The following is a 115,343-nucleotide window of genomic DNA, read 5'->3' on the forward strand; positions in this document are numbered from 1 at the left end:
ATGGCGTTCCACTTTCCGCTGATGCCGCGCATCTTCATGGCGGTCAGGAGGGAGTCGCGTTACCCGATCTCGGAGATCATGGCCCAGACGCCGAAGATCCCGGAGAACTGCCAGTGGGGCATCTTCCTCCGCAACCACGACGAGCTCACGCTTGAGATGGTGACGGACGACGAGCGCGACTACATGTACTCGGAGTACGCCAAGGATCCCCGGATGCGGGCCAACGTCGGCATCCGGCGGCGGCTGGCACCGCTGCTGGAGAACGACCGCAACCAGATCGAGCTGTTCACGGCCCTGCTGCTCTCCCTGCCCGGTTCTCCCGTGCTGTACTACGGTGACGAGATCGGCATGGGGGACAACATCTGGCTGGGCGACCGCGACGGGGTCCGCACCCCGATGCAGTGGAGCCCCGACCGCAACGCGGGATTCTCCGACTGCGACCCCGGCCGGCTGTATCTCCCGGTCATCATGGACCCGATCTACGGCTACCAGGCGCTCAACGTCGAGGCCCAGCAGCGGAGCGCGGGCTCGCTGCTGCACTGGACCAAGCGGATGATCGACATTCGCAAGCGGCACCCGGTCTTCGGCCTCGGCGCGTTCACCGAGCTGAACTCCTCCAACCCGAGCGTCCTGGCCTACGTACGGGAGCTCGGCGACGACCGGATCCTGTGCGTCAACAACCTCTCCAGGTTCCCTCAACCGGTGGAGCTGGACCTCCGCCGCTTCGAGGGGTCGATTCCAGTGGAGACGATGGGCGGAGTTCCTTTCCCACCAATTGGCGAGCTTCCGTATCTTTTGACGCTCCCGGGGCATGGGTTCTACTGGTTCACCCTGCCGCCCGTATCCCAGGAGGCGTAAAGCCGTGTTGACGGAGCTCCTTACCGGTTGGATCACCCATCAACGATGGTTCGCCGGTAAGGGGCGTCCGATCGACAATCTCGTCGTCGACTCGGACGTACAACTCGCACCACGCCTGCGCCACCTGGTCATCTCGGTTCACCAGGCCGGGGTACGCGACCGGTACCAGTTGCTGCTCGGCACCGACGCACCCGATGACTACCGCTTCAAACCCGCCCACATCGGCGAGGACTACTACGACGCCGCCTATGACGCCGACCTCACCTGCGTCCTGTTGACCGGCATGGCGGAGAACCGTGATCTGGGCCCGCTCCGCTTCCGCCACCTCGACGGGGTGGAGATCAACACCTCCCTGCGGAGCCTGGTGCTCAGCGCCGAGCAGTCCAACACCTCCCTGGTGTACGGCGACACCTACATCTGCAAGTTGTTCCGCCGCCTGACCCCCGGGGTCAACCCGGAACTGGAGATCGTCACCGCCCTGGCCCTCCGGGACGGCACCCACATCGCGCGGCCGTACGGCTGGATCGAGACCGACCTGGACGGCGAGCCCACCACACTGGCGATGACCCAGGAGTTCCTGTCGAACTCCAACGACGGCTGGGCACTGGCGCTGGCCAGTGTCCGCGACCTCTACGGCGCCCTGGAGTCCTCGGCCTCGGAGGCGGGCGGCGATTTCAGCGCCGAGTCCTTTCGCCTCGGCGTGGCCACCGCCCAGGTCCACCACGAGCTGGCCGCCGCCTTCCCGGTCGACGTGATCGAGTCGCAGGAGGTCAAGCGGATGGTCGAGGAGTTCGGCCGCCGCCTGGCCGTCGCGGTCGCCGAGGTGCCCGAGCTCCGCGAGCACGCCCATGTCGCCGAGGAGGCGTACCAGCGGGTCTCCGAGTTGGCCAGGGAGATGTCGGTCCAGCGCGTCCACGGCGACTACCACCTCGGCCAGGTGATGCGGACCCCCACAGACTGGATCATCCTCGACTTCGAGGGCGAGCCTGGACAGCCCATCGCCGAGCGCCGGGCCCTGGCCTCACCGCTACGCGACGTGGCCGGGATGCTCCGCTCCTTCGACTACGCGGCCCGCCACCTGCTGGCCGACCACGTCGACGCCGACGAGCTGCGTCCCCGCGCGATCGAGTGGGCCGAACTCAACCGCTCCTCCTTCCTGGCCGGATACTCCGCCGGAGGCGGCCACCTGCGTGCCGAGGACGCCGTCCTGCTCCGCGCCCTGGAACTCGACAAGGCCGCCTACGAGGTCGTCTACGAGGCCCGCAACCGCCCGGCCTGGCTGCACATCCCGATGGCCGCCTTCCAGCTGGACCGCTAGAGGGCTCACTTCGAGTGAGGCAGCAGCACCTTGTCGATGATGTAGACGGTGGCGTTCTTGGTGGCGATGTCGCCGCAGACCACCTTGGCCCTGCCGGAGACGATGAAGTCCTGGCCCGAACCCTTGACGGTGATCTGGCCGCCCTGCATGGTCTTCAGCGGCGCGCCGACCAGCTGGGACGGGCTCTTCTTGCCCTCCACCACGTGGTAGGTCAGCACCTTGGCCAGTTCCGGCTTGTTGGCCATCAGCTTCTTGAGGGTGCCGGGCGGCAGCTGGTCGAAGGCCGCGTTGCTGGGAGCGAAGATCGTGATGCCCTTGGCCGTGTAGAGCTTGTTGGTCAGACCCGCGTCCTTGATGGCGGTGCTCAGGGTCGACAGCTCGGGGTTCTCGGCCACCGCGGTGGTGACCCGCTCCCTGGCCGCGTTGCCGAGGCTGCCCTTGCCGGTGGCCGGCAGGGCAGAGCAGCCGGGGCCGACCGGCTTACCGCTCACGCCGGCCGAAGGTGACGACGTGTGGCCCGGAGACGACGCCGACGGCGTCGGGGTGGGCGCGGAGTGGGTGGCCGCCCCCGCGGCGACAGGGAGCGCGCTCACCATCAGCGCGCTCAGCCCGGAGACGAGAAGTTCCTTCTTCATGGGACCTCCTGATTCGGATGCATGAGCCGCCGGGTGTACCCCCGGCGGCCCATACCGCCTGCTCACTGGCCACCTTCCCCCCAAATAACCATCTATCGGGCATATGGCCATTAAATGCCTAAAACAGATCAGAATGTTCACCAGTAAGACGTCACCTCGGGTCACCCCTACACCGAATCGGGACACAGAGTAATCAAACAACCCCATAGAGTGACAGCATGGCTCCACCGCTACCCGGCCCGCTGGCCCACTTGGCACCGTTGCTGGACCACTACGGCTACCTTGCCGTCGGCACGCTGATCTTCATGGAGGATTTCGGCGTTCCCGTCCCCGGGGAGACGATCCTGCTCACCGCCGCGATCTACGCCGGGGCCGGGCAACTACACCTCGCCGCCATCGTGCCGATCGCGGTGCTGGCCGCGGTGGCCGGGGACAACCTCGGCTACCTGATCGGCCGCACCGGCGGTCGTGCCTTCATCCGCCGCTGGGGCCACTACGTCCTGCTGCCCCCGGAACGCTTCCAGAAGGCGGAGCGGTTCTTCGAACAGCACGGCGGCAAGGTCGTCGTCGTCGCCCGCTTCGTCGCGGGACTGCGCGAGGTCAACGGCATCGTCGCGGGCACCATCGGCATGCCCTGGCTCCGCTTCCTGGCGTTCAACACCCTCGGCGCGGCGCTGTGGGTCACGGTGTGGACGGTGCTGGGATACACCGTGGGCAACTACATCGGCGAGGTGTACGACGAGATCGCCCGCTACTTCACCTACCTGCTCCTCGCCCTGGTCGTCCTGGCCATCGGACTGATCGCCCGGCACCTGATACGCCACCGCCGCGACCGCCGATGACACCGGAAAACACCTCGGCCCATGGGCCTGAAGCCCGGGACATCGGGCCGGTCCCCCCCGTAACCGAGAAGGCGGATGATCACGAAAGGGTGTTCGCGATCATCCGCCTGCGGCGTCACGGGACGGTTCAGGAGGCCCGTGCCCCGGCTTTGCTCAGCCGCTTCCCGGACTCATCCGCTTCCTCGTCGATGTTCCAGTTGATCCGTGTCCCGGCCGACCGCCCCGTGGGCGGCGTCAGATTGACGAAAGCGCCGCAGTTGCCGGGCCATGCCGGGTTTCCCCCCTTGCCGGGGATCGGCCTGATCTTGCACGTCGTCTGCATGATCCTGCCGTCAATGCCCAGCACGTCGACGTACAGGCTGCTTCCCAACGCAGCCAGGGTGACACCGGTCACGTGGCCCGGGTAACCTGCCACGGACGAGAGATCGTGCCAGTTCGGGGTGTTTCCCGGATCCCTGAGCAGGGTGCGGCCGTCGCCCGGCACGTAGCCGAGGTATTCGGTGCTGCCCTGGATCACCGAGTCGATACCGACCCCCGGCCCCGGCGGCCCCATCGGACCCGGGCTCCCCTCCTCGCCCTCCTCACCAGGATCACCCTTCTCACCCTGCGGACCCGCAGGACCCTGATCGCCCTTCTCACCCGGATCGCCCTTCTCTCCCGCCGGACCCTGAGCACCGGCCGGACCTTGTAGACCTGTCAGGCCCTGCGGACCCGCAGGACCCTGATCGCCCTTCTCTCCCGCCGGACCCGCAGGACCCGAATCGCCCTTCTCACCCTGCGGACCCGCAGGACCCTGATCCCCCTTCTCACCCTGCGGACCCGCAGGACCCTGATCCCCCTTCTCACCCTGCGGACCACCCGCAGGACCCTGATCGCCCTTCTCACCCTGCGGGCCCCTCCTACCTTCCGGGCCCCGTTCACCTCGCGGTCCAGGGAAACCCATCGGGCCTCGCTCGCCCTCCGGCCCTTCCTGACCCTCCGGACCTCGGCGTCCCGGGACGCCCTGTATCCCCCTACGCCCCCGCCGTCCGCGCTCGCAGAACCTGTGACAACGGTGGCACGGACGGCCGCAACGGCGGCAAGGCCGGTGACGGCACTCCCCGCGGTGGTCGACGGATGCGACGGGACCGCCTCCCTTGACGACCGCTCCGGCAGAGGTGCCCGGCACAGGCCCGGCCATCGCACTCACCGGCGCCTGACCCAACAGCACCGTCCCCGCCGTGGTCACGACGACGGCGTACTTCAAGAGGCGGCGGCCGGTCGACCCACTCCCATAAGGAATCAACTTATTTCCCTTTGCAGCGAGAATCCGATTTTTTATCATTTCCAGTGATCCAAATCGGAAATACCCGAACACCAAAAGGGAAAACACATCCCCCATTTTCGACTCAGCAAACAGATGGCATTCCACGGAAAACCAAATCCATCCCAACGGGACTTCTTCGTATTTTATGCGCGAGTAGACAATTAACCTTAAAGTGCCGATTACCGCGGTTCTATTCCGTGAAATGCACCGAACCCGATATCACGGGAGCAGTACGGCATGACGCGTCGGCCGAGCCGAGGTCGTCGCCGTCCCCGTACCCGGTCACCATCGAGGCGACGGTCGTCAGACGGCCCGCGCGCCTTCCGGTTCGGTGCCGGCGATCGGCCGCCGGGTCCGCAGTGCCCAGCGCACCGCCGGTCCCATCGCCAGGCCGGAGAGCAGGAACAGGCCGCCCAGCACCAGCCAGCCCGGAGTCCCCCAGGTGACGATCAGCGTGGTGAGCAGCAGCGGGCCGAGCATCCTCGCGATCGCAGCACCGGATCCGAAGAAGCCCTGGTACTGGCCCTGTTTGTCGGCCGGGGCGAGGTCGAATCCGATCTCCCAGGCACCGGAGGCCTGCATCATCTCACCGAGCACCTGCAGGCAGGCGGCCACGAGCAGGACGAGCCCGGCGACCCACGCCGAGGTTCCGGCCGACGACAGGGCGAACACCGCACACGAGGCGAGCAGCACCGCGCCCGCCCGCCGTACGGAGCGGGCGGCACTCTCCAGGTCCCTGACCCGCCGGGCCACCCGTACCTGGAACAGCACGACGCCCAGGGTGTTGAGGACCAGCAGTGCGGCGACCGTCCAGCTCGGAGCCTGGGTCCGCTGAACGATCCAGAGCGGGATGACCAGGCTGAGCAGCGGCATGTTCAACAGCGTGATCATGTTGAGGAACGAGATCAGCGCGTACGGCCGGTCCCTGAGCACCGCCAGCGCCGGCTCGCCCGCTCCGGCGGCCGGCGTGGACGGCAGCGGAGGAAGGCGGAGCAGGATCAGCGCGGAGAACAGGAAGCTCAGCGCGTCCATCGCCAGGACCGTCAGGTAGGCCGCCGGAGTGTCGAGGTGCAGCGCCGCTCCCCCGAACGCGGCGCCGATCGCCAGCCCCGCGTTGACCGTCGCCTGCAGGTGGGCCCGGACCCCGGTCCGCCGCGCCCTGTCCACCAGCCCGGCGAGCAGCGCCTGCCTGGCGGCGGCGAGACCGCACTGGGAGATCGCGTACAGGCAGGCGACCAGCACGAACAGCGGGAAGGACCGGACGAACAGGAACGAGCCGACCGCGACGGCGGTGGCGACGGCCAGCAGGACCGCCGTGCCGCGCGGTCCCCGGCGGTCGGCGAGGTGCCCGAGCGGGACCCCCGTCACGAACCCGACGGCCCAGCCGAGTGTCAGCCCGAAGCCGACCTCGGTCGGCGACAGCCCCACGATCCGGATGAAGTAGAGCGCCGAGCACACGTAGTAGGCGCCGTCTCCGATGGAGTTGGTCAGCTGCGCGAGGGCGAGGATCCTGGGCGGCCCGGAAGACGGCATGATCCGGCTGAACATCGGACTCCTTGGTGGTCACCGCGCTGAGGTCTCGCGCGTTGGGAACAGCGTGACTCTATTGAGGGAATTGGCTCCATATAAGCTCCAATAGAAGACAGGATCATTGGGCCAATACGAGGGTGGTCGGGTGGATTTCCATGTGAGCCTCGCCGGGCGTGGCGATCTGTCCGTCCGCATCTACCGGCAGCTTCTGGACGCCGTCCTCGACGGTCGCCTGCGCTCGGGGGAGCGCCTGCCGCCGACCCGCGAGCTGGCGCGACGGCTCGGCGTGTCACGCAACACCGTGGCCGTCGCCTACGAGCGGCTGACCGCCGAGGGCGTCCTCGTCGGTCAGGTCGGCGCGGGCACCTTCGTGTGCGCCGAACCTCTCGGCCGCTCCCGCTCCCGGGCCGCGCCGGCGGGCAGCGGCGTACGCCCCCGCCACCTCTGGCGGTCCCTGCCCGCCCCGCCGAGCGAACCGGCCACGGAGCCGGTCTACGACTTCAGGGTGGGCGTCCCCGATGCCCGGCTGTTCCCGCTCGAAACGTGGCGCAGGCTCGTCGCCCGCGAGCTCCGCCCGGCGCTGGTGCGCTCCACCGGCTACGGCGACCCCTCCGGACATATGGGGCTGCGGGAGGCCGTCGCCCGCCACATCGGGATCTCCCGCTCGGTACGGGCGAGCGCCGCCGACGTGCTCGTCACCCAGGGGGCCCAGCAGGCGCTCGACCTGATCGGCCGCGTGCTGATCGAGCCCGGCTGCCGGGTGGCGGTCGAGGAACCCGGCTACCCGCCGGCCAGGCTGCTGTTTCAGTCACTGGGCGCGCGGGTCACCGGGGTGCCGGTCGACAGTGAGGGCCTGGACGTGTCCGCCCTCCCCGACTCCGCCTGCCTCGTCTACGTCACGCCCTCGCACCAGTTCCCGCTGGGCACGCCGATGTCGCTCGGCCGCCGCGCCGCGCTGCTCGAATGGGCCGAGCGGCGAGGTGCCGTGGTGATCGAGGACGACTACGACAGCGAGTTCCGTTTCGAGGACCGCCCGCTGGAACCGCTGCAGAGCCTGGACCGCAGCGGCCACGTCATCTACGTCGGCTCCTTCTCCAAGACGATGCTGCCGATGCTGCGGCTGGGCTTCCTGGTCGCCCCCGCCTCGCTCCAGCCCGCACTCCGCAGGGCCAGGCAGCTCACCGACTGGCACAGCGAGCTGCCCACCCAGGCGGCGCTGGCCGGGTTCATCGGCGAGGGCCTGCTCGGGCGACACGTCCGCAAGGCGACGCGCGAGTACGCGGCCCGCCGCGAACGGATCCTCGCCACGCTCCGGCGAGACTTCCGCGACTGGCTGGAGCCGATCCCCTCGGCTGCCGGCCTGCACCTCTGCGCCCACCTGACCTCGGACGCCGGGGTCGACATGAACCGCGTCACGGCGTACGCGGACCAGGCGGGGATCGCACTGCAGGACCTCGCCCCCTACTACGGCGAGGCCCCCGCGCGGGCGGGGCTGGTGCTCGGGTACGGCGCCATTCCGGTGGAGCGGATCGAACCGGGACTACGGCACCTGGCGGAGAGCTTCCGCGCCGCGGCGAACTCGCGGGACCCTCAGGGGTGATGTTCTTCGGACGGCTTGGAGACTCCTCTGTCCAGCGATGGGCCAAAGCCCTTCGATATTGAGCCGATAATTGCCGTCAAAAACTGAAAAATAATGTATTGATGGCCAAAATCGTCAATGTTACGTTGATGCCGTTTCGTTTACTGATCTTCCTTAACCGAAGAGAGACGGCACATGGGAAAACCTCCCCCGAAGCGAAAAATCCTGGTCTTGACGCTGGTGGCTGTGCTGGGGGCAGCACTCACGCCACCGGCCGTCGCAGAGTCATCCCAGGTCACCCCCTCGGCCATGCCCGCAGCGGCCGAGGACCCCAAGACCGAGCGCGAGGTCCGCGTCAGCTTCAGGTACGCCGACGGGACCACACTCACCACGGACCAGTTACGGGCCAAGGTCACGAAGGCGACCGAACCGCTCACGCCGGAGCAGGCACAGCGCGAGGCCAAGCAGGTCGCGGTCGCCACCGGTCAGAAGTCCTACCGCGACTCCGCGGAGTTCGGTGACGGCGAAGAGGAAGCGGGCAGGATCGCGGCCCTGGCCGAGCCGCCGGACGAGCCCGACAGCGGCTTCGTCGACACCTGCCTGTCACTGCCGGGCGCGGAGAGCGCGGTCGGCCGTATCCACAACAGGTTCCAGTACTGCCAGCGCGGCACGATGATCTTCGACTACTGGAAGATCTACACCAACAAGCCGCCGGAGCACGAAGGAACGACCGAGGCCAAGTACAACATCATCGGCCTGTCCAGCAACCAGACGCGCAAAGCCCGGATCTACTTCAGAATCGAGGAGGACTCGGTCGACTACGACTGGGGCCTGATCGACAACTGGGTCACCGCGCCCGGCCAGTCCTTCGTCGCGGTCGGCGACTGCCAGGAGTCACCGACCTACTGCCATGGCGCGTTCTCCGGCATCGACCGCACCTGGGGGGACTGGGATCGCGGAGATTGGGCCAAGTGGGACATCTACTCCCATGAGGACCAGTCCAGTTACCAGGACAAGGTGCTCTATCACCGATGGTTCATCAGGTTGACCTCCGGCGAGGAGGGCGAGTTCAAGATGATCAAGGACATCCACACTCCCGACCGGATGATCCGCTGTGACTCGGCCGGCTACTTCCAGCACGCCCCGAACGCCTGTGTCTTCAGCGAGGTGCTCCCGCACATCACCTACTCCACCGGCGACAGGGATCTCGAATCGGTCGCCTTCCACATCAAGACGGCCCAGGACTTCCCCAACGACACCTACCCGCTACTCGTCCCGCCGGGCGTGCCACGGCCGCGCGACAAGAAGATGCCGGGCCGGCTGGGCAGCGAGAGCGACCCGGGCCTGCACCGCTACGACCCCGCGAACACCACGGTCGCCAGGTCGAACGAGGCGCACAAGGAGGCTGCCTGCTACCGCACCGGCACCGAGCGGGACTGGTACTTCGATCTGTGGTTGCCCACGCCACCCCAGCCGCCCGCCGAGCAGTGCGACGAGTACCCCTTCGCCTCCACGATCGAGGGCGCCGCACACCCCGACTGGGACTTCTCGGTCCGGCCCGTACCTCAGCGGCAGAACTCCGTCGCGGGCGGCAGGCTGCGCGCCTACTACACCGGTGACCGCATCCTGTACACCTCGACCGACCCCGACGCGCCCGTCCAGGACGAGTTCTGGGTGAACATCACCGACGGCGGCAGCGGTGGCTCGCTACCCGCCCCTGTCAACGAGCCACCCACCGCCGACGCCGGGCCCGATGTCACCGGTGACGAGGGCGCCCGCATCACGCTCAACGGCTACGCCCACGACCGCGAGTCCACACCCGCCCTGACCTGGACCGTGAGCCCCGTCTCCGGAACCGACGCGGGCGCCGCCTGCGTGGTGGCCGACCCGCACGCCGCCCGCACCACCGTCACGTGCAACGACGATGGTGAGTTCGTGGCGACGCTGACGGCCAGCGACGGTGTCAACGGTCCGGTCAGCGACCGCGCGGGCGTGACCGTACGCAACGTCGCCCCCAGGGTCTCCGGCTCCGGCGGCTCGCTGCGCGGCTCGGCGACCGCCGACCTCAACGGCTTCGGCCCCGAACCGTGGTCGGTCTACCGGGCCGGCACCGACGTCACCGTCGCCGTGCCGGTCAGCGACCCCGGCACGAACGACACCCACACCTGCGTGGTCGTCTGGGACGACGGGGTCAGGGAGGAGTTCGCCGCCACGGGCAAGCGCTGCGACCGCACGCACCGCTACGCCCACCCCGGCATGTACACGATCGGCGTCACCGTCACCGACGACGACCTGGGCACCAGGAACCGGCAGACCATGGTCGTGGCCTACGACCCCGACGCCGGATTCGCCACCGGCGGCGGCCACTTCGCCTCGCCCGCACCCGTCGAGGGCAAGGCGCACTTCCAGTTCAACCCGAAGTACCTGCCCGCCGACCAGGGGCCTGAGCCGGGCAACGGCAAGGTCACCGTCCGCGTACAGGGGACGGACTTCGAGATCGGATCGGGCCGGCTCGAATGGCTGGTCGTGACCCCCGACGACCGGCTCGCCGTGAAGGGCGAAACGGCGGACGGGCGAGGCTTTGTCCTGTACGGCTACGATCCCGGACGGCTCAGGCTCGTGGTGTGGGACCTGAAGACCGGGGCCTACCCGGTACGGGCCAAGCTTTACGACAACCGGCCTTCGCTGGAGTACGACCTGGACCTGGCCGATCCCCAGGAGATCACCGCGGGATCGGTGCAGGTGCACAACTGACCGCTGATCCGACGTGAGGGCCCGCCTCGTTCGCCGATCAAGGCGTCCGGGGCGGGCCTTCGTACCGCCGCCGCATCGATACCCGGTTCGTCCCCTGACCGGCGAACCGGCCGACACCGCGAAGGCGGCGCCGGCCCACGGTGACCGGCGAGCACGCCCGCCTTTTAGGTCGACCATAACGTTTACCTGCGAACCACTTCCCTATACGCCGCTTTTACTCCGCCTGTGGAACGCTCTGGGCAAAGCAGACGGCGAAGATCGAGTGGGGATCAGGTGTCATCGAGTACTGAGGGATCGACATGGTGGCGTCCTGGGCGGGTGGTCGCCTCAGCCGCGGGAGTCATCGCCACGGCGATGATGGCGGTGAGTTGTTCCTTCGGCGGCGCCCCGGACCAGGCGGTCACCGCCACGCGACAGGCCGACGCCCCCTCGACGGCGGCGTCCGATCCCGCGACCACGGCGTCCAACGGCAAAATCCGGAAAGCGCCTGCGGTGGACCCCGGATGGCCTCGCTGGGGGTTCACCCACACGGGGATCAGCGCCAACAACGTCACCCCGCAGTTCGAGCAGGAGGTGAGCCGGACACTCGCCCGGACCCCGATGCTGCAGAACCAGCACATCATGGGGTTCGGGGCGCTCAACCCCCAACCGCGCCCGCAGGAGTTCTACTGGGAGGACCTCGACAGCCGGACGAACCTCATGAGGCAGTCCGGCGGCACACAGATCATCACGCTCTGCTGCGCCCCTGACTGGATGAAGGGCGGCCCCGAGGGCCCGACCGAGGACTCGGCCTGGGGCGAACACCTGGAGGACGCCCCCTATCCCAAGCACTTCGACGACTTCGCCAAGCTGTCGGCGGCCGTCGCCGCGAAGTACCGCGACGTCGAGTACTTCATGGTCTGGAACGAGTTCAAGGGCTTCTGGAAGGACCACTCCAAGCCCGCGGACTTCAAGGGCTACACCGACCTCTACAACAAGGTCTACGACGCGGTGAAGGCGGTCCGGCCCGACGCCAAGATCGGCGGCCCCTACCTCGGCTTCGACAGCAACAGGACCGGCAAGTCCGAACTGCGTGGCAGCTGGGGAGTCGTCAACCAGAACGCCCTGGACGCTTTCAACTACTGGTTCAAGAACAAGAAGGGCGCCGACTTCATCGTGGTCGACGGCGCCTCGCTGACCGACGCCCACGAGTTGCTGCCCGACGCGTTCGGAGCGCTGAGCAAGTTCAGCGCGGTCACCACCTGGCTGCGCGACAAGACCGGCGACCTGCCGGTCTGGTGGTCGGAGTGGTACTTCGTCCCCGAGGACAACACCACCTGGCCGGAGCCGATGCGACTCGCCGTCCAGGCCGCCTCGATGATCGAGTTCGCCGAGAGCGGCGCCGCCACCGCGCTGTACTGGAATCCACAGGTCAAGGAGGGCACCTGCCAGGGCTGCATGTGGGACCCGCGGACCGGTGCCGAGCTCCCGACCGGCAAGCTGGTGGCCGACTTCACCACCTGGTTCCCCGCCGGAGCCGAACTGGAGCACGTCACCTCCTCCGACCCCAAGGTCCGGGTGCTCGCGCAGCCGCGGCGGCTGCTGATGGTCAACACCACCGACGCGAAGATCACCACGACCGTGGACGACACGTCGTTCACCCTCCAGCCCTACGAGATCAAGTGGAGCGACCGCTAGCCCTGTGTTCCGCACATGACCCCGGTTGACCAGGGTCGACTACCCGCCGCACTGGATCAGATATAGCTGCTGACCTGCAACGATGCGGAACGTACGGAAAACGGGGCTAGCCTCGGGACGTCGCTGGAGCAGGGATCGGGGAGATGGGCGTGGAGCAGAGGGGCGGGCCGCTGCGGGCCACCCGGTGGTTCGCCGACACACCGGTGCCGACGGGCGACATCGTGCGGGTGCTGGAGACGGCTCGCTGGACCGGGTCGGCGCGCAACCGCCAGCCCTGGAGGTTCGTCGTGGTCAGGGAGCGCGGCCTGCAGCGGAGATTGAGCCTGCTGGGAGGCTACGCGGCTCACCTGGCCGGTGCTCCGGTGGTCGTCCTGCTCGCGGTGGACCACGGCACGGGCGGCGAGGACGCGGAGTTCGACGCGGGCCGGGCCGCCCAGAGCCTCATGCTCGCCGCGCACGACCTCGGTCTGGGAAGCTGCCCGGCCTCGTTCTTCCCCGCCGCCAACGCCGAGCGGGCCGGCCGGATGGTCGGCGTCGAGGCTCCGTGGCAGGTCAGGACCGCCATCTCCCTCGGCTACCCCGCGCCCGCGCCTCGCGGCAGGTCCGCGATCCCCTCGGGCCGCCTGCCGCTGGACGACCTGGTCCGCTGGATCGGTCCCTGAGCGGCGTGCCGCCGGTAACGGTCCGATTCTCAGCCGCAGGTCGGTGATCCCGCCGGGGCGGGCGAGCCGGACTCCGGCCCGGCGTGCGGAGAAGCGGCTGCGGGCGATGTCGACAGGAGGGGCGGTAGTGGCGGCGGGGGCTTGCTGTTTGAATGATCCGGATCGTAACGGTTCAGGGCTTGGAGTCCGGATGACCGTTGTGGAGCTGTGCCGGGTGAGTGGAGGCGTGCCGGATGGCGATGGACGGGGGCTCGCTGCACTACACCTTCGCCGAGCGCGACCTGGCCCGGATCGACCTGGACACCCACATCGTCGCCCCCGCGCGCTACAACGGCTGGCGGTACGCGCAGAAGCCCGACGACGTCATGCCGATGTCGACATCGCTCACCCTGCGGGAACGCCGCGACTGGGTCGGGCCGCTCGACTCCGAGGTCCTCTGGTCGCACGGCATGGAGGAGATGCGCGGCACACCGATGGAGGACCGGGTTCCGCAGTGGGCCCTGACGGCCCCGGCGGCTACCGGGGGCTCACGCCCGCGCCTCGCGGCGGGCCCGCGATCCCTCCGGGCCGCCTGCCGCCGGATCGGCCCCCGAGCGGATGCCCTCTCACCGGGCGCTGGGCGGGCTCCAGCGAAGGGTCATGTCGGGCAGCGCCTCCATGTTGCGGCTGCCGTCGTTGGTGTCGAGGACGGTGAAGCCGTGCCGCTCATAGAACGCGCGGGCGTCGGTGTTCTGCTGGAAGACGTGCAGGGAGACCCCATCGGGGCTGTTCCGCTTGACCTCGTCGAGAAGCAGCGTGCCGATCCCCTGGCGGCGGGCGTCCGGACGTAGGTAGAGGTGTTCGAGCATGTCGCCCTCGACGGCGGCATACCCCAGGATCTCCGCGCCGCGCACCGCGACCCAGGCCCGGCATTCCCTGAGGACGACGTCCCGGAGCCACCGGGCCACCTGGTCATGGGTGCGCTTCTGCGGAGGTAGGTACGGCATGGTCGCCGCCCGGGAGGCCAGGTGGACGCGTGCGACCGAGGCCGCATCCTCCGCGACCGCGATCCGGATCACTGTCCCGCTGTCAACGTCCACCGCAGGAGCCTACAAAGCCGGAGGACACCCGATCCAACGGTTAACCCGGTCAGGGGCCGGTTCTCAGCTGCGGGTCGGTGATCCCACCGGGGCAGGCGAGCCGGGCGACGTCCCAACCGGCCCGCCGGGCTCCGGCCTGGTAGGCGCTCTCGTAGAAGGCCAGTACCGCGGCGCGCGGATCGGGTTCGGTCCGGGCGTCGGCGTAGCGCAGCACGGCCAGATGGCCGCCTCGCTGCTCGATCCACTCCGCGGCCTCGGGCCTCAGCGGCTCGTTCTCCAGCCCTTCGGGCTCGGGGGCGGTGTACGAGTAGAAAGCGGGCTCGGGGAAGGCGTCGTCGCCGAACCAGAAGCCGGAGCTGATCACCTCCCGCGAGTAGGCCTCCCGCGTCACGGAGTCGACCGAGGGCGGCTGGTCGACCCGGCGGTCGGAGAAGCGGCTGCAGACGATGTCGAAGGTGTGCCAGAAGTGGTGCACCGGGCTGATCTTCCCCGAGAAGCCCGAGGCGAACTCCTCCAGCACCAGGTTCACCTGGCTGAGGACCTGCCAGTAGCGAATGACCATGACGGGGTCGTAGGCCGCGTGCTCGGTATCCTCGACGAACGGCCGCCCGGAGTCGGGCAGGTCGAACGGCCAGGGCCTGTCCAGGTCCACCTGCACGTCCAGCTCCGCCAGCGCCAGCATGACCCGGTGGTAGAAGGACGCCACCGACTGGCCGTAGAGCGGGAAGGACACCGCCCTGCCGTCCAACTCGGTGACGAGTAGCTGGTGGCCGACAAAGTCGAAGTCGATCGTGAAGATCGGGTTGCCGTCCGCCTGCCCCATCGGACGGGTGGTGAGCCCTCGGCCGGTGAGGTGGAACGGCACGTTCCACCAGTGGTTGCGCCGGACCTCGGCGGCGAGCCGGATCTTGCCCACCACCTGGCAGAACCGGTGCAACGTGGCCTTGGTGTCCCGCCACTCGTCCAGCGGTATCGGGGCGAACAGCTCCATGACGCCGTCATTCCCCCGGTGTACGCGCCAAAGACCCGGCCGGTACCACGGACAGCAAGATCTTCACCGGGGCCATGCCGGGAACACCCCGGACGGTCCCAGGCCCTCCGGAGCGGGCGCGAGGGTAGCTCATGGCGCCTCGCGGTAGGTCCGCGATCCCCTCGGGCCGCCTGCTCCGGGCTGTCCGAGGTGACCCACCACGTACCATGCGGCACCCAACAAAGCGTCATATAGGAAATCTTTTATAAAAAGTATGCAAATCCTTTTATGGCAGTGAGTACACCCTTTTATCGGGGGTACCGGCCTGCGCGTGCTACTGCCCGCACAGTCCACCTGCGTGCGGCTCACCGTTCTCATCACCACCCTGGCGACACCGGTACCGGCGTCGGGAGGCGTTCTCATGGCGGCGTACATCCGAGGCCGGATCGCGATGTCCCGGTGGGACCCCGGCGCAAAAGCCGCCACGGCCCTCGCCCACGGTGTCCATGCGGGACGGTCCGGCAACCCCGGGCGTCGAATCGCTCCAGGTCGCGGAGCCGGGCGATGAGCCACCGAGCTCATCGGCCGCCCGGGACACGCCTCCGGCACACCCCGGAGGCCTCCCGCCCGATGATCCCGTCCGGATCGGTCAGCCCCGCTCCCGTCTCAGCGGGGGCCGCACGCGTGCGGTCCGCCCCGGACTCCCCTGCCCGCCCCCCGGCGCGGCGTGTCCCCGGGCCTGTCGTCCCAGGCCTGCTCGGTATCCTTTTCGGGCCCAGACGATCATGCCGATGGCACTCACCGGCTGGAGGATGCGCGGCATCGTCACGGCTACGCTGCGCCCGGTGAGGAGGATCTGCGACCACCTCGACGAGATCAACGAGGGTCACCCGGAGGGCCGGATCCCGGAGTGCCCTGGCCGACAGGAGATCAACCGGCTCGCCCACGGCATCAACAGCGCCCTTGAGCGCAGCTGGAAGGCGTACCGGTTCGCCTCCGACGTCTCACATGAGCTACGCAGCCCGCGTGCCGCCCTTCGCGTGCAGATCGAGGAGGCACGGCTGCCCGCCGTCGACCCGCCGGGGGAAACCGGTGAGATGAGATCGGTGTGATCGTGTGCGGCGGCCGTACCCGAGGGACCGCCGACGGTGGAACGGCACGTTCCACCGGTGGTCGCGCCGGACCTCGGCGGCGAGCCGGATCCTGCCCACCGGCCACCGGCTGAGACAACCGGCTCCGCCCGGCACAGGGCGTGAACCCGCCGCGCGGTCACGTTAGTTCTCGGCAGGTGAGGGAACATCTCAAATTTAACTTATCGCCCAAAGAAGGCGCTATTACTACAAATGGGACGCAATTTATTCAACTGCACCATCCATCGATTCTTCATCGATCCATCGTCGCTTCGGGAGACCAGGATGCAACTGCCCGCGCCTCGAGGTCCCCTCACCGCGCTTCTCTTCGAGCGGCTGGCGTGCCCGCCTCATGAGTTCGGCCCGCCACCGGTGCCCGCCAGGACGCCGGCCCTGGAGGACGAGGATCTCCAGCTCGCGCTTTTCGCCTGTTACGAGCTGCACTATCGCGGCTTCGCGGAGGTGGACGAGGAGTGGGAGTGGGAGCCGTCACTGCTGGCGGTCAGAAGGGCGCTGGAGCGGCGGTTCGAGGACGGTCTCGCACGGGCGGTGCCGCGCCCCGTTCCCACCTTCTCGGTGCCCATGCGCCGGGCCTTGGCCGAGCTGACGGCCACCGCCGCCGGGCCCGATCTGTCGGGATTCCTGCAGCGTGAGGCCGATCTCGCGCAGTTCCGCGAGTTCGTCGCGCACCGGTCGATCTACCATCTCAAGGAGGCCGACCCGCACACCTGGGCGATCCCCCGGCTGCATGGTGACCCCAAGGCGGCCCTGGTCGAGATCCAGGCGGACGAGTACGGCGGCGGGCGCGCCGGGCGGATGCACTCGGAGCTGTTTCGCACCACCATGCGCCGCCTGGGTATGGACGACTCCTACGGCGCCTACCTGGACCGGGTCCCGGCGATCACCCTGGCCGTCTCCAACGCCATGTCGCTGTTCGGGCTCCACCGGCGCCACCTCGGAGCGCTGCTGGGCCACCTGGCGGCGTTCGAGATGACCTCCTCGATCCCCAACCACCGCTACTCCATGGGCCTGCGGAGACTGGGCGGGGACCAGGAGGCGAGGCGTTTCTACGACGAACACGTGCAGGCCGACGCCGTCCACGAGCAGATCGCCGCGCACGACATGTGCGGCGGGTTCGCACGGCAGTACCCCGCACGCGCCGGTGACGTCCTGTACGGGGCCGCCTGCGCCCTCACCCTGGAGCGGCTCTTCGCCGAGCACGTCATGCACAACTGGCGGCGCGGGGCCTCGTCCCTGCGGGAGGCGGGCCTGATGGTGGGAAGCCGATGATGGACCTGGATTACGTGCTGCCGTTGCGCTGGGACGACGACTCCGGCCTTGCGGAGCTGACCGCCTACCTACGCCGGCTCAGCCGCAGCGTCCGCGTCATCGTCGTCGACGGCTCCCCGGCCGCCCTGTTCGACCGGCACGCGCACCGGTGGAACGGCCTGGTGTGGCACATGCGGCCCGACGAGGATCTCGGCTTCGCCAACGGCAAGGTCAACGGCGTGATCACCGGAATGCGCCAGGCCGGCGCCGAACACGTGGTCATCGCCGACGACGACGTCCGCTACGGCGAGGCCGAACTGTCCAGGCTGGACACCCTGCTGCGGGGAGCCGACCTGGTCCGGCCGCAGAACTACTTCGCCCCCCTGCCCTGGCACGCCCGCTGGGACACCGCCCGGACCCTGCTCAACCGCGGCTTCGGCGCCGACTACCCCGGCACGTTCGGCGTACGCCGCTCGATCTTCCTGAAGATGGGCGGCTACGACGGGAACGTGTTGTTCGAAAACCTGGAACTCATCCGCACGATCCGCGCCCACGGCGGTCGCGAGTGCCGCCCCCTGGACCTCTACGTCCGCCGTCTGCCGCCGGAGCCGCACCGGTTCTGGTCCCAGCGCGTCCGGCAGGCCTACGACGACCTGGCCCAACCGGCCCGCATGGCGTTCTTCCTCGCCGTCGTCCCCGCCCTGGCCGCCGGGTTGTCACGCCGGCGTTCCCGGACGGTTCTGGCCGGTGCCGCCGCGTCGGCCGGGCTGGCGGTGGGACTGGCCGAGATCGGCCGCCGCAGGGGCGGCGGGCGGCGGGTCTTCCCCTTCACCGCCGCGCTGTTCGCCCCGGTGTGGCTGCTGGAGAGGGCCGTATGCAGTTGGCTGGCACTGGCGGCCCGCCTGTTTCGCGGCGGGGTCCCCTACGCCGGACGTCGGATGCGGACCGCCGCGCACTCCTCCCGCCGGCTCAGGGCGCGTGCTCAGGCCACCGCGTCGGGCTCGCTCGCGGCCCGGAAACCGACCCGCTTGTGCGAGCCGTCACAGAACGGCTTGGCCGCCGAACGCCCGCAGCGGCACAGCGCCACCGTCGTCCGGCCCGGGTCGATGACGACCCCGTCCTGAGTCATCAGCGTGAACACCCCTCGAATCAACAACGGCCCGTTTTCACAGGGAGTCACCGTGACCGAATTATCCGTTTTGGACATATCAGCGTGCTGCCCACTGTCTCCCCTCAGAAACGCAGGCCGGGCACCCCGAACCGAGGCGTCACCTCCTCCGCAGCGACCACTGACGGGCAACACCGCCGACGCGAAGGTCCGACCCCACATGCTCGCTGGCATGTCAAAGCGGAGGTGGGGATTCTCAGCGTCTTCTTCTGCCGGGGGACTTGATGACGTCCCAGATCACGTGAGTCAGGACGCCAGGAACACCTCGTCGAGGTGCCATTCGAGGGTCTCGATATCTGGCCGGTCGTGCCGGTGTCGGGGAACGGCGATCTGGCTTCCGGCACGTCGGTAGAACTGCTCGCCGTTGCCGAACTCCTCGCGAAGCCGTGGGCTGACCCTCAGCCGGTACGTGGGATCGACGGCCAGATAACCGCGGTCGAAGAGGGTGTGGGCGCCTGATCGCGACAGCCCTCGCCGGCTGACCCCGCCTGGCAGGTCGTTCATGCCCGGACTCCCCGGCCTCCGGTTTCCAGAAACCGGGGAGCCCACCTCTCTCAGCCCTCCTCGACCCCGAGATGCGTGCCGTGGTGCTTCGGGGTGTCGATCTCGTCGAGCAGTGCGATCGCGAGGTCGGCGTAGGAGATGCGGCTGGCCGCGTCCGCCGGGGCCGTCCGGTACCGGCCGGTGCGCGTACCGCCGTGGTCGAAGTCGCCGGCCGGGCTGACGACCAGCCAGTCGAGGGTGGTCTCGGCCGCGCGCAACGTCTCCGTCCCGGCGGCGTGTCCCAGGTAGAACGATCGGTACTCCTGGGGATAGCCGGGGGTGTCCATCAGTTTCGCCCCGGAGGCGGTCTCCAGGGCGGAGGCCAGCCCGACCACCACCAGCCGCCCCACTCCGGCCTGTCCCAGACCGTCGATCAGGGCCCGCGTCGAGCCGGTGAAGAAGTCATGCGGGTCGACGCCCATATCGCAGGCGGCACTGATCGCACCGTCGTGACCTGCGGCGATCTTGGTGATCGCGGACGTGTCGGTGACATCGCCCGCGACGACCCGTACGCCCTCGGCCGCGAGGTCTCCATGCTTGGCCGGGTCGCGGACGACTGCGGTGACCCGGTGGCCACGTCCGCGTGCCTCAGTCACGGCCGCACGTCCGGCCCGGCCGCCGGCCCCGAAAATCACGATCTCGCTCATCGGAACATCCCTGTCGTCAGGGCCGGATCTCACGTTCCGGCCGCTGGCCCGGACGCTATCCGGAGCGGTGGTTACCACCGGGATACCGGATACCGGGGCGCCCTGGGCGAACCGCCGGCTCCCGGCATGTTCCACGAGCTCCGCCCGTCCGCGCTCTCACCGATCCGGTCCGGCGGCAAGCCGTCTCGAACACGACCCCCCGGCGGTCAGCCGATGCCGCGCTTCTGGGGCAGGTCGATGCCGCCGAACACGGTGGCCAGGACGAGCCCGGCGAGGCCGAGGACGACAAGGCCGAGCAGCAGCCAGGCGACGGGGTGCCCGAGGTTGAGCGTCCAGCTGGAGGAGCCCAGCCGGGCGTGGACGAGAAGGGCGGGGTCGCGCCGGTTGGCATAGATCGTGCCCGCGAGAAACCAGTACCGGTCATCGTCGCGCTGCGCTATCCCGGTGTCCTCCTCCTGTTCGTCGGGCAGGGCGGGCAGGCGGTGCCCTGCCTGGCCGACCTTCGTCTCCCACACCAGCCATCCGCCGAGCAGGGCGACCAACGGCAGCCACCCGGCCACCAGCCACCCGACCGTGTCCCCGACGATCCCCCATTGCCGCAACGCCCAGATGAGCAGGCTCAGATCGAGGCAGGCGGCGGACAGCAACGACAGGATGGCCACACCGCGCAGGTAGATGCGGTAGCGGCGAGCCGAGGACTTGGGCCGGGCCGCGTCGAGGTCGGGCCGGGCACGCAACACGATCAGGATCACGACGACGACCAGCAGGGTGAGCCCGGCCTGGGACAACACCGGTTCGAGCCATCCGGCCACGGTGCTGGACGACCACCAGCCGATCCCCGCGGTGAGCAGCACGACCGCCAGGGCGGGCGACCCCCATACCCACGGCACGCGGACCGGGTCGGTGCGGAAGGTCGTGTCCATGGTGACGCCCTGACGCCGCTCGCCCACCCATCCCCCGCCGCTCTTGGCCGCGCGGACCTTGAGATGGGCGCGGTAGTACAGCAGCAGATCGGCGGCGACCAGTACCCCGAGCGTCACCGCCGACTGCCCGGTGAGGATCGAGACCGCCGCGGCGACGACGGCCATCCCGACGACCAGGCGGGTGTAGGTGCGCCGCTGGGTGACGATCGCCGGGTCGCCTGCCCGCTCGGCGGTCACCCGCACCCCGAACGGCAGCGTCGGCCGCGCCAGCGCGGGCAGCACCAGCATGAGGCACGTGACCAGCGCGACCAGAGCGAGGTCGGCGGCGATGGACAGCATCATGGCCGTGTCCCGAAGCCGGCCACGATCGCCTCGCAGCGCCGTATCACGTCGTCGCGGTCCAAGCCGTGAACGGTGGCTTCCGCCAGGAGTACCCGCATTCTCTCTTCCCAGTCGTCGATGAATCCGGCCTCGGGCGGGCCGGTGTCGGCATCGCGGCGGATGACCGCGCCGCTCTTGCGGTTGATCCGGATGATGCCCTGCTGTCGTAGCAGGTCATAGGACTTGTTCACGGTATGGAAATTGATACCGAAGTCCGCGGCGAGCTGCCGCGTCGAAGGTAGCGGGTCGCCTTCGCGCGCCTGTCGGCGGGCGATCGCCTCCACGACCCGGTCCCTGATCTGCTGGTAGATCGGGACCTCGCTGTCCAGGTCAAGTGTCAGGTGCACATCGATACCCTATCTGATATAGAACTAATAGAACAGATACAACTCGCCAAGGAGGCAGCATGATCCAGGTACGGATTCACGACGGAACGCTGAGCGTGCACTTTCCGTCGTGGACGCGACTGTTCGTCAAGGCCGGCCGGGTGGACGTGCCTCTGGAGGCGATCGCCGACGTACACCACCTCGACCAGCCGCTCACCGCGGCCAAGGGGCTGCGTTCCGGGCTGGTGGTCAGCGGCTACATCAAGGTCGGCACCTGGACGTCCTTCGGCGGCGTCAAGCGGCTGGTGGCCGCCCAGCGAGGCGTTCCGGGCGTGCGGATCGTCCTGAGGCACAGGGTGGCGGGCGTCGACGAGCTGATCCTCGGCGTCCAGGACGCCCAGGAGATCCGGCGCCGGCTGACGCGGGTGCAGCGGTGAGCGTCGAGGCGCGCGGCCTGACCAAGGCGTTCGGCCCGGTATCCGCCGTCACCGACCTCACCTTCCAGGCCATCCCCGGCACGGTGACCGGCTTCCTCGGGCCGAACGGCGCGGGCAAGACCACCACCATGCGGATGATGCTGGGCCTGGTCGCGCCCACCTCCGGCACCGCCACCATCGACGGAAAGCGCTACGCCGACCTGGCCAGGCCGTCGGCGACCGTCGGCGCGGTGCTGGACGGCTCCGGCTTCCACCCCGCCCACACGGCCCTGCGCCACCTGCGGATCTACTCCCGTATGGGCGGGTACGGCAAGGCCCGCGCCCTGCGGGTCGCCGAGTTGACCGGGGTGTCGGCCTTCGCCGACCGCGCCACCCGCACCCTGTCCACCGGTATGCGCCAGCGCCTCAACCTGGCCACCGCCCTGCTCGGCGACCCCCACGTGCTCCTGCTGGACGAGCCGGGCAACGGCCTCGATCCCGAGGGCATCTCCTGGATGCGCACTTTCCTTCGCGATCTGGCCGCCGAGGGACGCACCATCCTGATCTCCAGCCACGTCCTCGGCGAGATCGAGCAGACAGCCGACCACGTCGTGGTGATACGTCAGGGACGACTGATCGCCACCGGTCCCATCTCCGAGCTGTACGGCAGGACAGCCGTGCGTGTCCGGTCACCGCAGGCGGACCGGCTCAGAGCCCACCTCACGGTCCCCACGGAGGTCCTGGGACCGGACACCCTGCGCATCCACGACATGACCACCGCGCAGGTCGCGACCGCCGCGGCGGACCGCGGTATCGCACTGCACGAGATCACCCCCGAACGCCCCACCCTTGAGCGGGCGTTCCTCGATCTCACCGGAGGCCACCGATGATCGCTCTCATCGCGGCGGAATGGAGCCGCCTGACCGGCACCAGACTGTGGCTGTGGGGCCTGCTGGCCGCCCTCGGCAGTGGCGCCTTCACCGGGCTGCTCGCGCTCATCGGGCCGGAGAACTTCACCCCGCCCATGCCGGGCCTGGACACGGCCGAAGGCGTGCACGTCATGCTCGGCCTGCTCGGGTTCACCATGTTCATCCCCGCCCTGCTCGGGACGGCCGCGGTGACCACCGAACACCGGCACCGGACCATCACCACCACGGCACTGTTCGCCCCCCGGCGGTGGACCTGGCTGGTGGCCAAGCTCCTCACCTACACCGGAAGCGGACTCGCCTACGGCCTCATCGCCTGCACCGTCGCCGCCGGCGCCCTCTTCTCCGCGTCGGCGCTCAAGGGTGTCGCCCTTGGTCTGCCCACGAGCACCGTCCTGGCACTCCTGGCCCGCATCGCTCTGGCCATGGCCGTCTACACCCTGCTCGGCGCGGCGGTGGGCGCGATCCTGCGCAACCAGGCGGCGGCACTCGTCACCGTCGGCGCCTACCTGTACATGATCGAGACCGTCCTCATGCTCATCCCCGGCGTCAAGGCGGTCTACCCCTACCTGCCGGGCGGCGCGACCGCCGCGCTGACCGGATTCACCTACCTGGCCGACGCCATCGCCGGCCAGACCGGCACCTCGGCCACCACGTTGCTCTCCGCGCCACTCGGCGCCGCCGTACTGCTGGCCTATGCCCTGATCGCCACCGCCATCGCCGTCGCAGCACCACTCAGGCGAGACATCACCTGAACGATCCGCTGGAACACCCGGTGATCCGGCAGCGGGCCGATCCCCCGGCCGGTGCGGCGGCCCCGCCCTGTCCGGCGGCGGACAACGGGCGGGGCCGCCGGGGGTCAGCGGGCCTCGTGGCGCCGCTGGCAGGCGATGCAGTACCGGGCGAGCGGACGGATCTTCAGCCTCTCGAAGGGGATGTCCGCGTCGCAGCCGACGCACCGGCCGTAGGTGCCGGCGTCAAGGCTCTCCAGTGCCCGCCTGGTCTCCGCGAGGTCGCGGCCCGCGGCGGCGAGGGCGACGAGCTCGTCCTGCCGGGACGCGACCTCCCCGTCCTCCACCGAGGCTTCGAGCTCGTTCACCCGGGTGGTACGCCACAGGAGCTGCTCGTCCAGTTCCTCGCGGATGATCCGGACCTGCACGCTGCTGAGACGGGTGCCCTCACTGTTGACTGACATGATCGGAAGTCCTTTCCAAAGCTGAGAACGCCAGGCGGCGCAGGTGGCCGCGCTCGTCATCGAGTTCGCCCGGCGGGGCCTGGTCGCGGCCTCGCGGGCATGGCGTGAAACCGGGCCGGGGTACGGCCCGATGGAACCTGCGGGGTATCGGCCGGGGCAGGGTGCACAGAGCCGCGGCCGTTCCACGGCTCTGTCCGGTGACACGCGGACGCGGCGGACGGCAGAGCGCGCACCCGGGTGTTTCGGTGAACACCGGCGCGCGTACGCCACCCGCCGGTCGAGCGCGTGGCCCGACAGGTGGTGAAGGGGAATGGATCGGCTAGATCAGGGGCGGGCTGCGCGAGCCCGAGGTCCGGTGGGTGGCCAGCTGGGGGCTGCGCACCATGTCCGGATCCCGCCACGCGGGGGACAGGAGCGGTAACAGGTTCGCCAGATCGGAGGCGGAACGCTGGTGCAGCCGCCGGAGGGCCGGCATGTGCTCGAAGGCGCCGGCGGATGCCCGTGGCATGGTCGACGACTGTTCGAGCCACTTCCCGGGCTCCCGGATGTCGCCGATCGCTCCGGCGGACCGCAGGGCGGGGCCGCCGCCGTACGAGGCCGGGGCCAGGGCGGCAAGCAGGAGGGCGGCCAGAACCAAGCCCACCACCACGGACAGGGCGGTGGACTCACGTGGGGTTCGCCACGAGGTCGCCATGCTGCCGACCATAGCCCAACCAGCGAAAACAGGCACACGCCCAGCCCGGCGCCGCTGGACTCGCCGGCCCAGGGCCCGCCGGCGTGTCGGCGGCGGAAGCGACCTCTCCGCCCGGTCCGTCCAGAAAGATCTACCGGCAAGCAGGAGTTCAGCAGGTGCCAAGGCGGGCGCGTCAGGCTGTTCCGTATGTCGTTCCTACCAAGAACCCATGAGATTCCCGCGGGTGTCGAGCATGAGCGGTTCCGCATCCGGCCCATCACGGTGCACGACGCGGTACGTGACTTCGACGCCGTGATGAGCAGCGCCGCCCGGCTCCGGGAGCGCTTCCCGCTGTGGGGCGGCTGGCCGCTCGACGACATGACGCTGGAGGACAACCTGATCGATCTGGCCTGGCACCAGAAGGAGGCACTGCTGCGCAGATCGTTCAACTACGCGGTACTGAACCCGGAGGGATCCCGCCTGCTCGGCTGCGTCTACATCGACCCCCCGGAAAGGCAGGGGGCCGACGCCGACGTGTCGTTCTGGGTGCGGGCCGACGAGGAGGGCACGGGCCTGGAGGAGGAACTGGAGCCGGTGGTCCGCGCCTGGTTGCGCGAGGCGTGGCCGTACACCTCGGTCCGCTGGCCCGGCAGGGAGATCTCCTGGCAGGAGTGGGATCTCCTGCCGGGCGCGCTCCGGAAGTAGGGGCTCCGGCCACGGGCGGGAACGCGGGTGAAAACGCGGGAGCCCGTGGCGAAGGCGGTCGATCTCACGGCGGGCGCCGGTCGGTGCGGCCTCGACCCATCCCAGCGCCCGGCCGATCTCGGCCGCGAGACGGTCGATCTCACGGCGGGCGCCGGTCGGTGCGACGGCGCCCGTACGGCCGTACGGGGCGGTGAACGGGCGACGGCCGCCGGTCCATGGACCGGCGGCCGTGCGGGCGTCAGGTGGGGTCAGCGGGCTTCGAGGACCTTCACCTTCTCCTTGCGGTAGTTGTTGCCCCTGCCGTCGGGCTTGTAGTTGTTCTCGACGTTGCCGGCGATGTCGACGGCGAACCAGTGCACCTCGGTGGTCTTGTCGACGGTGATCTGCTGCGCGCCCTCTCGCATTCCCGCGGCGGCGAGCTTGGCGGAGCTCAGCGTCGGGCGGCTGCCGTCCAGCGTGTAGTACACGTTGGCGGGCTCGTTGGTCTTGAAGGTGAAGGTGGCCGAGGTGCCGGTCTGCCCCGTCACGCTCAGTTCCGACTTCGGCTGCTTGTTGTCGTCGGAGAAGGACCTGGCGATCTCCAGGATGCCGATCTGGCCGGCGGCGAACTCCATCGCCTCCTCGTGACCCTCCTCGAACGACGGCTGGAAGCCGACCGCCTGGAAGCGCTTGGTCTCCGGGTTGTAGACGTCCGCGCCGACCTCGAAGTCCCAGCCGATGATGCCCCGGTTGAACCAGTGCTCGTCGGCGCTGTTACCGGCCGCGGAGTACAGCACGTCCGGCACCGGACCGGTGCGGCCCGGCCAGATCGCCGTACCGCGCCAGGACTGGACCGCGGACAGGATGTGGTCGGAGGCCTTCCAGAAGAAGTTCTCCGTGCCGTAGTCGACCCGCGGCAGCAGCTCGCGCCCGGCGGCCTTGTAGGCACCCGGAGGCCACATGAAGTAGCCGCCGTAGGAGTGCGTGTTCATCGCGAACTTGATGTTCGGGAACTGGGTGGTGAGCCAGACCTGGTTGCGCGCCTCCGGCTCGGACAGCTCGGCCGGGCCCGCGAAGGTGTCGCTGGTGCAGACCGTCGAGGCACCGCTGTAGCCGTCGTACACCGAACCGACCGAGAAGTTGCGGTTCAGGTCCACGCCCCAGGAGTTGCGCCGGGCCGGGTCGCCGTTGTTCACGTCGCAGTGGTTGAACATGTTGCGGCGCTGCATGTTGTAGTCGTACATGCTGTAGTGCCCGCCGTCGGGGTTGGACGTGGGCAGGATGAAGATGTCGAGGTCGTCGACCAGCTTCTTGGTCTCCGCGTCACGGGCGTAGTTGCGCAGCAGCCGCTCGGCGGTCTCCACGCAGACCAGCGGGGTCACCCATTCGCGGGCGTGCTCCTGGCAGTAGAGGAACACGCCGGTCTTCGAACCGTCGCGCTTCTTGCCGATGCGCAGGGCCTTCATCTGGAACGGGTCGCGCGAGACGGCGGCCGGCGCCTTGAGGTTGTCCGTCAGCCTCGTCGCCGCCGCGGCGGCGACGAGGCCGGTGCCGGCGTTGCCCCGGTAGGTGGCGGCGGTCAGCAGCGCCGACGCGGCGGCGTCGCCGTTGAGCGCGGTGACCACCTGGACGGCGGTGCTGTTGATCGCGCCGGACGCGTCGGTGCCGAGGTTGACCACGACGTCCTTGCCGCTCACCGAGACGCTCAGCGCGGCCGAGGCGGCGCCCGGCTTCACCAGGGCGACACTGATGTCGTTGCCGCCCTCGTGTCCGTAGGCCTTCGAGCTCACGTAGAGCGTGCTCGCCGCGACCGTGCCGAACTGGGCCTGCGCCGCCCGGCGGTAGCCGTTCGTCTTGTTGGGCAGGTCGACGATCTGGCTGATCTTCGGGAACTCCGCGGCCAGGGCGGTGATCCGGTTGGTGAGCTCGGTGGGGTCCATGTAGCGGTCGACGAAGTCCGCGACGTAGTGCTTGCTCGGCGCCTTGCGCTTCTCACCCAGCCACTTGGTCACCGGGACCGTGACCGATCCACCCCGGTTGCTGGTGATGGTGACCTTGGTGGGAACCGCGGTGAGGGCCAGCGGCGAGTTGAACCGGTGGTACATGTACTGGCCGGCGTCGGTGAAGCGCGACATCGTCGTGGTGCCGCCCGAGTCCGGGGCCGTGTCCTTTCCGCTGTCCCAGGTGGCGGTGAGCACGGTCTGCGCGTCGGTGGCGCTCGACTTCACCTCCACCGCGAGGAAGTGCTGGCCGTCGAGGCTGGTGAACCACTCGGCGCGGAGCGGGGTCAGCGTGTCGGTGTCCGCCGCCGCCTCCGCCGCCTTGGTGAGCGCCTCCTGCCGCGCGGCCCTGTTCTCGGCCACGTCGGTCTGGTCGGAGATGGCACCGCGCACGTCGAAGCCGAGGACGCGCAACTCCTGCGCCTCCTCCGGGCTCAGCACGGCGTGCACCTCAAGGCCCTCGTCGACGGACCTCTTGTACTCCGCGAGGTCGACGTCCATGGTGTTGAGCCGGTCGACGGCCTCCTGGTCGGGGACGATGATGCGCAGCAGCGCCACGCCGTTCTGTTCTGTGCTGGGCTGCCGGTCGGGGGCGACCTCACTGGCTTGCGGCGCCGGGTCGGCCAGTACAGGCATCGCGCTGAGGCTGAGGGCAAGGGGTAGGGCGAGTACGACCGCGACGCGACCGACTCTCCTCCCGTTGAGGGGGCTCCTCATGAAAAATTCCTCCAGTTCGCGCACACCCCAGATAGTTGGTCATTCTGGAATGAAGTGCGCAATTGGTAAGAATCCTCGCCAGAGGTCGAATATTCGTCAAGGCCCCAAAACGGCATATCAGGCGTGCTTAAATTCTGTAAGCAAACATTCACATGAAGGTTATATATGATTTATGCCATTCAGCCCAGAACCGTGGTATATAGCAAAGATCAATAGCCTGCCAAGTAAGTACATCACGTAATTGATGGCTGTTTGGGCGATTTATGGCTGTTAGTGGTCGTATGTCGCTATCGCAACCAGGTGCGATCCTGGTGATCGACGACCGCCCGCCACCGTCGCCCCCCCGCCGTCGGCCTGGGCGGCCCCCGAAGCTCTCCTGGAGCAAAAGGCCATCAAGTTCCACAAACCTCGGCAACACCCACCAAAAACGCAATACGCCTTTAGACCCGCCACCCCCTCCCCCGATCGCTACCCTTCGCAATGAAAAGTCAACGGTGAGTAAAGAGGGCGCTCATGGGGCGAAGGTTGATCGTGACGGCGATCGCGGGGGCGGGGGTGGCCGTCGTCGCCGGCGCGCTGCTGTTCGTCTCCGGCGAGCAGGGATCACAGGCGGCGCGGTCCGCCCCGCGGATGCCCGCGCGGGAGGATCCACTGACCGGCCAGGAGGTCGCCCAGGCCACCGCCATCGCGTCGGCGGGCTCCAGATCGCACCTGGCAGCGGGGCGGATCAAGCTGCTCTACGTGGAGCGCGACGACGACAAGGACACCTCGGACCGCCGCCGTGCGGACGCGTATCTCTACGACTACGGCAGTGACCGGCTCATCGTGCGGACCGTCGACCTCGGCCGGGGCACCGTCGTACGGGAGACGACGGCTCGGGGGGTGCAGCCGCCGCCGTCGAAGGAGGAGGAGACGACGGCCGCCGGGCTCCTGCTGGCCCACCCGGGGTACGGCAAGGTCGCGCGCGAGGCCTACACCAGGGCGGGGGGCGGGCAGCTGGGGTCGGCGGCGGACCTGGGGCTGCGCGGGCTGATCTTCACCCCGTCCGGCGAGAAGGGACCGGCCAGGCAGTGCGAGGTCCACCGGTGCCTGCGGCTGTTCGTCCGGCTGCCCGACGGCACCTGGCTGGACACCAGCCGGCTCGTCGTCGACCTGTCCGCCAAGAAGATCCACACCCTGGAGTGGTAATCAGTGTTCCTCCGTCTCGCCCTCTCCTGCGCCCTGCTCGCCGGAACTCTCACCGCCCCCCGGACCGCACCGGCACAGGCCGCGCCGATACCGCCGCTCCCCTCGCCCGGCGCGTCGTCCGGCGCTCCGGCGGAGACGACCGCCGCGCAGCCCGGTACGGCACCGTGTAACGCGCCGTACCGGATCGACAAGACGCTGCCCAACGGGGCGCGCTGGCAGCTCTGCTGGGAGATGCGCAACGTCGAGGGGCTGACCCTGACCAGGGTCGTCTACACGCCGAGGAACCAGCGGCCGATCGCCGTGCTGCGCAGCACCTCGCTGGCCCAGATCCACGTGCCCTACGACAGGGGCCGGCCGCGCTACCACGACATCGGATCGCTGGGTTACACCGCCATCCCGCTCCGGGCCGCCGACTGCCCGCTCGGCGAGCGTCGCGAGCAGTTCGTCTGCGTGACGACCAGGGCCCGCGGCCACGCGTACCTGAAGTCGGTCCCCGACCAGCCGAACCTGACGGCCCAGGGGCGTGACCTGGTGGTGTTCGCCGCCTTCCAGGTCGGCTGGTACACCTACCTGGCCGAATGGGCCTTCTCCGACGACGGCGCGATCACCCCGCGGGTGGGGGCCACCGGGTCACTCGCCGGATTCACCACCACGCCGGAGCACGGCTGGCCCATCGGGGTGGGCGACGACAGGTTCGAGGCGAGCCACACGCACAACATCTTCTGGCGCCTGGACTTCGACGTGGCGGGCCGGGCCGACGACGTCGTGGAGCAGTACGACTTCAGCGGCTCGGGCACCGCGAACCGGCGGCTTGAGCGGACCACGTTCAGCACCGAGGCCAAGGCCGTCAGCAGGCCGATGCGCTGGTGGCGGGTGGTGGACCGCAAGGTGCGCAACGCCGACGGGCACCGTGTCTCCTGGGAGATCAACAACTCCGACAGCGCCCAGTACCGGGGCCCCGCCGACGAGGCCTTCACCCGGGCCGATCTCTACGTCACCGACTACCGCTCCTGCGAGCGCCTGGCGAGCGTCAACCCGACTCCCCAGTGCGCCAAGTCCGTCGACCGCTACACCAACGGCGAGCGACTGACCGACCCGGTCCTGTGGGTCAACGTCGGCTACCACCACGTCCCCCGCGACGAGGACGCCGATCCCATGCCCAGCCACTGGCAGGGCTTCCGCATCACCCCCCGCGACGTCACCGCCAAGAACCCGTACTGACCCGTGCCGGTCACCTCCGATGACCGGTAGAGGGCGTTCGATCTACCTCACATAACCGACAATCGCTACTTTTCTCTCATCCAGATCTGCATGTTTTCCCAACACGCATGGTGATAGCGGACATGGGCATGGGTTGGGACACCCGAGTAGGGCAAGGTAGGGCTATCGATCTACGGGAGTGAGTCATGAACGCGCACTTGGACCTGGACCGGCTCGCGGGCGGAGCGCACCATGATCCGCACTCGATCCTCGGGGCGCACCAGGGTCCCGAGGGCGTGACCATACGGACGTTGCGCCCGCTGGCACAGCAGGTCCAGGCCCTCGTGGACGACAGGGCCCACGACATGAGGCACGTGGCGCACGGTGTTTTCGCGGTGACGATCCCCGGCCTCGACAAGATCCCCGACTACCGGCTCCGGATCGCCTACCCCGATGCCGAGCCCTACGAGACCGACGACCCCTACCGGTACTGGCCCACGCTGGGCGAGATGGATCTGCACCTCATCGGCGAGGGGCGCCACGAGCGGCTCTGGGAGGTCCTCGGCGCGCGGGTCATGCGGCACGAGGACACCGAGGGCACGGCCTTCGCGGTGTGGGCGCCCAACGCCCGCGGCGTCCGGGTCATCGGCGACTTCAACCACTGGGACGGCACCGCGTACCCCATGCGCTCGCTCGGCAGGTCGGGCGTGTGGGAGCTGTTCATCCCCGGTCTCGGCCCCGGCGACCGTTACAAGTTCGGCATCCTCGGCTCGGACGGGATCTGGCGGGCCAAGGCCGACCCGATGGCCCGGCGTACCGAGACGCCGCCCGCGACCGCGTCGGTGATCGAGAAGTCGGAGTACACCTGGCGGGACGAGGAGTGGATGCGGCGCCGCGCCGGCAGCGTCGCGGTGCGGGAGCCGATGAGCGTCTACGAGGTGCACCTCGGCTCCTGGCGCCCCGGCCTGTCGTACCGGGAACTGGCCGTCGAGCTGGTCGACTACGTGGTGGACATGGGGTTCACGCACGTGGAGTTCATGCCGGTGGCCGAGCATCCGTTCGGCGGTTCCTGGGGCTACCAGGTGACGTCCTACTACGCGCCGACCGCCCGGTTCGGCTCCCCCGACGACTTCCGCCATCTGGTCGACAGCCTGCACGAGGCGGGCATCGGGGTGCTGGTCGACTGGGTGCCCGCGCACTTCCCGATGGACGACTGGGCGCTGGCCAGGTTCGACGGCACCCCGCTGTACGAGCACGCCGACCCCGCGCGGGGCGAGCACCCCGAGTGGGGCACCTACATCTTCGACTTCGGCCGCCGGGAGGTGCGCAACTTCCTGGTCGCCAACGCGGTGTACTGGCTGCGCGAGTTCCACGTCGACGGGCTGCGCGTCGACGCGGTGGCCTCGATGCTCTACCTCGACTACTCGCGGCGCGAGGGCGAGTGGACGCCGAACGAGTACGGCGGCAGGGAGAACCTCGACGCGGTCGAGTTCCTCAAGGAGATGAACGCGGTCGCCTACCGCGAGGCACCGGGCATCGTCACCGTCGCCGAGGAGTCGACCGCGTGGCCGGGCGTCTCACGTCCCGTGCACCTGGGCGGGCTCGGCTTCGGGTTCAAGTGGAACATGGGCTGGATGCACGACACGCTCGCCTACCTCAGGCACGAGCCGGTCTTCCGCCAGTACCACCACCACCAGATGACGTTCTCGCTGATGTACGCGTACTCGGAGAACTTCGTGCTGCCGCTGTCGCACGACGAGGTGGTGCACGGCAAGGGGTCGCTGCTCGGCAAGATGCCCGGCGACGAGTGGCAGCGGTTCGCGAACCTGCGCGCGCTGTTCGCCTTCATGTGGGCCCACCCCGGCAAGCAGTTGCTGTTCATGGGCGGCGAGTTCGGCCAGGGCTCAGAGTGGTCGGAGGAGCGCGGGCTCGACTGGTGGGTGCTCGACTTCGACGGGCACCGGGGGGTGCAGCGGCTGGTCCGCGACCTCAACCGGGTCTACAAGGACTCTCCCGCCCTGTGGAGCGTGGACGCCTCCCCCGAGGGGTTCCGCTGGATCGACGCCGACGACGCGCTGGGCAACGTGTTCTCCTTCCTCCGCTACGCCGAGGACGGCTCGGCGGTGGCCTGTGTGGCCAACTTCTCCGGCGCCCCGCACGAGAACTACCGCCTCGGCCTGCCCTTCCCCGGCCTGTGGGAGGAGGTGCTCAACACCGACGCCTACGACTACGCGGGCAGCGGCGTGGGCAACCTCGGCGCCGTCGAGGCCGTCGAGGAGCAGCGCCACGGCCTGCCGTACTCCACCACACTGCGCGTCCCGCCGCTGGGCGCCCTCTGGCTGCGCCACCCCGGCATGCCCGAGCCCGCCGTGGAGCCCGCGGCGGACGAGCGCGCGGTGAAGATCGCAGGAGAGCGACCGGACAGGCGAGCCGCGACCGGGTCGCCCGCCGACGAACCGAAGGAGCGCCAGGAGGCCGAACCGGCCTGATCGCAGCTTAACAAGATTCGTACACAGTATCGAATATTTCCCTGCCCTCAAGATCGAGAGGCGTGGTGATCTTCGATACAACTAGTCCACAATGGAGCCGGCAGTCAGGTTGGCGATCGCTCCTGTCATCGTTCGCGCGCGGTCCGAGGCGGCGAACGCCGCGTACTCGGCCACATCCTCTGGGGTTGGCAGACGCCGGAGCAAGGTCCCCTGAGCCGCGAGACCGGCGAGCCACTCATCCGCGGTGGCGCCGGCGCGGTCGGCCATTCCGTCGAACGCTTCGGCGACATGCGAGAGACCCAACGACGCCGGGATCGCGTTGGGCCGGATACAGACGACGCGCACTCCGTCGGGGCCGAGCTCACCCGCCAGGATGCGGGAGAAGGCTTCGACTGCGGCCGATGCGACGCCGTTGCCCAGAAAGCCGCTTCCTGTCAGGCGAGCACCTGGGGTGGACAAGGTGAGAACAACGCCTGAGCGCTGAACCGCCAGGTGCGGAGCGGCCGCCCGGGTGGTGACGAACAGCGTGCGCAGATACCCGTCGACCGGCGCCATGAACTGGTCGACGCTGAGTTCGGCGAGCGGTGGCCCTTGCACATGGCGGATGCCGACCGCGTTGACGAGGATGTCGAGGTGCCCGGCCCGGTCGATTACCTGGTCTATGTGGCGGCGCACGTCGTGCTCGTCAGCGGCATCGGCCAAGGCTGCCTCCGCCCGGCCGCCATCCTCGGCGATGCTTTGTACCACACGATCCAGCGGGGGACGTGTGCGCCCGGCGACGTACACGTGAGCGCCTTCCCGCGCGAAGATACGCGCGATGGCTCCCCCGATGACGCCTCCCCCGCCATAGACGACGGCGACTTTCCTGTCCAAGAGTGTCATGATTCAGCCCTTATCTTGTAGGTGCGGCCGCACTCACGCAGGAGGTCCAACCAGCCCGCGTAATGCGAGGCCCCTTCCTCGTCCGGAGACCTGATGGATCTCGGCCACGGCCGAGCCGGATACGCAGACCGCAACCCGGGCTAGCGCGAATCCCTCTCTGCGGCCTCGGCGACGCGTTTGATGTTCGCCAACCGCCGATCCCAGTCGGCCGCGAGCGCGGCCATCCACCGCGCCGTCGCGTCCAGCGCCGCGGGCCGCACCGTATACCGCACCTCACGTCCGACCCGGCCGCCGGAAACCAGCCCGGCGGCGTCCAGGACGGCGAGGTGCTTGACCACCGCCTGCCGCGAGACGGGGAGTCGTTCGGCGAGCGTCGTCGCGGTGACCTCGCCCAGTGCGGCGAGCAGATCAAGCAGCTGACGTCGCGTCGGGTCGGCCAGCGCGACGAGGACGCTGCCGACCGCCTCGACGGCGCCGTGACGTTCGTCCGTCACACGGATGACTGTTCGGCGCGCATCTTGAGTGCGTCAAGTTCCTGGGGCCAGCCGCCGGTGTTGTTCTTCACCGCCTGGCAGCGCAGTTCCTCGGACCCGGCCAGCGCCGCGAACCCGCTCTCGACGACGCGGAGCCGCGTCTTGTCGCCTTCCGGGGTCAACGTGAACTCCACGAGGGTGCTGTTGCCCTCGCGCAGTTCTTCTCCGGGGAACGCGCTGGCCCAGCGATACGCCAGGTACGTCGGCGGCTCGACCTTCTCCACGCGCACCGGGAAGTCGCCGTGCTCGGCGTTTTTCGCCACCATCGACTCGCCTTCCTTGGCCACGGTGCCGGGCAGGCTCGCCTTGTCGGCCACCCAGAACCCGGGTTCGGCCACCAGCGACCAGACCCGCTCCAGGGGTGCCGCGATCAGGGTTTCGCGTTCGATTCGATCCTCGCTCATCTGGGAACTCCTTCACTCTCGCCATTTGGTGCAACCCCAGAGTTGCATATCGACTCTCTCAGGCGCAACCCAAGGGTTGCACTTCGATCGAGCCGGCCCGGCCGACTTCCGCGCGAACCCGTCCCGTTCATCGATCAGCACGCCAGGGCAGACAGCACCTGGACACCGAGCGTGGCGGCCACCACCGTCCGACACCCGTGCCACCCGTTACGCCTCCCGCTTCTCCCAGAACCTTAAATCGGCCTTATATCCGTGACCGAGGCATTGACCGTCGGCAAAGGAGAACCTACGCTCAGGAAACTAATAGGAAACTTTCCTATGAGTACGGGGGCCAGCCACTATCTGACCTGGAGCGACCCTTGCGACGAATTACCATCGGCTCCTTCATCGCAGCGGCGGCGCTGCTGGTTCCCCTGGGGATCGGCAACGCGACGGCCGCCACACCCGCAACCGCGACGTACTCGACCGCCTCCGACTGGGGCTCCGGCTTCGAGGGCAAGGTCGTCGTCAAGGCCGGCACGAGCGCGCTGACCAGTTGGAAGGTCGAGTTCGACCTTCCCGCCGGCAAGTCGATCAGCTCGGCCTGGGACGCGGACCTGACCAAGAGCGGGAACCACTACACCTTCGTCAACAAGTCGTGGAACGGCGCACTGGCGGCGGGCGCCTCGGTGAGCTTCGGCTTCAACGGCGCGCCCGGCGGGGTGTCCGGCGTGCTCAACTGCACGCTGAACGGCGCCGGCTGCGACGGCACCGGCGGCCCCGACCCGACGCCCACCCCGACGGTGACCCCGACGGTGACCCCCACCCCCACGCCGACCGTGACCCCGACCGTCGACCCCTCTGCCAAGAAGCTCATCGGCTACTTCACCCAGTGGGGCGTCTACGGCCGCAACTACCACGTGAAGAACCTGGTCACCAGCGGTTCCGCGAGCAAGCTGACGCACATCCTGTACGCCTTCGGCAACACCACCGGCGGCAGGTGCACCATCGGTGACTCCTACGCCGACTACGACAAGGCATACACCGCGGACCAGAGCGTCGACGGCGTGGCCGACACCTGGGACCAGCCACTGCGCGGCAACTTCAACCAGCTCCGCAAGCTGAAGAAGGCGTACCCGAACATCAAGGTCATCTGGTCCTTCGGTGGCTGGACCTGGTCCGGCGGCTTCACCCAGGCCGCGGCCAACCCGACCGCCTTCGCCGACTCCTGCTACAACCTGGTCGAGGACCCGCGCTGGGCGGACGTGTTCGACGGCATCGACATCGACTGGGAGTACCCCAACTCCTGCGGTCTCACCTGTGACAACAGCGGCCCGAACGCGTTCAAGAACGTGATCTCCGCGCTGCGGGCCAAGTTCGGCACCGGCAACCTGGTCACGGCGGCCATCACCGCCGACGGCTCCACCGGCGGCAAGATGGACGTCGCCGACTACGCCGGCGCGGTCTCGAATCTCAACTGGCTCATGCCGATGACCTACGACTTCTTCGGCGCCTGGGACGCCAAGGGCCCGACGGCTCCGCACTCGCCCCTCACCGCCCTCCCCGACCCCACGAAGCCCGGCTTCTACTCCGACGCCGCCATCCAGAAGCTGAAGGGCAAGGGCGTCCCGGCCAACAAGCTCATGCTCGGCATCGGCTTCTACGGCCGCGGCTGGACCGGCGTGACCCAGGCGGCTCCCGGCGGCACCGCCACCGGCCCCGCCCCCGGCACCTACGAGCAGGGCAACGAGGACTACAAGGTCCTCAAGACCAAGTGCCCGGCCACCGGCACCGTCGCCGGCACCGCCTACGGCTTCTGCAACGGCCAGTGGTGGGGCTACGACACCCCCGCCACCATCACCGGCAAGATGACCTACGCCAAGAACCAGGGTCTGGGCGGTGCGTTCTTCTGGGAGACCAGCGGCGACACCGCGAACGGTGAGCTCATCACCGCCATGTCCAACGGTCTCAAGTAATATCCCAATCACTCGACCCTCCGTGTGCGTCACGCCGCGGGGGGTCGAGCAGTTTCTGAGAAGATCCTCAAAATCCGGGGCAAAGTATTCACTCGTCGCATACAGCTGTTTAGACTCCGAAACGCCCTTTGATCCCCCCGGAGGACGTGTGCGAGTTCGAGCCCTGGTGGCCCTGGCGTTGGTTCTCACCATCGCACCCGCGGTACCCGCCCTCGCCGAGAACCCTCCGGCTCCCCCGGGTGCCTCCGCGAGTCCGTCCCCCGGCCCGGATGGGACCGCGCCCGCCGACGTACCGGCCCCTCCCGCCGACGGCGAGCCCCCGCCCGGTGACGGGCCTGGTGACGGGCCTGGTGACGGCGAGCCCCAGCCGAAGCTGGAGGCGGGGCTCGCCGCGGAGAGCGACGGAACCCGGGTGATCGTCGAGCTGGCCGCCCCCGAGGAGGCGGCTCCGGTCGCCGGGGAGGCGGAGCGTCTCCCCGATGCCCAGGTCGTCCTCGAACCCGCCGACACCTCGTTCATCGTGGTCGAGGGCAGTGGCGAGTCGCTCGCCCAGCTGGCCGAGGACCCGCGCGTCCTGTCCATCCGCCGCGACCGCACCTACTCCCCCGCCGCACTGGGCTCGCTGGGCTCGCTGGCCTCCAGCCTGCAGGTGGTCGGCGCGGACAAGGCGCACGCCGCCGGGGTCAGGGGGGCGGGCCAGACGATCGCGATCATCGACACCGGGATCGACGCCGACCACCCCGACTTCGGGGGCAAGGTCGTGGAACAGGCCTGCTTCTCCGCGACGGACGAGGGCGCGCAGTCGCTGTGCCCGAACGGGCAGACGAGCGACCCCGGATCCGCCGACGCCGAGACCCCCGCCTGCGTCCACGAACAGGTCAACCTCTGCGACCACGGCACCCATGTGGCGGGCATCGCGCACGCCGTCGCCCCCGACGCGGACATCGTGGCGATCCAGGTCTTCAGCAGGTTCAACGACTGCGACGAGACGGGCGGGGCCTGCCTGAGCGCGTTCGAGTCCACCATCCTGCTCGCTCTGGAGCACGTCGCGAAGCTCAAGGAGGGCGGCAGGAACGTCGCCGCGGTGAACCTCAGCCTCGGCGGCGGTCTCTACGAGAGTGCGTGTGACGCCGAGCCCGAGGTGGCGTCGATGAAGAACAGGATCGACGACCTTCGTGCCAAGGGCGTGGCCGTGGTGGCCGCCGCCGGGAACGAGGGCGTGTCCGGTGCCGGGGCTCCCGGCTGCCTCTCCGGCGCGGTGACCGTGGGCGCGACGGGCGACGACGACACCATCCCCTACTGGTCCAACTACGGCTCCGTGCTCGACCTCTTCGCTCCCGGCCTGGAGATCGACTCCGCGGTGCCGGGCGGCGGCCACCAGGTCTACAGCGGCACCTCGATGTCCACCCCGTTCGTCACCGGCGCCCTGGCGCTGATGGCCCAGAAGGCACCGGGCACCCCGGACGCGCTGGAGACCGCGCTGAAGACGGCGGGCCGGCAGATCACCTATGACAGCGTGACCACTGCCCGCCTCGACCTGAACGCCGCGATCACCGGGGGCACTCCCGGCGACCCCATCACCCGGACCCCTCCCCCCGACCCCTCCGACTCCCCTGAGGACCCGTCCGAGGAAGCCGACCCGGAGCCCAGCCCGGAACCGAGCTCGGGTTCCACGCCCACCCCAACGCCGACCGACCCGGTACCGACACCGATCCCGCTGCCGACGGTGACGGTCACCGTGACGGTGACCGTCCCCCCGACCCCCTCGACGGCGGCCCCCACGGTGTGCACCCGCGGTAAGTCCACCAAGACGCTGACCGTCGCGCAGTGGGCGACGGAGATCAGCCGGGGCTCCGGGACGATCCCGGACGCGACGCTCGGCTGCTACCTCGGTCTGGTGAGCAAGGCCAGCAAGGTCTTCTCCGAGGTCACCCGCGCCTCCACCCTGGGCACCGCCTACAAGGTGCTCAAGCCCGCCAAGAAGACGTCGAAGGCCAAGCTGGAGGGCGAGCTGCTGGCCGCCTGGCTGAACTGGGCGAACGGCGGGGTGAACTTCACCGCGAAGATCAAGGAGACGGCGACGCTGAAGACGGTCCTCACCTCGGTGGAGAAGCAGCGCCTGAAGGGCAGCACTCCCGCCGCGTCCACCTCGCTGCTCAAGAAGAAGGTGAACGCCCGCCGGGCCGGGTGACCCGGCCGTCGCACCGGGTACTCGGACACCTGCCGGGCCGAACAGGCCCGGCAGGTGAATCTCGCCACACCCGCAAGTCCGGCGCCGCCGGTGAAGGGCCGCCGCGTCGCCCGCCCGAAAAGCCAGCGAACCCACGCCGATCCGCATAAGCCCGGTATGTGTCGCTTAGGGTGAAGGATATGGACGCGACCAAGGTGATCATCGATACCGTCGACCGGTTCAAGCAGCGGCGTACCGCTCCACTGGTCCTTGAACTCGACCTCACCGAAGGTCTGACCGACAGCACCCCGTCGGATCCGCTGGGCGCCCTCCTCGCGATGCGCAAGACGAGCCTGGCCGACGTACTGGCCGGGCTCAAGCGCGCCAGGAAGGACGACCGGGTCAAGGCCCTGATCGTCAAGATCGGCACCCAGTCACCGGGGCTCGCGGCCGTCCAGGAGCTCCGCCAGGCCGTCGCCCTCTTCCGGGCCTCAGGCAAGCTGACCGTCGCGTTCGCCGAGAGCTTCGGCGAGTTCAGCGGCGGCACCGTCCCCTACTACCTGGCCAGCGCCTTCGAGCGGGTCTACCTCCAGCCGTCCGGCGACGTCGGGCTCACCGGCGTCGCGATGGAGCAGCGCTTCCTGCGGGGTGCGCTGGGCAAGCTCGGCGTCGAGTACCAGCTCGGCCAGCGGCACGAGTACAAGACGGCCGCCAACACCTTCACCCAGGACCACATGACCGACGCCCACCGCGAGTCGATGGGCCGCATCACCGAGTCGGTCACCGAGCAGGTCGTCGCGGGCGTCGCCGAGGGGCGCGGGCTGGAGCCCGCCAGGGTACGCGAGCTGATCGACCAGGGCCCGTTCATCGGCGCCGAGGCCGTCGAGGCCGGGCTCGTCGACCGGATGGCCTACCGCGACGAGGTCTACGACGAGGTCAAGCGCGAGGTCGGCGACAACGCGCTGCTGCTGTACGTCGGCCGCTACGCCAAGGCGCTGACCGCGAAGAAGCTCCCGCACCCGGGCGAGCAGGCCGTCGCGCTGGTCCGCGGCAACGGCGCGATCCGGCTCGGCCGCAGCGGCCGCAGCCCGATGGGCGGCGGCGGCGCGATGGGCTCCGACACCATCTGCGCCGCACTGCGTGCGGCCCGCCGCGACGACAGCGTCAAGGCGGTCGTCTTCCGGGTCGACAGCCCCGGCGGCTCGTACGTGGCCTCCGACGCCATCTGGCGCGAGGTGGTGCTCACCCGCAAGGCCGGCAAGCCCATCGTGATCTCGATGGGCGACCTGGCCGCCTCCGGCGGCTACATGGTCTCGATGGCCGCCGACGTGATCGTGGCCCAGCCGGGCACGCTCACCGGCTCCATCGGCGTGTTCGGCGGCAAGGCGGTCATCGGCGGCCTGCTGGAGAAGATCGGCGTCACCTCGGAGATCGTCGGCGAGGGTGCCAACTCCGGGATGTTCTCCCCCACGAACGCCTTCTCCGAGGCGCAGTGGGTGCGGATCAACGCCTGGCTGGACCGGGTCTACGACGACTTCGTGAACAAGGTCGCCGAGGGTCGCGGCCTGACCCGCGAGCGCGCCCACGAGCTGGCCAAGGGCCGGGTCTGGACCGGGGCCGACGCCCTGGAGAACGGTCTCGTCGACGAGCTCGGCGGCCTGGAGGACGCGCTGGCCGTGGCCCGCAGGAAGGCCGGCCTGCCCGCCGACGCCCCGGTGCGCGCCTACCCCAAGCTCAACCCGCTGGAGCGGCTCCGCCCCGCGGAGTCCAGCGAGGACAAGGCCGCCGCGCTGGCCCAGGTCCGGGTGGAGGCGTGGGGCCCCCTCGCCCATCTCGCCGGCGAGCTGGGCCTGCCCTCGTACGGCCCGCTCATCCTGCCGGGCTCGTGGACGATCCGCTGACCGCGTCCTGCGGTTGAACCACTGACGTTGTCTCCCGCTTGTCTCCCGCGCGCTTCGGTCGTACGGACCGCTCGGCTCGGCGGGCTGATCGTCTTCGGTGAGGAGCCGCCGCGTTCGGACAGAGCGTCCGGCGGCTTCGGCGAGGGCCGCCACCCGGATCGGGTGGCGGCCCTTCGGATCAGCGGTGGCGACTCCGGCCGTGCGACATTCGCCTCCCGTACGGAAGCGAGCGACGGCCCGCCGGGTCAGCGGTAGCGGCTCCGGTAGCGCGTCAGCGGCGGAACGGACGCGTCGACGTAGTCGACCCCGAGGACCTTGGCGATGAAGAGGGTGTGGTCCCCGGCCGGAACGACCTTGACCGTCTCGGCCTCCAGCGCGGTGACCCCGCCGTCCACGACGAGGGCCCCGCTCCGCTCACCCCGGTGATGCGGCATGCCCGCGAGCAGCAGCCTGGCACCGGGACGCCCTGCCGTGGCGAACCGGCTGGCGATCGTCTTCTGCTCGGCCGACAGCACGCTGGCGGCCCAGCGGTCGTGCCGGAGCAGCAGCTCGTTGAGGTAGCCGGTGTTGCCCAGGCTCACCATCACCAGCGGCGGGTCCAGCGAGATCGAGGTGAACGTGCCGACTGTGACCCCCACGTCATCCCGCTCGTCCTTCACCGTGACGACCGTCACCCCGGTCACCACCTGGGCCATGGACTCGACGAACTCGTTCATGGCGCCCATCATCCCGGAACCGGGCGGATGCCCCGCCGTCGCCCGGTCACGCGGGACTTCTCAGGGTTTCGCCGAGCAGCACAGCGACGGCACCGGACGGGTTCGACCATGACCACTTCCGGACATAATCTCCCATCGCACCCGGTCATCGACGGAGCGATGCCCTCATTGTCAGCGGATGTCCGAAACCAGGGCTTAGCCACTGTTCCCCATGGACGCCGCCGCCTCTTACCGGCGTGAACTGGGCTTTTAAGAAAACCTCTCCCCGGCGAACCGTGCGAGACGACCAAAGGTGATCACACCTTCCCACTGCGTCGTCGTTTTTATCTCACTCCCCCATGACTATCTGTCATATCTCACTCACGTGTTCGATATCCCCTCTCCCCAAACCTGGCCATCGCGCCCGTTATTTGTTCCTTATGGGGATCTTGCGGATTTAAGTGATCTATATGTAATTTCTGATCGTTTGCTTTCACTTGATCCACTCTGAACCGTCAGCTCCGGCCTCGCCCGGTTCCCACGACGGGCTGGGGTAACGCGAGGACGCTCGTTCTCGCGCTGACGTGTTCGGAGGATGACGGCGTATGCGCCGGAGTTTGTCGTGGACGTTTTCCGCAGGCGTGCGTACCTGGATGGCAGTGGCCGTCACCACGGTCGTGACCCCGGGCCTGCTGCTGTTCCAGGCGGTTCCGGTGACCGCGGCAGTGCAACCAACCACGCTGATCAACGGCACTCCTGACACACCCCGACAGTTGACCGGTTCGGCGGCGGGACTTGCGTCGCTGGTCGATTCCGCGGCGACCGCGACGACGGTGAAGGTGAAGCCGTCCAAACAGTCCGAGCGGGACCCCCGGCAGCATAAGGGGGCACTGCCGATCGAGGAGCGCTCCGTCGGGGGTGCCGCCGAAGCAGCGGACAAGGTCGGTTCTTCCGCGGCTGCAGCGCGGAAGGCGCAGAGCACGGATACCGCGGCCGGTGTCACTCTGGCGGCGGCTGGCTGGTGTGATGACTATCCGACCTGGAGTTCGACCGCGAGCTACAGCTATCAGAACGTGGTCGACTACGGCACGGACCTGTGGCAGGTCATCGGGTTCGGCGCACCGGTCGGCACGCCGCCTCCGGTGGCCACCAATTCCTGGATCAATGTGGGGACCTGTTCCTTCCATCAGAATCCGACAGCCAATGTCGTGTACCCGTACGACGGGATGCTGGTGGAGTCACGGACGCCCACGTTGCGGGGTGAGGGACGCAGCAACGACACCTCCTCGATCACGCTGATGGGCTTCACCTTCAAGGTGTGTGAGAACGCGGCGATGACGACCGGGTGCACCACCTCCGCTGTGGTGAACAACTACTGGTCGGGCGCGTGGAAGGTCACAGCCGGCAAGCTGGCCTGGAGCAAGCAGTACTGGTGGAACGTCACCGTCACCGACACCTCCAACAGCCTGAAGACGACATCGTCTGTGAGGACCTTTACCACCGGGGTGCGCCAACCTGTGATTGGCTCGCAACTGGCCGCGCGGGGGTCAACGGCCAGGAGTTCCACCAGCTGCCGGGCAACTACACCACCGCGGCCACGGACCTGTCAGTGGCCACGGCCGGGCTGCCGCTGTCGGTGACGCGTTCCTACAACAGCATGGACCCGCGCACCGACGGGCTCTTCGGTGCCGGCTGGTCGACCCGCTGGGACATGAAGCTCATTCCCGAGGTGCGCGGGTCGCTGGTCTCAGTGCTGGTGACCTACCCTGACGGGCGCCGGGTGCGCTTCGCAGCCAACGGCGACGGCAGCTACCAGCCGCCGCCGGGCATGTACGCCACCCTGGCAGAGGTGACCGGCGGCGGCTGGCGGCTGATGGACAAATCCTCCACCTCCTACCTGTTCGACGCCCAGGGCCGGTTGACCAAGGTCACCGACGGACGCGGACGCACCCAGGACCTCGTCTACGGCACCGGCGGCAAGCTGGAGAAGGTCACCGCGACCGGCGGCCGGTCGTTGACGTTCGCCTGGACGGGCGCGCACGTCACCAGCGTCTCCAGCGACCCGGTGGACGGCTCCGCGATCACTTGGACCTACCACTACGAGGGCGACAAGCTGACCGCGGTATGTGCCCCCATCGCGGCGCCGAACTGTACCCGCTACACCTACGACAGCGGCTCGCAGTACCGCGGCATCGTCCAGGACGCCGAACCTTACGGGTACTGGCGGCTGGGCGAGACCTCCGGGTGGGAGGCCAAGGACTTAGGCTCGGGCGCGGGCAGCGCCGAGTACAGCCAGATCGCGGCCTACGCCAAGCCTGGCGCGCTGGCGGGCACTCCGGATACGGCGGTGGAGTTCAGCACCTCCCGGGTGAGTCTGCCTCAGCATGCTCTGGCGCATCTGGGCGATCAGGTGTCGATGGAGCTGTGGTTCAAGACCACCCAGTCGGGTGTGCTGATGGCCGCCACAGATGCTTACGGCTCCGTGCCGCAGGGTCCGATGTTGTATGTCGGCACAGACGGAAAGCTGCGCGGTGCGTTCAAAATGGTCAGCTCCCCCATGGCCTCCGCCGCCGCGGTCAACGACAACGCCTGGCACCACGTGGTGCTGACGGTCGCCGGGGATACTCAGGTGCTGTATCTGGACGGTGCGCAGATCGGTACGATGACCGGCTCGGTCAACCCCTGGCGCCCGTACGCCGCGGTCGGCAACGGGATCGTCGCCCAGGGGTCGGCTCCCGGGCTGCCGACCGGGACCGGCTCCCAGGAGTTCCCGTTCAAGGGGCTGGTCGACGAGGTCGCCGTCTACGGCAAGCCGCTTACCGCGGCCGAGGTGGCTTTGCACCATGCGGCGCGGGCCGAGGCCCCGCACAAGCTGACGAAGATCGAGCTGCCGTCCGGGCGGGTGTGGGCGAGCAACACCTACGACGCCGGCAGCGAACGCATCACCACCCATGTCGACCAGCACGGCGGCACCTGGAAGCTCGGCGCTCCCGCCTACTCCTGGAGCACCGGCACCTCGACGGTCACCGTGACCGATCCCAACAACAACACCCTCGGCTACGCCTACGACGCCTGGCGCGGCTACCGTCTGGTCAGCCGGACCGACCAACTGGGCAAGATCACCAAGTACGAGTACGACACCGGTGGTTTCCCCAGCAAGGTCACCGACCCGAACAACAACGTCACCGAGCAGGTCAACGACGCCCGCGGCAACGTCACCGCAATCAAGACCTGCCGGGCGGCGGGAAGCTGCCAGACCACCCGTCAGACGTTCTACCGCAACACCGCCGACGAGTTCGACCCGCGCAACGACCAGGTGACCATCAGCCGCGACGCCCGCTCAGCCGGCGCCACCGACAACACCTATGCCACGACGATCGAGTACACCCCTCAGGGTGAGGTGGCCAAGCAGACCACCCCGGCCACCTCGGACTTCCCCAGCGGCCGCTCGGCCGCCTTCACCTACACCGACGGCACCGAACCCGCCGTCGGTGGCGGCACCACCCCGGCGGGCCTGCGCAAGTCGGCCAAGGATTCCAAGGACAACGAGACGACCTACCGCTACACCTCCGCAGGGGACCTGGCCGAGCAGACCAGTCCGGCAGGATTGAAAATCCAGTTCGTTCATGACGCACTGGGGCGGGTGACCTCGCGCACGGAGGTCTCGCAAGCCCACCCCGACGGAGTGGTCACGACTTCCACCTATGACGGGCTGGGCCGGGTGCTCACCCACACCGGTGCCGGAGTGAAAAACGAGATCACTGATGTGACGCATACTAGGCAGACCCGTTATGCCTACGACACCGACGGCAACAAGCTCACCGAGACGGCCGTGGATCTGACCGGCGATGATCCCGACCGGAAGATCAGTTATACCTATGACTCCGCCGGTCGGGTGGAAACGGTCACCGGCCCGGAAGGTGCCGTGGCCAGTGTCACCTGGAACACCGATGGAACCCGTGCCAGCATCACCGACGAGAAGGGGACGGTCTACACCTACGCCTACACCAAGCGCGGTGAACTGACCTCTACAACGATCAAGAACTGGACCGGCAGCCCGGTCGCGCCTCAGGCCGCGCAAGATGTGGTGTTGGAGTCCTTCTCCTATGACCCTGCAGGCCGCCTGGCCGGTGAGGCCGACGCGATGGGTCGCAAAACCTCTTATAACTACTTCACAGACAACCGCCTATCCCAGGTTGTCGGTGACGACGTCCGGCTGAACGGTTCCACCACCACAACGGACGTGGTGCTGGAGGCCAACACTTATGACGCGGCCGGCAATCTCACCAAGCAGGTGACCGGCGGTGGCAAAGCCACTGAGGACCATGTCTACGACGCGGCGGGGCGCCTGACCTCCACCACATTCGATCCCGCCACGCTCAAACGCAAGACCGCCTACACCTATGACGCGGTCGGCAACGTCACCAGAGAGGACTTCACCGGTGCGGGCAGCACCCGACTGGAATCCACTCTTTACGCCTACAACGCCCTGGGCCAGGTGACCCGCCAGACCGTGGAGAACGGCGCCGACGATCTGGTCTCTACCTGGTCCTACGATGACCGCGGCCTGGTCACCGAGGCGACCGACCCACGGGGCAACGCCTCCGGCGCCACGCCTGAGGACTTCACCACCACAATGCGCTACGACCTCGCCGGGCAACTCGTGGAGGAGAAGTCCCCGCAGGTGAAGATCGACAAGGCCGGATCCGCCACCAACGGGCGCCCCACGGTGAGATACGGCTACGACAGCGCCGGGCTCCTGACCCAGAACGTCGATGCCGAGGGGCGGGCCGTCACCTCGGCATTCGACAGGGTCGGCCGCCTGACCTCAACCACCTTGCCGTCCTACACCCCGCCAGGCACGCCTTCTGCTCCTGCCGGACAGCAGGCTCACTGGAAGTTCGACGAGGCATCGGGTACATCAGCCGCCGATGCCACCGGGCACAATCATGCACTAACTCTGGCAGGCACCACCGCATGGGAGAGCGGCAAGACAGGCAACGGGCTGCATCTGAACAACGGCAACGGCTACGCCCAGACCACGGGCCCGGTGCTCGACACCTCTGCCAGCTACACCGTGGCCGGATGGGTGAAACTCGACGACCTGACAACCTGGCAGACCGCCGCGGCCCAGGTCGGAACGACCGCCAGCGCGTTCACCCTGACCTATGACCCTGACGTGCACAAATGGATCTGGTCGCTCACCGGCTCCGATGCCGGCAATCCAGCCTCCGAGCACGTCGAGGCCAACACCCCTGCGCAGACGGGGACCTGGACCCATCTGGCCGGTGTGTACGACAGCGCCGCGCAGAAGATCCGTCTCTACGTCAACGGCACCCTCAACGACGAAGCACCCTTCAGCTCTGCCTGGAACGCCACGGGCCCCTTCGTCGTCGGCCGGGCACTCAACGACGGAGACCATGTCGATTACCTACGGGGATCCATCGACGACCTGTACGCCTATCCGAGAGCACTGACCGACCAGGAAATCACCGCCCAGTACAACAGCACCGGTAGCACGCCCTGCACTCCTCCGACCTGCCCGACTGGCCCGGTAACCCCCAAGATGAGCTATGGCTACGACGCGGCTGGTCAGATGACCAGCTTCACCGACCCGCGTGGCCATGTCACCTCCGCCGAATACGACGCACTGGGCCGCCAGGTCCGGGTGACCGACCCCGGCCCGTCTGGGCCCGGCGGTAAATGGGTATCGGAGTACGACCTGTTGGGCGAACTACTCGCAGTGATCGACCCCACCGGCGCGCGTAGAGAGGCCACCTACGACGACCTCGGCCGGAAAATCACCGAGACCCAGATCGAGCGCAAGCCCACCACCGCCGCGCACACCACGACGTTGACCTACGACACCGCAGGCAACCTCACAAAGAGCGTCGTGTCGGGTAACAAGACCACCAGTTACACGGTCAACGCCGCCGGGCAGGTCACCGCCATCACTGACCCGCTTCTCAAAACATCCGCCATTGGATACGACTTCCTGGGCCGAACCGCCAAAGTGACCGACCCGCTGAGTAACGCCACCGAGGCCGAATACGATCTGGCTGGACGACAGGTCACTGCCAGGGACCTCACCAACACCGGAGCAGTCGTTCGAACATTCGGCTTCGGCTACGACCCGGCGGGAAACCCGACCAGTCGCACCTCCGCTGAGGGGCACACCACCCAGAAGGAATTCGACGCCCTGGGCCGAATGACCGCGCTGATCGAGCCGGTCTCCGCCAGCAAATCGATCACCTCGACGTTCGGCTACGACACCACCGGGGCACGCACCCGCACCACCGACGGCCGAGGCAACGCGACCTGGACCAGCTACAACACCCTCGGCCTGGTCGAATCAGTCATCGAACCACCGACCACGGCCCACCCCGGAGCGACCGACCGGACCTGGACCACCGTCTACGACGCGGCGGGCAATGCCGTCTCCACGCTGCAGCCGGGCGGAGTGCGTATCGACCGGCAGTTCGACCCGCTCGGCCAGATGGTGAAGGAGACCGGCAGCGGTGCGTCAGTGGCCACCCCCGAGCGCAACGTCACCTACGACCAAGCGGGCCGAGTGACTGCGATCGGCGACTACACCTTGGAGTACAACGACCGCAGCCTGCTGACCAAGGCATCCAAGGCGACCAACCAGATCGCCGCCTACGCCTACGATGACCTGGGCAACCCCACCCAGCGTATCGACGCCACCGGCACCGCGAACTACACCTGGGACAACGCCAGCCAATTGAAGACCGCTGGCGACCCGGTGACCGGACGCACCTGGACCTACGGCTACGACGACGCCGGTCGGCTCACCACCAAGACCTCTGCGAGCCCGGTCAACACCCAGAGCTACGTCTACGACGCCGTCGACCGGCCCACCTCCCAGACATTGAAGAACAGCTCCGGCACCGAGCTGTCGAAAATCGTCTATGAGTGGGACAAGGACGACAACCTCACCACCAAGACCACCACCGGCACCGCCGGAGCGGGCACCAACACCTACGGCTACGACCACGCCGGACGCCTGACCTCCTGGACCGCCCCCGGGGGTGCCACCACTGCCTACGAATGGGACGACTCCGGTAACCGCACCAAGGCCGGGGACAAGACCTTCGTCTACGACGAGCGCAACCGGCTTACCTCCGGTGCCGGCACCGACTACACCTACACCCCCCGTGGCACCGTGGCGTCGGAGACCAAGGCCGGCGTCACCCGCAACCTCACCTTCGACGCCTTCGACCGTCTGATCTCCGACGGAGATGCCTCCTACGGCTACGACGCGCTGGGCCGGATGACGTCGCGCACCAAGGGGGCAGAGCAGCAGCGCTTCACCTACTCGGGCCTGGAAAACGACATCGTCGCCGTCACCGACGGCGCGGGCAGCAGCCTGGCCAAGTACGGCCGCGACCCCTTCGGCGGCCTGCTCAGCCTGCAAGAAGGCGCCGGACCGGCCCTCGGGACCATGACCGACCTACACGGCGACGTGGTGGGCACCTTCTCCGGCACCGCACTGGTCGACTCGGTCGCCTACGACCCGTTCGGCGCGGTCACCCAGCGCTCCGGCACCCAGCGCACGCTGGGCTATCAAGGTGAGTACACCGACCCGGACACCGGCAAGGTCAACATGCACGCCCGCTGGTACCAACCCGGCACCGGCACCTTCTCCTCTCGCGACGACTGGACCCTCAATCCCAACCCATCAATCCAGGCCAACCGCTACGGCTACGGCAACGGCAATCCATTGGTCAACGTTGATCCCAGTGGACATGCACCCTGTTGGGCGATAGGACGGATATTCGGCGGCCTCTGGGGTCTTAATTGTAAGTTACTTACCGAAACCGAATGGGTGGGTCGTCTGCAACCTGCTGTTGCGACAGGTCCTTGCAATGGACCAATGGACCCGCGCGCACACTGTCCCGGCGCCCCAGCTAATTCAACCAAAAGTTCTGGCTGCAAAACACCAAGCTTTCCCGGATGCCCACCTAAGCAAACCGGCAGCAGCGGCAGCAGCATGAAAGGTAGTACCCAAAGCGCTCCGGCCGGCAACAATCCCTGCCGCAACTGCGGCAGTAATCCTGCCCCTAAGCAGCCGAAACCAAAGCCGAAGCCGAAGCCGTATAAGCCTGACTTTGACCCGAACAGCAAGGACTTCATAAACGATCCGAATAACGCAACCGAAGATCGGAATCCACCTACTCCTGACGAGCTCCACTGTAATTACGGCCGGGAACGCCCTGAGAACTTCGGCGGCTGTACAGGTGGAATCGATATCATTGGTGGTGGCGGGAGCGGCGGTGGTGGCGGGAGCGGAATCATTTGCAATGGATGGGTTTGCGAGACAGACCTCATCCCTAGCCCTACTCGGCCCACTGATACCGAAACTGAACCTGACGGCGATACGGATACAGAGCCTGCGGGTCCAGAATCTGGCGATGGTGGTGGCCACAATCCGGCAGAGACATGTGATCAAACAGTAATTAACTATTGGGATCTAGATCACCTCAGTCGTCCTACAGGAGCGAACGCGATCTATTGCGACGGGAGCATCCCCAAAGGCCAGCCAGCCGCTCCCTGGATGAAGCCTCCAGGATGGCCTGGAACACCAGGTGCCAGTAATCCGACGAATCCGGCTGGACAAAAGGGGCAGAGGAAGTATGCTAGATGTCACCTCATCGGCAATCAGCTTGGGGGAGCAGGGCAGGGCGAAGATGGTAAAAAGAATCTAGTGACCTGTCTTGCGTACCCCGTTAATTCACCCGTAATGAGAGACAGAATCGAGAAGAACGTGAAGGACGCCATCAGACATGGCGGTGTAACCAGATACCAAGTAACCCCGAAGTATGATGGAAATTCACTAACACCCGACAGCTTCGAGCTTAAGGTTGAAAGTGAAACCTATAATGATCATATATGTCTTAAGAACGACAGTACGGCAACGGTGACCAATGGCGCTTGCTGATCTAGAGATACTTATAGGTGCACCCCATGCGACTCCACCTCCTATCGATTGGAGGAGAATGGAGGATGGAATGGGACTGGAGTATCCAGCCGATTACAAAGAGTTCACATCTCGCTATGTGAGCATAAAAATCGCGGATTTCTTGTACGTTCGCAATCTAGGGATGCACTCATCAAGCCAAGAGAGAGACTACGTCCTCGACGCAGTGGGCTGGCTTCATGAATTCAACCAGCGCGGCCATATTGATATATTGGATAATGCTGGAAACGAAGCGCGGGTGCCGGCATTCCAGATCTATCCCGAGCCGTTCGGCCTCTACCCATGGGGGACCACGGATAATGGAGATATGTGCTTCTGGCTTACGCGCCCAGGATCTCAAAATTGGACTGTCGTCATTAAGGGAAATGGACTTTGGTGGCACCATCCAGGATCCCTTACGGATTTCTTGATCAAACTTGCGTCAAACACACTCGCCTGCCCATTGTTCCCCGATAATCTCGAACTGGACAGCCTTCCCCTTTTTATAGAAAGTGACTGATTATTGGATCCGCATGCACCACGAAGCGTCAACGAATTGATAGTCAATTCTCCGACAAAAAGAGAGCCTCAGTCAGGGAACGTATAGCCCGTGTAAAAAAGCCGCGCCAGTCATGCCAGAACTGAGATAAACGGCACCGTCGGAGGTAACGGGTGCGGCATTACATGCGAAGACCGGTAGGAGCGAACGCCAGGCCAGTGCCCCCAGGATGTGCTGGAAATCTGGCGGATGCTCAGGGTTCCGCCGGCTAGGTCCAGTTCCTTCCATTACCGACCGAACAGTTCCCCACAACGTATGCCGGCCCGCACGGCCAGCAAGATCAGAGCGTGGAGCCGCATGCCGCACGCTGCTCCCAGCAGTATCCGGGTCTCTTCGGCGGTGAGAGGTTCGGTGCGCTGCCTGCGTCCGGGATTGGCCTGGACATTACGGGCAAGGTCTGCCTCGCGGACGGCATACTGAAGGACCGAATGCAGCAGGACGCACAGGTAGACGATGGCCAGCGGTGCTGCACGAACACCCGGTCGACCTCGCCGAGTGTCCGTTCGGTGAGCGCCGAATCTCCCGCTTTGGCGTGTGTCCAGGCCACTCGTTCCAATAGCAGAGCGCGGGTGAGCGGGGTGCTTGATCGCTCAGCACCCTTGACCGCCGTACGGGCCATCATGGCCGCCTCCCTGGGATCGCCCACGTTGGCCATCTGGTGCTCAACGAGGACAACTCTTCGATTCCCAGGCTCATGGCACACCGGAGAGCGGACGCTTCAAAGGATCTGCATGCGGATGCCGAGGCGGCGGATGCGTTCTCTGTAGTTGTAGCGCTCCAGGTCCAGCAGGGTTCGTACGGCCTGACGGGCCATGGGGTGGTTGCGGATGAGGAGGGGGGCCGCTCTCTCGGCGTGTTCCAGTTCGGCGGTGGCGGCCTCGCGGTGGCCGCACCAGAGCAGGGCGCGGGCGTAGTCGAGATGGTGGTATCCGACGCGGTTGGCCTGTAGGCCCTTCGGGAGCCGGACCGTCTTTCCCCGGCTCACGGCCTGGGGCCCGTCACCGAGCTCGACCGCGACGGCGACCCCGTGGATGTCGACATTGGTCTGACTGGTGCACATCTCGTAGTAGTTGGTGCGCTGGCGAGGTCCGAGCCGGGTGACCGCCTCGCCCGCGAGGCGGTGTCGCGACCATGCCTCGGCGGCGTCGTTCTTGCGGGCCGCGGTGATCGCGGCGCACAGTTGCAGACCGCCCCAGACGGTCAGTGCCTCCGGTTGACCTGCGGTGTACTCGTCCTCGATGTTCGCGCAGGCCGAGTCGAGCACGGTGAGCGCGTCGTTCCACGAGGTGCTGGCCCACAGGTTTCGCGCGCGCCGCCACGTGGCCACCGGCAGGTGATAGGGATCCCCCGAGCGTTCGGCGGCCCAGTGGGTCCGGCTGGTCGCGATCAGGGAAAGGTCGGCGTACCCCAGGTCGTAGGCGACCGAGTCCGCCGCCCGGTAAGCGGCCCAGAGCAGTCCAAAAGCGGCGCTTCGGTCAGGCTCGGCGTACAGGTGGGTCGCCGCCTGGAGTTCGGAGAGCAGTGCCGGCAGTGCGTCGGCCAGCTCCGCGTAGCGGGTCTCTATCCGCAACAGGCTGGCACGCTCGGTCGCGGCGCGCAGTTCGGGCAGGGAACGCACCTCGCCGACCCATTCGGGGTCGAGGTCGTAGCGCTCCAGTTGGCGGCGGATCTCGGGGATCGCCGCGTGCCCCCGATCCTCCGCCGGGTTGTCGCCCCGGTAGGGGCGCGCGGTGAGCTCGTTGGGGTGCATGCGCAGGGCGCGGGCGAGAATGTTGATCAATGCGATGGAGTCCAGGGGGATGCTGTCGTTCTCGACTCCGGACATCCAGGACTGCGTCCGGCCGACCCGCCGGGCCAGTTCGGTCTGGGTGATGCCCATCCGCTTACGAGCACGCCGTACGCGCGTCCCCACACTCTCCGCCGCCGGGTCCAAGGAGGCCATGAGCTCACGGTAACCCGCGATGAAGCGTCTGGCTCCTTTCCTCGCCAAAGTATCAACCACGCTGATGTCGCCATCTCTACGCGATCTTGAATTCGCTCTCCCCGGAGAATTGAATGCCGGATCAAAGACCATTCACACGGATTGGTGTACGAACCTCCAGAGCCTCCAGACAAGGGCTTGGGACCGTTCAGCGGCACGGGTCTCGTACGTGGCAAAGGGCTTGGGACCACCCAGTAGTACCGAGCCGTACGTGGGGGAAGGGCAAAAGCTCGCCCAGGGCGACGAAGGGGCGCGAAGCCGTTCACCACTGACGGGCCATATGAGATCACCGAAAATGGTGAACGGGTATATCTGCGCGGTGACAGCCGCCCCGGACCGAGACCTCGAACGGCTGCTGCCGTGCCGGTCCGGGCCGCCTCATCGTCCTGTTGTTCAATCGATGACCGCGGTGGCCTCGATCTCGACCAGGAGGTCGGGCTCGGCCAGTGCGGCGACGCCTATTCCGGTGAACGGCGCAAGCGGGGTGATGCCCAGCTTCGCAGAGGCTCGGGCGATTCCCTCCATGAACAGGGGCATCTTGTCGGGGGTCCAGTCGACGAGGTAGACGGTCAACTTCGCCACGTCGTCGAAGGAAGCGCCGACCTCGGCCAGGGCGGTGGCGATGTTGAGGTAGCACTGCTCGACCTGGGCGGCGAGGTCGCCTTCGCCGACTCTGCCCCCGTCGGCATCGCGGGCGACCTGGCCGGCGATGAAGACCAGTTTCGATCCGGTGGCGACCGACACCTGCCGGTAGATGTCGACCTTCGGCAGTCCTTCGGGGTTCACCAGGGTGATGGCCATGCTGACTCCTTGTCGTAAGGGCCCGTGGGTTCGGGGTTCCTAAAACATAGCAGTGCAATGCTATGTATTGTGACACCATGGCGAGAACGAAGGATCCAGCGGTCCGTACCCTGCTCATCGAGCGGGCCGCACACATGCTCCGCATCCGCGAGCCCATCACCCTGCGTTCACTGGTGGCCGGGACCGACGTGTCGACGATGGCCGTCTACACCTACTTCGGTGGCATGGACGGCGTGTGGAAGGCCCTGCGACAGGAGGGCTTCACCCGCCTGGCGGCCAGGTTCGCGACGGTGACCACGTCCGAGGACCCGGTTCAGGACCTGACCGTCCTGATCACCGCCTACCTCGGCAACGCCCTGGACCACCCCGACCTGTACCGGGTCATGTTCGACGCGAACTTCGACCTTGAAGACCTCAAGGCCGCGGACGCGACCCTGGAGTATCTGGTCCAAGCCGCCGAACGATCCAGGAAGACCCACCGCTTCCACGCCGACACCGACCCGCTGGAACTGGCGACCCAGAGCTGGACCATCGCCCACGGCCTGGTCTCCCTGGTCGCCAACGGCCCCCTGCCGCACCAGACGCTTGGCTACGGCGTCCCCCTGCTGACCGCGCTGTTCATCAGCGTGGGAGACAACCCCGACAGGTGCCGCCTATCAGTCGAGAACGGCTGGAAGCAGCTGCGTCTACCCGACGAATAGCCACACCGCCGACTCGGACCGATCGGCGCGGCGCCGAACTGCTGAGCGAGGAGAAACAGCGGGCCTTCTCGTCCTGATCAGTGAGCGCCCCGACGTGTCTTGAGGCGCTGACCTGACAGCAACTCGCAAGCGCTCCGTAGGCGGTTCCAGGCCTGAACGGACTTCGGGGCCACCTGCCGAACTGTGGAAACGGACGCCGAGGAAGGCTCAGTAGTCGAGGAAGCCGTGGGCGGTCACGATGTCACTGGAGGCGTTTGGTCGCACCCCGGTGATGCGTTCGGCCAGTTGCAGTGCGGCGGCGAGCCCGCCCTCCGACTTTTCACCGACCAGGCCGAGCTCGATCCGGTCGGCCAGGTAGTCTTCCGCGATACCGTTCTCGTCGCCGGGGAACAGCGGGTCGAAGGACAGGACCCTGCGGCCGTCGGCGTAGTGGACGAAGTCCGCGACCCTGTTCACGTTGACGAAGACGCTTGCCGTGACCGTCCCGGCCGACAGGGGCCGCAGCACCTCGTCCAGCGTGCCGGCGAAGCCGTTCGACTCGCTCAGAATGGTTCCGCCCTCGGCCTGGCGGGCACAGATGAAACCCTCTTCGATCTCGCCTTCCTCGTCATCGCCGTCCAGTACCTCAATGCCGAGTCGGGTCAGCGCCTCGTGTGGGGTGAGGCCGCGGACGAACGTTGCGCAGAACGCGGTGTCATCAAGCCAGTTGTAGCCGCTCACGGGAATCCTGCTCTCGCTGGGGACGGATCCTGGAATCCTGGCATGCTGGTCCGACAGAAATCGTGTGCGACTTCGAGAGGTGGCGCCGGCGTACCTTCGGTGTCAGTCCGTATGCTCGCCACCGGATGCGAACAAGATGTGCCGGCTCTCGATATCAGCAGTCCAGGGCAGCCACGAAATCCCACTTGCGGCCTTCACGGCACATACGTCCTTGGCACACAGAATAATTATTCTCGTCCTTGTGTGCCGGGTGTCCTTAGCACAGTCCGCACGGGACAGTTCAGCCTGGGCGGGATCGCCGATGGCCTGCACGGCAGCTCTCATCAGGCTCGGTGGATCGCGCGTGAAACCGAACTTTCATCGACCAGTTTGGCCTTTCTTCCGGTATTTGCCTCCTCAACACCCGCATTTGGTGTTGACTCACCCCTTATGTCGACTGATCTTGGTGCTTCTCGGTGGGGTCCTCGTGAATGGGGTGTGCTCGGGGTCGCGGTGCTGCTGCTCGCGGTGAGTTTCTGGGAGTGGTTCGGTATCAGCTGGGTGGTCTCGGATCAGTACGGGGACCGCACCGAGCAGTCGACGGCGAACGCCTGGCAGGCCTCCACCGCCTGGTCGGTCGCGGTGCTGCTGGTAGTGGCCGCCGCACTGCTGTGGAGCCTGCGCGGCACCGCCGTCGCGTCACGATGGAGCCGGCCTGCCGCGCTCCCCCTCGTCGTCCTCGGTATCGCCCTTACGGCATGGCAGTGGTGGACCATTCACCCGGGCGAAGAGGGACCGTCTTACAACAAAATCGAAATCATGTCTGATATCGACTCGCCCACCGTTGTGTCCCAACCCGAAGAGCAGATCGGAGCCATCATTCGGGACGACTTGTTCATCTTCCACCAACCCGGCTACAGCGCGGACGTGCGTCCCGGTCTCTATATCGCGCTGTTTCTGCTCGTACTGGAACTGGCCCTGATGCTCAGTGCGTTCCTTCCACACATCCCACTGCGGCGAGACAGCGCGCAGACAGGATGAACGATCACGTGATCGACAGGGAGCGTGTCAGGGATGTGCTGTCCATCGGGATCGCCGTCGGCGCGTGGACGGCCATCACCGTGCAGAACTACCCGTGGAACCAGTGGGTGCCGTTCGCCAACGGAGCGAGCAAGGGCGTGTTGCTCGGCATACTCGCCGCTGCCGGCGTCGCCATCGCACTGGCCGGTGGCTCGCGGACCGGATGGCGATGGGCCGTGTTCAGCGGCGCGCTGATCGGTGGCGGCCTGCTGGGTACGATCAAGGATCTCCTTGGCCCGCCGGCCCCCGCGGTGTACTTCGAGGAGTCGATTTCCGATGAGCGGTGGTACGGAACGACGATGCTGCTGCACTGGACGGGCAAGGTGGTGCTGCCCGCCCTGCTGTGTGCCGTGATCCTGACCCTGCTGATGGCTCGTCCGTACCGGCGGGCACAGTCGATCCTGGCCGGTGTGGCACTTGTCCTCGCGGGTGTCGCGCTGCTCCTGCTTCCGGTGATCGCCTCAGCTCTCGCGCCCGAGGTCCAGGGCAACGGCGAGCACGTCAACGAGGGCTTCAAAACGGGGCTGATCTGCTGGATCGCCGGAATCCCGGTATTGGCTGTCGGCATGCTTCGAACGTTCTCGCTCCGCACCGGCCGGCGCGGAGCGCGCACAAAGCAGATGCGTTCCCAGTAGCTGTGGCGCCCAAGATCTAACGACCTGCCACCCAAATCGAACGTTTCAAAGTATGTGCATGCGTGTGCCGAGGCGGCGGATGCGTTCGCGGTAGCTGTAGCGCTCCAGGTCAAGGAGAGTCCGTACGGCCTGCTGGGCCATCGGGTGGTTGCGGATGAGCATCGGGGCGATCTTCTCAGCGCGTTCGAGTTCGGCCAGGGCGTCGTCACGCTTGCCGCACCACAGCAGTCCTCGGGCGTGGTCGAGATGGTGGTAGCCGGCACGGCTTGCCTGTAGATCCTTGGGAAGGTGCATCGCCTGCGCTCGCCGTACGGCCTGTGATCCGTCACCGAGTTCGACAGCTATGGCGACGCCATGGATGTCGATGTTGGGCTGGTTGGTGGACAGCTCGTAGTAGTTGGTGCGCTGACGAGCCCCGAGCCGAGTGACCGCCTCGGCAGCGAGCCGGTGGCGTGACCACGCCTCATCGACGTCGTTCTTGCGGGCGGCCGTGATCGCGGCCCTCAGTTGGAGCCCACCCCAGACGGCCAGCGCCTCCGGATGGCCTGCGGTGTACTCGTCCTCGATGTTCACGCATGCCGTGTCGAGCACGGCGAGCGCGTCGTTCCACGAGGTGCTGGCCCACAGGTTCCGGCTCCGCAGGTAGGCGAACAGGGCTTCGTGGTAGACGTCCCCCGCTCGCTCCCCCGCCCAGCGAATTCGGTTGGTGGCGATCACAGAGAGGTCGGCGTAGCCGAGGTTGTAGGCGACCGAATCGGCTGCCCGGTAGGCAATCGAGAGCAGGTTGAAAGCCGCGCTCCGGTCAGAGCCAGAGAAAAGATGGGTTGCCGCCTGGAGTTCGGCGATCAGTGCCGGAGTCTCGTCGGCCAGCTCGGCGTAGCGCGTGCCTCGCCGTAGCGACATCGTGTGTTCGATCGCAGCCCGAAGTTCGGGGATCGGTCGCACCTCGCCGTCCCACTCAGGGGCGAGGTCGTAGCGTTCCAGCTGGCGGCGGATCTCGGGGATCGCCGAGTGTCCACGGTCCTGGCTCGGGCTGTCGCCTCGGTAGGGACGCGCGGTGAGCTCGTTGGGGTGCATGCGCAGGGCCTTGGCGAGGGTGTTGACCAGCGCGATGGAGTCCAGGGCAAGGCTGTCGTTCTCGATCGCCGACACCCAGGACTGGGCGCGACCGACGCGCCGGGCCAGTTCGTTCTGCGTGATGCCCACGCGCTTACGAGCGCGCCGCACACGGGTTCCCACACTCTCCGCCGCCGGGTCCAAGTAGGCCATGGCCTCAAGGTAACCCGGCGCGACCTGCTTGACCTCCCCCTGCGCCAAAGTATCAGCGGCGCTGATGTCGGTCTCTCTCCGCGTTCATAGCGTCACCTTTCGTGAGCGGCGACAGGTGTGAGAGCGGCAGGAGATACCCCTGCCCTCTACGCACTCTGACCGCGACCGAATCGGCCTTCAAGCAGGCGGCCCCTCACCCACGCAGGGGGAGCCGCCTTAGCTGAACACAGAAACCGAACCGCAAAACCCCACAAAAACGGCCCTGCCAAGCGAGTGACGTCGCCTGGCAGAGCCTCGCCCGCACTCTGGAGGTGCGAACTGTGTTCAACCCTAGTAGAGCCTGCAAGATCATCAGGGTTCGCTGGCATGCCGAGCGACCGCCTTCGCCCCTGGGCTGCCGCTGGTGTGGCCATCCCCCCTACGCCCACGACGCGGACAGCCTGCCGCACCGGCCCGCTCACCTGTGGGAACAGCCCACCCCCGCCCAGGTCCACACCCGTATGACGGCCCGGCGCCGTCTCGGGCTCTGCGGCCGACTGCCCGCGCCCACCGTCGCCACCTGCCCGCCGAGCCGTCCTCCCACGGGCGCTCTTCCCGGCCGCGGACGCCGCTCGCAACCGGCCGCCCCACTGTACGGACGAGAATCGCCGCCGGATGTACGGCCCGGACCGGGCAGGCGCGAGCCACGCCGCAAGGCGGTGACGGCATGACCCTCGTCGACACCACCTCCCGGCACGAGCCCGCCGAGGAGACCGGAGCGCTGCACGCGCTGGCGCTGCGGTTCACCGGCTGGCTCCTCTGGTACGGCAAGGCCACCGGCCGCTACTGGGCGCTCTCCCCTATCTGGTGCCGAGAGCACATCGGCCTGATCGAGGCCGATACTCCCACCGAACTGGCCGCCCAGATGCAGCACATCGAGGACTTCCGCCGCCACCTCGCCCCCGGCCGACCCCTCTCAAAGCAAGAAGTCCCGCTCCCCGAAAGCAGCACGGACGTCAAGGTCGCTGGAAATACCGAGCACAACGGGATCGAGAGCAAGGGAGGTGACCGAGATGGCAGCGCGCCTGTTGTCCGCGCTCGTCGGCGTACTCGCTGACCGCTTCCGTACACCGGCCGACGGCGCCGTATGGTCACCGCATCTGGGCCGAATCCCCGGCTGGTCGGCACCTCTGGGCCACACGCCCGTCATCTCCCAACGGTTCGCGGCCACCCCCGACCAGGTCAGACCCGCACGCGTCTTTGTCGCCGAACTCCTCGGCGACGACCACCCGCTCCGCGACGACGCCGCACTCCTCACCAGCGAACTCACCACCAACGCCGTCGAACACTCCAGCGGACCACTCGATGCCCGACCGCTCGACACCGAAGCCGCCGACACCGGACCGTACGACGCGGGACCGGTCGGCCGCCCACGGGAGTTCGTCGTCACGGTGGCCTTCCTCCCCCACGGCGTACTGATCACCGTCCAGGACCCCGGCGCCTCAAAGATCCCCTGTACGAGGAAGCCCGGCCCGAACGCCACCGGCGGCCGAGGACTCATACTCGTCAACGACCTCGCCACCCGCTGGGGCTTTCACCGCGACTCCACCGGAACCGTCATCTGGTTCGAACTCTGCTCGACCAGTGGGTAACCCCTGATCACGGCGCCTCGGCTGCGGCCTTCTCTCCGCCGGAGACCGCGACGATCTCCGCGCGGATGTCGCTCCATCGGGGAAAGTTCGTCATCGGTTCTCCGCCTCGCGTTCTCGCGGCTGATTCCCAGCGCATCGACTGAACAGCACGCGGCCACGGTCACCGTCTCCGGGAACGCGAACCGGCCCCGGACGAGAGATGTCCGGGGCCGGTTCGGGGAATCGACTACAGCAGGCCGTTCTGGGTGAGCCAGTCCTTGGCTACCGCTTCGGCGTCGTCCTTGTCGACCGCGACGCGCTTCATCAACGCGACCAGGCCGGCGGTGTCCAGCTTGGCGGAGACCGCGTCGAGGGTGGTCCGCACCGTGTCGTTCACGCCCGCCTTGTTGACCAGGGGGGCGATGTTCTCCGCGGCGAAGGCGCTCTTGTTGTCCTGGAGGGAGACCAGGTCATTGATGATGATCTTCGGGTCGGTGGTGAAGACGTTGCCGACCTGGACGGTGCCGTCCTTGATGGCGTCGGCGGTGGCGTCGCCGGTCTTCTTCCACTCCTTGAACTCCAGGCCGTAGGTGTCCTTGAAGTTCTTCTCCTGGCGGCTCTTGAACTCCGGCGGGCCGCCCACCGAGTAGTTCTTGGCGACCTTGACCAGGTCCTCGATCGTGGTGAGGCCGTCCTTGGTGGCGGTCTCCTTGCTGACGGTCAGCGAGTTGTTGTCCTCGGCCGCGGCGGGCGTCAGCACCTCCAGCTCGGCCGGGAGCTTCTCCTTGAGGCCGGCGACCACGTCGTCCTTCGACTTCGCCGTGGTCGTGTTGTCGACGAAGGCCAGCAGCGAGCCGATGTACTCCGGCAGGATGGTCAGGCCGCCGCTCTTGACCTGGTCGTACAGGACCTCGCGGCTGCCGATGTTGAACTTCTCCTCGACCTGGACGCCCTTGGCGGCCAGGGCCTGCGAGTAGATCTCGCCCAGCAGGACGTTCTCCGGGAAGTTGGCCGACCCGATGATGACCTTCCCGGCGGCCGCCGGCTCGGAGGCGGATCCGGATTCGGCGGGAGCCGGGGACGCGCTGGTGAGGGGGTCTCCGCCGCCGCACGCGGTAAGTGTGAGCGCCGCGGACAGGAGGATCGCCGCGGTGCTGAACAGGCGCTTCATGGTGCTATTCCCTTCCAAAACGGGGGGTAATGGAGACTATCGGATGGTCTGGCGCTCGCTCACCCCCGGGGAGACCGTTGCGCGCTGTACCAGGGTGAACCCGAGCTGAACGAGAAGCGCCAGCAGTGCTACGAGAACCGCTCCGCCGATCGTGCTCGGGAAGTTCTTGGTCGCGAGACCGTCGATGATGAAGCGGCCGAGGCCGCCCAGGCCCACGTACGCGGCCACCGTCGCGGTCGCCACCACCTGGATGGCGGCCAGCCGCAGGCCGAGCAGGATGAGCGGCAGCGCGACCGGCACCAGCACCCGGCCGAGCACCTGCCTGCCGCGCAGTCCCATGCCGTACGCGGCGTCGCGCAGGTCCGGGTCCACCCCGCGGATGCCCTCGTAGGTGTTGACCAGGATGGGCGGCACGGCCAGCGCCACCAGCGGGATCAACACCGGCAGGATGGTGCCGACCCCCATCAGCAGCACGATGAGGACGAGCAGGCCGAGCGTCGGCAGGGCGCGGGCCGCGTTGGCGATGGAGACCACCAGCAGGGCGCCCCGGCCGGTGTGGCCGATCAGCAGCCCCAGCGGGAGCGCGATCAGCATGGCCAGCAGCAGCGAGAGCCCGGCGAACTCCAGGTGTTCGAGCAGCCGGGCGGGAATCCCGTCCGGACCCGACCAGTTGACCGGGTCGCCGAAGAAGTCGATCAGCCAGTTCACGCGGCCCCCCTCGTCCGCGGGGTGATGGATGTCCCGCCGGATCGCTGACCACCTGTGTCCGCCGGACGCGGTGACGTACGACTTCCGGTGGCGGCTTCGGTGAGGCGACGAACGGTCACCGCACCAGCGGGGGCGCCGAAGGGATCAGGCAACCGCTTCACGCGGACCCCCTTGCCCGCGACCACGGGGTGAGCAGCCGCTGCGCCAGGATCAGCAGCAGGTCGGCGACGCCCGCGAGCACCACGACCAGCACGATGCCGACCACGATCGGGGTGTAGAACTGCCGCTGCCAGCCGTCGATGAACAGGTAGCCGAGCCCGCCCCTGCCGACCAGCGCGCCAACGCTGACCAGGCTGACGCTGGCGACCGTGGCCACCCTGAGCCCGGCCAGCACGACCGGCACCGCGATCGGCAACTCGACCTGGAGCAGCCTGCGCAGCGGGGTGAAGCCCATGGCCACCGCGGACTGGCGTACGTGGTCGGGGACCGAGCCCAGCCCGTCGACGACCGCCGGGATCAGCACCGCCATGGCGTAGAAGGTGAGCGGGACCATCACGGTCAGCCGGGTCGCGAGACCGGTGACCGGGATGAGCACGATGAAGACGGCCAGCGAGGGCAGCGAGTAGATCACGTTCATCACGCCGACGGTCGGCTGGTAGAGCCAGCGCCAGCGGACTCCGGCCAGCCCGAGCGGGAGCGCGATGAGCAGCCCGATGACGATCGGGACCAGCGCCATCACGATGTGGTCCGCCAGCAGGCCCTGGATCGTGGGCCAGTTGCGCCCGATCCAGTCCCAGCGGACCAGGGGTTCCTCACTCACCCGCGTCCCCCGCGTCTCCCATGGACCCGCTGGATCCGGCGACACTCCCCGTGCCCCTCACGGGCCCGCCGGAACCTCCCACGCTCCCGGCGGACCCGCCGACGCCTCCCTTGCCCTCTGCGGAGCCATCGGAACCTCCCACGCTCACGGAGCCGGAACCCCGAACGGCCCCGCCGACGCCTCCCGCCACCTCGGCCAGCGCCTCGTCCAGTGCCTCGCGGGTGGCGACACCCACGGCCCTGCCCTCGCCGTCCACCGCGACGGCGTTGCCCGAGGGGGAGAGCAGCGTCGCGTCCAGCGCACCGCGCAGCGAGTCACGCCCGCTGACGAACGTCCCGTACGGCGCGAACTCCAACTCGGCGAGAGTGCCCGACTCGGGCAGGTCCTTGACCGCGACCCAGCCCAGCGGCCGGTTCCCCGCGTCCACCACGGCCAGCCACGGCTCGCCTGTGGCGCGCGCCGAGGTCGACGCGGCGCCGGCCTCGGTGGCGACCGGGACGAGCAGGTCGGTGCGGAGCCGTACCCCCTCGGCCGAGAGGAACGAGAGCCGCCGGATGCCCCGGTCGCGGCCGAGGAACTCGCGGACGAAGTCGTCGGCGGGCCTGGCCAGCAGCGTGGCGGGGTCGTCGAGCTGGGCCAGGTGGCCCCCGACGCGGAGGACGGCCACCCGGTCGCCGAGCTTGACCGCCTCGTCGATGTCGTGGGTGACGAACACGATGGTCTTGTTCAGCTCGGCCTGGAGTCGCAACAGCTCCTCCTGCAGGCTGGTCCGGACGATCGGGTCGACCGCGCTGAACGGCTCGTCCATCAGCAGCACCGGCGGGTCGGCGGCGAGCGCGCGGGCCACGCCGACGCGCTGCTGCTGGCCGCCGGAGAGCTGGAAGGGGTAGCGGTCGGCCATCTTCAGGTCGAGCCCGACCCGCTCCAGCAGTTCCATCGCCCGGTCGCGGGCCTTCTTCTTCTCCCAGCCGAGCAGCAGGGGGACCGTCGCCACATTGTCGACGATCTTCCGGTGCGGGAAGAGCCCGGCCTGCTGGATGACGTAGCCGATGCCCCGACGGAGGGTCGGCGGGTCTATGGTCTTGACGTCGACGCCGTCCAGGAGGATCTGGCCCTCGGTGGCATCGATCATTCTGTTGATCATGCGCAGGGAGGTCGTCTTGCCGCACCCCGAGGGGCCGACGAAAACGGTGATCTCCCCGGTGGGCACCTCAAGGCTCAGGTTGTCCACCGCTACGGTGCCGTCGGCGTAGCGCTTGGTGACACCGTTGAATGTGATCATGCACAACCTCTTGTTATCGCCGGGTTACGGCCCCCCTGCCCCAACCGCCCCCACAATATGGCTCAGGTCAGCCTATGCCCCACTTCTCCGATCTGTCTTTCCGGTTTTGCCGGGTAGATCAACATGTGTATTTCTCACCAAAAGGGCATTCAGTAGTGCGGGAGGTGCCCATGACTTGACATGATTACCCACATTGCTGGAGTTGATCCCTCTGGCACCGTACGTCACAGGCTTCCCAGCCGCCCCAAACTCTTCACCACGCTCGACGAACACCAGAGGAACCGGTCCAGTGACCCAACCGCTCCTCGGTCAACGCTCGCGCGGCGAACTGATCGCCGAGCTCTACGACCGCCACGCAGCAGGGCTGTACGCCTACTCCCACGACCAGCTGGGCAGCGCGGACTCGGCCTTTGACGTCCTGGTGACCGTTCTGTCCAGTGTCACGGACACCCATCCCCCGCGCGCCGCGCTGTACGCGCTCGCCCGCCGCGAGATCTTCCTGCGTGACATCGTCTACTCGCCCCCGGTCACCGGCCTGGACCCGGTCCCCGCCCTCGTCGAGCGGGTGCTGAGCGAGCTGCGCACCCACCAGCGCGAGGTGCTGTACCTGTCGGGCGTCTGCGAGATGAACGCCGCCGAGCTGTCCTGGGTGCTCGACGTGGCGGTCGACACCGCCGACGAGCTGACGGTGAGCGCCTGCCGCAGGTTCGCCCAGTCACTGGGCGCCGCCCTGGCCTCGGCCCGGATCCCCGCGCACCTGACCGAGGTGTTCGGCGCCCTCGCCGTCGCCCCGGTCCGCGACGTGCTCGTCCTCGCGCCCTGGGCCGGCCCTCCCTCCGGGCTGCGCGCCGCCGTGCTCGGACCGCGGGCACCGCTCGCTCCCGCCCCCAGGCGGTCAACGTCCCCGCTGGTCAGGCAACTGTGGCCGACGTCGCCCGGCTGGCCGCCGTCTCCGGAGAACGGCACCCCGGCCTTCCCCGTGCCGGACCACATGGCGGGCGACCGCTTCCCCGACCCCTTCGCGCCGAGGGACCCCGAGGTGGTCTCCGCCCACGAGGCCAGCACCGAACCGCTGCCCAAGCTCGGCGAATCGGTGCTCACCGCCCTGGACAGCGCGGCCCTGCGGCCTCGCCGCCGGCTCCAGCGTCCCAGACCGCGCCGGGCGGCGCCGCTGTCGGCGCCCATCCCCGGAGACGTGCTGGACGACGCCCCCGTACGGGAGAACCTGTTCCGCCCGCTCAGCCCCGAGGCACGGGCGGCCCGCGTCTACACCGACAGGCTCGTCGCCGCCGCGCCCCGCCCCGAGGCCGTGCCCCCTGATCCGCCCGCCGATCCACTCGCCGATTCCGCGCCCGTCGAGACGCCCCGGGCTCCGTCCGCCGAGGCCCTCCTTCCCGGACAGCACGGGGATGTGCTGGGGGACGTGCTGGACGACGCGCCCACCGCGCACCCGCTCCCCGGCTGGCCCCTGCAGACCGACCAGCTCGACGCGCTCTCCGACGCCGAGCGTCACCGTCCTCTCTTCCCCGTCAGGGCCGCACAGGCGGAGACCACTGACAGCGAAACCGGTCGCGTGCAACCGCCGATGCCCACCTGGGCCACCCCGGCACCGGCCCCCGATCCCGAAACCGGTCGCGTACAGCCACCGATGCCCGCCTGGGTCACCGACCCCGTTCAGCCTGCCGCGGTCAACTGGTTCGCGGACGCCGCCCCCTCCGGCACCGAGACCGGCACCGAGTTCGGCAGCACCACAGACACCCAGGACGAGACCTCGGGCGAGCCCCTGACGCCCCTCCCCGCCTGGTCTCCCCGGCCTGACCATCTCAGCACTCCGGCGGACCGCGCCCAGCTGCGCCTGCCCAGCTGGATCATGCGGGTCGACCAGCCGGAAGACGCTCCGCGTCACACCGTGCCGCCGAACTACACCGCGCCCCAGGAGCGCACCCCGATGTCGTACGACGCGCAGTGGAGCGAGTCGACGATCGCGCGGGGAGGCGATTCGGGGGCGGAGACCGGCGAGGCCGGGACGGCGGAGAGCGGGCTCCGTCTTTCCGGACGGGCCGGATCCCGCAGGCACACGGGTCGCCGGGCGGCACGCAGGCACAAGGCGCAGGCGAAGGTCTCCCACCGCGACTGGGCCTGGGAAGTGATCGGCTTCATCATCGCGGTGGCGATCGCCATGATCGTCTTCTTCGCGGTGCCGATGATCACAACCCCCTAGCCCCTCCTCGGTTTCCTCCACAGGATCGAGTCCGGGGGATTACCGGGTGCCGCAATCATGGCACCCCAAATGCCAATAAAAGTTACATCTAATAGCTAATCGGATGGATCGCGCCCCGGTGAACCGGCAGCGCGCGAGATTCCCCGCGTTTGGAACGCGCCCGGCCCGCAATGGCGGAACCCGCTGTCCGAACGGGTTGTGACAGCGATCTGTCAAGGCTAGTATCACGGCAACTCTTAGGAAACTTTCTTAAGAGAAAGATTGGGTCGGCGATCCCGTACCTCGCGGCGGAGCCGCCCGATCCAGGCATGAGCTGCGCGAAGGTCCGACCGTCCGGACACCCCACACCATCCGGTTCCCCCCATGGGAGTGATCAAGTGTTGAGACAGCGCATCATGGCCGCCCTCGCCGCCCTGGCGGTCACCGGCGTGCTCGCGGTCGTCCTGCCGACGTCCTCCGCCTCCGCCGAGAGCTGCGCGGCCGCGTGGAGTTCCACGGCCGTCTACACCGGCGGCATGACCGCCTCGGACAACGGCCACAACTGGTACGCGCAGTGGTGGACCCAGAACGAGAGGCCGGGCACCGCCGCCGTCTGGACCGACAAGGGCGCCTGCGGCGGTACGACGCCGCCCTCGGGCACCTGCGACCACCCGAACTGGGCGGCAGGCACCTGGTACCCCGCCGGCAGCATCGTCAGGTTCACCGACGGCGGGTACTACATCGCCGTGCACGAGAACCCGGGCTACGACCCGGTGATCAGCCACTGGTACTGGGACCCGTACACCTGCGGCGGCACGACACCGCCCACCGACCCGCCCACCTCGGGCTTCGTGGTGAGCGAGGCGCAGTTCCAGCAGATGTTCCCGAACCGGAACCCCTTCTACACCTACAGCGGGCTGACCGCCGCGCTGAGCGCCTACCCCGGCTTCGCGAAGACCGGCGGTGACACCGTCAGGAGGCAGGAGGCGGCCGCCTTCCTCGCCAACGTCAACCACGAGACCGGCGGGCTGGTCCACATCGTCGAGCAGAACACCGCGAACTACCCGCACTACTGCGACGCGAGCCAGCCCTACGGCTGCCCCGCCGGTCAGGCGGCCTACTACGGGCGCGGCCCGATCCAGCTGAGCTGGAACTTCAACTACAAGGCGGCGGGCGACGCGCTCGGCATCAACCTGCTCGGCAACCCGTACCTGGTGCAGAACGACGCGGCGGTGGCCTGGAAGACCGCCCTGTGGTACTGGAACACCCAGAACGGCCCCGGCACGATGACGGCGCACAACGCGATGGTCAACGGCCACGGCTTCGGCCAGACGATCCGCAGCATCAACGGCGGCCTGGAGTGCGACGGCAGGAACCCGGCGCAGGTGCAGAGCCGGATCAACGCCTACCAGAGCTTCACCCAGATCCTCGGCACCACCCCGGGCAACAACCTGAGCTGCTGACCGACCGGCGGGGGCGGCGGGGTCCGCTCCTCCTGTCACCACGCGGGACACGAAGGGCGTGACCAGGCGGCCGCGCCCTTCTCACATTCGTCCGTTCACCGAACATTTGGTGCAGATGCCTCACCCTTCAGGGCAGGGAGGAAGCACTTTTCTTTTTTCGTGTGGTGTGCGGACGCGGCTCGGTAGGATCGGGGTGTTCCGCGATAGCCAAGTGGAGCATGTTTGTGTGAACGCGGCAGGGCGTGCCGTGTCCGCGCGGGGAGGCTTCGGGGGTGCTCGGGCCGGTGAACCGCGAACCGACAGATCCGACCATCAGGTCGGGTGCTGGAATCCCAGGCTTTCGAGCCGCGGGAGGACGTCAATCCGCCGAAAGGACCAGCCCGCTGGTCGGCACCCCCGTGCCCGCGGTGACCAGCACGTTGCGTACCGAGGCGAGCTGGTTGGCCGAGGTGCCGCGGATCTGCCTGACGGCCTCGGCGATGCCGTTCATCCCGTGGATGTACGCCTCGCCGAGTTGGCCGCCGTGCGGGTTGACCGGCAGATGGCCGTCGATCTCGATGCCGCCGTCGGCGACGTAGTCGCGGGCCTCGCCGCGCCCGCAGAAGCCCAGCTCCTCCAGCTGGGTGAGCACGAACGGGGTGAAGTGGTCGTACAGGATGGCCGCCTGCATGTCCGCCGGCCCGAGCCCGGACTGCCGCCACAGCCGGCCGCCGACCACCCCCATCTCCGGCAGGCCCGTCATGTCGTCGCGGTAGTAGCTGGTCATCGTCATCTGGCCGGCGCCCGCGCCCTGGGCGGCGGCGACGATCAGCGCGGGTGACCTGCGCAGATCCCTGGCCCGCTCGGCGGAGGTGACCACCAGCGCCACCGCGCCGTCGCTCTCCTGACAGCAGTCGAGCAGGTGCAGCGGCTCCGCGATCCACTTCGACGCCTGGTGCTCCTCCAGCGTGATCGGGCGCCCGTGGAACCAGGCGGCCGGGTTGGTGGCGGCGTGCCTGCGCATGGCCACCGCCACCCTGCCGAAGTCCTCGGAGGTGGCGCCGTAGACGTGCATGTAGCGCCGGGCGAACATGGCGACCCAGGCGGCCGGGGTCATCAGCCCGTACGGCAGGTGCCAGCTCAGGTCCAGGCCGTGGGACGTGGGCTCGCCGCCGATCCCGGGGTTGGGCTGGCCGAACCTGCGTCCGGAGCGCTCGTTGAACGCCCGGTAGCAGACCACGGTCTCGGCGACCCCGGTGGCCACGGCCATCGCCGCGTGCAGCACGGTGCCGCAGGCCGCGCCGCCGCCGTAGTGGACGCGGGAGAAGAACGACAGGTCGCCGATGCCCACCTCGCGGGCCACCGAGATCTCCTGGTTGGCGTCCTGGGTGTAGGTGACGAGGCCGTCCACGTCCGAGGGCGCCAGGCCCGCGTCGTTGAGCGCCGCGAACACGGCCTCGGCGGCGAGCTGGAGCTCGGACCGGCCTGACTGCTTGGAGAACTCGGTCGCGCCGATGCCGGCGACGGCCGTACTCCCGGAAAAGGAGACCACGCTGGTGAGGGCCTTTCTACGGGAGGGCGAACCTGACGGTGCCCGAGGCGTGGTCGCCGAGGCTGACCGTGCCCCGGACCTCGACCGTGAACTCGCCGTCCTCGCACGCGAGGACGGCACCACTGAAGGCCAGCCGGTCGCCCGCGTACGCGGGAACGCCGAGCTTGACGTTGATGCCGCGGATGATCGCCTCGGGTCCGGCCCAGTCGGTGACGTAGCGCTCGACGAGGCCCATCGTGGTCAGGATGTTGAGGAAGATGTCCTTCGACCCCTGTGCCCTCGCGCCCTCGACGTCGTGGTGGACGGAGGTGAAGTCCATGGTCGCGAGCGCGGTCGAGACGACCACGGTGGGGGTCAGCTCGATCGCGAGCTCGGGGAGGACGGCTCCGACCCGCACCTCGTCGTCGGTAAGTGTCCGCATCACGCCTCCCGGGGGGCCCACATGGGCAGGATCAGCTCGTCGTCCATCTGGCGATACGTCAGGCGCACCGGCATACCGATACCCACCCGCGAAGGAGCGCAGTCCACCACGTTGCCCACGATCCGCACACCTTCCGGCAGTTCCACCACCGCGACCACGAAAGGCGTCCCGAGGCCCGGTACCGGGGGGTTGTGGTGGACGACGTAGCTGTAGACCTCGCCCTCGCCGCTCGCCGTCAGGTACGTGCGCGCGGCCGAGCGGCACGAGGGGCAGACCGGCCCCGGCGGGTGGCGGAGCTCGCCGCAGTCGGCGCACTTCTGGATCCGGAGCTCGCCCTGGGCCGCCCCCTCCCAGAAGAAGGCGGTGTCGGCGTTGACCGCGGGTCTCAGCGGGTACGGCCTGCGAGCGGGCGTGTCCCCGTCGGCCGCGGACACATCCTCATCGGTCGCGGGCGCGTCCCGGCGGGCCGCCGATCCGTTACCGCCCGCCCCGTTCTCGCCGGTCGCGGGCGTGTCCTCCCGAGCCGGGGGCGCCCCGTTCCCGCGGGGTTCCCGCGCACGCTCCCTGGGCCTGAACTTCAGCACCCGGAACAGCATCTCGGCCACCGCCTCGCCGGCCACGTACCAGGTGACGTTCCAGGTGACGAAGTAGCCCTCGCCGAGCGCGGTCCGCTTCGGGCCGGCCAGGCCGGTGAACCGGGTGGCCGGGACCGGGGACTCGCCGAGTCTCAGGTAACGGTGGTAGGTCTGTTCGCAGTTGGTGGCGACCACTCCGGTGTAGCCGTTGCCGTCCAGCATCGCGAGCACGGCGTCGACCGGGGTGCCCGCCTGCCTGCGGTCCCGTCTCACCCCGGGCATGGTCCAGACCTGGATCATCGCCGGGGGCGCCACGATCTGCCCGTGCACCCCGGCCGCGGCCGCCTCGGGGTCGGTGTAGATCGGGTTGGCGTCACCCAGGGCGTCGGTCCAGTGCCGGATCATCGGGGCGTTGACCGGGTCCGCCGCCGCGGCACCGAGCACCTCGCCGGCGGCGATCTGCCGCTCGGCCAGGGCGGTGAGCCGCTCGTGCAGGCCGGTGGGCTCCGCCGGCGCGGTCATCGGGGCGGCCTCGGCAGGCTCAGCCCGAGCATGGCGATGAGCTCGCGCTGCACCTCGTTGACGCCGCCGCCGAAGGTGAGCACCAGCCCGCCCTTGGCGCCGCGGTCGACGCGCTCCAGCAGGTCGGCGGTGCCTGGGTCGGACGGGTCGCCGAACCGGGCCAGTGTCTCGCCGACGATCCGGCCGACGTCCTGTAGCCGCTCGGAGCCGTAGACCTTGGTGGCCGAGGCGTCGGGGGCACCCAGCCAGCCGAGGTCCATGTTGGCCGCGACCTGCCAGTTCAGCAGCTCGTTGGTACGGAAGTAGGCGTAGACCTGGCCGAGCGCCCTGCGTACCGCGGGTTCCTCGATCACGCCGGTACGGCGGGCCCAGGCCAGGAACCGGTCGTAGGTGTGCGCGATGTTGCCCGCCGGGCCGAGCGTGACCCGCTCGTGGTTGAGCTGGTTGACGATCAGGTCCCAGCCCTTGTTCTCCTCCCCCACGACCATGTCCACCGGTACCCGGACGTCGGAGTAGTAGGTGGAGTTGGTGTGGTGACGCCCGTCCATCGTCAGGATGGGCGTCCAGGAGAAGCCGGGGTCGGCGCAGTCGACGATCATCATGGTGATCCCCCGGTGCTTCTTCGCGTCCGGGTTGGTACGGGCGGCGAGCCAGATGTACTGGGAGTAGTGCGCGCCCGATGTGAAGATCTTCTGCCCGTTGACCACGTAGTGGTCGCCGTCGCGGACCGCGGTGGTGCGCAGCGACGCCAGGTCGGTGCCCGCTCCCGGCTCGCTGTAGCCGATCGCGAAGTGGCACTCCCCGGCCAGGATGCGCGGCAGGAAGAACTCCTTCTGCGCCGCCGTGCCGTACTGCATGAGGGTCGGCCCGACGGTCTGCACCGTGATGATCGGGTACGGCACCTCGGCGCGGGCGATCTCGTTGGCGAAGATCTGCTGCTCCAGCGGGCCGTACCCGCCGCCGCCGTACTCCTTGGGCCAGCCGAGGCCGAGCTTGCCGTCACGGCCGAGGTTGCGGCAGTGCTCCATGTAGGCGTGGCCGAACGGGTCGGTGGAGATCTTCTTGCGGTCGGTGGCGGTGAGGCAGGACTGGAAGTACTCGCGCAGCTCGGCGCGGAGCCGCTGTTGCTCGGGGGTCAGGTCGATCAGCATCAGAGATGCGCTCCGATCATGTCGAGCCGGGCTTCCACCCCGCCCAGCAGGTGGGCGTGGTGCTTGCCCCAGGCGAAGTAGCGGTGCAACGGGTAGGTCACGTCCACGCCGATCCCGCCGTGCAGGTGCTGGCAGGTGTAGAGCGCCCGCAGCGCCTGGTCGGTGACGGTCAGCGCGCCGACGGCCAGGTCGGCCTCGGCCTCGGCGTCGGCCCCCTCGGCCAGCCGCCACGCCCCCGACCAGACGGCCACGTCCAGTGCCCGGCCGGCGATGTAGACGTCGGCGATCTGCATGGTGACCGCCTGGAACTCGGCCAGCGCCCGGTCGAACTGCCTGCGCGTCCTGATGTACTCGGTGGTGAGCGCCAGCGCTCCGGCCAGCACTCCGGAGGCGACCGCGATGTTCCCGGCCAGCACCAGCCTGCGCAGGCCGTCGGCCGCGAGACCGTCCGCGGCGCCGACGAGCTCGCCGGGAGTGCCCGTCAGGCTCAGCGCGGCGGCCGGCTCTCCGGTGGAGAGCGTCACCCGGTGCTGTGTCGTCTCGGCGGGGTCCACCAGGAACAGGCCGACACCCGTCGCCGTGGTGGCCGGCACGAGGATCCTCGCGGCCTGGGCCGCGTAGGGCGTCGTGGTCTTGGCACCGTGCAGCACCCACCCGGAGCCGTCCTGGCGCGCGGTCGTGGCGGGCGGGGCGCCGAGGTCTCGGCCCGGCTCGGACGGCGCGGCGGCCAGCGAGACCTCACCCTCCGCCAGCGGGGCCAGTGCCTCGCGCTGCTCGCGGGACCCGTACCTGGCGATCACCTGCGCGGTGACCAGGCTCTGCTCGGCGGGGACCGGCGCCACGTGGGCGCCGATCTCCCGCAGGATGACCGCCATCTCCACCGGACCCAGCCCGGCCCCGCCGGCCTCCTCCGGCAGGCAGACGCCGAGCAGCCCCGCCTGGGCCAGGGAGCGCCACAGGGCCGCGTCGTAGGGGGCGCCGCTCTTCTCGTGGGCTTCGAGCCTGGCCGAGGTCACCTCCCTGCCGAGGAGGTCGACCGCGAGTTCGCGCAGGTCGGTCTGGGTCTCGTCAAGATTGAAATCCACTGGCGCTCCAGGGTTGCCGTCGGCCGTGCTGGATGAACTCGTCGTCGATGCCACGGACGTCCTCGGGGGTGAGCGGCCGCCAGGACGCCTGCCCGGGGGGACGCCACCAGACGGGGTCGCCGGTGTGCCATGCCTCGGCGGCGAGGATCCGCTTGACGACCTTGTTGGACGCGGTCTGCGGCAGTTCCTCGCTGATCCGGATATATCGGGGTATGGCCTTGGGGCCCACGTCCTTCCTGCCGGCCAGGAAGCTCGCGAACGCCTCGGGATCGAAGCCGTCCCGCAGCACCAGGGCCGCCATCACCTGGTCGCCCGCCGCGGCGTCCGGTACGGGGTAGACGGCCGCCTCGACCACGCTGGGGAACTCGCGCACGACCGCCTCTATCGGCGCGACCGCCAGGTTCTCCCCGTCCACCCGGAGCCGCTCGGTGCCCCGCCCGGCGAAGAACACGTAACCGTCGGCGTCGGCGTAGGCCAGGTCCCCCGACCAGAACACGCCCTGCCTGACGCGCTCGCGGTCGGCCTCGGGGTCGTTGTAGTAGCCGTCGAACAGGCCCAGTCCGCGGGTGTTGACCAGCTCCCCGATCGCCTCGCCCGCGTTGAGCAGCCGCCCGTCCTCGAAGACCGCGACCGGGCACCTCTCCCCCGTGACGGGGTCGCGGATCTCGACCTCCTCGGGAAGCCTGCCCAGGCATCCCGGCGGCCCGGACGGGGCGGGGGTGATCGAGATCGCGGTCTCGGTGGACCCGAACGCGTCGATGACGTAGCAGCCGAAGCGCTCCCCGAACCGGCTGACCGCGGTGGCGCTGCCCTCGTTGCCGAACGCGATCTTGAGGGTGTTCTCCGCGTCCGAGGGCTCCGCCGGGGTGGCCAGCACGTAGGAGAGCGCCTTGCCCACGTAGTGCAGGTAGGTGACCCCGTAGCGCCTGACGTCGGATATCAGGCCCGAGGCCGAGAACCTCCGCCGCAGCACCAGCGCCGCCCCCGACGCCACCGCCGGGGCGTACGCGGCCATGATCGCCCCGGAGTGGAAGAGCGGCATCGAACAGTAGACGACATCCTGCGGCGACAGCATCGCCGCCAGGCTCGCCCCCGGGACCGCGATCTTCCGCTGCGTGATCTTCACCGCCCTGGGCCGTCCCGAGGTCCCCGATGTGAAGATCAGCATCGTCAGCGCGTCCTCGCGGACCGGACCCTCGAAAGCAGCGGGATCGGCGGGTGGCCGGGAACGGGCTGATCCCGGATCGCGGAGCGCGGTGAGGTCGGCCGCGAGGGTGGCGTAGCCGGGCTCGTGCAGGATCAAATCGACATGGGTCGCGTCCGCGTCGCGGGCGAGTTCGGCGGCGCTCCGGGTGGTGTTCAGCGCGACGACCACGTGGCCGGAGAGTGCGGCCCCGCCCAGCAGGAACAGCACCTCGGGAACGTTGTCGAACAGCACGCCGACGTGCAGGTTCCGGCCCCGCGCGTCCAGCAGGGCGGCGCGGGCCCGGCATTCGGCGATGTACTCGCGCCAGCTCCAGGTCCGCTCCTCGAAGAGCAGGCCGGGCCGATCGTCGTCGGCACGCCGCGCCAACAGCCCCGCCAGTGTCTCTTCGGACATTGTGCCTCCCGCCAGGATGCCCAGGCCAGCTGCTCCGAAAAGTAGAACAGATTCTATTCCGTGTCCAGAGCCGGCCGCTCGCAACACCTCACCGGATAGCCATGGCACCGCATATGCCATGTAAGCGCGGGGCGTCTTTGTGACCGGTGAGTAACCCACCGGAGCATCCGGAAATCAGATAACGTGTTCTCATGCGTACTCCGCATGTGTCCACCGACGTGCCGGTCACCCCGCACGCGGCCGACAGGCCCGTCCCGATAGACCTCGACCCGGTCACGACCGAGAAGACATCCGGCATGCAGAGCGAACCGGCGTCCACGGGCGTCCGCACCAGGAGCCAGCACCAGCGGCGCAAGCGCATCGTCCAGGCCGCCGCCGCTCTCGCCTCGCGGGGCGGCGTCGAGGCGATGCAGATGCGGACCGTCGCCGAGCGTGCCGGGGTCGCGCTGGGAACGCTCTATCGGTACTTCCCCTCCAAGATGGATCTCGTCGTCGCCGTCGTGGGCGAGGAGATCGACCTCCTCGAAAGCAGCATCGAGCGCCGCCCGCCCAGCGCCACCGCGGCCTCGGGGCGGGCCGTCGACATCCTGATGCGCGCCACCCGCGGCCTGATGCGCGAGCCCGAGCTCGCCGACGCGCTCATCCGCTCGCTGATCATGGCCGAGGTCGAGACGCCGTTCGGCGACCGGATGACCGGATTGCTGCTCCGTGTCGCCGGGGACGACCTCACCGTCGACACCGCCACCGAGGAGCAGTTCGCCCTCGCGGGCTCGCTGTCCAGCATCTGGGTGCACGAGCTTCTGGAGATGCTCAGGGGACGCCGCACCTACGAGCAGATCCAGCGGCGCATCGAGATCGCCGCCGAGCGCCTGCTCGCCGATTTCCGGCCCTCTCCTTCCACCTGAAACTAGAACCCGTTACAGTCGCACTGGAAGGCGACTAGAGCGAAGTTCTGGAGCGACGCGCGAGCGGGCGAGCGGGAACGGCCGCCCGGTGGCCGCGAGCTCCGAGCCGGCGGGCGAGGAGATCGTATGGGTGCAGTGATCGTCGAAGCCGTGAGAACCCCGATCGGCAGGCGCAACGGATGGCTCGCCGGTCTGAAGCCGCAGGCGGTCCTCGCCGCGGCGCTGGCTGGTCTGATCGACCGGGCGGGCATCGACCCCGCCGCCGTGGAACAGGTCTTCGCCGGGTGCGTCACGCAGGCCGGCGAGCAGGGCGGTCATGTCGGGCGACATGCCTGGCTGTATGCCGGCCTGCCCTACCAGGCGGGCGTGACCACGATCGACGCGCAGTGCGGCTCCGCCCAGCAGGCCGTGCACCTGGTCGCGGCGCTCATCTCGGCCGGCGTCATCGACGTCGGCGTGGCCTGCGGCGTCGAGGTGATGAGCCGGGCGCCGCTCGGCTCCAATGTGCTGCCCGCCCGGCCCCGGCCCGACGACTGGTCCATCGACCTGCCCGACCAGTTCACCGCCGCCGAGCGGATCGCGCGACGGCGCGGGCTGACCCGCGAGCGGCTCGACGGGTTCGGCGCCAGGTCCCAGCGGCTCGCCGCAGCGGCGTGGGCCGAGGGCCGCTTCGACCGGGAGATCATCCCGGTGACCGCGCCGATCCTCGGCGAGGACGGGCAGCCCACCGGGGAGACCCGCGTCGTCAGCAGGGACCAGGGGTTGCGCGAGACCACGCTCGAAGGACTGGCCGGGCTCAAGCCGGTGATGGGCGAGGGCGGCATGCACACCGCGGGCACCTCCTCACAGATCTCCGACGGCGCGGCGGCGGTGCTGCTGATGAGCGAGGAGGCCGCCGCCCGGCACGGCCTGCACCCCAGGGCCCGCATCCTCGCCCAGGCGCTCGTCGGCGCCGAGCCGTACTACCACCTGGACGGGCCGGTGGACGCGACGGCCAAAGTCCTGTCCGCCACCGGGATGACCACGGAAGATATCGATAGGTTCGAGGTGAATGAGGCTTTTGCAGCGGTGGTCTTATCCTGGTCATCGGTGCACAAGCCGGACATGGAACGGGTCAACGTCAACGGTGGTGCCATCGCACTCGGCCATCCGGTCGGCGCGACCGGTTCCCGGCTGATCACCACCGCCCTGCACGAGCTTGAGCGGTCCGACTCCTCGACCGCGCTGGTATCGATGTGCGCGGGTGGGGCGCTCGCGACCGCGACCGTCCTGGAGCGCCTTTGACCGGCGCCGGTAAGGAGCAGCACCCTTGAAATCCCGCCGCAGGCCGTACAGCGAGCAGCGTCCGTTCGACACCGGTGGCGGTGTGTGGAGCGTGCCCGTCCCGATCCCCGGCAACCCGCTCGGCTACACCCTGGTCTACGCGATCGAGTCCCCCGCCGGGCCTCTGCTGATCGACGCGGGATGGAACGCCCCCGAGGCGTGGCTGGCCCTGCGCGACGGGCTGAGCGCGGTCGGCATGGACGTACGCGACGTGCGCGGGGTGGTCGTCACCCACTTCCACCCCGACCACGCCGGGCTGGCCGGGCAGGTCAGGGAGGAGTCCGGCGCGTGGATCGCCATGCACGAGGCCGACGCCGAACTGGTCCGGTTCATGCGGGAGGTCGAGGGCGACGCGCACCGCGACCTCCAGGCCGACATGCTACGCCGCGCGGGGGCGGGCACCATCGAGGTGGAGGAGGTGACCGGGAACCGGCCGAAGCCGCCCGCGCTGCCGGACCGCGTTCTCTCCGACGGCGACCTGATCGACCTGCCGGGACGCAGGCTCCGCACGATCTGGACCCCCGGCCACACGCCGGGCCACGTCTGCCTGCACCTGGAGGACGCCGACCGGCTCTTCACCGGCGACCACGTGCTGCCGGCGATCACCCCGCACATCGGCATCTACCCGTACGACCGGGCGGACGTCGACCCGCTCAGCGACTTCCTGGAGTCGCTGGAGAAGGTGAAGGGCCTGGGCGAACTCGAAGCCCTTCCCGCCCATGAATGGATATTTCCGGACACGGCGGCTCGGGCGGCGGAGATCGGCATCCATCACGAGGAGAAGCTCCGACTGCTGGCCACGCTGCTCGCCGAGGCGGCGGAGCCGCTGACCATCTGGGAGATCGCCGGACGGATGACCTGGAACCGTCCCTGGGAGGACTTCCCTCCCATGCTTCGCGGGATGGCGGCCGGGGAGGCTGCGGCACACCTGCGCACCCTGGAGGCTCGCGGGATCATCCGCCGGGTGACGGGGGTGGATCCGGTCCGGTTCGCCATAGACTAGACATCGGATGTCTGGCGAAACCTGAGGACGGTGCGGAGTGGCGGTCACCGACGCCGCTATCGACAGGATCAAGCAGATGATCCTGTCCGGCGAGCTCGCCCCGGGCAGCAGGCTGCCCAAGGAGGCCGACCTGGCCGACCGGCTCGGCCTCTCGCGCAACTCCCTGCGCGAGGCGGTCAGGGCACTGGCCCTGATCAACGTGCTGGACGTGCGCCAGGGCGACGGCACGTACGTGACCAGCCTGGAGCCGAGGCTCCTGCTCGACGCCATGTCGTTCGTGGTCGACTTCCACCAGGACGACACGGTGCTGCAGTTCTTCCAGGTCCGCCGGATCCTGGAGCCCGCGGCGACCGCCATGGCGGCGACGTACATGTCCGAGTCGGAGGTGGCCGAACTCCGTAAGATCCTCGACGCGCTGCCTGTCGACCCGAGCGTCGAGCAGCTCGTCGCCAACGATCTGGAGTTCCACCAGCGCATCGCGGCGGGCTCGGGCAACGCCGTGCTCTGCTCCCTCATCGAGAGCCTCTCCGGACCCACCACCAGGGCCAGGATCTGGAGGGGCCTCACCCAGGAGAACGCCCTGGAGAAGACCCGCGAGCAGCACACCGCGATCTGCGACGCCATCGCCGCCCACCAGCCGGAGGTCGCCCGCGCCTGGGCGACCGTCCACATCGCCGGCGTCGAGGACTGGCTCCGCAGCGCCCTGGCCTGAGGTGGCGGCCCCCGGCCAGGCCACGCGAGTGCCGGTACATGTTCAGGGGATCAGGCCTTCGCCCGCCAGGTCGGTCCAGAGGTCCTCGGGGACGGGGCGGGCGGTCAGGGCGGCGTTGCGGGTCACTTCGGCTGCGGAGCGGGCGCCGACGATGACGGTGGCGACCGCCGGGTGGCGCAGCGGGAAGGCCAGGGCCGCCTGGGGCAGGGTGACGCCGTGCCGGTCGCAGACGGCGGCGATCCGGCGGGCGCGCTCCAGCAGCGGGCCGGGGGCCGGGGCGTAGTCGTAGGTGCCCGACGGGTCGTGGGTGGCCAGCAGGCCACTGTTGAACACCCCGGCGGCGAACACCGAGACGCCGCGCTCGGCGCAGAGCGGCAGCAGCTCGTCGGCGCCCGACTGGTCGAGGAGGGTGTAGCGCCCGGCGAGCATGACCGTGTCGACGCCGGTCTCGCGGACGAACCGAGTGAGCATCTCCGCCTGGTTCATCCCGACCCCGATCGCCTTGACGACCCCCTGGTCGCGCAGCTCCGCCAGGGCCGGGTACGCCTCGCCGACCGCTTGCTCCCAGTGGTCGTCCGGGTCGTGGATCAGCACGATGTCGACCGCGTCCAGGCCGAGCCGCGCCAGGCTCTCCTCCAGCGACCGCCGGACCCCGTCGCGGGAGAAGTCCCACACCCGGCGCAGGTCGGCGGGGACGTCGAAGCCCTGCTCGTCCCGGCCGAAGGGGCCTTCGGCCGGGACGAGCAGGCGACCGACCTTGGTGGACAGGGTGTAGGAGTCGCGGGGCCGGTCCGCCAGGGCGGCGCCGAGCCGCCGCTCCGACAGGCCGAGCCCGTAGTGCGGCGCGGTGTCGAACAGCCGGATACCCGCCTCGTAGGCCGCGTCCACCGCCGCCCGCGCCGCGTCCTCGCCGACCTCGGAGAACAGGTTCCCGATCGGGGCCGCACCGAAGCCGTACCTGCTGACCTGCACCTCTTGCTCCGTTCTGGACGGCTTCACGTTTCTCGTACGGGAGTGATGCTTCTTGGCTCCCGTGCAGTTTGCGGTATCCGCCCGGGTCCGCGCATCCCCGCAGGCCCGCACCGGCTCCGCGCCCGTACGGGCTGAACGTCCGCGCGTCAGTCCTGGGCCTTGCCGCCCGCCAGGCGGCTGATCATCAGGGCGACCAGGATGATCGAACCGTAGACCAGCTGCTTCCACTCACCGGGGACGCCCTTCAGGGTCAGGATGTTCTCGACGAGGCCGATCACCAGGACACCGGTGAGCGCGCCGAGGATCGTCCCCTTGCCGCCGTCCATGCTGACGCCGCCGATGACTGCGGCGGCGAAGGCCATGAAGATCCAGCCGACGCCCTGGTTGGCGCTGATGCCGCCCAGGCGGCCGGTCTCCAGCACACCGGCCAGCGCGGCGACGATCCCGCCGATGACGAAGACGGCCCAGACGACCCGCTCGACCCTGACACCCACCGCGCGGGCGGCGTCGGCGTTGCCGCCGATGGCGTAGAGCGAGCGGCCGACCCGGAAGTAGCCGAGCGCGACGATGGCCACCGTGAAGAGCGCGCCGACGATCCAGATGGCCGCCGGCAGGCCGAGCCAGGTGGCGCTGCCCAGGTAGAGGAACGACTCGGGCAGCTCGAACAGGCTCTTGCCCTGGGTGAGACCCAGCTGGAGGCCGTGCACGACGATCATCATGGCCAGCGTGACGATGAAGGCCGACAGCTGGAACCGCATGATCAGGAAGCCGTTGAAGGCGCCGACCAGGCCGCCGACCAGCAGGCAGAGCGGGATCGCCAGGATGCCGGGCAGCTCAAGGCCGAAGCCGCCGGCCGCCACCGGGATGACCAGCATCACGCCGACGGCGGGCGCCATGCCGACCGTGGACTCCAGCGAGAGGTCGAACTTGCCGGCGATCAGGATCAGCGCCTCGGCGAGCACCACCAGCGCCAGGGCCGACTGCTGCTGGAGCACGTTGGTCAGGTTGCCCGGAGTGAGGAAGATCGGGTCCACGAAGGAGCCGGCGATCAGCAGCACGACGATCACCGGGACCAGGGTGAGGTCGCGGAACCGCCCGAACTGTATGCGGCGGCCCCGGGGGGCGGCCGACACGGGAGAGGAAGTCTTCGTCGTGGTCATCAGTGGTCGATACCTTCCATCGCCGCCACCAGCTCGCTGTCCGTCCAGCCGCGCGGTACGTCCTTGACGATCCTGCCGTGGAACATGACGAGGATGCGGTCGCAGATCCTCAGATCGTCGAGTTCGTCGGAGACCAGCACGGCCCCCGCGCCCCGGTCGGCCGCGTCCTCCACCGCGCCGAGCAGGGAGTGCTTGGCCTTGACATCCACCCCGGCGGTCGGGTTGATGACCACGAGCGCGCGGGGGTCGTCGGCGAGCGCCCTGGCCAGCACCACCTTCTGGGCGTTGCCGCCGGACAGGTCGGCCACCGGCTGGTCGGGCCCGGTGGTCTTGATGTCCAGCTGTTCGATCATCCGGGCACCGCGCTCGCGGCGCCGGGCCGGGGACACCGCGCCGAAGCGGCCGAGCTTGTGGGCGATCGGGATGGTCGCGTTCTCGGCGATCGACAGCAGCGGGACGAATCCCTGGTGGTGCCTGTCCTGGGGGACGAAACCCAGCCCGGCGCGGAGTGCCGACGGCACGTCGCCCTGCCTGACCTCCGTGCCGTTGACCGTCACCGTCCCGGTGTCCGCCCGGTGCAGGCCGACCAGGGTCTCGGCGAGGCCGACCTTGCCGCTGCTGCCCGAGCCGGCCAGGCCGACGATCTCGCCCGCCTGGACGGTCAGATCCACGTTCTCGTAGCGGCCGGCGAGGCTGAGCGCCCGCGCCGAGAGCACCACCGGGGCCGAGGTGCCGGGCGTGCGGGTGCGGTACTCATAGGCGGCGGTGGCCTCGCCGGTCATCGCGTCGACGAGCCGGTCGTGCGGCAGGTCGCCGACCGAGGCGGTGACGATGTGCCGGGCGTCGCGGAAGACCGAGACGCTCTGGCAGATCTCGTACACCTCCTCAAGGTGGTGGGAGATGAACATCATCGTGACGCCCTGCTCCCGCAGGGAGCGCATCCGGTCGAAGAGCCGCTGGATGGCGGGGCCGTCGAGCTGGGCGGTGGGCTCGTCCAGGATGATGAACCGGGCGCCGAACGACAGCGCCCTGGCGATCTCCAGCAGCTGGCGCTGCTCGACGCCGAGATCCCCGGCCATGGTCTCGGCGTCGACGTCCACGCCGTACTGTTCCAGGAGCTGCCGGGCCCGGGTTCGCAGGGTCCGCCAGTTGATCCTGCCCCGCTCGGTCTGGCGGTTCAGGAAGAGGTTCTCCGCGACGGAGAGCGTGGGGATGATCGTCGACTTCTGGTAGACGCACGCGACACGCTGCCGCCAGGCGTCCCGGTCGGCCGGCGGCGGGGCGGGCTCCCCGGCGAAGCGGACCTCGCCCTCGTCGGGGCGCTGCAGCCCGGTGAGAATCGACACCAGGGTGGACTTGCCCGCACCGTTCCTGCCGATCAGCGCGTGCGTCTCCCCCTCGGTGATGGCGATCTCGGCGCCGTTGAGGGCTGTGGTGGGGCCGAAGCGCTTGGTGATCCCAAGCGCCTCGACCGCCTTGACGGAAGATGTCATCACTTGACCTGGTTGCCCCAGAGAGCCTGGTCGTCCACGTTCTCCTTGGTGACCAGCGGGGCGGGGAGCTGGTCCTCAAGACCGTTCGGCAGCTGGATGATCGTGCTGTCGTGGTCGGTGGGGCCGGGCTGGAAGGTCTTGCCCTCGGCCGCGGCCTTGGCGTAGAAGAGCGCGTACTTGGCGTAGAGGTCGGCCGGCTGGGAGAGCGTGGCGTCGATCTCGCCCTTGCGGATGGCCTCGAACTCCTGCGGGATGCCGTCGTTGGAGATCACGAAGACGTGCTTGGGGTCCTCCGGCGGCGCGATCAGGTTCTTGGCCTTGAGCACCTGGATGGTGGGGGCCAGGTGGACGCCTCCGGCGTGCATGTAGACGCCCTTGATGTCCGGGTGCTGCTCAAGGCGGGTCTGCAGCATCGAGGCGGCCTTGGTGCCCTCCCACTCGGTCGGCTCGTTGAAGACCGTGATCTGCGGGAACTTCTCCTTCATGCAGGCGCCGAACGCCTCGGCCCGGTCACGGCCGTTGATCGACGAGAGCGCGCCCATGAGCTGGACGACCTTGCCCTTGCCGCCGAGCTTCTCGCCGAGGAACTCGCAGGCCTTGGTGCCGTACGCCTTGTTGTCGGCCCGCACCACCATGTAGACCTTGCCCTTGTCCGGGCGGGTGTCCACGGTGACGACGGGGATGTTCTTGCTCTCCAGGCTCTGCAGCGTGGAGGCGATCGCGCCGGTGTCCTGCGGGGCCATGACGATCACCTTGGCACCCTGCCCGGACAGGGCCTGGGTGTTGGCCACCAGCTTGGCCACATCGTTCTGCGAGTTGGTCGGCGGCATCAGGTCGACGCCCAGCTCGGTCGCCATCTGCGGGACGTACTTGCTGAACGAGTTCCAGAAGTCGGAGTCCGCGCGGGGGAAGTCGATCCCGACCTTGCCGCCCGTGGCGCCGGCCTCGCCGGCGGGCTGGGCCGCGCCGGTGCCGGTGGACTCCGACGATCCGCACGCGGAAAGGGTGAGGGCGAGCGCGAGCAGTGTCGCACCTGTCGCCGCGGGTCCGATTTTCATATCTTTGCCTCGATTCAAAGCCATGTGGGGGGTGGGTTCTCTGTGCAGCGCTGTCTCATGTCCTGGCCGGATCAGGGTCTGGGCCGGAGCCTGAGCCCGTGCATTCCACCGTCCACGGCCAGGACCGTACCGGTGGTGGACGCCGCGAGCGGGCTCGCGAGGTAGGCGATCGCCGCGGCGATCTCGGGGGCGCTCACCAGACGGCCCATCGGCTGACGACCTTCCAGCGCCGCCCGCTCGGCCGCCGGATCCGGCGCCGCGTCGAGCAGGCGCCCCACCCAGGGAGTGTCGGCGGTGCCCGGGTTGACGCAGTTGACGCGGATCCCCTCGTGGACGTGGTCGGCGGCCATCGCCAGGGTAAGCGACTGTACGGCCCCCTTGGACGCGCTGTAGAGCGCCCGCTGGGGCAGTCCCGCCGTCGCCGCGATCGAGCAGGTGTTGACGATCGCGGCGTGCGCCGAGCGGCGCAGGTGCGGCAGGGCCGCCCGGGTGACCCGGACCATGCCCAGTACGTTGACGTCCAGAACCTTCGACCACTCCTCGTAGGAGTTGTCCTCGACCGTCCCCGCGGCGCCGATCCCGGCATTGTTGACGAGGATGTCCAGGCCGCCGAGTTGCTCGACGGCTTCCAAGACGCCCGCGCGGACCGCCTCCTCGTCGGTGACATCCGCCCTGACCTCGACGAACGGGCCGCCGGAGGCGTTGATGTCCAGGCAGGCCACCCGCGCGCCCCGCTCGGCCAGCAGGGTGGCGGCGGCCAGGCCGATGCCGGAACCGCCACCGGTGACCAGGGCTCGCAGGCCGTCGAACTCACCCATTGAGGGACCTCCATACCGGGCCGTCGGGGTAGGTGTGGTCGGTGATCGACGCGGCGTGCATGGCCGCGCCGAAACCGGGCAGGCTCGGCGCCACGTAGGCGCCCTTCTCGATCACCACGGGGTCGACGAAGTGCTCGTGCAGGTGGTCGACGTACTCGATCACCCGGTTCTCCATCGAGCCGCTGACCGCGACGTAGTCGAACATCGACAGGTGCTGCACCAGCTCGCACAGGCCGACCCCGCCCGCGTGCGGGCAGACCGGGACGCCGAACTTGGCGGCGAGCAGCAGGATCGCGATGTTCTCGTTCACCCCTGCGACACGGGCCGCGTCGATCTGCAGGTAGGAGATCGCGTCGGCCTGCAGGAGCTGCTTGAAGACCATGCGGTTCTGGACGTGCTCGCCGGTGGCGACCGGGATGGGCGCGATGCCCCTGGCGATGGCGGCGTGGCCGAGCACGTCGTCGGGGCTGGTCGGCTCCTCCACCCAGTGCGGGCGGAACTCCGCGAGGGCGTTCACCCAGGCGATGGCGGAGTCGACGTCCCAGCGCTGGTTGGCGTCGATCGCGATGGGGAAGTCGGCGCCGCAGGTGTCGCGGGCGATGCGCATCCGTCGCCGGTCGTCCTCCAGGTCGGCGCCGACCTTCAGCTTGATCTGGGTGAAGCCCTCCTCCATCGCCTCCTCGCACAGGCGGCGCAGCTTGTCGTCGCTGTAGCCGAGCCATCCCGGTGAGGTGGTGTAGGCCGGATAGCCGTGCTCGCGCAGGTGGGCGATGCGCTCGCGCCTGCCGGGCTCGGCGGCGCGCAGGATCTCCAGTGCCTCCCGCGGGGTGAGCGCGTCGGTGAGGTAGCGGAAGTCGACCAGCTCGACGAGCTCCTCGGGCGACATCTCGGCCAGCAGCAGCCAGAGCGGCCTGCCCGCCCGCTTGGCCTTCAGGTCCCAGAGCGCGTTGACCACGGCGGAGATCGCCATGTGCATGACGCCCTTCTCCGGGCCGAGCCAGCGCAGCTGGGAGTCGTGGACCATCTCCTTCCAGAGCGCGCCCATGTCCTCGACGTCCCTGCCGAGCACGTACGGTTCCAGCGCCCTGATCGCGGAGGTCTGCACCTCGTTGCCGCGTCCGATGGTGAAGGCGAAGCCGTGGCCCTCGAACCCGTCGTCGGTCCTCAGCACCAGGTAGGCGGCCGAGTAGTCGGGGTCGGGGTTCATCGCGTCGGAGCCGTCGAGCTCCAGCGAGGTGGGGAAGCGGATGTCGTGGGTCTCCATCGAGGTGATGCGGTACGCGCCCGCCCCCTCGTTCATGCCTGTCCCGCCGTCTGCCGCTGGGCGCCGAGGCCGTCGATCTCCAGCTCCATGACCTGTCCCGCCCGCAGGTACGGCTTGTCGGGCAGGCCGAGCGCGACACCGGCGGGGGTGCCGGTGTTGATGAGGTCACCGGGTTCGAGGACCATGAACCGGCTGAGGTAGCGGATGATCTCCGCCACGGTGAAGACCATGTTCCGGGTGTCGCCGTTCTGGCGCCGTACGCCGTCCACCGACAGGCGCAGGCCCAGGGCCTGCGGGTCGGGGATCTCGTCGGCGGTGACCAGCCAGGGGCCGAGCGGGTTGAAGGTCTCGCAGGACTTGCCCTTGTCCCACTGGCCGCCGCGCTCCAGCTGGAACTCGCGCTCGGAGACGTCGTTGGAGATGGCGTAGCCCGCGATCTTGGACAGTGCCTCCTCGTCCGTCTCGACGTAGCGGGCCGTCTCGCCGATGACGACCGCCAGCTCGACCTCCCAGTCGGTCTTCACGCTGTCCCTGGGGATGAGCACCTCGTCGTTGGGTCCGACGATCGTGTTGGAGGCCTTCATGAAGACGACCGGCTCCGCCGGGATCGGGGCGTTCGTCTCCTCCGCGTGGTCGCGGTAGTTGAGCCCGATGCACACGATCTTGCCCGGCCGGGCGATCGGGGCGCCGATCCGCAGCCCCTCGGCGTTCAGCACGGGAAGCTCGTCCCGCTCCAGCGCCTCGCGGACGCGAGCCACTCCCTGCGAGGCGAAGAAGGCCCCGTCGATCTCCGCCTCCGAGATTTCGCGGAGATTACCGGCCCCGTCCAGGACCGCCGGTCGCTCCTGGCCGACGGGTCCCACTCGCAGCAGCTTCACACCGCACCTCTCGTTGATACATCCGATGTCTTACTCCGCGATGCTGAATGACTTCGAACCTCGATGTCAACCCCTCACAGCCCGATACATCCGATCCGTTATCGAGGAGAAACCTCTTCTAACAGGGAAGATGCTTGATCGCCGCTTAAACCTGACCCCTATTCATCGGACTTCCCCACCCGAACAGGCGCGGAGATCATTCATGCTGTTCGGCTGCGGTGATGAGGATTCAAGCGATCAACTCGCTACAGACATCGGAGGATGAAGCTTGTTACGGTGGAGTTTCGGTGCTATCTCCTGGAAACAGTCCCGCCCTGTGATCGGAGGAGTTCGTTGCCTCACCCCCACGACGACGCCTCACCCCGGCTCTCCTCGCCGCCGCCCCCCTCACCACCGGGCCATCCGGACCCGGTCCGGCGAACGCGGAGTCGTCAGCGAACATGAGCCGAGCGGATACCCCCGATGACTTGACGCTCTGGTACGACAAACCGGCCACCGACTGGGAGACCCAGGCATTGCCGATCGGCAACGGCGCGCTGGGCGCCATGGTGTTCGGCGGCGTCGGCGGCGAGCGGATCCAGTTCAACGAGAAGTCCCTGTGGACCGGCGGTCCCGGTTCCGACGGCTACGACTTCGGCAACTGGACCTCCCCCAGGCCGAACGCGATCGCCGAGGTCAGGGCGGAGATCGACCGCGACGGCAGGGTGTCCCCCGCGGCGGTGGCGGCCAAACTCGGCCGGCCCAGGAGGGGGTTCGGCGCCTACCAGACCTTCGGCGACCTCTGGCTGGACATGCCCGAGCCCCCCGAGGCCGCCACCGGCTATCGCCGGGAGCTGAGCCTGCGCGACGCGGTCGCCAGGGTCGGCTACACCTCGGACGGTGTGACCTACTCCCGCGAGTACTTCGCCAGCCATCCCGGCAACGTCATCGTCGGCCGGATCTCCGCCGACGAGAAGGGCAAGGTCTCCTTCACACTGCGCACCTCCTCCCCCCGCTCCGACAGGCGGGTCTCGGTCTCGAAGGGGCGCCTGACGGTCCGGGGCGCGCTCGCCGACAACGGCATGAGGTTCGAGTCACAGGTCCAGGTGATCGCCTGGGGCGGCACCCGCACCGACGGCACCGACCGGATCACCGTCACGGGCGCCGACCGCGTGGTGTTCGTGCTGTCGGCGGGCACCGACTACGCCGACGCCTACCCCGCCTACCGGGGCGCCGACCCGCACGCCAGGGTCACCTCGGCGGTCGACAGGGCCGCCGGGAAGTCGTACGAGAGGCTCAGGTCCGAGCACCTGGCCGACCACCGGAAGCTGTTCGACCGGGTCAGGCTCGACCTCGGCCAGCAGGCCCCGGCCGTCCCGACCGACAGGCTCCGCGCGGCGTACACCGGTGGCGCCTCGGCCGACGACCGGGCGCTGGAGGCGATGTTCTTCGCCTACGGCCGCTACCTGCTGATCGCCTCCTCCAGGGAGGGATCGCTCCCGGCCAACCTGCAGGGCGTGTGGAACGACTCGACCGACCCGCCCTGGTCGGCCGACTACCACGTCAACATCAACCTGCAGATGAACTACTGGCTCGCCGAGCAGACCAACCTCGCCGAGACGACCGAACCGTACGACCGCTACATCCGGTCGATGGTCGCCCCCGGCGCGAGGACCGCGCGGGAGATGTTCGGGGCGCGCGGCTGGGTGGTGCACAACGAGACCAACCCGTTCGGCTTCACCGGGGTGCACGACTGGGCCACCGCGTTCTGGTTCCCGGACGCGGCGGCGTGGCTGACCCAGCAGATGTACGAGCACTACCGCTTCAGCCGCGACACCGAATACCTGCGCGAGACCGCGTACCCGGTGATGAAGGGCGCGGCCGAGTTCTGGCTGGACACCCTGCACACCGACCCGCGTGACGGCACTCTCGTGGTCTCCCCCAGCTACTCCCCCGAGCAGGGCGACTTCACGGCGGGCGCCTCGATGTCCCAGCAGATCGTCTTCGACCTGCTGACCAACGTCCTGGAGGCGGCGAGGGAACTGAGGACCGGCGAGGCCTTCCAGGCCGAGGTGACGGCCGCGCTGGCCAGGCTCGACCCGGGCATCCGGATCGGTTCCTGGGGACAGCTCCAGGAGTGGAAGGAGGACCTGGACGACCGGGGCAACACCCACCGGCACGTCTCCCACCTGTTCGCGCTGCACCCCGGACGGCAGATGACGGCCGGGACCCCCGAATCCGAGGCGGCCAAGGTCTCACTCACCGCGCGGGGCGACGGCGGCACCGGCTGGAGCAGGGCGTGGAAGATCAACTTCTGGGCGCGCCTGCTGGACGGCGACCACGCGCACAGGATGCTCGGTGAGCAGCTCAGCGGCTCCACGCTGGACAACCTGTGGGACACCCACCCGCCGTTCCAGATCGACGGCAACTTCGGCGCCACCTCCGGCATGGCCGAGATGCTGCTGCAGAGCCGGCACGACACCGTCCACGTGCTGCCCGCCCTGCCGTCGGCCTGGCCCACCGGCTCGGTCACCGGCCTGCGCGCCTGGGGCGACGTGACGGTGGATGTCTCGTGGCGGGACGGCGAGGCCGACCGGATCACCCTGCGAGCGGGGAGGACCGGACTTCTCAGGGTCCGCGCGGACCTGATCGGCGGCGGTTACCATGTCCTGGATGATCGGGGCAGAACACTCGACCCGAGCCGTGACGGCGACGTCCTGGCCGTCGACGCCCAGGCGGGCAGGTCCTACACGATCGTCAACGGGAGGGTCACCAGGGACCACCCCCTTGACGGGGCACCCCTGAGGTAATAGAACACGTTTCAGAAAGTAGTCCAACCAAGCGCTTGATCAAGTGCCTGGCGGTTCAGCGTGCCCCGGGGAGGCGGGAACAACGGATGTCCCGCGAGGAACTCGCCTCGCGACCGGAGGGCACGTCGCCGACCGCACCGACAACGAGCCGCGTCACAGGACCGGGGACCCGGTTCGCACAGGAGGACCGATGGACATCGATCTGGTCGACCAGGACTTCTACTGGCGGAACGGCGCACCGCACGATCAGCTCGCCTGGCTACGGGCGAACGCGCCGGTCTACGCGCACCCGGGTGACGCCGAGCGGGACTGGCCGGGTTTCTGGGCGGTCACCCGGCACACGGACGTGGTGCACGTCTCCCGCCGTTCCGACCTGTTCTCCTCAAGCAGAAAGCTCGCGCTCTTCGACGAGATGCCCGAGGACCAGCGCGCCCTCCAGCGGATGATGATGCTCAACCAGGACCCGCCGGAGCACACCCGGCGGCGCTCCCTGGTCAACCGGGGGTTCACCCCCCGCATGATAGGCGCCCTTGAGCAGCACATCCGCGACATCTGCCACGAGTTGGTGGACGAGGCCAAGGCGCGCGGCTCGGTCGACTTCGTCAGGGACATCTCCGCCCCGCTGCCGCTGTACGTGATCTGCGAGTTGCTCGGCGCGCCCGTCGAGGACCGGGACAAGATCTTCAACTGGTCCAACCGGATGATCGGGGCCGAGGACCCGGACTACGCGACCGATCCCGCCGAGGGCGCGGACGCGGCCATGGAGGTCTACGCCTACGCCAACACCCTGGCCGCCGAGCGCCGGGAACGGCCCCGCGAGGACATCGTCACCAAGCTGATCATGCCCGACACCGCCGGGGAGACCCTCACCGAGGAGGAGTTCGACCTGTTCGTGCTGCTGCTCGTGGTCGCGGGCAACGAGACCACCCGCAACGCGGCCTCGGGCGGCATGCTCGCCTTCTTCGAACATCCCGAGCAGTGGCGGCGCCTGGTCGCCGATCGCACCCTCGCCCGCACCGCGGCCGACGAGATCGTCCGCTGGGTCTCCCCGGTGAACCTCTTCCGCCGTACGGCCACCGTCGACACGACGGTCGGCGGCCAGGAGGTCAAGGCCGACGACAAGATCGTGGTCTTCTACAGCTCCGCCAACCGGGACGAGGACGTCTTCGCCGACCCCTACACCTTCGACATCGGCCGTGATCCCAACCCGCACATCGGGTTCGGCGGTGGCGGTGCCCACTTCTGCCTCGGCAACCACCTCGCCAAGCTGGAACTGCGGGTGCTCTTCGAGGTGCTGGCCGAGCGGCTGCCGAAGCTGGAGCAGGCCGGCCCCGCCCGCCGGCTCCGCTCCAACTTCATCAACGGCATCAAGGACCTGCCGGTCTCCCTCACCTGAGCCCCTGCCGTGATCCTCGGGTACCGCCTCGCGGGGGGCGGCACCCGAGATTTAAACAGATTGTTTAATACAGTCGGTTGACAATAGATCGTTCAATAAGCGATCGTGGTCCGCATGTCCGCGAACCACGATGAATCAGCCGACGTCTTCACGCCCCCGGATCCGAGCCGGGCGCGGGCGCACCGCGAATACGCCTCCCTGTCACGCATCACCGAGCGCCACGCGACCGACGACGCCCAGCGCCGCCGGCAGGTCCACTCCACGGTCCTCGGCGCGCACGAGGCCGTCAGGCTCGTGTCGTTCCTGCTGAGCGGCGCCGCCCATCGCGAGGAGGGCGAGCCGGAGGTGGACCGCGCCGACATCACCGCCGCCCTGACCCTGCTGCCCCGCGCCCGCGCGGAGCTGGACGAGCTGGAGGCGGCGCTGCTCCTGATGGCCAGAGGCCGCGACCTCACCTGGCAGGAGATCGCCTTCGGTCTCGGCCTCGGCACCCCCCAGGCGGCCAAACAACGCTACGAACGACTGGCCGGCCGCACCGAGGGGTCCGCGAACGCGCCGACCACGCTGTGATCCTTGGCGGGGAGCCGTCCAGCGGTCGGCCAGGTCGGCGAGCGCCCGGACCGCCGCGCCGACCACGCGGTGATCCTTGGCGGGGGGCCGTCCAGCGGTTCCCCGACCTGGCCGGCCGCGTGAACGGTGCCGCCCTCAGCGCGGATCTCCTCCCGGCGGACGGCGATCATCAAAGGTGGGTCCAGCCGGTGCCGGCCACCGAAGGGTCTCCCGCCGGAATCAGGAGCCGGGCGCGGCGGAGGGGGGAGTCAGGCTCCACACCCGTATCTCTCCATCGAAGTCGGCGGAGACGACGACCGGCCTCCCCCGCAGCCGCGTCACCAGCATCGTCGTGATCTCCTGCGTGCGGCCGGTGGACGGCCTGCCGATCTGCCTGCGGGTGGCCAGATCCCACACCCGCACCCCGTCGTAGCCGCCGGAAACGACGACCGGCCGCCCCGCCACCTCCGTCACCGCCACCGACTCGACTCCCGAGGTGTGCCCGGTGAACGGGCTGCCGATCTGCTCGCGGGTGGCCAGATCCCACACCCGCACGGTGCTGTCGTCGCCACCGGCGACGCCGGCGACGAGGACCGGCCGCCCCTCCAGTTCCGCCACCGTCAGCTTCACCGACAGGCCATCCTCGGTGTATCCGGTGAACGGGCTGCCGACCTGCTTCCGGGTGGCCAGATCCCACACCCGTACAGTGCTGTCGGCGTAGCCGCCGGAGACGAGGACCGGCCGCCCCTCCAGCTCCGTCACCGCCATCGACTCGACGGAATAGTTGTAAACGGTGAATGGGCTGCCGATCCGCTCGTGGGTGGCCAGATCCCACATATATATTTTTCCGTAACCGGTGGAGACGACGACCGGCCGCCCCGCCACCTCCGCCACCAATATGGACGCGAGCCCTCTACCGGGGCCGGTGAGCAGCCCACCGATCTGCCTGCGGGTGACCAGATCCCACACCCGTATCCCGTTGTGGTCGCCGGAGAGGACGACCGGCCGCCCCGCCAACTCCGTCACCGCGACCGCGTAGCCGGTGATCGGCCTGCCGATCTGCTTCCGGGTGGCCAGATCCCATACCCGCACGGTGTGACCCTTCTCGTCGTTACCGCCGGAGACGACGACCGGCCGCCCCTGCGACTCCACCACCGCCATCCAATGAACTCCCCCGCTGTGCCCGGTGAACGGCTTACCGACCGGCATGCCGAAGGGGACGGCCTTCGGAGTCTGGCCGGGTGATGGAGCGGAGGTCCCGGAGGAACCCGTGGCGGATGAGGACGGTGACGACAGGGCCGAGGTTCCGGAGGGGTTCGTGGACGGCGGGGTGGAAGATTCGGGGGACTCAGGTTGCCACAGCCAGAAGACCACGGCAGCCGGGATGAGAGCGGTGACGATCGCCGTCGCGGCCACCAGGCGCCCCCTGACGGAACGGCGCGGGACACGGGACACCGGAGGCGGCGGGGCGGGGCCGCGCGGCCGGTGATCCACCGTGCTGGACTCCTCCGCCCTGGACTCCTTCGTGCTGGACTCCACCGTGCTGGACTCCTCACGGGTGAGGACGGCGAGCAGGTCGGCCACGGTGGGCCGGGCGCCGGGGTCCTTGGCCAGGCAGGCGGCCAGCAGCGGTCGGACACGCTCGGGCACTCCGGCGAGGTCGGGTTCGCGGTTGGAGACGGCGTTCATCACCGCCGCCGGGATCGCGCCGGGAAACGCCGGATGCCGCGTGGCGGCGAACACCATGGTGGCGGCCCAGCTGAACACATCCGACGCGGTGCCGGCCTGGTGACCGTCGAGCTGTTCCGGCGACAGGTAGGCGGGGGTGCCCACCAGCCCCGACCGCGTGGTGGTGGCGGCCAGCACCCGGGCGATGCCGAAGTCGATGACCACCGGCCCCTCCGGGCCCATGATCACGTTGTCGGGTTTGAAATCACGGTGGACGATCCCGGCCCGGTGGATCGCGGCCAGTGCCGTCAGGGTGGCGACCGCGAGCCGGTCCAGGCCGCTGCCGGTCCGCGGCCCGTCACCGGTGACCAGTTCCCTCAGCGAGGGCCCGGGGATGTACTCGCTGACCAGGTAGGGCCGATCACCGGCGATCCCCCCGTCCAGCACCTGGGCGGTGCAGAACGCCGCGACCCGGCGGGTGATCTCCGCCTCGCGCATGAACCGCTCGCGCACCTCGGGATCGGTCGCCATCCGGACGTGCAGCACCTTGATCGCGACCTTGCGGCCCGCGGGATCGTGGCCGAGGTAGACCACCCCCTGACCTCCGTCGCCCAGCACCCCGCTCAGCCGGTAGCCGCCGATCCGCTCGGGGTCGCCCACGGTCAGCGGGGCCGGCTCGGACATCGCTCACCTCGTCTCCACGCCCCCGTCGGCGGACGACCGGAACCGCCGCTGATCCAAGGAACGACGATAGGCGGCGCCCCGCCGCAGCAGAAGCCCTGCGCCCGATCCGGAGATCAGGGCCAGGAGGAGTCCTGGTCGGGGTCGCCGCCGTCGGAGAGCAGCTTGACGTCCGATGCGACCATCATCGCCACCAGCTCCTCGAAGGTGACCGAGGGTTCCCAGCCGAGCTGGACGCGGGCCTTCTTCGGGTCGGCGCAGAGCAGGTCGACCTCGGCGGGACGGTGCAGGCTCTGGTCGGTGACGACGTACCGCTCCCAGTCCAGCCCGGCGGCGGTGAAGGCCGCCTCCACAAGGTCGCGGACGGTGTGGGTGCGGCCGGTGCCGATCACGTAGTCCTCGGGCGTGTCCGCCTGGAGCATCAGGTGCATCGCGCGGACGTAGTCTCCGGCGAACCCCCAGTCGCGACGCGCCTCCATGTTGCCCAGGCGCAGCTCCGAGGCGAGGCCGAGCTTGATCCTGGCCACCCCGAGGCTCACCTTCCTGGTGACGAACTCGGCGCCCCGGCGCGGGGACTCGTGGTTGAACAGGATCCCCGACACCGCGTACATGCCGTACGACTCGCGGTAGTTCTGCGTCAGGAAGTGCCCGTACGCCTTGGCCACACCGTACGGCGAGCGGGGGTGGAAGGGGGTGATCTCGGTCTGCGGGGTCTCGCGCACCTGGCCGAACATCTCCGAGGACGACGCCTGGTAGAACCGGATCTGCCCGGATCCGGCGGCGGTACGCGAGGAGGAGATCCCGGAGCAGACCCGGATGGCCTCCAGCATGCGCAGCACGCCCATGCCGGTCACCTCGGCGGTGAGCTCGGCCTGCTCCCACGACATGGGGACGAACGAGATGGCGCCCAGGTTGTAGACCTCGTCGGGCTGGACCTTCTCCACCACGGAGATCAGCGAACCCTGGTCGAGCAGGTCGCCCCGGACGAGCTGAACGTCCTGCAGGAGCTTGCGGAGCCGTGAGACGCGCGGGTTGGCCTGCCCTCGGGCCAGACCGAAGACCTCGTAGCCCTGACTGAGCAGGCACTCGGCCAGATAGGAACCGTCCTGCCCGGTGATACCTGTGATCAGCGCGCGCCTGGCCAACGCGTCCTCCTCGCTTGCGGGGGCGGGACCTATGCCTGGTCTTATGCCGTTTGATTGGCGAATGTACCGTCCAACCCTCGTATGGGCACTATCTCCCCCAGGACACGCCTAGAACGCGTTCCACCGAATCCTGTTCGGTCAGGTTAACCTCCCAGCTCGCGCCCGGTGAAGCACCCCCTAGGAACAATTCCACATCAGGTACAACAGAGCTACCGAATGGTAGTGTCCGAGGACTAAGGTCATCTTTCACGGTACCTGTCCCCTTTCGGGCAGGGTGAGAAAGGGGTTGCCGTGCCGGGTGCTGAATCACTGCGGGTGGCACTGCTGTCGTATCGCAGCAAGCCGACCTGTGGTGGGCAGGGTGTCTACCTGCGTCACCTCAGCCGCGAGCTGGTCGCCCTCGGGCACAGCGTGGAGGTCTTCTCCGGCCAGCCCTACCCGGAACTCGACGAGGGCGTCATCCTCACCAAGGTCCCCAGCCTGGACCTGTACCGCGACGAGGACCCCTTCCGTACTCCCGGCCTCCGCGAGTACCGCGACTGGATCGACCTGCTCGAGGTCGGCACCATGTGGACCGCGGGGTTTCCCGAACCGCTGACCTTCACCCTGCGGGCGCACCGCGAGCTGAAGAAGCGCGTCGGCGACTTCGACGTGGTGCAGGACAACCAGACCCTCGGCTACGGACTGCTCGGCATCCAGAAGCTGTTCCCCGTGGTCGGGACCATCCACCACCCGATCAGCGTGGACCGGCGCATCGAGCTGAAGGCGGCTCCACTGCGCAAGAAGCTCTCCATGCGACGCTGGTACGGCTTCGTGCGCATGCAGGCCAAGGTGGCGCCGCGGCTCAGCCCGATCCTGACCGTCAGCGAGTCCTCCCTCGCCGACATCCACCGCGACTTCAACGTGCCGCAGAAGAACATGCGGCTCATCCCGCTGGGCGTCGACACCCGCTACTTCCACCCGCGCCCGGAGCTTCCCAAGCGGCCCGGCTCCATCGTCGCGGTGGCCAGCGCCGACTCCCCGATGAAGGGGGTCGCGACGCTGCTGCGGGCCGTGGCGAAGCTCGCCACCGAACGCGACGTCAACCTGACGGTGGTCAGCAAGCCCACCCCCGGCGGGCCGACCGAGAAGCTCGTCGGCGAGCTGGCGCTGCGGGACCGGGTCAGGTTCGTGCACGGCATCTCCGACACCGAGCTGGGCGAGCTGATCGCCACCTCGGAGATCTCGGTCGTCCCCTCCCTGTACGAGGGCTTCTCACTGCCCGCCGTCGAGCACATGGCCTGCGGCACCCCGCTGGTCGCCAGCCGCACCGGGGCGCTGCCCGAGGTCGTCGGCGACGCCGCCGTACAGGTGGCCCCCGGCGACCCCGAGGAGCTGGCCGCGGTGCTGCGCCGCCTGCACGACTCTCCCGAGGAGCGGGCCGCGGTGGGCAAGAAGGGCTACGACCGGGTCATGGAGCGCTTCACCTGGAACGTCGTCGCCAAGCGGACCGTGGAGGCCTACCACGAGGCCATCCAGGCCCACCGCGCGAAGTGACCGACACCCTGAAACGATCACCTCTCACAAGGAGCGGCCAGTGCTGACTGTCGACTTCGACCGGTTGCCCGTGGGTCCGGGAACCCGGCTGCTGGACCTGGGGTGTGGCGGCGGACGCCACGCGTTCGAGGTACTGCGGCGCGGTGCCGACGTGGTGGCCTTCGACATGGACGCGGGAGAGCTGGAAGGCGTGGCGAACATGTTCGCCGCGATGGACAAGGCCGGCGAGGTGCCCCCCGGTGCGACGGCGGACACCGTGACGGGCGACGCGCTCGACATGCCGTTCGAGGACGGCTCCTTCGACCGGGTGATCGCGGCCGAGGTGCTGGAGCACATCCCCGACGACATGGCCGCGATGCGGGAGATCTTCCGGGTCCTCAAGCCGGGTGGCCAGGCGGCCATCACGGTGCCGAGCTTCCTGCCGGAACGGATCTGCTGGGCGCTCGACGAGGCGTACCACACCGCTCCCGGCGGGCACGTCCGCATCTACACGCTGGCCGAGCTGAGCGCGAAGCTCAAGTCGACGGGCTTCACCATCGGCCCGCACCACCACGCCCACGGCCTGCACGCGCCGTACTGGTGGATCAAGTGCGCGGTCGGCGTCGACAACAACGACCACCCGCTGGCCAAGGCCTACCACGAACTGCTGGTCTGGGACATCATGAAGCGCCCAGCCGCCACCAGGATCGCCGAGGCCGTGCTCAACCCGCTCATCGGCAAGAGCGTGGTGCTCTACGTCCGGAAGCCCGCATGATCTCCTGGGAACAGGTCGTGCAGACCGCCCAGAGCATCGCGGCGGTGCAGGAGCCCGACGGCGGCATTCCCTGGCCCGAGGGGCACGTGGACGCCTGGAACCATGTCGAGTGCCTGATGGCGATGAGCGTGGCGGGGCTGACCGGTCCCACCCGCCGGGGATACGACTGGCTGGTCCACACCCAGCGCTCCGACGGCTCCTGGCCGATGAAGCTGCTCGGGGGCGAGGCCGTCGAGCAGGGCGGGGAGTCCAACCACGCCGCCTACATCGCGGTCGGCGTCTGGCACGAGCTGCTGGTGACCTCCGACCAGGACTTCGCCCGGCGGATGTGGCCGACGGTCCGGGCGGCGCTGGACTTCGTGGTCGGCCTGCAGACCACCCGGGGCGAGATCGTCTGGGAGCGCGCGGCCGACGGCAGGCCCGCCGGGTACGCGCTGCTGACCGGCTGCGCCTCCATCCACCAGGGCCTGCGCTGCGGCGTGCTGCTCGGCGAGCACCTGGGCGACCCGCAGCCCGACTGGGAGCTGGCCGCCGACCAGCTCGGCCACGTGCTGGCCGCCCACCCCGAGGCGTTCGCCGACAAGAGCCGCTTCTCGATGGACTGGTACTACCCGATCCTGGGCGGCGCGGTGCGCGGCCCGGCCGCGCGGACCCGGCTGTCCGAGGAGTGGGACACGTTCGTGGAGCCCGACCTCGGCATCCGCTGCGTCTCCGACCAGCCGTGGGTGACCGGTGCCGAGACGTGCGAGCTGGTGCTCACCCTCGACGCGCTGGGCGACCGGAACCGGGCACGGAAGCTCTTCTCGGACATGCAGCACCTGCGGCACGAGGACGGCTCGTACTGGACCGGCTGGCAGTTCGTGAACGAGAAGTGGTTCCCCCACGAGCGCTCCGCCTACACCGCGGCCGCGGTCGTACTCGCCGCCGACGCGCTGGCCGGGCACACCCCCGCCGCGGGCATCTTCCGCGACGCGGGCAAGTACCTGACCGACCGCCCCACCGCCGCCTGCGGCTGCAGCCACGCCCGCTCCCGGAGCTGAATACCCGGCTTTCGGCCGTGCCGTCGGCGTTTTCTTTGCACGGAATCAGAAACGTGGTGCTTGAAGGGCTGAATGCGGCTCACTACGTTCGGGTCCGTGAGTAATGCGGAGGGCACTCGGACGGTAGCTCAGAGCGATGACGCCGGGACGGCCGGCGCGGCGGCCGTCCCGGAGGACACCCCCGACCCGGCACCCCCGCGGCGACCCGAACCCACGGATGCGGCCGGTCCCCCGGACCTCGCCGAGCATCCGGTACCGCAGGAATCCTCGTCCCCCTCCCCCCGGCCGGACTTCTCCGAACCGGGCTCTCCGGAGCCCGACCTTTCCAAGCCGAGGGCGTCGGCGCCGTCCAGGCCGAACGGCGTGGCCCGGCTGCTGTGGCAGAACCCCGCCCGGGTGGGGTTCGGGGTGCGGCGGTTCCGGCTGGGACCGGCGCGCGAGCGGCTGGAGGACGCGGAGCGGTCGTTCACGACCGGGTTCAACGCGGTGGTCGCCGGGGAGGCCGAGCGGATCGACGACCTCCGCGAGGACCTGCGCGGTTTCGGGTACGAGGGCGCGGGCATGGCCTGCGCCACCCTCGACGTGCTCACCCTCACCGGCGGGCGCCGTCTGCGGGAGCTGCTGAGCGGGCCGGGGATACGCTACCCGCACCTCGTCCACATGGGCACCGGCCGGGCGTACGCCCGGATGCGGCTACGGCCGATGTGGGGCGTCCGCTCGGTGCACCCGCTGCTGCGCTGGCTGGCCCACGACGGCTTCGGCTTCCACCAGGGTTTCTTCTCCGCGGACCGTACGGTGGGACGCCAGCGGACGGCCGGGCTCATGGATCGGACCCGGAGAGCGATCTTCGATCAGGGACTGGGGCGGATGCTCTGGTTCCACGAGTGCGCGGGGGCGGGTGACGTCGTGTTGCGCATCGCCGAGTTTCCCGCGGGGCGCCGCGCCGACCTGTGGAGCGGCGTCGGTCTGGCCGCCACGTACACCGGAGGCGCGAGCGCCACGGACCTGGGGCGGCTGGCCTCCGCCGCGGCCGAGGACGGTTTCCGCGCCCACCTCGCCCAAGGGTGCGCCCTCGCCTGCGCCTCCCGGCTGATCTCGGCTGTGGTCCCCGAGCACACCGTCGCCGCCGCACCCGTGCTGTGCGGGGCCGAAGTGGACGAGGCGGCGGCCTGGACCGACACCGCGCTCGTCGCACTGGGCCACAACGCGCACAGCGGCGACCACTACCAGGCCTGGCGGGCGGGAATCCGGAAGGCCTGGGCACGGCGCGACCGCGACTCTTGACCCCGGCTCGGAGAAGCGGCGCGGACGATGCCGGACCGCGCCGCCGCGAGCCGGTCGCGGCCGGGATCGTCACCTGCGGCTCGAAGGGGCGGTGAGAGCGATGTCAGGGATTCGCCGGTACGCGGCGGGAGCCCTCGCCCTGATCGCCGCCGCCGCCGGGTGGCGGCTGACCGGCCTGCCGGATACCCCGGTCGCGGAGACGTCGGCCGACTTCTCCTTCCACGCGAGGCCGCTCGGGCCGCCCGCGGGACCCGGTGACCGCACCCTGCGGCCGGTCGCGGCGGGATACGCCGGACTTCAGGGCTGGGTGTCGTCGCTGGGCGCCGGGGTGGCGCTGTTCGACGTGGACAACGAGGTCGTCTCCGACGACCTGTGCCTGGTCGATCCCCGCCATGACACGGTGACCGTCAGGCGGGCGCCGGGAACGCCCCGGGGCTACCGGCCGTTCACGCTGGTCCCCCCGGATCGCAGGCGGTACGAGGCGCCGGCCGGGTGCCTGCCCGCCGACCTCGACCAGGACGGCTGGCAGGACCTGGTCGTCTACTACTGGGGCCGCTCCCCCTCGCTCTTCCTGCGCGTGCCCGGGGTACCCCCTTCCGGAACCGCCTTCCGCCACCGCGCGCTGACCGCGGAACCGGAGATCTGGAACACCAGCGCCGCCACGGCCGGTGACTTCGACGGGGACGGCCGCCTCGACCTGGTCTTCGGCGGCTACTTTCCCGACGGCGTCCGGGTGCTGGGCGGCGGCACCTCCAACGACGGCGACCCCGGCAGCGCGGTGATGCCCGACTCGCTGTCCGCCGCCACCAACGGCGGTGGCGCCCGGCTCTACCTGGCGAGCGGACCGGCGCGGTTCACCGAGGCCGAGGGGGTGTTCGACGAGGTCGGGAACGGAGGCTGGACCCTGGCGCTGGGCACCCAGGACCTGGACGGCGACGGGCGGCCCGAGCTGTATCTGGCATGCGACTTCGGCCCTGACCGGCTGCTGGTCAACGAGTCGGTGCCCGGCCGGATCCGGTTCACCGAGGCCAGGGGCACCAGGCACCTGACGACTCCCGCCTCCAGGGTCGTCGGCCGCGACTCGTTCAAGGGGATGGGCGTCGGCTTCACCGACCTCAACGCCGACGGCAGACCGGACATCCTGGTGAGCAACCTCACCGAGGACCACGCGCTGCAGCAGGGCAACTTCGCCTTCGTGTCCCGGCCCGGCGACCTGCACGGAGGTCACGCGCCCTACGACGACCTCGGTGAGGAGCTGGGGCTGAGCCGCAGTGGCTGGTCCTGGGACGTCAAGGCCGCCGACTTCGACAACGACGGCGACGACGAGATCATGCACGCGACCGGGTTCGTCAGGGGTGAGGTCGACCGGTGGGCGCAACTGCAGGAGGCGGCGTCGGCGAACGACCTGTTCCTCTCCCATCCCGCGCTCTGGCCGAGCATCCGGGCCGGAGACGACCTGTCGGGCCGCGACACCAACACCTTCTTCACCAGGGGTCAGGACGGTCGCTACGCGGACGTGGCCCGGCGGGCCGGGGTCGGCGGCGACAGCGACGGCACGGTCAGCCGGGCCTTCGCGGTGGGCGACGTCGACGACGACGGGCGACTGGACTTCGCGGTCGCCAACCAGTGGTCGGAGTCGGTGCTCTACAGCAACCACGGCCCGACGGCACCGTTCGTGGGCCTGCGGCTCCGTCTCCCCGCGGGCCTCTGCCACCCATCCTCCGCACCACGCTCCGGGCCGGAGCGGCCCGCCCCGGCCCGACCGGGCCGGACACGCCCCGGGCCGACCCGGCCCGCCATCGGGGCCGTCGCCACGGTGCGCCTGCCCGGCGGGGTGACGCGCAGCAGGCAGCTCTACCCCGCCAACGGGCACAACGGCTTCTCCGCGCCCGAGCTGCTGTTCGGCCTGGGCGACCACCTGCCGGACTCCCCCGTCCCCGTCGAGATCTCCTGGAGGGACGCCTGCGGCGGCACCCGTACCGCGTCGGTGTCCCTGGAGCCCGGCTGGCACCGGATCCTGCTGGCCGACGGCCACGCCTCGGAGGTCCGCCGTCCGTGAGCGCCGCCCCGCCCCCCGAGGCAGCGAAGCCCGGGGGCTTCGGTCCGAACCGCAGCAGGGCGCTCCGCCGGTCGGCGTGGTCCCTCACCCTGATCACCGTGCTCGGGCACACCGTGCTCGGCTTCGAGCAGTCCCCTCTGGCGCCGGTGGTCGGCGCGCTCACCGGCGTGACCACCGAGTTCGCACTGGAGACCGTGGAGGCGTGGGCGTGGCGGCGCCCGGCCCGCTACCTCGGGGTGCCCCGCGACCGGGTCGCCGACTTCTTCCTGCCCTCCTACATCCGCGGCCTGCTCTGCGCGATGCTGCTGTACGGCAACGGGCATCTGATGCCGATCGTGCTCGCCGTCCTGGTCGGCGTCGGCAGCACGTACCTCTTCCGCGTGCGGGCGCCCGAGCCGACGGGGCGGACCGGCGGGGACGCGCCCGGCGTCGCGTTCCTGAATCCGGTGGCCTTCGGGATCGTCGTCGTGCTGCTGTTGTTCCCGTGGGTCGGCCTCGCCCCCGCCTACCAGTTCACCGCGTGGGTCTCGGGTCCTTTCGACCTGATCGTGCCGCTGGCCGTACTGGCGGGGGGCGTGGCGGCGAACGCCGGACCCGCCGGCAGACTGCCGCTGGTCCTGGGCTGGGCGGGCGGATTCGCCCTGCAGGCGTGTCTCAGGGGCGGCCTGGGTGACGTGTCGACGGTCGGTGCCCTGCTGCCGATGACCGGGGCCGCCTTCGCCCTCCACACCGGCTACGTGATCACCGATCCGGGCACGTCCCCGGTCAGGGCGCGCGACCAGGTCGTGTTCGGCCTGGCCACGGCGGCGGTCTACGGGCTTCTGGTCCAGTTCCACATCGTCTTCGGGCCGTTCCTCGCCCTTGTGATCGTCTGCGCGGGCCGGGAGCTGAAACGGCTCCGCCGCCCGCACGGGGGTCAGCCGATGCCGGGGCCGATCCGTTCGAGCACCCGCAGCGAGCCCTCCTGCCGGACCTCCCTGAACGCGCCGGAGGCGAGCACCCGCTGGTAGACGCGGTACGGTGCCTGCCCGCCCGTGGCCGGGTCCGGGTAGATGTCGTGGAAGACCAGGGCGCCACCCCGCATGACGTGCGGCGCCCACCCCTCGTAGTCCTTGGTCACCGGGAGTTCGGAGTGTCCGCCGTCGATGAAGAGCATCGCCAGCGGGGTGTTCCACAGCCCGGCGACGCGCTCGGACCTGCCGACGATCGCGATGACCTCCTCCTCGAGACCCGCGGAGGCGATGGTGGTGCGGAAGGTGGGCAGCGAGTCCATCTTGCCGAATCGGGGGTCCATCAGGGTGGGGTCGTGATGGGCCCACCCGGGCTGGATCTCCTCGGAGCCCCGGTGGTGGTCCACCGTGAAGACGACGGACCCGGCCTGCCGGGCACCCGCGCCGAGGTAGATCGCCGACTTCCCGCAGTAGCTGCCGATCTCGCAGATCGGGCCGCGCGGGCCGTACTCGACGGCGGTCTCGAACAGCGCGATTCCCTCCTGGTGCGGCATGAACCCCTTGGCGTGCTGGGCGGCGTACAGCAGGTCGGCGGGCATGGTGGCATTGCTCATCACAGCAGACTACCCATACCGAACAAGATTCCGATTGACCCTTGCCCGACCTTGTGGAACGTGTTCTACTTTGCACCGTGAACCAGCGCGCCCGCATCGTGATGTCCGACGACGAGGTGACGGCTTTCGTCGGTGAGTCGCGGAAGCTACAGCTCGGCACGATCAACCCGGACGGCACCCCGCACATGGTGACCATGTTCTACGGGTTGACCGAGGGCAAGATCTCATTCTGGACCTACGGCAAGGCCCAGAAGACACTCAACATCCAGCGCGACGCCCGGGTGAGCTGCCTGATCGAGGCCGGGGAGGAATACTCCGACCTGCGCGGCGTACTGGTGTACGGGGTGGCTCGGAGGATCGACGACCCCGAGGACATCCTCGGCGTCGGCATGAACGTGGCCAGACGAATGGCCGGGATGCCCGACGCGGAGGAGTCGCTCACCGAATACGTGGCCTACACCGGCCGCAAAAGGGTCGCCTTTGTGGTCGAGCCCACTCGTGTGATCTCTTGGGATCACCGTAAGCTCGCCATTCCCGGCTAGGAGGCCCGAATGAAAATCAAAGTCGACTATCTGGTCTGCGAAGCCAATGCGATCTGCATGGGCCTCGCCCCGGAGGTCTTCGAACTCGACGACGACGACCAGCTGCACCTGCTGCTGCCTGAGCCGCCGCCGGAGATGATGGACCGCGTCCGGCACGCCGTGCGGTCCTGTCCCAAAGCCGCACTCTCCGTTGAGGAGAACTAGGAGGTCCCCCCATGCGTGGTGCGCTTCTGCATGCCGTCGGCGACGACAAGCTCGACATCCGCGATGACTTCACCCTCGCCCCGATGGGCCCGACGGACGTCCGCGTCAAGGTCAGGGCCACCGGCGTCTGCCACTCCGACCTGTCGGTGATCAGCGGCGTGCTGCCGATGCCACTGCCGGTCATCCCCGGCCACGAGGGCGCCGGAGAGGTCGTCGAGGTCGGCGACCACGTGACCACGGTGCAGCCAGGCGACCACGTCATCATCAACTGGACCCCGGCCTGCGGCACCTGCGCGAACTGCCTGGTCCACCAACCGTTCCTGTGCATGACCTACGTGATGGACAGCTTCGTCAACGCCCGCTTCCGCTACGGCGGCGACACCCCGGCCTTCGGCATGGCCGGGTGCGGCACCTGGTCCGAGGAGATCGTCGTGCCCTGGCAGGGCGCGATCAAGGTCGACCCCGAGGTGCCCTTCGAGGCGGCGGCCCTGATCGGCTGCGGGATCACCACCGGCGTCGGCGCGGCACTCAACACGGCCAGGGTGAAGGCCGGCTCGACGGTCGCCGTGGTCGGCGCCGGCGGCATCGGCCTCTCGGTGATCCAGGGGGCCCGCATCTCCGGCGCCACCACGATCCTGGCGATCGACCCGCTGGAGTCCAAGCACGCCCTCGCCAAGAAGGTCGGCGCGACCCACGCCATCACCCCCGACCAGCTGATGGACGCGCTCGGCACGCTCACCGGCGGCGCCGGGTTCGACTACGGTTTCGAGGCCGTCGGCAAGTCCGCCGCCATCATGACGGCCTGGCAGGCGACCCGCCGGGGTGGCGACATGATCGTGGTGGGCGCGGGCGCGATGGACGACAACGTCCCGCTGAGCGCCTTCAGCCTGCTGTTCGAGGGCAAGAACATCCTCAGCTCGCTGTACGGCGGCTCGGACGTCCGGCGCGACTTCCCGTTCTTCGCGGGACTCTACAAGGCCGGCAAGCTCGACCTGGAGAGCATGATCAGCTCCCGCATCAAGCTGGCCGACCTCAACGACGCCGTGGCGGCGCTCAGGGGCGGCGAGGTGCTGCGCCAGATCGTCGTGATGGACTGAGCACCGTCCAGAACCGAGCCCGCGCACCGGGTCACCGGGCCGCCCACCTGAGCAGGGCGGACCGGTGACCCGTTCCTGTCGTCGCCCCGTCCGCGGCAGGTGAACGGCTACGCCTCAGCGCGGGGGCACCCCCGGCGCCCCGGTCGTGAGCGCACCGGTCCCGGGGGCCTCAGCCGGAGGAGCCCGAGTGCCTCAGTCGGAGGAGAAGGCGGCGTCGAAGGCGGCCGAGGGCGGGGTGATGGCGTTGAGCCCGCGGATCACGGCCAGCGCGTCGGGAGCGCCGTCCAGGCGGTCCATGCCCGCGTCCTCCCACTCGATGGAGATCGGCCCGGTGTAACCGATCGCGTTCAGCGCGCGGAAACAGTCCTCCCACGGCACGTCACCCCGGCCGGTGGAGACGAAGTCCCAGCCCCGGCGCAGATCGCCCCAGGGCAGGTGCGAGGCCAACCGGCCGCGGCGGCCGTCGCCGGTGCGGACCTTGGCGTCCTTGCAGTCCACGTGATAGATCCGGTCGGCGAAGTCCAGGATGAAGCCGACCGGGTCGATCTCCTGCCACACCATGTGCGAGGGGTCCCAGTTCAGCCCGAACGCGGGCCGGTGCCCGACGGCCTCCAGGGTGCGCACCGTGCTGTGGTAGTCATAGGCGATCTCGCTGGGATGCACCTCGTGGGCGAAACGCACCCCGACCTCGTCGAACACGTCCAGGATCGGGTTCCACCGGGCGGCGAAATCGGCGTAGCCGGCCTCGATCATCGTGGGCGGCACCGGCGGGAACATCGCCACGGTGTGCCAGATGGACGATCCGGTGAAGCCGACCACGGTGTCCACACCGAGCCTGGCCGCGGCCCGAGCCGTGTTCTTGATCTCTTCAGCGGCGTTGCGACGGACCTGTTCCGGCTCGCCGTCACCCCAGAGACGGGCGGGCAGGATGGCCCTGTGCCGCTCGTCGATGGGGTGGTCGCAGACGGCCTGGCCGACCAGGTGGTTGGAGATGGCGTGCACGACCAGGTTGTGCTTGGCCAGGGTCTCCCGCTTGCGATCGATGTAGCCGTCCTCGGACAGCGCCCTGTCGACCTCGAAGTGATCGCCCCAGCAGGCGATCTCCAGCCCGTCGTACCCCCAGCCCGAGGCCAGCCGGCAGACCTCCTCGAAGGGCAGGTCGGCCCACTGGCCGGTGAACAAGGTGATCGGCCTGCTCATGCGTCCTCCACACGGTTGATGGACCCGTTCTTCACCGGGGCGTGCGCCGGATGGCGCACCCGCGCGCTCGGCGCGTGGGCGCGCCATCCGGCGACCGGCCCGCTCACGTCTGCCGTACCGCTGTCAGCCGGCTCTGGTCGGCGGCGCTGCGCTCGACCGCGGCCAGCACCCGCTGGACCCGCAACCCGTCGTCGAACGACGGGGACGGCGCGGTGCCGGAGGCGATCGCCTGTACGAAGTCCTTCACCTCGTGGGTGAAGGTGTGCTCGTAGCCCAGGCCGTGACCCGGTGGCCACCACGCCCCCGCGTACGGGTGCCCCGGCTCGGTGACCAGCACCCGGCGGAACCCCGCCTCCTCGGCGGGCAGGGCGTGGTCGTGGAACCAGAGCTCGTTCATGGCCTCGAAGTCGAACGCCACGCTGGCGGCCGAGCCGTTGACCTCGATGCGCAGCGCGTTCTTACGCCCGGTGGCGAACCGGGTGGCCTCGAACGAGGCCAGCGCGCCACCGCTGAACCTGCCGATGAACAGCGCCGCGTCATCGACGTCCACCTCCCCCGTCCCGGCACCGCCGCCGGCCGACAGCCCGGCCGAGGTCTCGGCCAGCGGACGCCGGGTGATGAAGGTCTCGGTCAGCGCCGAGACCTGCGTCAGGTGCTGACCGGTGATGAACTGCGCGGTGTCGATGATGTGCGCGCCGATGTCGCCCAGCGCCCCGGACCCGGCGAGTTCCCTGCGCAGCCGCCACACCAGCGGGAAGTCCGGATCGACGATCCAGTCCTGCAGGTACTGCGCCCGCACGTGCCGGATCTCGCCCAGCCTCCCCTCGGCCACCCAGCGGGCGGCGAGCGCGATCGCGGGCACCCGCCGGTAGTTGAACGCCACCATCGCGTAGACCCCGCGGGCCGCGGCCGCCCGTGCCGCATCCGCCATGGCCTCGGCCTCGGCGACCGTGTTGGCCAGCGGCTTCTCGCACAGCACGTGCTTGCCGGCCTCCAGTGCGGCGATCGCGATCCGCGCGTGCGAATCACCGGGGGTGCAGATGTCGACCACGTCGACGTCCTCGCGGGCGATCAGCTCGCGCCAGTCGGTCTCGACCGCCGCCCAGCCCATCTGCCCGGCCGCCCGCGCAGTGCCCTCGGCCGAACGGCCGCACAGCGCCGCCATCACCGGCCGGACCGGCAGATCGAAGAACGCCGGCGCGCTACGCCAGGCCTGGGAGTGCACCCGGCCCATGAACGCGTAGCCGACCATGCCGATGCCCAGTCTCGGGCGTTCCCCACCTGCCGTTCCCGACGCCGGCCCCGGTGTCGGCGTCGGTCCCGGCGTGGCCTCGTCCCCCTGAGCCATCAGGACTCGAATCCCAGCGGCAGGTAGACGTCCACGTTCTCCTTGGTGATCGTCTCCGAGGCCAGGGTGATCGACTGGGGCACCTGGTTCTCCACCAGGTCGCTCATCCCCTTGCCCTGAGCGATCAGGCGGGCCAGCTTGATCGCCGAGGAGGCCATCGTGGGGCTGTAGGTCACCGTCGCCTCCAGTACCCCCGTCCCCGCCTTGATGTCGCGCATCGCGTTGGCCGACCCGGCGCCACCGACCATGAAGAACTCGCTGCGCCCGGCCTCCTTGATCGCGGCCAGCACGCCGATGCCCTGGTCGTCGTCGTGGTTCCAGATCGCGTCGATCTTCTTGTGCGCCTGCATCAGGTTCGCCGCGACCTTGGTCCCCGACTCCACGGTGAACTGCGCGTCCTGCTTGGCCGTCACCGCGAACCCGTACGTCTTCAGCGCGTCCTCGAACCCCTTGCTGCGGTCCTGGGTCAGCGGCAGCGTCGCGATGCCCTGGATCTCCAGGATCACCGGGTTGGCCACCCCCTTGTCCTTGAGCTTCTTGCCGATGTAGTGGCCGGCCGCGACGCCCATGCCGTAGTTGTCGCCGCCGATCCAGGTGCGGTACGACAGCTTGTCGGGGAAGACCCGGTCCAGGTTGATCACCGGGATACCCGCGTCCGAGGCCTGGCGGGCGATCTGGTTGAGCTGCTGGCCGTCGTTCGGCAGGATCACCAGGGCGGCTACCTTCGCCGCGATCAGCGACTCCACCGCGGAGATCTGCGCGTTGATGTCATTGGTCGGCTCGACCGGCTTGAACTCGATGTCGGCGTACTGCTTGGCCGTGGCCTCGGCGTTCTTGGCGATCGCGGCGATCCAGCCGTGATCGGCCGCGGGCGCCGAGAAGCCGATGACCACCTTGTCGCCGGGCGCGTCGTTACCGCCGGTCGCGGCCGCCGGCGCCGGCGTCGGCGCCGAGCCTGCCGGTGCGGCCGCCTCGTTGCCGGTGCACGCCGTCACCAGCGCACCCGCGCCGATGACCGCACCGCCGAGCAGGAAACCCCTGCGAGCGACGTTCTCTGCCATGACCCTGCTCCTTCTTGGGGGGGGGAAACTGGGGGAAGCGTGACGCGCCCCGCGGACCCCTGACCGGTCCGCGGGACGCGGGTCCAGGCCCTGTCCGGCGGATCCTGCCGCGGCGAGAATCGGCCGGTCTCGCGATGCGGAAGATCCACCGGACGGGGCCTAGGTCCGTGAGGTGAGGGCGCGCCGCTGGAGCAGCACGGCCACCACGATGATCAGGCCCTTGGCCACCAGCTGGTCGCTGGTGTTGAGCCCGTTGAGAATGAACAGGTTCGTGATCACAGTGAAGATCAGCAGACCCAGGATCGATCCGATGATCGACCCGCGCCCCCCGGTCAGCAGCGTGCCGCCGATGATGACCGCCGCGATCGCGTCCAGCTCGTACAGATCTCCGTGCGTGGAGGAACCCGTCGTGGTCCTGGCCATGATCAGAACCGCCGCGATCCCGCAGCACAGCCCCGACAGCGCGTACAACGCCACGGTGTGGCGGCGCACGTCGATGCCCGCCAGCCTGGCCGCCTCGGGATTGCCGCCCACCGCGTAGGTGCGCCGGCCGAACGTGGTGCGGTTCAGCACCACCCACCCGGCCAGTACCACCAGCGCGAAGATGTAGACCAGCAGCGGGATGCCCAGCACCCGGGTCGTCGACAGCTCCACGATCATCTCGTTGCCCTGCTGCACCAGCTGGGTGCGCCGGTCGGACATCCGCTGTGCCAGCCCCCTGGCGGCCACCAGCATCGCCAGCGTCGCGATGAACGGCACCATCCGCCCGTAGGAGATCAACAACCCGTTGACCAGGCCCGCCCCGGTACCGACCAGCACCGCGCACACGATCATCACAAGCGGACCGTAGGACTGGGTGGCCAGCGTGGTCGCCCACACCGACGCCAGCGCCATCACCGCGCCCACCGACAGGTCGATGCCCCCACCGATGATCACGAAGGTCATGCCGACCGTGATCACCCCGATGGTCGCGGCCAGCGACAGGATGCTCACCAGGTTGGAGGTGGTCGCGAAGGTGCCGGGCACCGTGACCAGGCCCACCACCGCCAGCAGTACCAGCGCGACCACCAGCCCGAGGTGGCGCATCTCCCCGAGACGGGCCAGCGGGCTCAGCACGGCGGGTTTACGGACCGGCGTCTCGACGCGCTCGTCCGCGGGCGACGTCACCGGAGCCCCGCCGGAGTGTTCTCGAAGCGAGAAGAGATGACGTTCATGAGGACCTGTCGGTTCCTTTCACCAGTCCCGGTGCTCCCGGTGCTCCCGGTCGAGAGGGATGTCACAGGGCACTTCCTTCCATGATCATGTCGAGAACGGCGTGCTCGTCCAGCTCACCGGCGTCGGCCTCGCGGATGACCCGGCCCTCCCGCAGGACCAGCACCCGATCCGCCAGCCCCAGCACCTCGGGCACCTCGCTGGAGACCAGCAACACCCCGATCCCCTCATCGGCCAGCCGCCGCACCAGCGCGTACAGCTCCGCCCGAGCCCCCACGTCCACCCCCCGCGTCGGCTCGTCCAGCAGCAGCAGCCTGCGGTCGTTGAGCAGCCACCGCGCCAGCACCGCCTTCTGCTGGTTGCCACCGGAAAGCGTCTTGACCGGCCGCTCGGGATCGGCAGGCCGGATGTCCAGGGCCCGCACCATCTCCCGTGCGTCCGCGGCCTCGCGTCGACGGTCCATCCACCCCAGCCGCGAGTAGCGGCCCAGGCTGGCCAGGCTGATGTTGCGCGACACGCTCTGGTCCAGCAGCAGGGCCTGTGCCTTGCGCTCCTCGGGGGCCAGCCCCATCCCCAGCCGGACCGCGCCCGTCGTACCGCCTCCGCGCACCGGGCGCCCCTCCAGGAACACCTGTCCCGAGAACCTCCGCGCCCCGTACACCGCCTCGATGATCTCCGAGCGGCCCGAGCCGACCAGTCCGGCCAGCCCCACGATCTCTCCCGCCCGCACCGAGAACGACACGTCGGCGAAGACTCCGGGCACGGTGAGCCTCTCGACCCGCAGCACCTCGGCCCCCGCGACGCGTTCCGCGCGGCGCGGCGGGAAGACGTACTCGACCTCGCGGCCGGTCATCAACGCCACCACCCGCGAGGTCGGAGTCTGCTTGGCCGGCAGCCCCACCGCGACCGTGCGACCGTCCTTGAGCACCGTCACCCGGTCCCCGATCTCGCGGATCTCCTCCAGCCGGTGCGAGATGTAGACCACCGCGACCCCCTGGGCGGTCAGCTCCCGGATGATCCGGAACAGGTTGCCCACCTCGTCATGGGCCAGCGCCGCCGACGGCTCGTCCATGATGATCAACCGGGTGTCGTGCGACAGCGCCCGCGCCATGCTCACCACCTGCTTGGCCGCCGGCGACAGCCGTCCCACCTCCGTCGACGGGTTGATCTCACCGTGCCCCAGCCGGGCCAGCAGCTCCCGCGTCGCCCGCGTCGCCCTCCCCCGTCCGACGAACCCCAGCCGGGCCGGCTCGTGTCCGAGGAAGACGTTCTCCGCCACACTCAGCCCGTCCACCAGATCGAGCTCCTGGTAGATCGTGGAGATGCCGAGCCTGATCGCGGCGATCGGGCTCGACAGCCGCACGTCCGCGCCGTTCAAAGTGATCGTGCCCTCGTCGGGCTGATGCGCGCCCGCCAGGGTCTTGATCAGGGTGGACTTCCCGGCACCGTTCTGGCCGAGCAGGCAGTGCACCTCACCGGGCAGCACCTCCAGGTCGACACCGTCCAGGGCGCGCACGCCGGGGAACTGCTTGACGATCCCCCGCATGCGCAGCAGGGGGGTGGCTTCGGACATGGGGCCTCACTGGTTCGTCGTCGGGCCGAGAGGACGTGATCGCCGCAGACCCCACCCGCCCCGCCAGGTGTGCCTCGATGAGCCGGCCGGGTTCCGTACGCGAGCGCGTCTCGCACGCGGCGACCGTGGCGACCCGACTCACAGCACCTCCTCGCCCGGAGTGGGATGTGCAGAAGCTAACCCCCTTTAGCTGGATTTGTGAAGAGCTTTCAACTAACAGTCCGTCGACTTTTGCAGAAATCAGCAAAAGTCCTGGCCTCGGTGCGGACAGCAGAAGGGGCGCCCCCGGCATGGGAGCGCCCCTTGAACCTCAGGACCGCTGGAACGCGGCCCGCCGCGTCAGAGCATGGCCTTCATGGAGGCACTCGCCTGCTGACCGAGAGTGGTCGGGGTCAGGTACGGCTGCTCGGCGAGGATCGCCTGCCAGTTGTCGCGGATGTCCTCCACCGTGTGGTCGTCCTGCCGCCAGCCGGGCCCCTCGGCCACGAACACCCGGGCGATCCGGCCACCGCCGACGCTGAAGACCTCGCCGCTGGTCTCACAGGCCTCGTGCGCCAGGAAGGTCACCAGGGCACTGACCCGCTCCGCGGTGAACTTGGCCTCGAACTCGGCGGGGAGGAGTTCCTCGGTCATCCGGGTCCAGGCGATCGGCGCGATCGCGTTGGCCTTGATCCCGGCCCTGGCCCCCTCGATGCCGAGCGTCTTGGTGAGGCCGACCAGGCCCATCTTGGCCGTGGAGTAGTTGGCCTGGCCGAAGTTGCCGAACAGCCCGGCGGGCGAGGAGGTGTTGACGATCCGGCCGTACCCCTGCTCCTTGAGGTACGGGAACGCCTCCCGGCTGACCAGGAACGAACCGCGGACGTGGACGGCGAGAACCTGGTCGAACTCCTCGACGCTCATCTTGCCGAAGGACTTGTCCCGCAGGATGCCCGCGTTGTTGACGACGATGTCCAGCCGCCCGAAGGCGTCGATCGCGGTCTGGACGATCGCCTTGGCCCCCTCGGGGGTCGCGACGTTGTCGGTACTGACGGCCGCCTCGCCACCGTTCTTCCTGATCAGCTCGACCACGTCGGCGGCGGGCCCTGTGGAGGCCCCGGTGCCGTCCAGCGCCCCGCCCAGGTCATTGACGACCACCTTGGCACCGCGCTCGGCGAGCGACAGCGCGTGCGAACGGCCGAGACCGTGTCCGGCGCCGGTGATGACCGCGACCCTGCCGTCAAACCGCAGCTCTGACATCCGCAACCCTCCTACGAGAACATAATTCTAGTCCTCTGAACAATAGCTTGCTTGCCCCCGGCGATGCCATCACGGACGCCCCGGACCTCCGGCGACGCCCCCGGAAGCGGCCGACTACCTTTCGGATAAAGGCCCCAAAATCCCCCAGGGCGGTAACCAAAAAATAGGAGATCATTGCGCATAGTAAGCGAGCGTGTTAATTTCTGCTAAAGTTTCTGCCCCATACGGGCGAGGGTCAATGATGACACCCCTCATTTCCCCCACAGGGCCCCGCCCAACAATTCGGGCTGGAGGCCCCATATGTCCTTATCGCCGCCCCTGCGCGTGGTCCAATGGGCCACCGGCGCAGTCGGCAGATACTCCCTGCGCAGCGTCATCACCCGGCCGGAGTTCGAACTGGTCGGGGTGCTGGTCTACGACCCGGACAAGGTGGGACGGGACGCGGGGCTCCTCGTGGGACTCCCCGAGGCCGGCGTCCTCTGCACCGACGACGTCGAGGAGGTTCTCGCCCTGGAGGCCGACTGCGTGCTGCACATGCCGCTGCCGACCTTCTACTTCGGCGGGGGCCATCCGAACGACGTGGAGACCATCTGCGCGCTGCTCGCCAGCGGCAAGAACGTCATCACCACCACCGGGTTCGTCTATCCCAAGTGCTACGGCCCGACGGTGGTGGACCGCCTGGAGGCCGCCTGCCGGGCGGGAGGGACGTCCCTGCACGGCACGGGCGTCAACCCCGGCTTCATGAGCGACATGCTGCCGCTCACGCTGACCGGCCTGTCCAGCAGGGTCGACCACATCTACATCCGGGAGTCGTCCGACTTCCGGGGTCACCCCTCCCGGCAGATCGTGGTGGACCTGTTCGGCTTCACCCGCTCGGCCAAGGACTACACCGCCGGAGTGCGTCCCTTCCGCGCCCTCCAGCGCTCGCTGTTCGCCGAGAGCGTCCAGTTCGTCGCCGACAACCTTGGCGTGACCCTTGACGAGGTCGAGGAGAGCGACGAGTTCGAACTCGCCTCGGAGGAGTTCGAGATCGCCGCGGGGCTGGTCAGGGCGGGCACCGTGTGCGCCTCCCGCTGGATGTTCAGCGGGCTTGTCCGCGGCCGCCCCCTGATGACCGTGGAGTGCGTCTACAAGGCCGACGCCACCCGGGTGGCACGCTGGGCCGACCCCGGCTTCAGCGTCCACATCGAGGGCGTGCCCCAGCTGATGCTCACCGTCAGCGAGATCTCCCACGGGCTGGCCGGCGCCGCCGCCCACGCCGTGAACTCCGTGGCCGCCCTCTGCGCCGCTCCACCGGGCATCCGTACCGCCCTGGATCTCCCCCTGACCACCGGCCGGGGCACCGTCCGCCTCGCCTGACAGTCCTCGTTTCGCCACCGCTCGACACCGCGAGTGGCACTCGCCCGCAAGATTGTTTGCCTCGAAGCCGCACAACACCCGATTAGGGATATATCCAGTATCGAGGCTGACCCACCACTATCATCGCGCTTTTCACCCCCTATGAGACGGGCCGACAGGTGGCGCGCATTGCGGAGAGCGCCACCGGCTTGGCCGAGCGAGGGTCGGAATTCTCCTGCCCATTGACGAACGCAGGGTCGATGAAGTTAACGAAGAAGTCGCCGAACTCGGTATCGAATGTGCCTAGCTTCACCCATTCGCCCCGATGGATCTCCTGGTTGATCGCGCTGTAGCCGAGCTTCAGCTCGTAGTCCTGAGTCGCGGTGGTCACGTAGAAGATGGCTGTACCGGCTGCTCTGCGGGTGTCGGGGACGTAGAGCTCCAGGGCACAGCTACTGTTCGGGCCGGGCTTGACGTACCAGGACGCGGTCTCATTCCATTGCTCGCCGCCGGACAGCGCCGTGGAGAAGACGATTCCGGCGCAACCATCCCTCTTCCAGCCACCCCGAGCGGGTTTCCAGCCGTCGCCGCCGCCCGGATTCAGCCAGAACTTATGCACCCCGTCACCACCACAACTCGGCCCCATCACCCAGATCTTCTCCTGACCGGCCGATCTGGGCACCCGAGTGAATGTCGGGGAACTGGCCGTCGATTTCGGAGTGGCCGGGTCCCCGGTGAACGGCGTCAGGGAGATCTCGGGCTTGCCGGCAGCCATCAGGTTCGCCGGGCCGTACACGAGCCAGGTGGTGACGCCGGATGCGATCAATACGCCGACAAGGACGATCAATGTGCGGCGGTACCCCGCGAAGCGCCGGGCCGGTCGTGAGGAAGCCGCCCGCGAGGAAGGGGAGAGGGCGGATCCCTCCGTGCCGGTGAGCATGCGCAGCAGCGCTTCCGCGGATGGCCGTGCGGCCGGATCCTTGTTCAGCGCGGCCTCGACCACCTCGCGTAGCGCGAGGTCCAAGCCGTCGAGCCGCGGTTCGTCGTACAGCGCCCGGTGCAGCAGAGCGGCGACGGTGTCCCCCTCGAAGGGCGGACGGCCCGTCGCGGCGAACACCAGCAGACATCCCCACGAGTACACGTCGCAGAGGGGCGTCACCTGCTCTCCCCGCAACAGCTCGGGAGCCAGGTAATGGGGAGAGCCGACAACACCGCCCGTCTCGGTCAGCCCGTCGAGATCGCCAAGGGTGTGAGCGATACCGAAGTCGATGACCAGGGGGCCGGCGGAGGAGAGCAGCACGTTGGCCGGCGTGAGATCGCGGTGCACGATGCCGGCCGCGTGGATGGCCGCCAGCGCCGTCGCCACGTTGACTGCGAGCGTCTCCAGATTGGAACCGTCGAGTGGGCCTTCCCCGCGCACCGCCGCCCCGAGAGTGGGTCCGGAGACGTACTCGGTGACCACGTACAGCTCGTCCCCATCGAGGCAGGCGTCCAGGACGGCCGCGGTGCAGAAACGCCGTACCCGGCGGGCCGCCTCGACCTCCCGGCGAAAGCGGCGGCGAAACTCCTCCCGGTGAGCGAACCCCCGATTGATCACCTTGATCGCGACGCGACGGCCTTCGACATCCTCAGCGAGATAGACGGTGCCCATGCCGCCGCTACCGAGACGGCTGAGCAACCTGTAAGGGCCGACCTGCTCGGGGTCACCGGAAGTGAGTGTCACAGTTGTTGGACGCTCGGGTGATCCCCTGAGTTGCGCGGCGGGCGAGGGATTCCGATCAGGAGTGCGGGGTGAAACGCCCGAAACGACCCTGGTGGTACAGGAGCGGGCGACCGCCGGGTTCGAGACTCGTCTCGGTGACCAGTCCCACGACCAGGACGTGATCGCCGATGTCGACGGTGGAGTGGGGGGCACAGACCAGGTGGGCCGAGACACCGTCCAGCAGCGGGACGCCCAGGTGCCCCGGCGCCCAGGAGGTGGGTGCGGCGAAGCGGTCGACGCCCTTCTTCGCGAA

General features: G+C 68.9%; 95 protein-coding genes and 2 pseudogenes (2 of these 97 cut by a window edge). 47 read left to right on the plus strand and 50 right to left on the minus strand.

Features of this window, described 5'->3' with window-relative positions:
• Nucleotides 1-858, plus strand: partial view of a maltose alpha-D-glucosyltransferase gene (gene treS, locus IG98_RS0119480; RefSeq protein ID WP_030913794.1) — the 3' portion only. Its footprint begins 846 nt before the window's first position; only the last 858 of its 1,704 coding nucleotides appear in the window; its start codon lies off the left edge, out of view; its stop codon occupies nucleotides 856-858.
• A 4-nt stretch (nucleotides 859-862) separates the two neighbouring features.
• Complete coding sequence (locus IG98_RS0119485) at nucleotides 863-2,176, plus strand: maltokinase N-terminal cap-like domain-containing protein (protein ID WP_030913795.1); 1,314 nt, start codon at nucleotides 863-865, stop codon at nucleotides 2,174-2,176.
• Between the two features lie 5 nt (nucleotides 2,177-2,181).
• Here IG98_RS0119485 and IG98_RS0119490 read toward each other — a convergent pair whose 3' ends face one another.
• Nucleotides 2,182-2,811 (minus strand): fasciclin domain-containing protein, encoded by a 630-nt coding sequence (locus tag IG98_RS0119490; protein WP_030913796.1) that lies wholly within the window; start codon nucleotides 2,809-2,811, stop codon nucleotides 2,182-2,184.
• Nucleotides 2,812-3,029: 218 nt separating this feature from the next.
• On the opposite strand from IG98_RS0119490, the gene IG98_RS0119495 reads away from it, so the two are divergent.
• Nucleotides 3,030-3,653: a DedA family protein gene (locus tag IG98_RS0119495; RefSeq protein ID WP_030913797.1), complete on the plus strand. Its 624-nt coding sequence runs from the start codon at nucleotides 3,030-3,032 to the stop codon at nucleotides 3,651-3,653.
• A gap of 127 nt (nucleotides 3,654-3,780) precedes the next feature.
• Here the strand turns inward: IG98_RS0119495 and IG98_RS53390 are convergent, their stop codons facing one another.
• The 3 genes from IG98_RS53390 to IG98_RS0119505 all read right to left on the minus strand — a co-directional run bounded on the left by IG98_RS53390 (nucleotide 3,781) and on the right by IG98_RS0119505 (nucleotide 6,507).
• Nucleotides 3,781-4,206: a hypothetical protein gene (locus tag IG98_RS53390; protein ID WP_051752461.1), complete on the minus strand. Its 426-nt coding sequence runs from the start codon at nucleotides 4,204-4,206 to the stop codon at nucleotides 3,781-3,783.
• 143 nt (nucleotides 4,207-4,349) lie between these two features.
• Nucleotides 4,350-4,538 (minus strand): hypothetical protein, encoded by a 189-nt coding sequence (locus tag IG98_RS53395; RefSeq protein ID WP_051752463.1) that lies wholly within the window; start codon nucleotides 4,536-4,538, stop codon nucleotides 4,350-4,352.
• 724 nt (nucleotides 4,539-5,262) lie between these two features.
• Complete coding sequence (locus IG98_RS0119505) at nucleotides 5,263-6,507, minus strand: MFS transporter (RefSeq protein ID WP_030913799.1); 1,245 nt, start codon at nucleotides 6,505-6,507, stop codon at nucleotides 5,263-5,265.
• A gap of 127 nt (nucleotides 6,508-6,634) precedes the next feature.
• Between IG98_RS0119505 and pdxR the strand changes: the two genes are divergently transcribed.
• The 4 genes from pdxR to IG98_RS0119525 all read left to right on the plus strand — a co-directional run bounded on the left by pdxR (nucleotide 6,635) and on the right by IG98_RS0119525 (nucleotide 13,161).
• Complete coding sequence (pdxR, locus tag IG98_RS0119510) at nucleotides 6,635-8,089, plus strand: MocR-like pyridoxine biosynthesis transcription factor PdxR (protein ID WP_030913800.1); 1,455 nt, start codon at nucleotides 6,635-6,637, stop codon at nucleotides 8,087-8,089.
• Nucleotides 8,090-8,308: 219 nt separating this feature from the next.
• Complete coding sequence (locus tag IG98_RS52580; protein WP_245651634.1) at nucleotides 8,309-10,822, plus strand: PKD domain-containing protein; 2,514 nt, start codon at nucleotides 8,309-8,311, stop codon at nucleotides 10,820-10,822.
• Nucleotides 10,823-11,140: 318 nt separating this feature from the next.
• A complete protein-coding gene (locus tag IG98_RS0119520) occupies nucleotides 11,141-12,499 on the plus strand; it encodes a hypothetical protein (RefSeq protein ID WP_084195498.1) in 1,359 nt (452 codons plus the stop codon).
• 149 nt (nucleotides 12,500-12,648) lie between these two features.
• Nucleotides 12,649-13,161: a nitroreductase family protein gene (locus IG98_RS0119525; protein WP_211264029.1), complete on the plus strand. Its 513-nt coding sequence runs from the start codon at nucleotides 12,649-12,651 to the stop codon at nucleotides 13,159-13,161.
• A 605-nt stretch (nucleotides 13,162-13,766) separates the two neighbouring features.
• On the opposite strand, the gene IG98_RS0119535 is transcribed toward IG98_RS0119525, so the two are convergent.
• Nucleotides 13,767-14,240 carry a GNAT family N-acetyltransferase gene (locus IG98_RS0119535; protein ID WP_051752467.1) on the minus strand — a complete coding sequence of 158 codons (474 nt, stop codon included), beginning with the start codon at nucleotides 14,238-14,240 and terminating at the stop codon, nucleotides 13,767-13,769.
• A 49-nt stretch (nucleotides 14,241-14,289) separates the two neighbouring features.
• Nucleotides 14,290-15,231 carry a DUF5996 family protein gene (locus IG98_RS0119540; protein WP_030913809.1) on the minus strand — a complete coding sequence of 314 codons (942 nt, stop codon included), beginning with the start codon at nucleotides 15,229-15,231 and terminating at the stop codon, nucleotides 14,290-14,292.
• Between the two features lie 770 nt (nucleotides 15,232-16,001).
• On the opposite strand from IG98_RS0119540, the gene IG98_RS0119545 reads away from it, so the two are divergent.
• The 3 genes from IG98_RS0119545 to IG98_RS54620 all read left to right on the plus strand — a co-directional run bounded on the left by IG98_RS0119545 (nucleotide 16,002) and on the right by IG98_RS54620 (nucleotide 18,733).
• On the plus strand, nucleotides 16,002-16,322 hold the full coding sequence (locus IG98_RS0119545; RefSeq protein ID WP_030913811.1) for a HAMP domain-containing protein: 321 nt from the start codon (nucleotides 16,002-16,004) through the stop codon (nucleotides 16,320-16,322).
• Nucleotides 16,323-16,625: 303 nt separating this feature from the next.
• Nucleotides 16,626-17,630 (plus strand): iron-containing redox enzyme family protein, encoded by a 1,005-nt coding sequence (locus tag IG98_RS0119550; RefSeq protein WP_030913813.1) that lies wholly within the window; start codon nucleotides 16,626-16,628, stop codon nucleotides 17,628-17,630.
• Nucleotides 17,627-18,733 (plus strand): glycosyltransferase family 2 protein, encoded by a 1,107-nt coding sequence (locus IG98_RS54620; RefSeq protein ID WP_037970757.1) that lies wholly within the window; start codon nucleotides 17,627-17,629, stop codon nucleotides 18,731-18,733. Before IG98_RS0119550 ends, IG98_RS54620 begins: the two co-directional genes overlap by 4 nt.
• Here IG98_RS54620 and IG98_RS54625 read toward each other — a convergent pair.
• From IG98_RS54625 to IG98_RS0119575, 5 genes and pseudogenes are all read right to left on the minus strand, one after another.
• Nucleotides 18,697-18,951 (minus strand): annotated as a pseudogene (locus IG98_RS54625) (hypothetical protein); the annotation flags it as partial. The gene IG98_RS54620 and the pseudogene IG98_RS54625 overlap by 37 nt on opposite strands.
• A gap of 72 nt (nucleotides 18,952-19,023) precedes the next feature.
• On the minus strand, nucleotides 19,024-19,281 hold the full coding sequence (locus IG98_RS0119560; protein WP_030913817.1) for a hypothetical protein: 258 nt from the start codon (nucleotides 19,279-19,281) through the stop codon (nucleotides 19,024-19,026).
• A 50-nt stretch (nucleotides 19,282-19,331) separates the two neighbouring features.
• Complete coding sequence (locus tag IG98_RS0119565) at nucleotides 19,332-19,967, minus strand: NAD(P)-dependent oxidoreductase (RefSeq protein ID WP_030913818.1); 636 nt, start codon at nucleotides 19,965-19,967, stop codon at nucleotides 19,332-19,334.
• Nucleotides 19,968-20,173: 206 nt separating this feature from the next.
• Nucleotides 20,174-21,232: a DUF1648 domain-containing protein gene (locus IG98_RS0119570; protein ID WP_030913820.1), complete on the minus strand. Its 1,059-nt coding sequence runs from the start codon at nucleotides 21,230-21,232 to the stop codon at nucleotides 20,174-20,176.
• Complete coding sequence (locus tag IG98_RS0119575) at nucleotides 21,229-21,618, minus strand: GntR family transcriptional regulator (protein WP_030913822.1); 390 nt, start codon at nucleotides 21,616-21,618, stop codon at nucleotides 21,229-21,231. Before IG98_RS0119575 ends, IG98_RS0119570 begins: the two co-directional genes overlap by 4 nt.
• A gap of 59 nt (nucleotides 21,619-21,677) precedes the next feature.
• Between IG98_RS0119575 and IG98_RS0119580 the strand changes: the two genes are divergently transcribed.
• Genes IG98_RS0119580 through IG98_RS0119590 form a run of 3 tightly spaced genes read left to right on the plus strand, consistent with a single transcriptional unit; the run spans nucleotide 21,678 to nucleotide 23,694 of the window.
• On the plus strand, nucleotides 21,678-22,034 hold the full coding sequence (locus IG98_RS0119580; RefSeq protein ID WP_030913825.1) for a hypothetical protein: 357 nt from the start codon (nucleotides 21,678-21,680) through the stop codon (nucleotides 22,032-22,034).
• Complete coding sequence (locus IG98_RS0119585; protein WP_030913827.1) at nucleotides 22,031-22,903, plus strand: ABC transporter ATP-binding protein; 873 nt, start codon at nucleotides 22,031-22,033, stop codon at nucleotides 22,901-22,903. Before IG98_RS0119580 ends, IG98_RS0119585 begins: the two co-directional genes overlap by 4 nt.
• Complete coding sequence (locus IG98_RS0119590; RefSeq protein ID WP_030913829.1) at nucleotides 22,900-23,694, plus strand: ABC transporter permease; 795 nt, start codon at nucleotides 22,900-22,902, stop codon at nucleotides 23,692-23,694. The genes IG98_RS0119585 and IG98_RS0119590 overlap by 4 nt, the downstream gene beginning before the upstream one ends.
• 104 nt (nucleotides 23,695-23,798) lie before the next feature.
• Here IG98_RS0119590 and IG98_RS0119595 read toward each other — a convergent pair whose 3' ends face one another.
• Nucleotides 23,799-24,134, minus strand: a complete 336-nt coding sequence (locus IG98_RS0119595) for a TraR/DksA family transcriptional regulator (protein ID WP_030913830.1) — start codon at nucleotides 24,132-24,134, stop codon at nucleotides 23,799-23,801.
• Nucleotides 24,135-24,453: 319 nt separating this feature from the next.
• The gene (locus IG98_RS0119600) at nucleotides 24,454-24,828 is read right to left on the minus strand and encodes a hypothetical protein (protein WP_157594415.1); all 375 of its coding nucleotides are present in this window, start codon (nucleotides 24,826-24,828) and stop codon (nucleotides 24,454-24,456) included.
• Between the two features lie 186 nt (nucleotides 24,829-25,014).
• Here IG98_RS0119600 and IG98_RS0119605 point away from each other — a divergent pair, with 186 nt between their 5' ends.
• Entirely contained in the window at nucleotides 25,015-25,512 is a 498-nt protein-coding gene (locus tag IG98_RS0119605; protein ID WP_030913832.1) for a GNAT family N-acetyltransferase, read from the plus strand.
• A gap of 248 nt (nucleotides 25,513-25,760) precedes the next feature.
• Here IG98_RS0119605 and IG98_RS0119610 read toward each other — a convergent pair whose 3' ends face one another.
• Nucleotides 25,761-28,127: a M14 family metallopeptidase gene (locus tag IG98_RS0119610; protein ID WP_157594416.1), complete on the minus strand. Its 2,367-nt coding sequence runs from the start codon at nucleotides 28,125-28,127 to the stop codon at nucleotides 25,761-25,763.
• A gap of 594 nt (nucleotides 28,128-28,721) precedes the next feature.
• Between IG98_RS0119610 and IG98_RS0119615 the strand changes: the two genes are divergently transcribed.
• The 3 genes from IG98_RS0119615 to glgB all read left to right on the plus strand — a co-directional run bounded on the left by IG98_RS0119615 (nucleotide 28,722) and on the right by glgB (nucleotide 33,085).
• Nucleotides 28,722-29,396, plus strand: coding sequence for a hypothetical protein (locus IG98_RS0119615; RefSeq protein ID WP_051752469.1), 675 nt, complete (start codon nucleotides 28,722-28,724; stop codon nucleotides 29,394-29,396).
• Nucleotides 29,397-29,399: 3 nt separating this feature from the next.
• Complete coding sequence (locus IG98_RS0119620) at nucleotides 29,400-30,617, plus strand: copper amine oxidase (protein ID WP_030913835.1); 1,218 nt, start codon at nucleotides 29,400-29,402, stop codon at nucleotides 30,615-30,617.
• Between the two features lie 185 nt (nucleotides 30,618-30,802).
• Nucleotides 30,803-33,085: a 1,4-alpha-glucan branching protein GlgB gene (gene glgB / locus IG98_RS0119625; RefSeq protein WP_084195500.1), complete on the plus strand. Its 2,283-nt coding sequence runs from the start codon at nucleotides 30,803-30,805 to the stop codon at nucleotides 33,083-33,085.
• 81 nt (nucleotides 33,086-33,166) lie between these two features.
• On the opposite strand, the gene IG98_RS0119630 is transcribed toward glgB, so the two are convergent.
• The 3 genes from IG98_RS0119630 to IG98_RS0119640 all read right to left on the minus strand — a co-directional run bounded on the left by IG98_RS0119630 (nucleotide 33,167) and on the right by IG98_RS0119640 (nucleotide 34,904).
• Entirely contained in the window at nucleotides 33,167-33,967 is an 801-nt protein-coding gene (locus tag IG98_RS0119630; protein WP_030913837.1) for an SDR family NAD(P)-dependent oxidoreductase, read from the minus strand.
• A 140-nt stretch (nucleotides 33,968-34,107) separates the two neighbouring features.
• Entirely contained in the window at nucleotides 34,108-34,461 is a 354-nt protein-coding gene (locus IG98_RS0119635; RefSeq protein ID WP_030913838.1) for an ArsR/SmtB family transcription factor, read from the minus strand.
• Nucleotides 34,458-34,904 carry an SRPBCC domain-containing protein gene (locus tag IG98_RS0119640; protein ID WP_030913841.1) on the minus strand — a complete coding sequence of 149 codons (447 nt, stop codon included), beginning with the start codon at nucleotides 34,902-34,904 and terminating at the stop codon, nucleotides 34,458-34,460. Before IG98_RS0119640 ends, IG98_RS0119635 begins: the two co-directional genes overlap by 4 nt.
• A gap of 359 nt (nucleotides 34,905-35,263) precedes the next feature.
• Between IG98_RS0119640 and IG98_RS0119645 the strand changes: the two genes are divergently transcribed.
• The 3 genes from IG98_RS0119645 (at nucleotide 35,264) to sppA (ending at nucleotide 40,930) form a co-directional block, all read left to right on the plus strand.
• Nucleotides 35,264-36,859: a glycosyl hydrolase family 18 protein gene (locus IG98_RS0119645; protein ID WP_245651629.1), complete on the plus strand. Its 1,596-nt coding sequence runs from the start codon at nucleotides 35,264-35,266 to the stop codon at nucleotides 36,857-36,859.
• A 148-nt stretch (nucleotides 36,860-37,007) separates the two neighbouring features.
• A complete protein-coding gene (locus tag IG98_RS47070) occupies nucleotides 37,008-39,050 on the plus strand; it encodes a S8 family peptidase (protein WP_169750149.1) in 2,043 nt (680 codons plus the stop codon).
• Between the two features lie 179 nt (nucleotides 39,051-39,229).
• Nucleotides 39,230-40,930 carry a signal peptide peptidase SppA gene (sppA, locus tag IG98_RS0119655; RefSeq protein ID WP_030913846.1) on the plus strand — a complete coding sequence of 567 codons (1,701 nt, stop codon included), beginning with the start codon at nucleotides 39,230-39,232 and terminating at the stop codon, nucleotides 40,928-40,930.
• Nucleotides 40,931-41,175: 245 nt separating this feature from the next.
• Here the strand turns inward: sppA and IG98_RS0119660 are convergent, their stop codons facing one another.
• On the minus strand, nucleotides 41,176-41,646 hold the full coding sequence (locus IG98_RS0119660) for a flavin reductase family protein (RefSeq protein ID WP_211264030.1): 471 nt from the start codon (nucleotides 41,644-41,646) through the stop codon (nucleotides 41,176-41,178).
• A gap of 632 nt (nucleotides 41,647-42,278) precedes the next feature.
• On the opposite strand from IG98_RS0119660, the gene IG98_RS0119665 reads away from it, so the two are divergent.
• From IG98_RS0119665 to IG98_RS50625, 3 genes are all read left to right on the plus strand, one after another.
• Nucleotides 42,279-43,265, plus strand: coding sequence for a hypothetical protein (locus IG98_RS0119665; RefSeq protein WP_169750150.1), 987 nt, complete (start codon nucleotides 42,279-42,281; stop codon nucleotides 43,263-43,265).
• Nucleotides 43,235-50,584 (plus strand): LamG-like jellyroll fold domain-containing protein, encoded by a 7,350-nt coding sequence (locus tag IG98_RS0119670; protein ID WP_030913852.1) that lies wholly within the window; start codon nucleotides 43,235-43,237, stop codon nucleotides 50,582-50,584. The genes IG98_RS0119665 and IG98_RS0119670 overlap by 31 nt, the downstream gene beginning before the upstream one ends.
• Nucleotides 50,585-50,654: 70 nt before the next feature.
• Nucleotides 50,655-51,122: a hypothetical protein gene (locus IG98_RS50625; protein WP_157594418.1), complete on the plus strand. Its 468-nt coding sequence runs from the start codon at nucleotides 50,655-50,657 to the stop codon at nucleotides 51,120-51,122.
• Nucleotides 51,123-51,879: 757 nt separating this feature from the next.
• On the opposite strand, the gene IG98_RS0119675 is transcribed toward IG98_RS50625, so the two are convergent.
• Nucleotides 51,880-53,103, minus strand: a complete 1,224-nt coding sequence (locus tag IG98_RS0119675) for a helix-turn-helix domain-containing protein (RefSeq protein WP_063766242.1) — start codon at nucleotides 53,101-53,103, stop codon at nucleotides 51,880-51,882.
• A 432-nt stretch (nucleotides 53,104-53,535) separates the two neighbouring features.
• Nucleotides 53,536-53,943 carry a RidA family protein gene (locus IG98_RS0119680; RefSeq protein WP_030913855.1) on the minus strand — a complete coding sequence of 136 codons (408 nt, stop codon included), beginning with the start codon at nucleotides 53,941-53,943 and terminating at the stop codon, nucleotides 53,536-53,538.
• Nucleotides 53,944-54,020: 77 nt separating this feature from the next.
• Here IG98_RS0119680 and IG98_RS0119685 point away from each other — a divergent pair, with 77 nt between their 5' ends.
• Nucleotides 54,021-54,644, plus strand: a complete 624-nt coding sequence (locus tag IG98_RS0119685) for a TetR/AcrR family transcriptional regulator (protein ID WP_051752474.1) — start codon at nucleotides 54,021-54,023, stop codon at nucleotides 54,642-54,644.
• Nucleotides 54,645-54,851: 207 nt separating this feature from the next.
• Here IG98_RS0119685 and IG98_RS47075 read toward each other — a convergent pair whose 3' ends face one another.
• Nucleotides 54,852-55,364 (minus strand): DUF6461 domain-containing protein, encoded by a 513-nt coding sequence (locus tag IG98_RS47075; protein WP_030913859.1) that lies wholly within the window; start codon nucleotides 55,362-55,364, stop codon nucleotides 54,852-54,854.
• Between the two features lie 492 nt (nucleotides 55,365-55,856).
• On the opposite strand from IG98_RS47075, the gene IG98_RS0119695 reads away from it, so the two are divergent.
• Both IG98_RS0119695 and IG98_RS0119700 read left to right on the plus strand, forming a co-directional pair.
• Nucleotides 55,857-56,384 (plus strand): hypothetical protein, encoded by a 528-nt coding sequence (locus IG98_RS0119695; RefSeq protein ID WP_157594419.1) that lies wholly within the window; start codon nucleotides 55,857-55,859, stop codon nucleotides 56,382-56,384.
• Nucleotides 56,381-57,058 (plus strand): hypothetical protein, encoded by a 678-nt coding sequence (locus IG98_RS0119700; RefSeq protein WP_157594420.1) that lies wholly within the window; start codon nucleotides 56,381-56,383, stop codon nucleotides 57,056-57,058. Before IG98_RS0119695 ends, IG98_RS0119700 begins: the two co-directional genes overlap by 4 nt.
• A gap of 45 nt (nucleotides 57,059-57,103) precedes the next feature.
• On the opposite strand, the gene IG98_RS0119705 is transcribed toward IG98_RS0119700, so the two are convergent.
• On the minus strand, nucleotides 57,104-58,327 hold the full coding sequence (locus IG98_RS0119705; protein WP_084195514.1) for a helix-turn-helix domain-containing protein: 1,224 nt from the start codon (nucleotides 58,325-58,327) through the stop codon (nucleotides 57,104-57,106).
• Nucleotides 58,328-59,033: 706 nt separating this feature from the next.
• On the opposite strand from IG98_RS0119705, the gene IG98_RS0119710 reads away from it, so the two are divergent.
• Nucleotides 59,034-59,423: a hypothetical protein gene (locus tag IG98_RS0119710; RefSeq protein WP_030913868.1), complete on the plus strand. Its 390-nt coding sequence runs from the start codon at nucleotides 59,034-59,036 to the stop codon at nucleotides 59,421-59,423.
• Nucleotides 59,380-59,958, plus strand: coding sequence for an ATP-binding protein (locus IG98_RS0119715; RefSeq protein ID WP_084195503.1), 579 nt, complete (start codon nucleotides 59,380-59,382; stop codon nucleotides 59,956-59,958). Before IG98_RS0119710 ends, IG98_RS0119715 begins: the two co-directional genes overlap by 44 nt.
• Before the next feature lie 226 nt (nucleotides 59,959-60,184).
• Here IG98_RS0119715 and IG98_RS0119725 read toward each other — a convergent pair whose 3' ends face one another.
• From IG98_RS0119725 to IG98_RS0119740, 4 genes and pseudogenes are all read right to left on the minus strand, one after another.
• Complete coding sequence (locus tag IG98_RS0119725; RefSeq protein WP_030913873.1) at nucleotides 60,185-61,108, minus strand: ABC transporter substrate-binding protein; 924 nt, start codon at nucleotides 61,106-61,108, stop codon at nucleotides 60,185-60,187.
• Between the two features lie 36 nt (nucleotides 61,109-61,144).
• Nucleotides 61,145-61,816 carry an ABC transporter permease gene (locus tag IG98_RS0119730; RefSeq protein ID WP_051752480.1) on the minus strand — a complete coding sequence of 224 codons (672 nt, stop codon included), beginning with the start codon at nucleotides 61,814-61,816 and terminating at the stop codon, nucleotides 61,145-61,147.
• Between the two features lie 157 nt (nucleotides 61,817-61,973).
• Nucleotides 61,974-62,636: an ABC transporter permease gene (locus tag IG98_RS0119735; RefSeq protein ID WP_030913877.1), complete on the minus strand. Its 663-nt coding sequence runs from the start codon at nucleotides 62,634-62,636 to the stop codon at nucleotides 61,974-61,976.
• Between the two features lie 184 nt (nucleotides 62,637-62,820).
• A pseudogene (locus tag IG98_RS0119740) lies at nucleotides 62,821-63,918 on the minus strand (ABC transporter ATP-binding protein); the annotation flags it as partial.
• A 289-nt stretch (nucleotides 63,919-64,207) separates the two neighbouring features.
• Here IG98_RS0119740 and IG98_RS0119745 point away from each other — a divergent pair.
• A complete protein-coding gene (locus tag IG98_RS0119745) occupies nucleotides 64,208-66,139 on the plus strand; it encodes a hypothetical protein (RefSeq protein ID WP_030913881.1) in 1,932 nt (643 codons plus the stop codon).
• 380 nt (nucleotides 66,140-66,519) lie between these two features.
• Nucleotides 66,520-67,581, plus strand: coding sequence for a glycoside hydrolase family 19 protein (locus IG98_RS0119750; RefSeq protein WP_425428063.1), 1,062 nt, complete (start codon nucleotides 66,520-66,522; stop codon nucleotides 67,579-67,581).
• A 358-nt stretch (nucleotides 67,582-67,939) separates the two neighbouring features.
• Here the strand turns inward: IG98_RS0119750 and IG98_RS0119755 are convergent, their stop codons facing one another.
• Genes IG98_RS0119755 through IG98_RS0119780 form a run of 6 tightly spaced genes read right to left on the minus strand, consistent with a single transcriptional unit; the run spans nucleotide 67,940 to nucleotide 74,466 of the window.
• On the minus strand, nucleotides 67,940-69,112 hold the full coding sequence (locus IG98_RS0119755) for a lipid-transfer protein (RefSeq protein WP_030913885.1): 1,173 nt from the start codon (nucleotides 69,110-69,112) through the stop codon (nucleotides 67,940-67,942).
• 16 nt (nucleotides 69,113-69,128) lie between these two features.
• Nucleotides 69,129-69,533 carry a MaoC/PaaZ C-terminal domain-containing protein gene (locus IG98_RS0119760; protein ID WP_030913887.1) on the minus strand — a complete coding sequence of 135 codons (405 nt, stop codon included), beginning with the start codon at nucleotides 69,531-69,533 and terminating at the stop codon, nucleotides 69,129-69,131.
• Nucleotides 69,533-70,630, minus strand: coding sequence for a bifunctional MaoC family dehydratase N-terminal/OB-fold nucleic acid binding domain-containing protein (locus tag IG98_RS53400; protein WP_051752482.1), 1,098 nt, complete (start codon nucleotides 70,628-70,630; stop codon nucleotides 69,533-69,535). The genes IG98_RS0119760 and IG98_RS53400 overlap by 1 nt, the downstream gene beginning before the upstream one ends.
• A complete protein-coding gene (locus IG98_RS0119770) occupies nucleotides 70,627-71,781 on the minus strand; it encodes an acyl-CoA dehydrogenase family protein (protein ID WP_030913891.1) in 1,155 nt (384 codons plus the stop codon). Before IG98_RS0119770 ends, IG98_RS53400 begins: the two co-directional genes overlap by 4 nt.
• The gene (locus tag IG98_RS0119775) at nucleotides 71,781-72,866 is read right to left on the minus strand and encodes an acyl-CoA dehydrogenase family protein (protein WP_030913893.1); all 1,086 of its coding nucleotides are present in this window, start codon (nucleotides 72,864-72,866) and stop codon (nucleotides 71,781-71,783) included. Before IG98_RS0119775 ends, IG98_RS0119770 begins: the two co-directional genes overlap by 1 nt.
• Nucleotides 72,850-74,466, minus strand: a complete 1,617-nt coding sequence (locus IG98_RS0119780) for a long-chain-fatty-acid--CoA ligase (protein ID WP_030913894.1) — start codon at nucleotides 74,464-74,466, stop codon at nucleotides 72,850-72,852. Before IG98_RS0119780 ends, IG98_RS0119775 begins: the two co-directional genes overlap by 17 nt.
• Nucleotides 74,467-74,762: 296 nt before the next feature.
• Here IG98_RS0119780 and IG98_RS0119785 point away from each other — a divergent pair, with 296 nt between their 5' ends.
• The 4 genes from IG98_RS0119785 (at nucleotide 74,763) to IG98_RS0119800 (ending at nucleotide 78,409) form a co-directional block, all read left to right on the plus strand.
• The gene (locus IG98_RS0119785; RefSeq protein WP_030913896.1) at nucleotides 74,763-75,371 is read left to right on the plus strand and encodes a TetR family transcriptional regulator; all 609 of its coding nucleotides are present in this window, start codon (nucleotides 74,763-74,765) and stop codon (nucleotides 75,369-75,371) included.
• Nucleotides 75,372-75,497: 126 nt separating this feature from the next.
• Nucleotides 75,498-76,655, plus strand: coding sequence for a steroid 3-ketoacyl-CoA thiolase (locus IG98_RS0119790; protein ID WP_030913898.1), 1,158 nt, complete (start codon nucleotides 75,498-75,500; stop codon nucleotides 76,653-76,655).
• 25 nt (nucleotides 76,656-76,680) lie between these two features.
• Entirely contained in the window at nucleotides 76,681-77,697 is a 1,017-nt protein-coding gene (locus IG98_RS0119795; protein ID WP_030913900.1) for an MBL fold metallo-hydrolase, read from the plus strand.
• A gap of 37 nt (nucleotides 77,698-77,734) precedes the next feature.
• The gene (locus IG98_RS0119800) at nucleotides 77,735-78,409 is read left to right on the plus strand and encodes a FadR/GntR family transcriptional regulator (protein ID WP_030913903.1); all 675 of its coding nucleotides are present in this window, start codon (nucleotides 77,735-77,737) and stop codon (nucleotides 78,407-78,409) included.
• Between the two features lie 42 nt (nucleotides 78,410-78,451).
• On the opposite strand, the gene IG98_RS0119805 is transcribed toward IG98_RS0119800, so the two are convergent.
• The 7 genes from IG98_RS0119805 to IG98_RS0119835 all read right to left on the minus strand — a co-directional run bounded on the left by IG98_RS0119805 (nucleotide 78,452) and on the right by IG98_RS0119835 (nucleotide 86,052).
• Nucleotides 78,452-79,381, minus strand: coding sequence for an aldo/keto reductase (locus IG98_RS0119805; protein ID WP_245651630.1), 930 nt, complete (start codon nucleotides 79,379-79,381; stop codon nucleotides 78,452-78,454).
• A gap of 146 nt (nucleotides 79,382-79,527) precedes the next feature.
• On the minus strand, nucleotides 79,528-80,541 hold the full coding sequence (locus IG98_RS0119810) for an ABC transporter permease (protein WP_030913906.1): 1,014 nt from the start codon (nucleotides 80,539-80,541) through the stop codon (nucleotides 79,528-79,530).
• Nucleotides 80,541-82,034 (minus strand): sugar ABC transporter ATP-binding protein, encoded by a 1,494-nt coding sequence (locus tag IG98_RS0119815; RefSeq protein ID WP_030913907.1) that lies wholly within the window; start codon nucleotides 82,032-82,034, stop codon nucleotides 80,541-80,543. The genes IG98_RS0119810 and IG98_RS0119815 overlap by 1 nt, the downstream gene beginning before the upstream one ends.
• Nucleotides 82,034-83,092: a sugar ABC transporter substrate-binding protein gene (locus IG98_RS0119820; RefSeq protein WP_030913908.1), complete on the minus strand. Its 1,059-nt coding sequence runs from the start codon at nucleotides 83,090-83,092 to the stop codon at nucleotides 82,034-82,036. Before IG98_RS0119820 ends, IG98_RS0119815 begins: the two co-directional genes overlap by 1 nt.
• Before the next feature lie 71 nt (nucleotides 83,093-83,163).
• Nucleotides 83,164-83,910, minus strand: a complete 747-nt coding sequence (locus tag IG98_RS0119825) for an SDR family NAD(P)-dependent oxidoreductase (protein ID WP_030913909.1) — start codon at nucleotides 83,908-83,910, stop codon at nucleotides 83,164-83,166.
• Nucleotides 83,903-85,210 carry an L-fuconate dehydratase gene (locus IG98_RS0119830; RefSeq protein ID WP_030913910.1) on the minus strand — a complete coding sequence of 436 codons (1,308 nt, stop codon included), beginning with the start codon at nucleotides 85,208-85,210 and terminating at the stop codon, nucleotides 83,903-83,905. Before IG98_RS0119830 ends, IG98_RS0119825 begins: the two co-directional genes overlap by 8 nt.
• Nucleotides 85,207-86,052, minus strand: a complete 846-nt coding sequence (locus tag IG98_RS0119835) for a fumarylacetoacetate hydrolase family protein (protein ID WP_030913911.1) — start codon at nucleotides 86,050-86,052, stop codon at nucleotides 85,207-85,209. Before IG98_RS0119835 ends, IG98_RS0119830 begins: the two co-directional genes overlap by 4 nt.
• A gap of 440 nt (nucleotides 86,053-86,492) precedes the next feature.
• Here IG98_RS0119835 and IG98_RS0119840 point away from each other — a divergent pair, with 440 nt between their 5' ends.
• The 3 genes from IG98_RS0119840 (at nucleotide 86,493) to IG98_RS0119850 (ending at nucleotide 90,807) form a co-directional block, all read left to right on the plus strand.
• On the plus strand, nucleotides 86,493-88,841 hold the full coding sequence (locus IG98_RS0119840; RefSeq protein ID WP_051752484.1) for a glycoside hydrolase family 95 protein: 2,349 nt from the start codon (nucleotides 86,493-86,495) through the stop codon (nucleotides 88,839-88,841).
• A gap of 190 nt (nucleotides 88,842-89,031) precedes the next feature.
• Nucleotides 89,032-90,237 carry a cytochrome P450 gene (locus tag IG98_RS0119845; protein ID WP_030913913.1) on the plus strand — a complete coding sequence of 402 codons (1,206 nt, stop codon included), beginning with the start codon at nucleotides 89,032-89,034 and terminating at the stop codon, nucleotides 90,235-90,237.
• Nucleotides 90,238-90,351: 114 nt separating this feature from the next.
• Nucleotides 90,352-90,807 carry a hypothetical protein gene (locus IG98_RS0119850; RefSeq protein ID WP_030913914.1) on the plus strand — a complete coding sequence of 152 codons (456 nt, stop codon included), beginning with the start codon at nucleotides 90,352-90,354 and terminating at the stop codon, nucleotides 90,805-90,807.
• A 219-nt stretch (nucleotides 90,808-91,026) separates the two neighbouring features.
• On the opposite strand, the gene IG98_RS47080 is transcribed toward IG98_RS0119850, so the two are convergent.
• Both IG98_RS47080 and IG98_RS0119860 read right to left on the minus strand, forming a co-directional pair.
• Entirely contained in the window at nucleotides 91,027-93,138 is a 2,112-nt protein-coding gene (locus tag IG98_RS47080; RefSeq protein ID WP_051752485.1) for a WD40 repeat domain-containing serine/threonine protein kinase, read from the minus strand.
• A gap of 113 nt (nucleotides 93,139-93,251) precedes the next feature.
• Complete coding sequence (locus tag IG98_RS0119860) at nucleotides 93,252-94,280, minus strand: GDP-mannose 4,6-dehydratase (protein WP_030913917.1); 1,029 nt, start codon at nucleotides 94,278-94,280, stop codon at nucleotides 93,252-93,254.
• A 291-nt stretch (nucleotides 94,281-94,571) separates the two neighbouring features.
• Between IG98_RS0119860 and IG98_RS0119865 the strand changes: the two genes are divergently transcribed.
• The 6 genes from IG98_RS0119865 to IG98_RS0119890 all read left to right on the plus strand — a co-directional run bounded on the left by IG98_RS0119865 (nucleotide 94,572) and on the right by IG98_RS0119890 (nucleotide 101,963).
• Nucleotides 94,572-95,816 (plus strand): glycosyltransferase family 4 protein, encoded by a 1,245-nt coding sequence (locus IG98_RS0119865; protein WP_030913919.1) that lies wholly within the window; start codon nucleotides 94,572-94,574, stop codon nucleotides 95,814-95,816.
• A 40-nt stretch (nucleotides 95,817-95,856) separates the two neighbouring features.
• On the plus strand, nucleotides 95,857-96,570 hold the full coding sequence (locus IG98_RS0119870) for a class I SAM-dependent methyltransferase (RefSeq protein ID WP_030913921.1): 714 nt from the start codon (nucleotides 95,857-95,859) through the stop codon (nucleotides 96,568-96,570).
• Nucleotides 96,567-97,610, plus strand: a complete 1,044-nt coding sequence (locus IG98_RS0119875) for a prenyltransferase (RefSeq protein ID WP_030913923.1) — start codon at nucleotides 96,567-96,569, stop codon at nucleotides 97,608-97,610. The genes IG98_RS0119870 and IG98_RS0119875 overlap by 4 nt, the downstream gene beginning before the upstream one ends.
• A gap of 96 nt (nucleotides 97,611-97,706) precedes the next feature.
• Entirely contained in the window at nucleotides 97,707-98,894 is a 1,188-nt protein-coding gene (locus IG98_RS45050; RefSeq protein ID WP_169750151.1) for a DUF1702 family protein, read from the plus strand.
• 100 nt (nucleotides 98,895-98,994) lie between these two features.
• Nucleotides 98,995-100,953, plus strand: coding sequence for a CRTAC1 family protein (locus IG98_RS0119885; protein WP_030913927.1), 1,959 nt, complete (start codon nucleotides 98,995-98,997; stop codon nucleotides 100,951-100,953).
• Entirely contained in the window at nucleotides 100,950-101,963 is a 1,014-nt protein-coding gene (locus IG98_RS0119890) for a hypothetical protein (RefSeq protein ID WP_051752490.1), read from the plus strand. The genes IG98_RS0119885 and IG98_RS0119890 overlap by 4 nt, the downstream gene beginning before the upstream one ends.
• Here IG98_RS0119890 and IG98_RS48850 read toward each other — a convergent pair.
• Nucleotides 101,870-102,517, minus strand: a complete 648-nt coding sequence (locus IG98_RS48850) for a class I SAM-dependent methyltransferase (RefSeq protein WP_245651631.1) — start codon at nucleotides 102,515-102,517, stop codon at nucleotides 101,870-101,872. The two genes, IG98_RS0119890 and IG98_RS48850, sit on opposite strands and share 94 nt — an antisense overlap.
• Nucleotides 102,518-102,594: 77 nt before the next feature.
• On the opposite strand from IG98_RS48850, the gene IG98_RS0119900 reads away from it, so the two are divergent.
• The 3 genes from IG98_RS0119900 to IG98_RS0119910 are packed head-to-tail and all read left to right on the plus strand — an operon-like array spanning nucleotide 102,595 to nucleotide 104,360.
• Nucleotides 102,595-103,059, plus strand: coding sequence for a pyridoxamine 5'-phosphate oxidase family protein (locus tag IG98_RS0119900; protein WP_030913932.1), 465 nt, complete (start codon nucleotides 102,595-102,597; stop codon nucleotides 103,057-103,059).
• A gap of 9 nt (nucleotides 103,060-103,068) precedes the next feature.
• On the plus strand, nucleotides 103,069-103,263 hold the full coding sequence (locus IG98_RS0119905) for a ferredoxin (protein ID WP_030913934.1): 195 nt from the start codon (nucleotides 103,069-103,071) through the stop codon (nucleotides 103,261-103,263).
• A gap of 11 nt (nucleotides 103,264-103,274) precedes the next feature.
• On the plus strand, nucleotides 103,275-104,360 hold the full coding sequence (locus IG98_RS0119910; RefSeq protein ID WP_030913936.1) for an alcohol dehydrogenase catalytic domain-containing protein: 1,086 nt from the start codon (nucleotides 103,275-103,277) through the stop codon (nucleotides 104,358-104,360).
• Between the two features lie 192 nt (nucleotides 104,361-104,552).
• On the opposite strand, the gene IG98_RS0119915 is transcribed toward IG98_RS0119910, so the two are convergent.
• From IG98_RS0119915 to IG98_RS0119940, 6 genes are all read right to left on the minus strand, one after another.
• The gene (locus IG98_RS0119915) at nucleotides 104,553-105,560 is read right to left on the minus strand and encodes a sugar phosphate isomerase/epimerase family protein (protein ID WP_030913939.1); all 1,008 of its coding nucleotides are present in this window, start codon (nucleotides 105,558-105,560) and stop codon (nucleotides 104,553-104,555) included.
• A gap of 103 nt (nucleotides 105,561-105,663) precedes the next feature.
• Complete coding sequence (locus IG98_RS0119920; RefSeq protein ID WP_084195507.1) at nucleotides 105,664-106,908, minus strand: Gfo/Idh/MocA family protein; 1,245 nt, start codon at nucleotides 106,906-106,908, stop codon at nucleotides 105,664-105,666.
• On the minus strand, nucleotides 106,908-107,969 hold the full coding sequence (locus IG98_RS0119925) for an ABC transporter substrate-binding protein (RefSeq protein ID WP_030913943.1): 1,062 nt from the start codon (nucleotides 107,967-107,969) through the stop codon (nucleotides 106,908-106,910). Before IG98_RS0119925 ends, IG98_RS0119920 begins: the two co-directional genes overlap by 1 nt.
• 159 nt (nucleotides 107,970-108,128) lie before the next feature.
• Nucleotides 108,129-109,136, minus strand: coding sequence for an ABC transporter permease (locus IG98_RS0119930; protein ID WP_051752492.1), 1,008 nt, complete (start codon nucleotides 109,134-109,136; stop codon nucleotides 108,129-108,131).
• A gap of 109 nt (nucleotides 109,137-109,245) precedes the next feature.
• Complete coding sequence (locus IG98_RS0119935; RefSeq protein WP_030913947.1) at nucleotides 109,246-110,754, minus strand: sugar ABC transporter ATP-binding protein; 1,509 nt, start codon at nucleotides 110,752-110,754, stop codon at nucleotides 109,246-109,248.
• A 339-nt stretch (nucleotides 110,755-111,093) separates the two neighbouring features.
• Nucleotides 111,094-111,990 carry an SDR family oxidoreductase gene (locus IG98_RS0119940; protein WP_030913949.1) on the minus strand — a complete coding sequence of 299 codons (897 nt, stop codon included), beginning with the start codon at nucleotides 111,988-111,990 and terminating at the stop codon, nucleotides 111,094-111,096.
• Nucleotides 111,991-112,290: 300 nt separating this feature from the next.
• Between IG98_RS0119940 and IG98_RS0119945 the strand changes: the two genes are divergently transcribed.
• Nucleotides 112,291-113,349, plus strand: coding sequence for an NAD(P)H-dependent amine dehydrogenase family protein (locus IG98_RS0119945; protein WP_030913951.1), 1,059 nt, complete (start codon nucleotides 112,291-112,293; stop codon nucleotides 113,347-113,349).
• A gap of 139 nt (nucleotides 113,350-113,488) precedes the next feature.
• Here the strand turns inward: IG98_RS0119945 and IG98_RS47085 are convergent, their stop codons facing one another.
• Complete coding sequence (locus tag IG98_RS47085; protein ID WP_051752494.1) at nucleotides 113,489-115,051, minus strand: serine/threonine-protein kinase; 1,563 nt, start codon at nucleotides 115,049-115,051, stop codon at nucleotides 113,489-113,491.
• Nucleotides 115,052-115,106: 55 nt separating this feature from the next.
• Nucleotides 115,107-115,343, minus strand: the 3' portion of a protein-coding gene (locus IG98_RS0119955) for a flavin reductase family protein (protein WP_030913955.1). 270 nt of this gene lie beyond the right edge of the window; the window shows 237 of its 507 coding nt (coding positions 271-507); its start codon lies beyond the right edge, outside the window; it ends in the stop codon at nucleotides 115,107-115,109.

It is taken from the genome of Streptosporangium amethystogenes (assembly GCF_000721075.1).
Taxonomy (GTDB): domain Bacteria; phylum Actinomycetota; class Actinomycetes; order Streptosporangiales; family Streptosporangiaceae; genus Streptosporangium; species Streptosporangium amethystogenes.

Bases quoted from the DNA above. Each gene is read 5' to 3' on its own strand.
- IG98_RS0119560 (WP_030913817.1), bottom strand. From the start codon at position 19,281: ATGAACGACCTGCCAGGCGGGGTCAGCCGGCGAGGGCTGTCGCGATCA.
- IG98_RS0119915 (WP_030913939.1), bottom strand. From the start codon at position 105,560: ATGAGCAGGCCGATCACCTTGTTCACCGGCCAGTGGGCCGACCTGCCC.
- IG98_RS0119610 (WP_157594416.1), bottom strand. From the start codon at position 28,127: ATGCCTGTACTGGCCGACCCGGCGCCGCAAGCCAGTGAGGTCGCCCCC.
- IG98_RS0119905 (WP_030913934.1), top strand. From the start codon at position 103,069: ATGAAAATCAAAGTCGACTATCTGGTCTGCGAAGCCAATGCGATCTGC.
- IG98_RS0119605 (WP_030913832.1), top strand. From the start codon at position 25,015: ATGTCGTTCCTACCAAGAACCCATGAGATTCCCGCGGGTGTCGAGCAT.
- IG98_RS0119600 (WP_157594415.1), bottom strand. From the start codon at position 24,828: ATGGCGACCTCGTGGCGAACCCCACGTGAGTCCACCGCCCTGTCCGTG.
- IG98_RS0119845 (WP_030913913.1), top strand. From the start codon at position 89,032: ATGGACATCGATCTGGTCGACCAGGACTTCTACTGGCGGAACGGCGCA.
- IG98_RS50625 (WP_157594418.1), top strand. From the start codon at position 50,655: ATGGGACTGGAGTATCCAGCCGATTACAAAGAGTTCACATCTCGCTAT.
- IG98_RS0119665 (WP_169750150.1), top strand. From the start codon at position 42,279: ATGGCAGTGGCCGTCACCACGGTCGTGACCCCGGGCCTGCTGCTGTTC.
- IG98_RS0119830 (WP_030913910.1), bottom strand. From the start codon at position 85,210: ATGAACGAGGGGGCGGGCGCGTACCGCATCACCTCGATGGAGACCCAC.
- IG98_RS54620 (WP_037970757.1), top strand. From the start codon at position 17,627: ATGATGGACCTGGATTACGTGCTGCCGTTGCGCTGGGACGACGACTCC.
- IG98_RS0119910 (WP_030913936.1), top strand. From the start codon at position 103,275: ATGCGTGGTGCGCTTCTGCATGCCGTCGGCGACGACAAGCTCGACATC.
- IG98_RS0119790 (WP_030913898.1), top strand. From the start codon at position 75,498: ATGGGTGCAGTGATCGTCGAAGCCGTGAGAACCCCGATCGGCAGGCGC.
- IG98_RS53400 (WP_051752482.1), bottom strand. From the start codon at position 70,630: ATGACCGCGCCGGCGGAGCCCACCGGCCTGCACGAGCGGCTCACCGCC.
- IG98_RS0119920 (WP_084195507.1), bottom strand. From the start codon at position 106,908: ATGGCTCAGGGGGACGAGGCCACGCCGGGACCGACGCCGACACCGGGG.
- IG98_RS0119945 (WP_030913951.1), top strand. From the start codon at position 112,291: ATGTCCTTATCGCCGCCCCTGCGCGTGGTCCAATGGGCCACCGGCGCA.
- IG98_RS0119590 (WP_030913829.1), top strand. From the start codon at position 22,900: ATGATCGCTCTCATCGCGGCGGAATGGAGCCGCCTGACCGGCACCAGA.
- IG98_RS0119495 (WP_030913797.1), top strand. From the start codon at position 3,030: ATGGCTCCACCGCTACCCGGCCCGCTGGCCCACTTGGCACCGTTGCTG.
- IG98_RS0119580 (WP_030913825.1), top strand. From the start codon at position 21,678: ATGATCCAGGTACGGATTCACGACGGAACGCTGAGCGTGCACTTTCCG.
- IG98_RS0119540 (WP_030913809.1), bottom strand. From the start codon at position 15,231: ATGGAGCTGTTCGCCCCGATACCGCTGGACGAGTGGCGGGACACCAAG.
- IG98_RS0119630 (WP_030913837.1), bottom strand. From the start codon at position 33,967: ATGACACTCTTGGACAGGAAAGTCGCCGTCGTCTATGGCGGGGGAGGC.
- IG98_RS0119685 (WP_051752474.1), top strand. From the start codon at position 54,021: ATGGCGAGAACGAAGGATCCAGCGGTCCGTACCCTGCTCATCGAGCGG.
- IG98_RS48850 (WP_245651631.1), bottom strand. From the start codon at position 102,517: ATGAGCAATGCCACCATGCCCGCCGACCTGCTGTACGCCGCCCAGCAC.
- IG98_RS0119875 (WP_030913923.1), top strand. From the start codon at position 96,567: ATGATCTCCTGGGAACAGGTCGTGCAGACCGCCCAGAGCATCGCGGCG.
- IG98_RS0119885 (WP_030913927.1), top strand. From the start codon at position 98,995: ATGTCAGGGATTCGCCGGTACGCGGCGGGAGCCCTCGCCCTGATCGCC.
- IG98_RS0119675 (WP_063766242.1), bottom strand. From the start codon at position 53,103: ATGGCCTCCTTGGACCCGGCGGCGGAGAGTGTGGGGACGCGCGTACGG.
- IG98_RS0119680 (WP_030913855.1), bottom strand. From the start codon at position 53,943: ATGGCCATCACCCTGGTGAACCCCGAAGGACTGCCGAAGGTCGACATC.
- IG98_RS0119820 (WP_030913908.1), bottom strand. From the start codon at position 83,092: ATGAAAATCGGACCCGCGGCGACAGGTGCGACACTGCTCGCGCTCGCC.
- IG98_RS0119785 (WP_030913896.1), top strand. From the start codon at position 74,763: ATGCAGAGCGAACCGGCGTCCACGGGCGTCCGCACCAGGAGCCAGCAC.
- IG98_RS0119505 (WP_030913799.1), bottom strand. From the start codon at position 6,507: ATGTTCAGCCGGATCATGCCGTCTTCCGGGCCGCCCAGGATCCTCGCC.
- IG98_RS53390 (WP_051752461.1), bottom strand. From the start codon at position 4,206: ATGGGGCCGCCGGGGCCGGGGGTCGGTATCGACTCGGTGATCCAGGGC.
- IG98_RS0119770 (WP_030913891.1), bottom strand. From the start codon at position 71,781: ATGCTGATCGACCTGACCCCCGAGCAACAGCGGCTCCGCGCCGAGCTG.
- IG98_RS0119615 (WP_051752469.1), top strand. From the start codon at position 28,722: ATGGGGCGAAGGTTGATCGTGACGGCGATCGCGGGGGCGGGGGTGGCC.
- IG98_RS0119815 (WP_030913907.1), bottom strand. From the start codon at position 82,034: ATGACATCTTCCGTCAAGGCGGTCGAGGCGCTTGGGATCACCAAGCGC.
- IG98_RS0119595 (WP_030913830.1), bottom strand. From the start codon at position 24,134: ATGTCAGTCAACAGTGAGGGCACCCGTCTCAGCAGCGTGCAGGTCCGG.
- sppA (WP_030913846.1), top strand. From the start codon at position 39,230: ATGGACGCGACCAAGGTGATCATCGATACCGTCGACCGGTTCAAGCAG.
- IG98_RS47080 (WP_051752485.1), bottom strand. From the start codon at position 93,138: ATGTCCGAGCCGGCCCCGCTGACCGTGGGCGACCCCGAGCGGATCGGC.
- IG98_RS0119935 (WP_030913947.1), bottom strand. From the start codon at position 110,754: ATGTCCGAAGCCACCCCCCTGCTGCGCATGCGGGGGATCGTCAAGCAG.
- IG98_RS0119565 (WP_030913818.1), bottom strand. From the start codon at position 19,967: ATGAGCGAGATCGTGATTTTCGGGGCCGGCGGCCGGGCCGGACGTGCG.
- IG98_RS0119940 (WP_030913949.1), bottom strand. From the start codon at position 111,990: ATGTCAGAGCTGCGGTTTGACGGCAGGGTCGCGGTCATCACCGGCGCC.
- IG98_RS0119725 (WP_030913873.1), bottom strand. From the start codon at position 61,108: ATGAAGCGCCTGTTCAGCACCGCGGCGATCCTCCTGTCCGCGGCGCTC.
- IG98_RS0119640 (WP_030913841.1), bottom strand. From the start codon at position 34,904: ATGAGCGAGGATCGAATCGAACGCGAAACCCTGATCGCGGCACCCCTG.
- IG98_RS0119810 (WP_030913906.1), bottom strand. From the start codon at position 80,541: ATGACCACGACGAAGACTTCCTCTCCCGTGTCGGCCGCCCCCCGGGGC.
- IG98_RS0119700 (WP_157594420.1), top strand. From the start codon at position 56,381: ATGAACGATCACGTGATCGACAGGGAGCGTGTCAGGGATGTGCTGTCC.
- IG98_RS0119490 (WP_030913796.1), bottom strand. From the start codon at position 2,811: ATGAAGAAGGAACTTCTCGTCTCCGGGCTGAGCGCGCTGATGGTGAGC.
- IG98_RS0119840 (WP_051752484.1), top strand. From the start codon at position 86,493: ATGAGCCGAGCGGATACCCCCGATGACTTGACGCTCTGGTACGACAAA.
- IG98_RS0119570 (WP_030913820.1), bottom strand. From the start codon at position 21,232: ATGATGCTGTCCATCGCCGCCGACCTCGCTCTGGTCGCGCTGGTCACG.
- IG98_RS0119850 (WP_030913914.1), top strand. From the start codon at position 90,352: ATGTCCGCGAACCACGATGAATCAGCCGACGTCTTCACGCCCCCGGAT.
- IG98_RS0119545 (WP_030913811.1), top strand. From the start codon at position 16,002: ATGGCACTCACCGGCTGGAGGATGCGCGGCATCGTCACGGCTACGCTG.
- IG98_RS0119925 (WP_030913943.1), bottom strand. From the start codon at position 107,969: ATGGCAGAGAACGTCGCTCGCAGGGGTTTCCTGCTCGGCGGTGCGGTC.
- IG98_RS0119660 (WP_211264030.1), bottom strand. From the start codon at position 41,646: ATGAACGAGTTCGTCGAGTCCATGGCCCAGGTGGTGACCGGGGTGACG.
- IG98_RS0119760 (WP_030913887.1), bottom strand. From the start codon at position 69,533: ATGCGGACACTTACCGACGACGAGGTGCGGGTCGGAGCCGTCCTCCCC.
- IG98_RS0119780 (WP_030913894.1), bottom strand. From the start codon at position 74,466: ATGTCCGAAGAGACACTGGCGGGGCTGTTGGCGCGGCGTGCCGACGAC.
- IG98_RS0119715 (WP_084195503.1), top strand. From the start codon at position 59,380: ATGGCAGCGCGCCTGTTGTCCGCGCTCGTCGGCGTACTCGCTGACCGC.
- IG98_RS0119825 (WP_030913909.1), bottom strand. From the start codon at position 83,910: ATGGGTGAGTTCGACGGCCTGCGAGCCCTGGTCACCGGTGGCGGTTCC.
- IG98_RS0119710 (WP_030913868.1), top strand. From the start codon at position 59,034: ATGACCCTCGTCGACACCACCTCCCGGCACGAGCCCGCCGAGGAGACC.
- IG98_RS0119705 (WP_084195514.1), bottom strand. From the start codon at position 58,327: ATGGCCTACTTGGACCCGGCGGCGGAGAGTGTGGGAACCCGTGTGCGG.
- IG98_RS0119550 (WP_030913813.1), top strand. From the start codon at position 16,626: ATGCAACTGCCCGCGCCTCGAGGTCCCCTCACCGCGCTTCTCTTCGAG.
- glgB (WP_084195500.1), top strand. From the start codon at position 30,803: ATGAACGCGCACTTGGACCTGGACCGGCTCGCGGGCGGAGCGCACCAT.